General features: G+C 74.6%; 108 protein-coding genes and 1 pseudogene (2 of these 109 running past the window's edge). 60 read left to right on the top strand and 49 right to left on the bottom strand.

The window, feature by feature from the left end; all coding sequences use genetic code 11:
* Positions 1–651, top strand: partial view of a tryptophan--tRNA ligase gene (trpS, locus tag ATL51_RS12325; protein ID WP_075310254.1) — the 3' portion only. The gene continues 363 nt to the left of window position 1, outside the view; only the last 651 of its 1014 coding nucleotides appear in the window; its start codon lies beyond the left edge, outside the window; it ends in the stop codon at positions 649–651.
* A 46-nt stretch (positions 652–697) separates the two neighbouring features.
* Positions 698–1762 carry an inner membrane protein YhjD gene (yhjD, locus tag ATL51_RS12320; protein ID WP_073576847.1) on the top strand — a complete coding sequence of 355 codons (1065 nt, stop codon included), beginning with the start codon at positions 698–700 and terminating at the stop codon, positions 1760–1762.
* A 423-nt stretch (positions 1763–2185) separates the two neighbouring features.
* Here the strand turns inward: yhjD and ATL51_RS12315 are convergent, their stop codons facing one another.
* Positions 2186–3478 carry a D-alanyl-D-alanine carboxypeptidase family protein gene (locus ATL51_RS12315; protein WP_301549001.1) on the bottom strand — a complete coding sequence of 431 codons (1293 nt, stop codon included), beginning with the start codon at positions 3476–3478 and terminating at the stop codon, positions 2186–2188.
* Between the two features lie 80 nt (positions 3479–3558).
* Positions 3559–4008, bottom strand: a complete 450-nt coding sequence (locus tag ATL51_RS12310) for an SRPBCC family protein (protein ID WP_100878701.1) — start codon at positions 4006–4008, stop codon at positions 3559–3561.
* A gap of 194 nt (positions 4009–4202) precedes the next feature.
* On the opposite strand from ATL51_RS12310, the gene ATL51_RS12305 reads away from it, so the two are divergent.
* From ATL51_RS12305 to murJ, 9 genes and pseudogenes are all read left to right on the top strand, one after another.
* The gene (locus ATL51_RS12305) at positions 4203–5351 is read left to right on the top strand and encodes a BMP family lipoprotein (RefSeq protein WP_083658772.1); all 1149 of its coding nucleotides are present in this window, start codon (positions 4203–4205) and stop codon (positions 5349–5351) included.
* On the top strand, positions 5348–6859 hold the full coding sequence (locus ATL51_RS12300; RefSeq protein ID WP_073576401.1) for an ABC transporter ATP-binding protein: 1512 nt from the start codon (positions 5348–5350) through the stop codon (positions 6857–6859). Before ATL51_RS12305 ends, ATL51_RS12300 begins: the two co-directional genes overlap by 4 nt.
* Entirely contained in the window at positions 6856–7935 is a 1080-nt protein-coding gene (locus ATL51_RS12295) for an ABC transporter permease (RefSeq protein WP_062397669.1), read from the top strand. The genes ATL51_RS12300 and ATL51_RS12295 overlap by 4 nt, the downstream gene beginning before the upstream one ends.
* A complete protein-coding gene (locus ATL51_RS12290; RefSeq protein WP_100878700.1) occupies positions 7932–9167 on the top strand; it encodes an ABC transporter permease in 1236 nt (411 codons plus the stop codon). Before ATL51_RS12295 ends, ATL51_RS12290 begins: the two co-directional genes overlap by 4 nt.
* A gap of 39 nt (positions 9168–9206) precedes the next feature.
* Positions 9207–9608 carry a cytidine deaminase gene (locus ATL51_RS12285; RefSeq protein WP_073576845.1) on the top strand — a complete coding sequence of 134 codons (402 nt, stop codon included), beginning with the start codon at positions 9207–9209 and terminating at the stop codon, positions 9606–9608.
* Positions 9605–10891: a thymidine phosphorylase gene (locus ATL51_RS12280; protein WP_073576398.1), complete on the top strand. Its 1287-nt coding sequence runs from the start codon at positions 9605–9607 to the stop codon at positions 10889–10891. The genes ATL51_RS12285 and ATL51_RS12280 overlap by 4 nt, the downstream gene beginning before the upstream one ends.
* Before the next feature lie 155 nt (positions 10892–11046).
* Positions 11047–11412 (top strand): DUF485 domain-containing protein, encoded by a 366-nt coding sequence (locus ATL51_RS12275; protein ID WP_083658832.1) that lies wholly within the window; start codon positions 11047–11049, stop codon positions 11410–11412.
* Positions 11409–13013: pseudogene (locus ATL51_RS12270) on the top strand (solute symporter family protein); the annotation flags it as partial. The gene ATL51_RS12275 and the pseudogene ATL51_RS12270, both read left to right, overlap by 4 nt.
* A 615-nt stretch (positions 13014–13628) precedes the next feature.
* Positions 13629–15605, top strand: coding sequence for a murein biosynthesis integral membrane protein MurJ (murJ, locus tag ATL51_RS12265; protein ID WP_100878699.1), 1977 nt, complete (start codon positions 13629–13631; stop codon positions 15603–15605).
* Between the two features lie 276 nt (positions 15606–15881).
* On the opposite strand, the gene ATL51_RS12260 is transcribed toward murJ, so the two are convergent.
* Positions 15882–17207, bottom strand: coding sequence for a hypothetical protein (locus ATL51_RS12260; RefSeq protein ID WP_083474327.1), 1326 nt, complete (start codon positions 17205–17207; stop codon positions 15882–15884).
* A gap of 184 nt (positions 17208–17391) precedes the next feature.
* On the opposite strand from ATL51_RS12260, the gene ATL51_RS12255 reads away from it, so the two are divergent.
* Together ATL51_RS12255 and ATL51_RS12250 are read left to right on the top strand one after the other, a co-directional pair.
* On the top strand, positions 17392–18492 hold the full coding sequence (locus ATL51_RS12255) for an adenosine deaminase (protein WP_100878698.1): 1101 nt from the start codon (positions 17392–17394) through the stop codon (positions 18490–18492).
* Between the two features lie 130 nt (positions 18493–18622).
* Positions 18623–19180, top strand: coding sequence for a TetR family transcriptional regulator (locus ATL51_RS12250; RefSeq protein WP_100878697.1), 558 nt, complete (start codon positions 18623–18625; stop codon positions 19178–19180).
* A gap of 26 nt (positions 19181–19206) precedes the next feature.
* Here ATL51_RS12250 and ATL51_RS12245 read toward each other — a convergent pair whose 3' ends face one another.
* The 3 genes from ATL51_RS12245 to ATL51_RS12235 form a co-directional block, all read right to left on the bottom strand.
* Positions 19207–21681: a cytochrome P450/oxidoreductase gene (locus tag ATL51_RS12245; RefSeq protein ID WP_100880669.1), complete on the bottom strand. Its 2475-nt coding sequence runs from the start codon at positions 21679–21681 to the stop codon at positions 19207–19209.
* Between the two features lie 161 nt (positions 21682–21842).
* Complete coding sequence (locus ATL51_RS12240) at positions 21843–23105, bottom strand: primosomal protein (RefSeq protein ID WP_100878696.1); 1263 nt, start codon at positions 23103–23105, stop codon at positions 21843–21845.
* 85 nt (positions 23106–23190) lie between these two features.
* Positions 23191–23427 carry a hypothetical protein gene (locus ATL51_RS12235; RefSeq protein ID WP_073576391.1) on the bottom strand — a complete coding sequence of 79 codons (237 nt, stop codon included), beginning with the start codon at positions 23425–23427 and terminating at the stop codon, positions 23191–23193.
* A gap of 524 nt (positions 23428–23951) precedes the next feature.
* Here ATL51_RS12235 and upp point away from each other — a divergent pair.
* Together upp and ATL51_RS12225 are read left to right on the top strand one after the other, a co-directional pair.
* Complete coding sequence (upp, locus tag ATL51_RS12230; RefSeq protein ID WP_073576390.1) at positions 23952–24575, top strand: uracil phosphoribosyltransferase; 624 nt, start codon at positions 23952–23954, stop codon at positions 24573–24575.
* Between the two features lie 7 nt (positions 24576–24582).
* Positions 24583–25332 carry a GDSL-type esterase/lipase family protein gene (locus ATL51_RS12225; protein ID WP_157818336.1) on the top strand — a complete coding sequence of 250 codons (750 nt, stop codon included), beginning with the start codon at positions 24583–24585 and terminating at the stop codon, positions 25330–25332.
* A 1-nt stretch (position 25333) separates the two neighbouring features.
* On the opposite strand, the gene ATL51_RS12220 is transcribed toward ATL51_RS12225, so the two are convergent.
* Genes ATL51_RS12220 through ATL51_RS12205 form a run of 4 tightly spaced genes read right to left on the bottom strand, consistent with a single transcriptional unit; the run spans position 25334 to position 29940 of the window.
* A complete protein-coding gene (locus ATL51_RS12220; RefSeq protein ID WP_062397648.1) occupies positions 25334–25795 on the bottom strand; it encodes a flavodoxin family protein in 462 nt (153 codons plus the stop codon).
* Complete coding sequence (locus ATL51_RS12215) at positions 25792–27411, bottom strand: phospho-sugar mutase (protein ID WP_100878694.1); 1620 nt, start codon at positions 27409–27411, stop codon at positions 25792–25794. Before ATL51_RS12215 ends, ATL51_RS12220 begins: the two co-directional genes overlap by 4 nt.
* The gene (locus tag ATL51_RS12210; RefSeq protein WP_073576387.1) at positions 27411–28214 is read right to left on the bottom strand and encodes a purine-nucleoside phosphorylase; all 804 of its coding nucleotides are present in this window, start codon (positions 28212–28214) and stop codon (positions 27411–27413) included. Before ATL51_RS12210 ends, ATL51_RS12215 begins: the two co-directional genes overlap by 1 nt.
* Before the next feature lie 37 nt (positions 28215–28251).
* Positions 28252–29940 (bottom strand): serine/threonine-protein kinase, encoded by a 1689-nt coding sequence (locus tag ATL51_RS12205; protein WP_301549000.1) that lies wholly within the window; start codon positions 29938–29940, stop codon positions 28252–28254.
* A gap of 440 nt (positions 29941–30380) precedes the next feature.
* On the opposite strand from ATL51_RS12205, the gene ATL51_RS12200 reads away from it, so the two are divergent.
* On the top strand, positions 30381–31670 hold the full coding sequence (locus ATL51_RS12200; RefSeq protein ID WP_100878693.1) for an amidohydrolase: 1290 nt from the start codon (positions 30381–30383) through the stop codon (positions 31668–31670).
* 80 nt (positions 31671–31750) lie between these two features.
* Here ATL51_RS12200 and ATL51_RS12195 read toward each other — a convergent pair whose 3' ends face one another.
* Complete coding sequence (locus ATL51_RS12195) at positions 31751–32215, bottom strand: gamma-glutamylcyclotransferase (RefSeq protein WP_062397641.1); 465 nt, start codon at positions 32213–32215, stop codon at positions 31751–31753.
* Between the two features lie 143 nt (positions 32216–32358).
* Here ATL51_RS12195 and ATL51_RS12190 point away from each other — a divergent pair, with 143 nt between their 5' ends.
* A complete protein-coding gene (locus ATL51_RS12190) occupies positions 32359–33762 on the top strand; it encodes an NAD(P)H-quinone dehydrogenase (RefSeq protein ID WP_073576386.1) in 1404 nt (467 codons plus the stop codon).
* Here the strand turns inward: ATL51_RS12190 and ATL51_RS28180 are convergent.
* From ATL51_RS28180 to ATL51_RS12130, 13 genes are all read right to left on the bottom strand, one after another.
* Positions 33737–34519 (bottom strand): ESX secretion-associated protein EspG, encoded by a 783-nt coding sequence (locus tag ATL51_RS28180; RefSeq protein ID WP_157818335.1) that lies wholly within the window; start codon positions 34517–34519, stop codon positions 33737–33739. The two genes, ATL51_RS12190 and ATL51_RS28180, sit on opposite strands and share 26 nt — an antisense overlap.
* Positions 34512–36206: a hypothetical protein gene (locus tag ATL51_RS28175; RefSeq protein WP_157818334.1), complete on the bottom strand. Its 1695-nt coding sequence runs from the start codon at positions 36204–36206 to the stop codon at positions 34512–34514. Before ATL51_RS28175 ends, ATL51_RS28180 begins: the two co-directional genes overlap by 8 nt.
* Entirely contained in the window at positions 36203–36568 is a 366-nt protein-coding gene (locus tag ATL51_RS12180; protein ID WP_157818333.1) for a hypothetical protein, read from the bottom strand. Before ATL51_RS12180 ends, ATL51_RS28175 begins: the two co-directional genes overlap by 4 nt.
* Positions 36569–36706: 138 nt before the next feature.
* Entirely contained in the window at positions 36707–37213 is a 507-nt protein-coding gene (locus tag ATL51_RS28170; protein ID WP_157818332.1) for a hypothetical protein, read from the bottom strand.
* 308 nt (positions 37214–37521) lie between these two features.
* Positions 37522–38106: a GNAT family N-acetyltransferase gene (locus ATL51_RS12170; protein WP_073576382.1), complete on the bottom strand. Its 585-nt coding sequence runs from the start codon at positions 38104–38106 to the stop codon at positions 37522–37524.
* Positions 38107–38120: 14 nt separating this feature from the next.
* Complete coding sequence (locus ATL51_RS12165; protein WP_100878688.1) at positions 38121–39899, bottom strand: acetyl/propionyl/methylcrotonyl-CoA carboxylase subunit alpha; 1779 nt, start codon at positions 39897–39899, stop codon at positions 38121–38123.
* Positions 39900–40013: 114 nt separating this feature from the next.
* On the bottom strand, positions 40014–40448 hold the full coding sequence (locus ATL51_RS12160; protein ID WP_157818331.1) for a hypothetical protein: 435 nt from the start codon (positions 40446–40448) through the stop codon (positions 40014–40016).
* Complete coding sequence (locus ATL51_RS12155; RefSeq protein ID WP_100878686.1) at positions 40445–41338, bottom strand: DUF692 domain-containing protein; 894 nt, start codon at positions 41336–41338, stop codon at positions 40445–40447. The genes ATL51_RS12160 and ATL51_RS12155 overlap by 4 nt, the downstream gene beginning before the upstream one ends.
* Before the next feature lie 92 nt (positions 41339–41430).
* Positions 41431–42378 (bottom strand): TIGR04222 domain-containing membrane protein, encoded by a 948-nt coding sequence (locus tag ATL51_RS12150; protein WP_157818330.1) that lies wholly within the window; start codon positions 42376–42378, stop codon positions 41431–41433.
* Positions 42379–42545: 167 nt separating this feature from the next.
* Positions 42546–42998, bottom strand: coding sequence for a SufE family protein (locus ATL51_RS12145; RefSeq protein WP_208622974.1), 453 nt, complete (start codon positions 42996–42998; stop codon positions 42546–42548).
* Positions 42995–43885 carry a sulfurtransferase gene (locus ATL51_RS12140; RefSeq protein WP_073576377.1) on the bottom strand — a complete coding sequence of 297 codons (891 nt, stop codon included), beginning with the start codon at positions 43883–43885 and terminating at the stop codon, positions 42995–42997. Before ATL51_RS12140 ends, ATL51_RS12145 begins: the two co-directional genes overlap by 4 nt.
* Positions 43886–43925: 40 nt before the next feature.
* A complete protein-coding gene (locus tag ATL51_RS12135) occupies positions 43926–44543 on the bottom strand; it encodes a Maf family protein (RefSeq protein ID WP_073576376.1) in 618 nt (205 codons plus the stop codon).
* A gap of 11 nt (positions 44544–44554) precedes the next feature.
* Positions 44555–46366, bottom strand: a complete 1812-nt coding sequence (locus tag ATL51_RS12130) for a helix-turn-helix domain-containing protein (protein WP_100878684.1) — start codon at positions 46364–46366, stop codon at positions 44555–44557.
* A gap of 137 nt (positions 46367–46503) precedes the next feature.
* Between ATL51_RS12130 and ATL51_RS12125 the strand changes: the two genes are divergently transcribed.
* The 3 genes from ATL51_RS12125 to ATL51_RS12115 are packed head-to-tail and all read left to right on the top strand — an operon-like array spanning position 46504 to position 49144.
* Positions 46504–47316, top strand: coding sequence for an N-acyl homoserine lactonase family protein (locus ATL51_RS12125; protein WP_073576374.1), 813 nt, complete (start codon positions 46504–46506; stop codon positions 47314–47316).
* The gene (locus ATL51_RS12120; RefSeq protein WP_062397613.1) at positions 47316–48611 is read left to right on the top strand and encodes a hydroxyacid-oxoacid transhydrogenase; all 1296 of its coding nucleotides are present in this window, start codon (positions 47316–47318) and stop codon (positions 48609–48611) included. Before ATL51_RS12125 ends, ATL51_RS12120 begins: the two co-directional genes overlap by 1 nt.
* Positions 48612–48667: 56 nt before the next feature.
* A complete protein-coding gene (locus ATL51_RS12115; protein WP_073576838.1) occupies positions 48668–49144 on the top strand; it encodes an FmdB family zinc ribbon protein in 477 nt (158 codons plus the stop codon).
* A 182-nt stretch (positions 49145–49326) separates the two neighbouring features.
* Here the strand turns inward: ATL51_RS12115 and ATL51_RS12110 are convergent, their stop codons facing one another.
* The 5 genes from ATL51_RS12110 to ATL51_RS12090 all read right to left on the bottom strand — a co-directional run bounded on the left by ATL51_RS12110 (position 49327) and on the right by ATL51_RS12090 (position 53755).
* Positions 49327–49977, bottom strand: coding sequence for a response regulator (locus ATL51_RS12110; protein ID WP_167409991.1), 651 nt, complete (start codon positions 49975–49977; stop codon positions 49327–49329).
* Positions 49974–51155 carry a sensor histidine kinase gene (locus tag ATL51_RS12105; protein WP_100878683.1) on the bottom strand — a complete coding sequence of 394 codons (1182 nt, stop codon included), beginning with the start codon at positions 51153–51155 and terminating at the stop codon, positions 49974–49976. The genes ATL51_RS12110 and ATL51_RS12105 overlap by 4 nt, the downstream gene beginning before the upstream one ends.
* A 39-nt stretch (positions 51156–51194) precedes the next feature.
* A complete protein-coding gene (locus ATL51_RS12100) occupies positions 51195–51692 on the bottom strand; it encodes a hypothetical protein (RefSeq protein ID WP_100878682.1) in 498 nt (165 codons plus the stop codon).
* Between the two features lie 177 nt (positions 51693–51869).
* A complete protein-coding gene (locus tag ATL51_RS12095; RefSeq protein ID WP_073576370.1) occupies positions 51870–52115 on the bottom strand; it encodes an acyl-CoA carboxylase epsilon subunit in 246 nt (81 codons plus the stop codon).
* Entirely contained in the window at positions 52115–53755 is a 1641-nt protein-coding gene (locus ATL51_RS12090) for an acyl-CoA carboxylase subunit beta (protein ID WP_073576369.1), read from the bottom strand. The genes ATL51_RS12095 and ATL51_RS12090 overlap by 1 nt, the downstream gene beginning before the upstream one ends.
* A 146-nt stretch (positions 53756–53901) precedes the next feature.
* Here ATL51_RS12090 and ATL51_RS12085 point away from each other — a divergent pair, with 146 nt between their 5' ends.
* From ATL51_RS12085 to ATL51_RS12075, 3 genes are all read left to right on the top strand, one after another.
* Complete coding sequence (locus ATL51_RS12085; protein WP_073576368.1) at positions 53902–54750, top strand: biotin--[acetyl-CoA-carboxylase] ligase; 849 nt, start codon at positions 53902–53904, stop codon at positions 54748–54750.
* 79 nt (positions 54751–54829) lie between these two features.
* Positions 54830–55453, top strand: a complete 624-nt coding sequence (locus tag ATL51_RS12080) for a PH domain-containing protein (RefSeq protein ID WP_100878681.1) — start codon at positions 54830–54832, stop codon at positions 55451–55453.
* A complete protein-coding gene (locus ATL51_RS12075; protein ID WP_100878680.1) occupies positions 55450–56382 on the top strand; it encodes a hydroxymethylglutaryl-CoA lyase in 933 nt (310 codons plus the stop codon). The genes ATL51_RS12080 and ATL51_RS12075 overlap by 4 nt, the downstream gene beginning before the upstream one ends.
* On the opposite strand, the gene ATL51_RS12070 is transcribed toward ATL51_RS12075, so the two are convergent.
* Together ATL51_RS12070 and ATL51_RS12065 are read right to left on the bottom strand one after the other, a co-directional pair.
* Positions 56363–56818: a MaoC/PaaZ C-terminal domain-containing protein gene (locus ATL51_RS12070; RefSeq protein ID WP_100878679.1), complete on the bottom strand. Its 456-nt coding sequence runs from the start codon at positions 56816–56818 to the stop codon at positions 56363–56365. The two genes, ATL51_RS12075 and ATL51_RS12070, sit on opposite strands and share 20 nt — an antisense overlap.
* The gene (locus tag ATL51_RS12065) at positions 56811–57629 is read right to left on the bottom strand and encodes an inositol monophosphatase family protein (RefSeq protein WP_073576364.1); all 819 of its coding nucleotides are present in this window, start codon (positions 57627–57629) and stop codon (positions 56811–56813) included. The genes ATL51_RS12070 and ATL51_RS12065 overlap by 8 nt, the downstream gene beginning before the upstream one ends.
* Positions 57630–57694: 65 nt before the next feature.
* On the opposite strand from ATL51_RS12065, the gene ATL51_RS12060 reads away from it, so the two are divergent.
* Together ATL51_RS12060 and ATL51_RS12055 are read left to right on the top strand one after the other, a co-directional pair.
* Complete coding sequence (locus ATL51_RS12060) at positions 57695–58351, top strand: response regulator transcription factor (protein ID WP_100878678.1); 657 nt, start codon at positions 57695–57697, stop codon at positions 58349–58351.
* Between the two features lie 7 nt (positions 58352–58358).
* Positions 58359–59633 (top strand): sensor histidine kinase, encoded by a 1275-nt coding sequence (locus ATL51_RS12055; protein ID WP_073576363.1) that lies wholly within the window; start codon positions 58359–58361, stop codon positions 59631–59633.
* A gap of 16 nt (positions 59634–59649) precedes the next feature.
* On the opposite strand, the gene ATL51_RS12050 is transcribed toward ATL51_RS12055, so the two are convergent.
* Positions 59650–60168, bottom strand: coding sequence for a GtrA family protein (locus tag ATL51_RS12050; RefSeq protein WP_073576362.1), 519 nt, complete (start codon positions 60166–60168; stop codon positions 59650–59652).
* Positions 60169–60202: 34 nt separating this feature from the next.
* On the opposite strand from ATL51_RS12050, the gene ATL51_RS12045 reads away from it, so the two are divergent.
* Together ATL51_RS12045 and purE are read left to right on the top strand one after the other, a co-directional pair.
* On the top strand, positions 60203–61447 hold the full coding sequence (locus tag ATL51_RS12045; protein ID WP_073576361.1) for a 5-(carboxyamino)imidazole ribonucleotide synthase: 1245 nt from the start codon (positions 60203–60205) through the stop codon (positions 61445–61447).
* Positions 61444–61956, top strand: a complete 513-nt coding sequence (purE, locus tag ATL51_RS12040) for a 5-(carboxyamino)imidazole ribonucleotide mutase (protein WP_073576360.1) — start codon at positions 61444–61446, stop codon at positions 61954–61956. Before ATL51_RS12045 ends, purE begins: the two co-directional genes overlap by 4 nt.
* Positions 61957–62262: 306 nt before the next feature.
* Here the strand turns inward: purE and ATL51_RS12035 are convergent, their stop codons facing one another.
* Positions 62263–62970: a TetR family transcriptional regulator gene (locus ATL51_RS12035; RefSeq protein WP_073576359.1), complete on the bottom strand. Its 708-nt coding sequence runs from the start codon at positions 62968–62970 to the stop codon at positions 62263–62265.
* A gap of 60 nt (positions 62971–63030) precedes the next feature.
* On the opposite strand from ATL51_RS12035, the gene ATL51_RS12030 reads away from it, so the two are divergent.
* Together ATL51_RS12030 and ATL51_RS12025 are read left to right on the top strand one after the other, a co-directional pair.
* Positions 63031–64185 (top strand): acyl-CoA dehydrogenase, encoded by a 1155-nt coding sequence (locus ATL51_RS12030; RefSeq protein ID WP_100880665.1) that lies wholly within the window; start codon positions 63031–63033, stop codon positions 64183–64185.
* A 14-nt stretch (positions 64186–64199) separates the two neighbouring features.
* The gene (locus ATL51_RS12025) at positions 64200–65165 is read left to right on the top strand and encodes a prenyltransferase/squalene oxidase repeat-containing protein (RefSeq protein WP_100878677.1); all 966 of its coding nucleotides are present in this window, start codon (positions 64200–64202) and stop codon (positions 65163–65165) included.
* A gap of 56 nt (positions 65166–65221) precedes the next feature.
* Here ATL51_RS12025 and ATL51_RS12020 read toward each other — a convergent pair whose 3' ends face one another.
* From ATL51_RS12020 to ATL51_RS12010, 3 genes are all read right to left on the bottom strand, one after another.
* Positions 65222–65755 carry a helix-turn-helix domain-containing protein gene (locus tag ATL51_RS12020; RefSeq protein WP_100880664.1) on the bottom strand — a complete coding sequence of 178 codons (534 nt, stop codon included), beginning with the start codon at positions 65753–65755 and terminating at the stop codon, positions 65222–65224.
* Between the two features lie 158 nt (positions 65756–65913).
* On the bottom strand, positions 65914–66150 hold the full coding sequence (locus ATL51_RS12015; RefSeq protein ID WP_073576356.1) for a MerR family DNA-binding transcriptional regulator: 237 nt from the start codon (positions 66148–66150) through the stop codon (positions 65914–65916).
* Positions 66151–66175: 25 nt separating this feature from the next.
* Positions 66176–66694 (bottom strand): DUF1097 domain-containing protein, encoded by a 519-nt coding sequence (locus ATL51_RS12010; protein ID WP_139282870.1) that lies wholly within the window; start codon positions 66692–66694, stop codon positions 66176–66178.
* Positions 66695–66928: 234 nt separating this feature from the next.
* On the opposite strand from ATL51_RS12010, the gene ATL51_RS12005 reads away from it, so the two are divergent.
* Positions 66929–68107, top strand: coding sequence for a benzoate/H(+) symporter BenE family transporter (locus tag ATL51_RS12005; protein ID WP_100878675.1), 1179 nt, complete (start codon positions 66929–66931; stop codon positions 68105–68107).
* 42 nt (positions 68108–68149) lie between these two features.
* On the opposite strand, the gene ATL51_RS12000 is transcribed toward ATL51_RS12005, so the two are convergent.
* The 4 genes from ATL51_RS12000 to ATL51_RS11985 are packed head-to-tail and all read right to left on the bottom strand — an operon-like array spanning position 68150 to position 72197.
* Entirely contained in the window at positions 68150–68422 is a 273-nt protein-coding gene (locus ATL51_RS12000) for an MSMEG_0570 family nitrogen starvation response protein (protein WP_202416400.1), read from the bottom strand.
* 58 nt (positions 68423–68480) lie between these two features.
* Complete coding sequence (gene ilvA, locus ATL51_RS11995; RefSeq protein WP_100878674.1) at positions 68481–69746, bottom strand: threonine ammonia-lyase IlvA; 1266 nt, start codon at positions 69744–69746, stop codon at positions 68481–68483.
* Positions 69747–69768: 22 nt separating this feature from the next.
* Entirely contained in the window at positions 69769–70515 is a 747-nt protein-coding gene (locus ATL51_RS11990) for a TIGR03089 family protein (RefSeq protein WP_100878673.1), read from the bottom strand.
* 17 nt (positions 70516–70532) lie between these two features.
* Positions 70533–72197, bottom strand: coding sequence for an LCP family protein (locus tag ATL51_RS11985; RefSeq protein ID WP_100878672.1), 1665 nt, complete (start codon positions 72195–72197; stop codon positions 70533–70535).
* 414 nt (positions 72198–72611) lie between these two features.
* Between ATL51_RS11985 and ATL51_RS11980 the strand changes: the two genes are divergently transcribed.
* From ATL51_RS11980 to ATL51_RS11955, 6 genes are read left to right on the top strand one after another with little or no spacing between them, the layout of a single operon-like run.
* A complete protein-coding gene (locus ATL51_RS11980; protein WP_100878671.1) occupies positions 72612–73490 on the top strand; it encodes a glycosyltransferase family 2 protein in 879 nt (292 codons plus the stop codon).
* Between the two features lie 38 nt (positions 73491–73528).
* Complete coding sequence (locus ATL51_RS11975) at positions 73529–74599, top strand: mannose-1-phosphate guanylyltransferase (RefSeq protein ID WP_100878670.1); 1071 nt, start codon at positions 73529–73531, stop codon at positions 74597–74599.
* Between the two features lie 11 nt (positions 74600–74610).
* Positions 74611–75558, top strand: coding sequence for a DNA-3-methyladenine glycosylase family protein (locus tag ATL51_RS11970; protein WP_301548999.1), 948 nt, complete (start codon positions 74611–74613; stop codon positions 75556–75558).
* Between the two features lie 18 nt (positions 75559–75576).
* Positions 75577–76575, top strand: a complete 999-nt coding sequence (gene cofD, locus ATL51_RS11965; RefSeq protein ID WP_100878669.1) for a 2-phospho-L-lactate transferase — start codon at positions 75577–75579, stop codon at positions 76573–76575.
* Positions 76568–77917: a coenzyme F420-0:L-glutamate ligase gene (locus ATL51_RS11960; RefSeq protein ID WP_100878668.1), complete on the top strand. Its 1350-nt coding sequence runs from the start codon at positions 76568–76570 to the stop codon at positions 77915–77917. The genes cofD and ATL51_RS11960 overlap by 8 nt, the downstream gene beginning before the upstream one ends.
* A gap of 4 nt (positions 77918–77921) precedes the next feature.
* On the top strand, positions 77922–78452 hold the full coding sequence (locus ATL51_RS11955; RefSeq protein WP_073576348.1) for an NUDIX hydrolase: 531 nt from the start codon (positions 77922–77924) through the stop codon (positions 78450–78452).
* A 7-nt stretch (positions 78453–78459) separates the two neighbouring features.
* Here the strand turns inward: ATL51_RS11955 and ATL51_RS11950 are convergent, their stop codons facing one another.
* Positions 78460–79230 (bottom strand): site-2 protease family protein, encoded by a 771-nt coding sequence (locus ATL51_RS11950; protein WP_100878667.1) that lies wholly within the window; start codon positions 79228–79230, stop codon positions 78460–78462.
* A 221-nt stretch (positions 79231–79451) separates the two neighbouring features.
* Here ATL51_RS11950 and ATL51_RS11945 point away from each other — a divergent pair, with 221 nt between their 5' ends.
* Positions 79452–79742, top strand: coding sequence for a WhiB family transcriptional regulator (locus ATL51_RS11945; protein WP_083658828.1), 291 nt, complete (start codon positions 79452–79454; stop codon positions 79740–79742).
* A gap of 93 nt (positions 79743–79835) precedes the next feature.
* Here the strand turns inward: ATL51_RS11945 and ATL51_RS11940 are convergent, their stop codons facing one another.
* Positions 79836–80321, bottom strand: coding sequence for a metallopeptidase family protein (locus ATL51_RS11940; protein ID WP_208622973.1), 486 nt, complete (start codon positions 80319–80321; stop codon positions 79836–79838).
* Between the two features lie 135 nt (positions 80322–80456).
* On the opposite strand from ATL51_RS11940, the gene ATL51_RS11935 reads away from it, so the two are divergent.
* From ATL51_RS11935 to manA, 5 genes are all read left to right on the top strand, one after another.
* Entirely contained in the window at positions 80457–80807 is a 351-nt protein-coding gene (locus tag ATL51_RS11935) for a DUF3499 domain-containing protein (protein WP_020627719.1), read from the top strand.
* Positions 80808–80871: 64 nt separating this feature from the next.
* Complete coding sequence (locus ATL51_RS11930) at positions 80872–82284, top strand: phosphomannomutase/phosphoglucomutase (RefSeq protein ID WP_100878665.1); 1413 nt, start codon at positions 80872–80874, stop codon at positions 82282–82284.
* Between the two features lie 110 nt (positions 82285–82394).
* Positions 82395–82598: a Trm112 family protein gene (locus tag ATL51_RS11925; RefSeq protein WP_020627721.1), complete on the top strand. Its 204-nt coding sequence runs from the start codon at positions 82395–82397 to the stop codon at positions 82596–82598.
* Entirely contained in the window at positions 82595–83713 is a 1119-nt protein-coding gene (locus tag ATL51_RS11920) for an SIS domain-containing protein (protein WP_100878664.1), read from the top strand. Before ATL51_RS11925 ends, ATL51_RS11920 begins: the two co-directional genes overlap by 4 nt.
* Before the next feature lie 27 nt (positions 83714–83740).
* Positions 83741–84952 carry a mannose-6-phosphate isomerase, class I gene (gene manA / locus ATL51_RS11915; RefSeq protein WP_100878663.1) on the top strand — a complete coding sequence of 404 codons (1212 nt, stop codon included), beginning with the start codon at positions 83741–83743 and terminating at the stop codon, positions 84950–84952.
* 383 nt (positions 84953–85335) lie between these two features.
* On the opposite strand, the gene ATL51_RS11910 is transcribed toward manA, so the two are convergent.
* Positions 85336–85839, bottom strand: a complete 504-nt coding sequence (locus ATL51_RS11910; RefSeq protein ID WP_100878662.1) for an Lrp/AsnC family transcriptional regulator — start codon at positions 85837–85839, stop codon at positions 85336–85338.
* Between the two features lie 95 nt (positions 85840–85934).
* On the opposite strand from ATL51_RS11910, the gene ald reads away from it, so the two are divergent.
* Positions 85935–87035, top strand: coding sequence for an alanine dehydrogenase (gene ald, locus ATL51_RS11905; RefSeq protein WP_100880663.1), 1101 nt, complete (start codon positions 85935–85937; stop codon positions 87033–87035).
* Between the two features lie 93 nt (positions 87036–87128).
* On the top strand, positions 87129–88664 hold the full coding sequence (locus tag ATL51_RS11900) for an amino acid permease (protein WP_100878661.1): 1536 nt from the start codon (positions 87129–87131) through the stop codon (positions 88662–88664).
* A 75-nt stretch (positions 88665–88739) separates the two neighbouring features.
* Here ATL51_RS11900 and ATL51_RS11895 read toward each other — a convergent pair whose 3' ends face one another.
* On the bottom strand, positions 88740–90371 hold the full coding sequence (locus ATL51_RS11895) for a long-chain fatty acid--CoA ligase (protein ID WP_100878660.1): 1632 nt from the start codon (positions 90369–90371) through the stop codon (positions 88740–88742).
* A 119-nt stretch (positions 90372–90490) separates the two neighbouring features.
* On the opposite strand from ATL51_RS11895, the gene ATL51_RS11890 reads away from it, so the two are divergent.
* The 10 genes from ATL51_RS11890 (at position 90491) to secA (ending at position 103928) form a co-directional block, all read left to right on the top strand.
* Positions 90491–91831 carry a glutamate mutase L gene (locus ATL51_RS11890; RefSeq protein ID WP_100878659.1) on the top strand — a complete coding sequence of 447 codons (1341 nt, stop codon included), beginning with the start codon at positions 90491–90493 and terminating at the stop codon, positions 91829–91831.
* Between the two features lie 253 nt (positions 91832–92084).
* On the top strand, positions 92085–93572 hold the full coding sequence (ahcY, locus tag ATL51_RS11885; RefSeq protein ID WP_100878658.1) for an adenosylhomocysteinase: 1488 nt from the start codon (positions 92085–92087) through the stop codon (positions 93570–93572).
* Between the two features lie 108 nt (positions 93573–93680).
* Positions 93681–94160, top strand: coding sequence for an NUDIX hydrolase (locus ATL51_RS11880; protein WP_073576339.1), 480 nt, complete (start codon positions 93681–93683; stop codon positions 94158–94160).
* Positions 94161–94176: 16 nt separating this feature from the next.
* A complete protein-coding gene (locus tag ATL51_RS11875) occupies positions 94177–94821 on the top strand; it encodes a dTMP kinase (RefSeq protein WP_100878657.1) in 645 nt (214 codons plus the stop codon).
* A gap of 25 nt (positions 94822–94846) precedes the next feature.
* Positions 94847–95524, top strand: a complete 678-nt coding sequence (gene mtrA, locus ATL51_RS11870) for an MtrAB system response regulator MtrA (RefSeq protein ID WP_020622190.1) — start codon at positions 94847–94849, stop codon at positions 95522–95524.
* 133 nt (positions 95525–95657) lie between these two features.
* The gene (gene mtrB, locus ATL51_RS11865) at positions 95658–97334 is read left to right on the top strand and encodes an MtrAB system histidine kinase MtrB (RefSeq protein WP_100880662.1); all 1677 of its coding nucleotides are present in this window, start codon (positions 95658–95660) and stop codon (positions 97332–97334) included.
* A complete protein-coding gene (locus tag ATL51_RS11860) occupies positions 97331–99055 on the top strand; it encodes an LpqB family beta-propeller domain-containing protein (protein ID WP_100878656.1) in 1725 nt (574 codons plus the stop codon). Before mtrB ends, ATL51_RS11860 begins: the two co-directional genes overlap by 4 nt.
* 117 nt (positions 99056–99172) lie before the next feature.
* Positions 99173–99901 (top strand): ComF family protein, encoded by a 729-nt coding sequence (locus tag ATL51_RS11855; RefSeq protein WP_100880661.1) that lies wholly within the window; start codon positions 99173–99175, stop codon positions 99899–99901.
* Between the two features lie 323 nt (positions 99902–100224).
* A complete protein-coding gene (gene hpf, locus ATL51_RS11850) occupies positions 100225–100884 on the top strand; it encodes a ribosome hibernation-promoting factor, HPF/YfiA family (protein ID WP_073576336.1) in 660 nt (219 codons plus the stop codon).
* A 218-nt stretch (positions 100885–101102) separates the two neighbouring features.
* Positions 101103–103928, top strand: a complete 2826-nt coding sequence (secA, locus tag ATL51_RS11845) for a preprotein translocase subunit SecA (RefSeq protein WP_322789677.1) — start codon at positions 101103–101105, stop codon at positions 103926–103928.
* Positions 103929–104107: 179 nt separating this feature from the next.
* On the opposite strand, the gene ATL51_RS11840 is transcribed toward secA, so the two are convergent.
* Positions 104108–104953 carry an Rv3235 family protein gene (locus ATL51_RS11840; RefSeq protein ID WP_100878654.1) on the bottom strand — a complete coding sequence of 282 codons (846 nt, stop codon included), beginning with the start codon at positions 104951–104953 and terminating at the stop codon, positions 104108–104110.
* Between the two features lie 267 nt (positions 104954–105220).
* On the opposite strand from ATL51_RS11840, the gene ATL51_RS11835 reads away from it, so the two are divergent.
* From ATL51_RS11835 to ATL51_RS11820, 4 genes are all read left to right on the top strand, one after another.
* Positions 105221–105724 carry a MarR family winged helix-turn-helix transcriptional regulator gene (locus tag ATL51_RS11835; RefSeq protein ID WP_157818328.1) on the top strand — a complete coding sequence of 168 codons (504 nt, stop codon included), beginning with the start codon at positions 105221–105223 and terminating at the stop codon, positions 105722–105724.
* A 16-nt stretch (positions 105725–105740) separates the two neighbouring features.
* Positions 105741–106727: an ABC transporter ATP-binding protein gene (locus ATL51_RS11830; protein WP_100878652.1), complete on the top strand. Its 987-nt coding sequence runs from the start codon at positions 105741–105743 to the stop codon at positions 106725–106727.
* Positions 106724–107488, top strand: coding sequence for an ABC transporter permease (locus ATL51_RS11825; RefSeq protein WP_100878651.1), 765 nt, complete (start codon positions 106724–106726; stop codon positions 107486–107488). Before ATL51_RS11830 ends, ATL51_RS11825 begins: the two co-directional genes overlap by 4 nt.
* A gap of 162 nt (positions 107489–107650) precedes the next feature.
* Positions 107651–108055 carry an HAD-IA family hydrolase gene (locus ATL51_RS11820; protein WP_301548998.1) on the top strand — a complete coding sequence of 135 codons (405 nt, stop codon included), beginning with the start codon at positions 107651–107653 and terminating at the stop codon, positions 108053–108055.
* A 118-nt stretch (positions 108056–108173) separates the two neighbouring features.
* Here ATL51_RS11820 and ATL51_RS11815 read toward each other — a convergent pair whose 3' ends face one another.
* Genes ATL51_RS11815 through ATL51_RS11805 form a run of 3 tightly spaced genes read right to left on the bottom strand, consistent with a single transcriptional unit; the run spans position 108174 to position 110542 of the window.
* On the bottom strand, positions 108174–108434 hold the full coding sequence (locus tag ATL51_RS11815) for an antitoxin (RefSeq protein ID WP_100878650.1): 261 nt from the start codon (positions 108432–108434) through the stop codon (positions 108174–108176).
* Positions 108435–108453: 19 nt separating this feature from the next.
* Positions 108454–109725: an alpha-hydroxy acid oxidase gene (locus ATL51_RS11810; protein ID WP_100878649.1), complete on the bottom strand. Its 1272-nt coding sequence runs from the start codon at positions 109723–109725 to the stop codon at positions 108454–108456.
* A gap of 22 nt (positions 109726–109747) precedes the next feature.
* Positions 109748–110542: a TrmH family RNA methyltransferase gene (locus ATL51_RS11805; RefSeq protein WP_073576328.1), complete on the bottom strand. Its 795-nt coding sequence runs from the start codon at positions 110540–110542 to the stop codon at positions 109748–109750.
* On the opposite strand from ATL51_RS11805, the gene ATL51_RS11800 reads away from it, so the two are divergent.
* On the top strand, positions 110541–112013 hold the full coding sequence (locus ATL51_RS11800) for a WS/DGAT/MGAT family O-acyltransferase (RefSeq protein WP_100878648.1): 1473 nt from the start codon (positions 110541–110543) through the stop codon (positions 112011–112013). The two genes, ATL51_RS11805 and ATL51_RS11800, sit on opposite strands and share 2 nt — an antisense overlap.
* Positions 112010–112516: a DUF6912 family protein gene (locus tag ATL51_RS11795; protein ID WP_073576326.1), complete on the top strand. Its 507-nt coding sequence runs from the start codon at positions 112010–112012 to the stop codon at positions 112514–112516. Before ATL51_RS11800 ends, ATL51_RS11795 begins: the two co-directional genes overlap by 4 nt.
* A gap of 14 nt (positions 112517–112530) precedes the next feature.
* Here ATL51_RS11795 and ATL51_RS11790 read toward each other — a convergent pair whose 3' ends face one another.
* Positions 112531–113002 carry the 3' portion of a crotonase/enoyl-CoA hydratase family protein gene (locus ATL51_RS11790; RefSeq protein ID WP_100878647.1) on the bottom strand. It continues 359 nt past the right edge of the window, so only the last 472 of its 831 coding nucleotides appear in the window; its start codon lies off the right edge, out of view; it ends in the stop codon at positions 112531–112533.

Genomic DNA, 113002 nt, shown 5'->3' with positions numbered 1-113002 from the left:
GGCACCGACCGGGCGACCGTCGGGCTGTTCACGTACCCGATCCTGCAGGCCGCGGACATCCTGCTCTACCAGGCCGACCGCGTCCCGGTCGGCGAGGACCAGCGCCAGCACCTGGAGCTGACCCGCAATCTCGCGCAGCGGTTCAACCACCGCTTCGGCGAGACGTTCCGGGTGCCCGAGCCGCACATCCCGCAGGCCACGGCGAAGATCTACGACCTGCAGGACCCGACGGCGAAGATGAGCAAGTCGGCGTCGTCGCCCAGCGGGATCGTGGAGCTCCTCGACCCGCCGCGGACCTCGGCCAAGAAGATCCGCTCCGCGGTGACCGACAACGAGCGCGAGATCCGCTTCGACCCGGAGAACAAGCCGGGCATCGCGAACCTGCTCACCATCAACGCGGCGATGACCGACCGGAAGGTCGCCGAGGTCGAGGCCGAGTACGTCGGCCGCGGCTACGGCGACCTGAAGAAGGACCTGGGCGAGATCGTCGCCGCGTTCGCGGAGCCGTTCGCGGAGAAGGTGAACGGCTACCTGGCCGATCCGGCCGAGCTCGACCGGGTGCTCGCGCGCGGTGCCACCCGTGCGCGTGAGGTCTCCGGCGCGACACTGGCCGCGGTTCACGAGAGGATCGGGTTCCTCCCGCCCGTCTGAGCGACGCTCGCCGGGGCGGGGAGCGAACCACCGAACCGGGGGAATGATGGCCGAGAACCGCGCCGCCACGATCGCGCACCGGCTGGAGACCGACGAGGAGGAGACCGAGACCTTCCTCGACCGCCAGCGGGAGAAGCATCCGTGGCTCGACCACCTGGTCCGGGCGGGGGAGCGCTACACCGAGAACCACGGCGACCACTACGCCGCGGCGATCACCTACTTCTCCATCCTGGCGCTGGTACCGCTGCTGATGGTCGGGTTCGCGGCGGCCGGGTTCGTGCTGCGCGGCAACCCGGAGCTTCTCGACTCCCTGCGCCAGGCGATCGAGTCGGCCGCGCCGGGCCAGATCGGCGAGCTGCTCGGCGGGATCGTGCAGACCGCGATCGACCGGGCCGGGGCGATCGGTCTGATCGGTCTGGTCGGCGCGCTCTACTCGGGCATCGGCTGGATGAGCAACCTGCGTGAGGCGCTGACCGAGCAGTGGGGCCAGCGGGACGATGCCCCACCGATGATCAAGCGACTGGCGTTCGACCTGCTCGCCCTGGTCGGGCTCGGGCTGGCCCTGGTGCTGTCGTTCGCGATCTCCTCGATCGGTGGCGCGGCGGGGAGGTTCCTGCTCGACCTGGTCGGCCTCGGCGAGGCGACGTGGGCACGCGTGCTGCTGAGCATCGCCTCGTTCCTGCTCGTGCTCGCCGGGAACTGGCTGGTGTTCCTGTGGGTGATCGCCCGGCTGCCGCGCGAGCCCGTGTCCCTGCGCAGCGCGGCCAGGGCCGCGCTGATCGGCGCGATCGGGTTCGCGATCCTGCAGCGGGTGATGGTGATCTACCTCGGCTCGGTCACGAACTCCGCGGCCGGTGCGGCTTTCGGCTCGATCCTCGGTCTGCTGGTCTTCATCTTCTTCACCTCGCGGTTCCTGCTGTTCGTGACGGCCTGGGCCGCCAGCGCCGAGGAGAACGACCTGGGCTACCGCGACCTGCCCGCCCCCGCGATCATCCGGCCGCAGTACGTCGTCCGGGACGGGCCGGGCGCGCTCGCGTCGGCGGGCCTGGTCACCGCGGGTCTGATCGGTGGGGCACTCGGCCTGCGGGCCCTGGGGCGCCGGCGGCGCTGACCCGCCGCGGCACGGTCCGCACACCGCGGGTCCACCCACCGGGGCTGCCGCGCTGCGGCGAGGTGCCGACGGCCCGTGGTCACCGGGGTGCCCCCGCCACGCCGTCCCGCCCCGATCTCGAAGGACGTGATCCCGACGAGTTCGCTCACCCGGTAAGCGAGACCGCAGGAGGGTGTGGACCCCGGCGCTCGGGCGCTCGGGTGAGTCGGCGCCGCACCGGCCGGGTCTCCGGTACCGGCCCCGACGAACTCGTTCGCCCGGTGAACGTTCCGCGGACCTGAGCTCCGGGGATGATCCTGACGAGTCCGCTTACCCGGTAAGCGAACTTCGCAGGAGGGTGCACCCGGCCCTCGGGCACCGGGGCGAGCCGGCGCCGACCCGGGCGGGTCCCGGGCGTCCGCGTGGTCCCGTCCGTGCCGCAGGTCAACGGCGCCGGCGCAGCCGCGCGGCCACCAGCGCCCCGACGCCGGCGAGCGCGGCGACCCCGCCGACCAGCACCGCGGCGGGGATCGGCGCAGCACCCGCGGGATCCGGGGCGCCGGTCGACGTCGCCCCGTCGGCGCTCCTCGTCGCCCCGTCCGCGCCCCCGGAGCCCGTCGCGCCGTCCGCGCCGTCTGCCCCGCCCGCGGGGGCCGCGGCGCCCCGAGGCGTGCCCGAGCCGTCGGCGGAGCCCGTGGTGCCCGGCTCGACCAGCGTCCCGATCCCGGTGGCCGGGGCGCCGAAGCCCCAGTCCAGCAGGGCGCGGGCCTGGTCGACCATCAGCACCGGCCGGGGCTCGCCGCGCACGAGGGCCACGACCAGCCGTCGCCCGTCGCGCTCCATCGCCCCGACGAAGGTGTGCCGGGCGGCGTCGGTGAACCCGTTCTTGCCGCCGAGGAAGCCGGGGGCACCGAGGAGCCGGTCGTCGTTGCCGAGCAGGAAGCCGGGCTTGTCGGCGAACCCGGGGAACGGGATGCTCCGGGTGGTCAGCGCGGCCGCGATCCGCGGGCGCTCCAGTACGGCGCGCAGCAGCAGGCCCAGGTCGTAGGCCGAGGCGGACATCCCCGGGCCGTCGAGGCCGGCGGGCGTCGCGGGACGGGTGTCCAGGGCACCGAGGCGGCGGGCCTCGTCGCGCATGGCGGCCAGCGTCGCGGGGGCCCCGCCGAGTTCGCGGGCCAGGGCGTTCGCGGCGTCGTTGCCCGAGGACAGCAGCAGCCCGTGCAGCAGCTGGTCGACCGTGTAGCGCCCGCCGGGGCCGATCCCGGCCCGGCTGCCGTCAACGTTCGCGTCATCGGCGGTGCCCACGACCACCCGGTCCATCGGCAGCCGCTCGTCGACGACCAGCGCGAGCAACAGCTTGATCGTCGACGCCGGACGCTGCCGCGCGTGCGGGGCCCGGGCGGCGAGCACCGCACCCGAGTCGAGGTCGGCGACGACGTACGACGCGACCCCGACCGGCGGGGGCGGCACCGGCCCGGCGTGGGTGTCACCGCAGCCGCCGAGCCGGCCGACCGGTGGCGACGGCACCGGCAGCGGGGGGAGGGGCACCGTCTCCTCCCGCGCGGGCGGGCCGGGCGGGACCTCCTGCCCCGGGCACCCCGCGGTGACCGCGACCGGAGTGGCGGAGGCGACCGGTGCGGTGCCCGCCGCCCCGGCCAGCGCGAGCGCCACGACGACGGGAACGAGCAGCCGGGCGGCGGGTCGGCGCGGGGAACCCGGGCCGGCGGGGGTCGTCACCGTTGCAGCATGACCCACGGCCCGGCGGAACGGGCCGCCCGCTGCGGGCCCGGCACCACGGACCGCGCCCCGCGGCACGGTCAGCGCTCGACGATCTCCTTGACCCGGTCCAGGCTGCGCTCCAGCCCGTCGCGCATCAGGGCCTCGCGGTCCCGGCCCAGGATCCCGCTGCGCTGCAGCAGCCGTACCGGCAGCGCCGCCTCGCCGGTCTTCTCCCGCCAGGCGACGACGGTCGTCGCCCCGTCCCCGGCCGGCTCCAGGACCCAGCCCCAGGCCGTCTTCGACTCGCCGACCACGAAGGTGAACCGGCGGGCCGGCTCGCACTCGGTGACCCGGCAGTGGGTCGACCAGCGGATCCGGCCGCGCCGGTTCCCGCCGGTGAACCTGGCGCCCACGGCGGGCCCCGCCGCGTCGCCGCGCCACCGTCCCCCGGTGGCCTCCGGGCTCCACTCACCGGCCCGGGTGATGTCCGAGACCAGCTCCCACACCCGCTCCGGTGGGGCCTGCACCGTACGTTCCGCGCGATCCATCGATCCTCCTCCGAGACTGCTGTCACCTCCCGGGTACAAGATCGTCCGGGTGTGCGGACGGTACCGTCCGTCAACCGCTCGACGATTCCGCGTCACGGCCGTGTTTCGAGTTCTGCCGAAACCGTTGTCCAGCGGTTACCGTCCCGTCCGGACATGCGCCGCCGAGCGGTGGCGCCGGAGGGGGAGGTCACCTCGTGCGGATCAACCAGCGCATCGGAGGCAGGGGCCGGTACGCGACCGCGATCGCGCTCGTGGCCGCGGCGGCACTCACGCTAGCGGGCTGTGCCCGCGACACCGGCGGGGGCGGCGGCGCCCAGGCCGGGGAGTGTGAGCGCGTCGCGCCGCCGTCGGTCCCGGCAGCGTCGGCCCAGCCGGCGCCGGAGGCTCCGAAGGCGGACGCGAGCCGGCTCAAGGTCGGGCTGGCCTACGACATCGGCGGCCGTGGCGATGCCTCGTTCAACGACGCGGCGGCCGCCGGCCTCGACCGCGCCGTCGCCGAGCTGGGGCTCCAGAAGGCCAACACGCGCGAGGCGACGGCCCAGGCGGGGGAGAGCGAGGACGCGGGCACCAACCGCCTCCGCCAGCTGGCCCAGGGCGGGTTCAACCCGATCGTCGCGGTCGGCTTCAACTACGCCACCGGCGTGAAGACCGTCGCGACCGAGTTCCCGAACATCCAGTTCGCCATCGTCGACGACGACACGGTCGACCTGCCCAACGTCAAGCCGCTGGTCTTCGCCGAGGAGCAGGGCTCGTTCCTGGTCGGCGCCGCGGCCGCGCTGAAGACCTCGACCTGCAAGGTCGGGTTCATCGGCGGCGTCGACAACCCGCTGATCCAGAAGTTCGACGCCGGCTACGAGCAGGGTGCCAAGGCCGTCGCGCCGCAGATCGACGTCGAGTCTGCCTACATCTCCCCGGCCGGCGACTTCACCGGCTTCAACGACGCCACCCGCGCCACCGAGATCGCATCCGGCCAGTACGACGGCGGCGCCGACATCGCCTTCGCCGCGGCGGGCCAGTCGAACCAGGGTGTCTTCGCGGCCGCGCAGACCGCGCAGAAGAAGGCCATCGGCGTCGACTCCGACCAGTACAACTCGCCGCAGCTGACGCAGGTCCGCGACACGATCATGACGTCGATGATCAAGCGGGTCGACGTGGCGGTCTACGAGTACATCAACGCGGTCGCGGGCAACGCCGTCGCGACGCTCCCGGCGCGATTCGACCTCGCCAACAACGGTGTCGGCTACTCCACCTCCGGTGGCCAGGTCGACGACATCGTCCCGCAGCTCGAGGCGTACAAGGCCGCGATCATCGCCGGACAGATCGACGTCACGTCCACGAAGTGACCGACGAGCGCCACGCGGTCGAACTGCGCGGGATCACCAAGCGGTTCCCCGGCGTCGTCGCGAACGACGGCGTGGACCTCACCGTCACCCACGGTGAGGTCCATGCCCTCTGCGGCGAGAACGGGGCCGGCAAGTCGACCCTGATGAAGATCCTCTACGGGATGCAGACGCCCGACGAGGGCACGATCGTCGTCGACGGGGCGGACACGCACTTCCGCAGCCCCGCCGACGCCATCGCCGCGGGGATCGGGATGGTCCACCAGCACTTCATGCTGGCCGACAACCTGACCGTCGCCGAGAACGTGCTGCTCGGCGCCGAGCGCCTGCACGGCATCGGGAAGGCGGCCCGGGCGCGGATCACCGAGCTGTCCGCGACCGTCGGGCTCGCCGCCCGGCAGGACGCGCTCGTCGAGCACCTCGGCGTCGCCGACCGGCAGCGCATCGAGATCCTGAAGGTGCTCTACCGCGGCGCCCGCACGGTGATCCTCGACGAGCCGACCGCGGTGCTGGTCCCGCAGGAGGTCGACGAGCTGTTCGCGACCGTGCGCCGGATGCAGGGCGACGGCTACACGTTCCTGTTCATCTCGCACAAGCTCGACGAGGTCCGCGCCGTCGCCGACCGGATCACCGTGATCCGCCGCGGCCGCACGGTCGGCACCGCGGACCCGCTGACCGTGACCAACCGCGAGCTGGCGGAGATGATGGTCGGCTCGGAGCTGCCCTCGCCGGAGACCCGCGAGTCGACCGTGACCGACCGCGAGGTGCTGCGCGTCGAGGGCCTCGGGCTGACGAGCCCGGACGGCGGCCGCGACCTGCTCGACGGCGTCGACCTCGTCGTGCACGCCGGTGAGGTGCTGGGCATCGCCGGCGTCGAGGGCAACGGCCAGACCGAGCTCGTCGAGACGGTCATGGGGATGCGCAGGCACGCCCGTGGCCGGGTGCTGCTGAACGGCACCGACATCTCGGCGAACTCCACGATGGCCCGCCGCGAGGCCGGCATCGGCTACGTCCCCGAGGACCGGTCCCGCCACGCCCTGCTCGGCGAGCAGCCGCTGTGGGCGAACCGGATCCTCGGGTTCCAGTCCCGGCCGCCGATCGCCCGGCGCGGGCTGCTGGACACCGCCGCCGCGCGCACCGACACCGAGCGGATCGTGCGCGACTTCGACGTGCGTACCCCCGGAATCGACGTCATGGCGGCCGCGCTGTCCGGTGGCAACCAGCAGAAGCTCGTCGTCGGACGGGAGCTGTCCGGCGACCCGGTGCTGCTCATCGCGGCCCACCCGACCCGCGGTGTCGACGTCGGCGCACAGGCAGGCATCTGGGCCGAGCTGCGCCGCGCCCGCGCGGCCGGGCTCGCGGTGCTGCTGGTCTCGGCCGACCTCGACGAGCTGATCGGCCTGTCCGACACCCTCGCCGTCATCTCCGGCGGGCGGCTGGTCGGCACCGCCGATCCCGCGACCGTGACCCCCGAGGAGCTGGGTACCAAGATGACCGGAGCCGCCACGTGAGCCGGCTGCGGGGCGCCGTCGTCGCGCCCGTCCTCGCGATCGCGGTCGCCGCCCTGCTCTGCGGGGTCGCACTCGTGATCAGCGGGGCGTCGCCGTGGACGGCGGTCACCACCATCCTCGCGCAGGTCGGGTCGGGCACGGTCGTCGTGGACACCGTGAACTCCGCCGCCGTCTACTACCTCGCCGCCCTGGCCGTCGCGATCGGCTTCCAGATGCGGCTGTTCAACATCGGCGTCGAGGGCCAGTTCCGGGTCGCCGCCTGCGTCGCCGCGATCGTCGGCGGGACGGTGGCGCTCCCGCCCGTCCTGCACACCGTGCTGATCATGGTGGTGGCGCTGCTGACCGGCGCCGCCTGGGTCGCGATCCCGGCGCTGCTCAAGGCCTACCGCGGCGTCTCCGAGGTCATCTCGACGATCATGCTGAACGCGATCGCCACCGGGCTGATCGCCTACCTGATCCGCGCCGAGACCTTCGGCGAGCTGCGCGGCAACAACATCACCACCCCGCCGATCCCCGAGTCGGGCTGGTTCCCCGGGATCCCGGTCGGCAACGGCGCGATCTTCGGGATGGTGTTCGTCGCGGCCGCGCTGGGCATCGGCTACTGGTTCCTGCTCGGACGCACCCGGTTCGGCTTCGAGCTGCGCGCCTCCGGCGAGTCGGCGACGGCCGCCGCGACCGGCGGGGTGAACGCGCGCCGCACGATCGTCGTCGCGCTGCTGCTCTCCGGTGCGGTCGCCGGGCTGGTCGGATTGCCCGAGCTGCTCGGGCGCGACCACGCCTACACGCTGTCCTCGCCGCAGGGCTACGGCTTCACCGGCATCGCGATCGCGCTGCTGGGCCGCAACCACCCCGTCGGCATCGCGCTGGGCGCGCTGCTGTGGGCGTTCCTGGACAAGTCCGCGGTGGCGCTCGACGTCGTTGGCATCCCGCGGGAGATCGTACTGATCATGCAGGGCCTGATCGTGCTGTCGGTGGTCGTCGCCTACGAGGTCGTCCGCCGGGTCGAGCGCCGGGCCGAGCAACGGCGGGTCGCCGCGGCGGCCCCCGCACCACAACCGGCGGAGGTGTCGTCGTGACCGCGGTGCTGGATCGTGCGCGGTCCCTGCCCGGCTGGGCCCGGTCGGCGCTGATCGCGGCCGTGCTCGTCGCCGTCCTGTCGGTCACGGTGACGCTGACCGGCCAGATCCAGCTGACCTCCGGTGGCACCGCGTCCGCCGCGGTGCGGCTGGGGCTGCCGATCCTGCTCGCCGGCCTGGGCGGCCTCTGGGCCGAACGCGCCGGAATCATCAACATCGGCCTCGAGGGCATGATGGTGCTCGGCACCTGGGGCGCGGCCTGGGCCGGCTACCAGTGGGGGCCGTGGGCGGCGATGCTCGGCGGGCTGGTGTTCGGCGCGCTCGGCGGGCTGCTGCACGCCGTCGCGACGGTGACGTTCAACGTCAATCACATCGTCTCCGGCGTCGCGATCACCCTGCTCGGGACGGGGCTGACGAAGTACCTGGCGACGCTGGTCTTCACCCCGGTCTCGCAGAACCCGCGCCAGTCCCCGCGGCTGGAGGGCTTCACCGAGTTCTCGATCCCCGGGGTCTCCGAGGGCCTCGCGGCGCTGGAGGCCCAGCAACGGGTGTTCGTCTCCGACCTCGCCGGGTTGCTGTCCGGGCTGGTCACCGGCCTGACGCCGATCCTGGTCATCGGGGTCGCGCTGGTCCCGGTGAGCTACCTCGTGCTGTGGCGGACGGCGTTCGGGCTGCGGCTGCGCAGCGCGGGCGAGTCGCCGGTCGCGGCGGAGTCGCTCGGCGTGAACGTGGTGCTGCACAAGTACGTCGCGGTCACGATCTCCGGCGCGCTCGCCGGGCTCGGCGGTGCGGCCCTGGTGCTCAACCCCGGCCAGCTCGGCTACCTGGAGAACCAGGTCGGCGGCCGCGGGTACATCGGCCTCGCCGCGATGATCTTCGGCAACTGGCGGCCCGCCGGGCTGCTCGTCGGCTCGGCGCTGTTCGGCTACGTCGACGGCCTGCAGCTGCGTGCCGGCGGTGAGGCGGTGCACGCGCTGCTCTACGGCGCGACGCTGGTCGCGGTCGTCGTCGCGGTGCTGTGGGCGATCCGCCGGATGTGGACCGCCGCCGCCGTCGCGCTCGTCGCGGGGCTGCTGGTGTACGCGGTCTACTGGTCGGTCGACACCGTGCCCAGCGAGTTCGCCTCCTACGCCCCGCAGCTCGTCACGCTGATCGTGCTCGCGGCGGCCTCGCAACGACTACGACCACCGGCCCGGCTCGGCGAGCCGTACCGGCGCGGGGAGGGACGCTAGATGGCAGGCGGGGGACCGTCCGGAGCGGGCGCGGACATGATGCGGCCCGACGCGCCCGTCCCGGACTGGGACGCCCTGCGGGCCGCCGCGGTGCAGGCCGCGGCCTGGGCGTACGCGCCGTACTCCCGGCTGCGCGTCGGCGCGGCCGCACTCGTCGACGACGGGCGGGTGGTCACCGGCTGCAACGTCGAGAACGCCTCCTACGGTCTCGGCGTCTGCGCAGAGGTGACCCTCGCCGGGCAGCTGCGCCTCTCCGGCGGCGGACGGCTGCTCGCGGTCGCCTGCCGCTCCGGCGACGGCGACCTGCTCATGCCGTGCGGCCGCTGCCGCCAGGTGCTCCACGAGTTCGGCGGCGCCGCCCTGCTCTGCGACACCCCGCGCGGGGTGCTGCCGTTCACCGAGGTGCTGCCCGACGCGTTCGGCCCGGAGGATCTCCCGTGAGCTTCTCCGCGGTCGAGGTCATCGCGGCCAAGCGCGACTGCCGCACGCTGTCGAGGGCCCAGATCGACTGGGTGGTCGACGCCTACACCCGCGGCGAGGTGGCCGACGAGCAGATGGCCGCGCTGGCCATGGCGATCCTGCTCAACGGCATGGAGCCCGGCGAGATCGCGCACTGGACCCAGGCGATGATCGACTCCGGCGAGGTCCTCGACTTCGGCGACGTCGGACGCCCGCTGGTCGACAAGCACTCCACCGGCGGCGTCGGGGACAAGATCACGCTGCCGCTGGCGCCGCTCGTCGCGGCCTGCGGGGCGGCGGTGCCGCAGCTGTCCGGACGCGGGCTCGGCCACACCGGCGGCACCCTGGACAAGCTGGAGGCCGTCCCCGGCTGGCGCGCCTCGCTGACCACCGACGAGATCACCGCGCAGCTGCGCGAGGTCGGCGCGGTCGTCTGCGCGACGACGCCCACGCTCGCCCCCGCCGACAAGCGGCTCTACGCGCTGCGCGACGTCACCGGCACCGTCGAGTCCGTCCCGCTGATCGCCAGCTCGATCATGAGCAAGAAGCTCGCCGAGGGCACCGGCGGGCTGGTCCTCGACGTGAAGGTGGGGTCCGGCGCGTTCATGAAGACCCTGCCGCGCGCCGGGGAGCTCGCCGACGCGATGACCGCGATCGGGGCCGCCCACGGCCTCCCGACCACCGCGCTGCTCACCGACATGTCCCGCCCGCTGGGCCGCTGCGTCGGCAACGCCCTGGAGGTCGCCGAGTCGGTCGAGGTGCTGCGTGGTGGGGGACCGGCCGACCTGGTGTCGCTCACCGTCGCGCTGGCCACGGAGATGCTCGCCCTCGCCGGTCTGCCCGACGCCGACCCGGCCGCCGTGCTCGCCTCCGGTGCCGCGTACGACGTGTGGGAGCGGATGATCGCCGCGCAGGGCGGGGACCCGTCCGCACCGCTGCCGGTGGCCACGCACGTCGAGACGGTCGTCGCCGAGCGGTCCGGGATCTTCGCCGGGGCCGACGCGCTCGCCGTCGGCACGGCGGCCTGGAAGCTCGGAGCCGGGCGCGCCCGCAAGGAGGACCCGGTACAGGCCGGGGCCGGGGTCCGGCTGCTGGTCGACCCGGGCGACGAGGTCCGTCCCGGCACCCCGCTCGCCGAGCTGCACACCGACGACGACGCCCGGCTCCCCACCGCCCGCCGGCTGCTCGCGGGAGCGGCACTGATGATCACCACGGACCCGCCGCCCGAGCGGGACCTCGTCCTCGACGTCCGCCGGGGCAGCTGACCCGGCCCGGCCGGGGTCGCATGCGATCCCGAACGGCGTCAGGTGGCTGACGGGACGTGACAGATCTTCCTGCGTCCGCGTGCCGCATTCGTGACGAAACGTAACTCTCGGTGTCTCCGTCCGTTACGCACAGTGTGAACCGTTCGCCGGCGACGATGCCGTCCCCCAGCCACGTCCCCGTGTCACCGGACCGCGCGGGGGTGACGGCGGGCCCCGACGTCTGGACCACGGCCGAGGCGAGCGAGGACTTCCGCGAGCTCCGCGCGCGCCTGCTGCGTTTCGTGCTGCCGGCGACCGCGGGCTTCCTGGGCTGGCTGTTCCTGTTCGTGGGGCTCAGCGCCTGGGCGCCCGGGCTGCTCGGCACCCGGGTGCTCGGCGACCTCACGCTGGCGCTGGTGCTGGCCATCGGGCAGTTCGTCACGACGTTCGCGATCACCGCGCTGTACGTCCGGTACGCCGGCCGCCGGCTCGACCCGCTCGCCGACGAGATCCGTGAGCGTCTCGAGCGGGGCCACCGGTGACCGCAGCCGTCGCGGCCGTGTCCCCGGCCCCCGGGGACCCGCTGCTCAACATCCTGGTCTTCTCGTCGTTCATCCTCCTGGCCTTCGTCCTGGTGCTGCGGGTGCGGCGGCGCTCGTCGGCGGCCCGGGACTACTACACCGCGGGCAGCGGCTTCACCGGTCCGGAGAACGGCCTGGCCCTGTCCGGGGACTTCCTGTCGGCCGCGACGTTCCTCGGCATCGTCGGCGCGGTCGCCGTCGCCGGTCCCGACGGGTTCCTCTACGCCGTCGTCGCCTTCGTCGCCTGGCTGGTGGCGCTGTTCTTCGTCGCCGAGATGCTGCGCAACACCGGTCGCTACACGATGGCCGACGTCCTCAGCTACCGGTTGCGGCAGCGCCCGGTGCGCGCGGCCGCCGCGACCTCGGCGGTGGTGATCTCCACGCTGTACCTGCTCGGCCAGCTCGCGGGCGCGGGCGGCCTGCTCGCGCTGCTGCTGAACATCACCGACCGCGCCGGGCAGTCCGCGACGATCGCCGGGGTCGGGGCCGTGGTCATCGGGTACGTGCTGATCGGCGGGATGAGCGGCGCGACCTGGATCCAGATCGTGAAGGCGGTCCTGCTGCTGGCGACCGGGATGATCATGGCCGCGTTCGTGCTCGGCACGACCGGTCTGAGCCTGCCCGCGCTGCTGACCGCGGCGGTCGCGAACCACCCGCGCGGCGAGGCCGTGCTGTCCCCGGGGCTGCTGTACGGCGGTGGCCTGACGGCCAACCTGGACCTGCTGTCACTGGCCGTCGGCGGTGTCCTCGGTGTGGCCGGGCTCCCGCACATCCTCATGCGCTTCTACACCGTCCCCGACGCCCGGCAGGCCCGGAAGTCGGTCGTGTGGGCGATCTGGCTGATCGGCGCGTTCTTCCTGCTGGTACTGGCGCTCGGGTACGGCGCCACGGCGCTGGTCGGGCCGGAGGCGATCCTCGCCGCGCCAGGCGGGGTGAACTCGGCGGCGCCGCTGCTGGCACTGCAGATCGGCGGGCCGGTGATGCTGGCGCTGGTCTCGGCGGTCGCCTTCGCGACGATCCTCGCGGTCGTCGCCGGTCTGATGATCACCGCCGCGGCCGCGTTCGCCCACGACGTGTACGCCCAGCTGCTGCGCCGCGGGCAGGCCACCGCGGCCGAGGAGGTCCGCGTCGCCCGGCTGACCACCGTCGTCATCGGGCTCGTCGGCATCGCCGGGGGCATCCTGGCCAACGGCCAGAACATCGCGTTCCTGGCCGCCCTGACCTTCGCGATGGCCGCCTCGGCGAACCTGCCGACGCTGCTGTACTCGCTGTTCTGGAAGGGGTTCACCACGACCGGTGCCCTGTGGAGCATGTACGGCGGCCTCACCGTCACGCTGACACTCATCGTGTTCTCGCCCGCGGTGTCCGGGGCGCCGACGGCGATGCTGCCCGACCTCGACTTCGCGTGGTTCCCGCTGGCGAACCCGGGCCTGGTGTCGGTCCCGGTGGGCTTCCTGCTCGGCTACCTCGGCTCCGTCCTGGGCCGCGAACGCCCCGACGCCGCCGGGCATGCGCAGATGTCGGTCCGGGCGCTGACCGGGGCCGGACTGCAACGTGCGGTGCCCGAGGGCCTGCCGGCGCCGCTCCCCACCGGCCACGGTGCCCACCCGGCCCCCGCCGGTCACGGCGTAACCCCGGTCCCCACCGGTCACGGAGTCCACCCGGCCCCCGCCGGTCACGGTGCCCACCCGCGCCCCGACGGTCCTGCGGCCCACCCGGGCCCGGCCGGTCCCGCGGTGCACCGGGGCCCGGCCGGGCCCGCGCCGCACCGGAGTCCGGACGGTGGGGCGGCCCGTACCGCTCGGCCGGACGGTGCCGCCGCACCTCTCCGCACGGGACGCCCCCACGGCGGGCCGTGGCGCGACGCCCGGCCCGGTGGCGGCCAGCCGGCGGGTCCGTACCGGCCGCCGGCCGCCCCGGGGCGGGACCCGCAGTTGCGCCCGGGGCGGGAGCGGCCCGGGCCCGGTACGCCGTCCCGCTGAGCCGCGTCCCCGGCCCCCGGCCGACGCCCGCCGGCCGGAGCCGGGCCGTGGCCGGCGGGCGCCGCCGGGACGGGCGGATCCGTGACACGCCCGCCGCTGCGCCGTGACGCCGGGCCGGTGCGCCCACCGGTGGGTGACGGCGCGGTGCCGGGCGGGCGTCGGCACGACGATTCCGATCCGGCACGATGGACGACGATGCGTGAGGACCGACGAGCGGCGGAGCGGGCGCCCCACCCCGCGGTGGTGCGGCACCAGCTGCTGCCCCGACCGGTGATGGGCCCCGACGCCCGGCGGACCCCGCGGACGCCCCCGGAGGGGGCCGCCGAGGTGACCCGTCCGCTCGGGCCCGGCCGGATCCCCGACCCGGGGGAGCCGACCACCCCGCTGGGACCGGTGGCCGGCGCGTCGCCCGGCCGTCCCACACCCCCGGCGCGCCCGGACGGCGCCGCCGCGGGTCCGGGGACGCCCTCGCACGGCACCGCGCCGGCGGGGGAGACGCCCGGGGACGGCGGAGCACCGGCCCCGGGGACGTCCGGGGACGACCCCGCCGGGACCACACCGTCCGGCGGCGCGGAGCACACCGGCTCGCTCGTCCGCTCCTCCGGCATGATCGCGATCGCCAGCCTGGTCAGCAGGCTCACCGGCTTCGTCCGGAACCTCGCGCTGGTCGCGGTGCTGGGCTTCGCGGTCGTCAACGACTCCTACACGATCTCGAACACGCTGCCGAACATCGTCTACGAGCTGCTGCTCGGCGGGGTCCTGACCAGCGTGATGATCCCGGTGCTGGTCCGCGCCCAGGCCGAGGACGCCGACGGCGGCGAACGCTTCACCCGGCGTCTGCTCACCGTCGTCGGGGCCGCGTTGCTGGTCGCGACCCTGATCGCGATGGCCGCCGCCCCGCTGCTGACGAGGCTCTACCTCGGCTCGGGGGACACCGGGCAGGCCAACCCGGCCCTGGCCACGGCGTTCGCCTGGCTGCTGCTGCCGCAGATCTTCTTCTACGGCATCGGCGCGCTGCTCGGCGCGGTCCTGAACTCGAAACAGGTGTTCGGGCCGTTCGCCTGGGCGCCGGTGCTCAACAACCTGGTCCTGCTGGGTGTGCTCGTCGTCTACGTGCTCGTGCCGGGGGAGATCTCGGTCGACCCGGTCCGGATGGGTGACCCGAAGCTGCTGGTGCTGGGTGTCGGGACGACGCTCGGCATCGTCGTCCAGGCACTGGTGCTCATCCCGTTCATGCGCAGCATCGGGTTCCGCTACCGCCCGGTGTGGGGCTGGGACCCGCGGCTGTCGCTGGCCGGCGGGATGGCGCTGTGGATCGTGGCCTACGTGCTTGTCGGGCAGGCCGGCTACATCGTCACCACCCGGGTCGCCGCGTCGGCGTCCGAGGGGTCGGTCGCGACCTACATGAACGCGTGGCTGCTGCTCCAGGTCCCGTACGGGGTGCTCGGGGTGTCGCTGCTGACCGCACTGATGCCGCGGATGAGCCGCGCCGCGGCCAAGGGCGACGTCGACCAGGTCGTCACCGACCTCTCGCTCGGCGCGCGCCTGTCCACCGTCGGGCTCGTCCCGATCGCGGCCGTCATGACGGCGTTCGGCCCGTCCCTGGGCACCGCGCTGTTCTCCGTCGGGGCGGGCAGCGGGACCGGGGCCGAGCGCCTCGGTCAGGCCGTCGCCTGGTCGGCGTTCGGGCTGCTGCCCTACGCGGTCACGATGCTGCAGATGCGCGTGTTCTACGCGATGACCGACTCCCGCACCCCGACGCTGATCCAGGTCGGCATGGTGGGGGTCAAGATCCCGCTGTTGCTGGCGTGCCCGCTGCTGCTCCCGCCGGAGCAGGTCGTGCTCGGCCTCGCCGCGGCGAACGGGGTCTCGTTCGTCGGGGGCGCGGTGCTCGGGCAGTGGCTGCTGCGCCGCCGCCTCGGGCGGGCCCGCTCCGGCGAGGTCCTGGTGTGCCTGGCCAAGGTCGCGTCCGCCTCCGCGGTCGCCGCCGCCGTCGCCTGGGGTCTCACCCGGCTGCTGGGCCCGGTGCTGGCGGACTGGCCGGACGTGGCTCGCGCCTGGACCCTGCTGGTCGGTGGCGCGCTGATCGCGCTGCCGCTGGCCGTCGCCGGGATGCGGGTGCTGAAGGTGTCCGAGCTCGACGCCGTCTTCCGCCGCCTCGCCCGCCGCTGACCCTCCTGCGTCGCCCCCCGCGGGGTGCCCCCAGGGGAACCTTCGTGGCTTAGAGCGCTACGAGAGTTCCCCTGGGGGCACCCCCGCCGGGGCGTGCGGGGCGCGGTTGGGGCGGAGCTGAGGGCAGGATCCACGACGACCTCCGTCCACCGGCAGCGGTGCGGAGACGATGGGACCGTCGCGGCCGGTTGTCACCGGCCGGTGCACGGGCCCGGAATGCACGAACGCCGCGCCCCCGGCGTGCGGGGCGCGGCGTCCGTCAGGAGAACCGGCGGCTCAGTCGTCCGGGTCGTCGCCGACCAGGTCGGCGGCGGAGGCACCGTTCTGGCTCTTCACCGCGACCTTGGCCCGCCCGCGGCGCTGGGCCGGGCGGGGCGGGGGCGGCGGGGCCTGCTGGGCGTACTGCCCACCCCGGCCCATGATCAGCTCCGCGAACGTCGCCATGGCCTCGTCGAGCTGGCTGGCGTTGCGGCGCTCGGACTCGGCGTTGGCCTTGGTGACCAGGTCGGTGACCGAGCCGGTGTCCGGGCGGTCGCGCAGCACGGTGTCGAGGCCGGCGAGCCGGTCGTCGACGCCCGTCGAGAGCTTGTCGACGTCGCCGGCGAGCTTCTCGAGGCGGGTGTCGACCTCCCCGGTCAGCTTGTCGAGGCGGCCGTCGACGTCGCCGGTCAGCTTGTCGAGCTTCCCGTCGACGCTCTCGCCGAGCGCGTCGAACCGGCCGTCCACGGCCTCCGACAGCGACGACAGCCGCTCGGTGACCGAGCCGTCGAGCTCGCCGAGGCGGTCCTTCAGGGACCCGCCGAGCTTGCCGACCCGCTCCTTGACCGACCCGTCCAGGTCGGTCAGCTTGCCGTCGAGACCGGACTCGACCGAGTCGAGCCGGGTGCCGACCTCCTCCAGACGGGCGGAGAGGGCCTCCAGCCGCTCGGTGAGGGCGTCGAACGCCGGGGCCGGGTCGACGGCCGGGCGCTGGGCCAGGTCCTCCAGGCGGCGGTGCAGGCCCACCGAGGTGTCGCCCAGCAGATTGCGCAGGCCCTCGCCGGTCTCCTCGAAGGAGTGCACGGCCGCGTCGAGCTGCTCGCGCACCTGACGCTCGACGCCGTCGACCCGCTCCTTGATCGGGGAGGCGACGGCGTTCGGCATCGCGTCGAGCCGCATCTCGTGCCGGTCGAGGCGGTTGTCGAGGTCGTCGAGGCGCTTGTGCAGGCCGCCCAGGCGGTCGTCCAGGCCGTCCATCCGGCCCGAGACGCCCTCGAGGCGCCCGCCCATGCCGTCCAGCCGCCCGTCGAGCTGGGCGATCGGCTTGGCCAGCTTGTCCGGCAGGGACTCGATGGCCCGGGTGATCGCGCCGAGCACGATCTCGGTGTTGTCCAGCTTGGACACGGTCTCGTCGAGGCGCTCGGCCAGGACGTTCAGCTCGGTCCGGTCGGGGAGTTCGGTGAGCTTCTTGCGCACGGTGCCGATGGCGTCCAGGGCCGCCAGCCGGGCGTGGATCTCGTCGAGGGAGTCGAAGATCTGCTGCTGTTCGCTGTCACGGATCTCGGCCGCTCGCATGAGCATGCCGCGCATCCGGTCGAACGAGAGGTTCGAAGTGTCGCTCATGGCACCTGCTGCGCTTCCTCTGAGCCAAGTGGGGAGTGCCCAGAGGGTAGCGACCGCCGTACGAGGGTCGACGGACGGTGTTGCGCTCGGCCGTCCGGGGCATGTCTCCGCGCCCGGATCGGGTCGATCATGGCAGGTCCGGGCGCCGGTCGTCGCGCGCCACGCCGCTCGGTACCGTGCCCGAGTGGCAGATCCCACCGCTCCCGTCCCGGTCACCCGCGACGCCGTCCGCCGTGCCCCCAAGGTGCTCCTGCACGACCACCTCGACGGCGGCCTGCGGGTCGGGACCGTCGTCGACCTGGCCCGCGAGTACGGCTACGACAAGCTTCCCACCACCGACCCCGGCGAGCTCGCGGCCTGGTTCCTCGGCGCCGCCCACTCCGGCTCGCTGGTCCGCTACCTCGAGACCTTCGGGCACACCGTCGCCGTGCTGCAGACCCGGGAGGCGCTGACCCGGGTCGCGGCCGAGGCCGCCGAGGACCTGGCCGCCGACGGCGTCGTCTACGCCGAGGTGCGCTTCGCCCCCGAGCTGCACGTCGAGGGCGGTCTGGACCTCGACGCCGTCATCGCGGCCGTCCTCGACGGATTCCGGATCGGCACCGCCCGCGCCGCGGCGGCCGGGAACACCGTCCGGGTCGGCACCCTGCTCACCGCGATGCGGCACGCCGCCCGGTCCCGGGAGATCGCCGAGCTGGCCGTGCGCCACCGCGACTCCGGCGTGGTCGGGTTCGACATCGCCGGCGCCGAGAAGGGGTTCCCGCCCACCCGCCACCTCGACGCTTTCGAGTACGTCCGTCAGCAGAACGCCCACGTCACCATCCACGCCGGTGAGGCGTTCGGGCTGCCGTCGATCTGGGAGGCCGTGCAGTGGTGCGGCGCCGACCGGCTCGGACACGGCGTCCGGATCGTCGACGACATCACCGTCACCGACGACGGCCCGCACCTGGGCCGCCTCGCCGCCTGGGTCCGCGACAGCCGCATCCCGCTGGAGATGTGCCCGACCTCGAACGTGCACACCGGCGCCGCGTCGTCGCTGGCCGAGCATCCCATCGGGCTGCTCACCGACCTGCGGTTCCGGGTCACGGTCAACACCGACAACCGGCTGATGTCCGGCTGCACCATGACCAGCGAGATGTACGACCTGGCCGAGACCTTCGGCTACGGCTGGGACACCCTGCGCTGGTTCACCGTCAATGCGATGAAGTCGGCGTTCATCGGGTTCGACGAGCGCCTGGCGCTCATCGAGGACGTCATCAAGCCCGGGTACGAAGCCCTGTCGCGCTAGTCGTGCCGGCCCTGCCGACGCTGCTCGTCCCGATCGACACGACCGTGGTGGGCCCGGCGGTCCCCGCACCGGTGTCCGGGCCGACGCGAGGGCGCGGAGCCGCGTGTCACTGCTGTCCTACGCTCGTCGTATGAGTGCTCCTGCCTTCTACACCGAACTGCGCGCGTTGCGGCTCGAGAGGGTGCTGGACGCCTCGGTCGAGCTGATCACCGAGGAGGGCTGGGACCGGCTCAGCATCACCAAGGTCGCCCAGCGCTCCGGAGTGCCGCGGCAGAGCCTGCACAAGGAGGTCGGTACGAAGGCCGAACTCGGCCGCGCCGTGGTGGACCGTGAGGTCGAACGGTTCCTGGCGCGGGTGCAGGAGGGAGTGGCGGCCCATCCCGACTCGCTGGAGGACGGGATCGCCGCGGCGGCGCGCCACGCACTCGACCACGGTCGGCAGAACGCGGTCCTCGCCGCGGTCCTGCGTCCCGGCCACGACCACGGTCTCCTGGAGCTGGTCGCCGTGCATCCGGACGTCGTGCTCGGCAACGCCGTGCAGGCCCTCGGCGCCCAGCTCGGTGCGGCCGCCCCCGAGGCCATGGTCGACACCGTGGTCCGGCTCGTCCTCAGCCATCTGCTGCAACCGACCGTGGAGGTCGACCAGGCAGTGGACCGGGTCAGGCACGTGGTGCGCGGATTCGCCTGAGTCCCGGCCCCCCGACGGCAGCTGTCTCAGAGGTCCAGGACCAGTCGCCGGGTCAGCGCGCGTGACACGCACGTCATCATGACCTCACCCCGCTCCCGCTCGGCCCGCGAAAGCACCGCGTCGCGGTGATCGGGGGTGCCCTCGATGACGTCGGCCTCGCAGGTGCCGCAGATGCCCTCCATGCAGGAGCCCATCACGGCCACACCGGCCTGCTCCAGCGCGTCGAAGACCGACATGCCTCGAGCGACGTCCACGGTGACCCCCGAGGCGGCGCATTCGACCTCGAACGTGTCCAGCCCTCCTGCGGTCGGGTCGGCCACCGCGGCCACGAACCGTTCGAGATGCAGGCTGTCCCGGGGCCAGGTACCGCACCTGCCCTCGACCGCGTCGAGGAGTGCGCCCGGGCCGCAGCAGTAGACGAGGGTGTCGGTCCGCGGGGTGCCCAGGACGGAGTCGAGGTCGAGCAGGCCGCGCTCGTCCTGGGGCCACACGGTCACCCGCTCGTCATCGTCGAGCTCGTCGAGGAAGGCCATCGACGTCCGGGACCGGCCGCCGTACAACAGGTGCCAGTCGGCGCCGTCGGACCGGGCGGACTCGACCATGGCGCGGATGGGGGTGATGCCGATGCCGCCGGCGATGAACTGGTAGCGAGGTGACGGTTCGAGGGCGAAGTGGTTGCGGGGACCTCGGACACGCAGCGTGTGCCCCACATCCAGCGTGTCGTGCACGTACGCTGACCCTCCGCGACTCCGCGGTTCGCGCAGCACCGCCACCCTCCAGGGGGAGCCCGGCGCTGGGTCGCCGCACAAGGAGTACTGCCGTGTCAGCCCGCGGTTCAGGACCACGTCGATGTGGGCACCGGGCGCCCAGGCCGGCAAGGCGGCGCCCGTGGGATCGGTGAGGGTCAGCTCGACGACCCCTTCGGCCACCTCGCGGCGGGACGCGACCTGCAGGTCCAGGAGGCCGGCGCCGCGCGGGGTGGCCCGCCCGACCCGGGACGACGACGTCGGCGTCGCGGTGGGGGTGGGCTCGGAGACGGGCGAGGCGGACGACGCAGCAGCCGGGGCCGCCCCCCGCTCGGCGGCCAGGGCCGAGCGGTACGGCCCGTCGCCGGGCCGCTCTCCACCCGCAGGCGTCAGCCGCACCATCATCGAGCTGTAGCCGCGCACGAAGTTCGACTGCACCCGGGTCGGTTCGGCGAGGACCTCGATGTCGTCGAAGCGTGCGAGCAGCTCCTCCCAGAGGATGCGCAACTGCAACTCGGCGAGCCGGCTGCCCATGCAGCGGTGCGGACCGATACCGAACGCAAGGTGGTGCCGTGCGTTCCGCCTGTCGATGAGGAACGAGTCCGGGTCCTCGAACGTCCGCTCGTCCCGGTTCGCCGAGGCGTACCACATGACGACCTTGTCGCCCTTGCGGATGAACTGGCCGTTCAGGACGGTGTCGCGCGTGGCGACCCGGCGCATGTAGGCCAGCGGTGTCTGCCACCGCAGGATCTCGTGGACCAGCTTCGGCACGAGCGACGGATCGGCCCGCAGCCGGTCGAACTGCTCGGGGAACTGGTTGAGGGCCAGCACGCCACCGGTCATCGAGTTCCGGGTGGTGTCGTTGCCGCCCACCACGAGCAGTACCAGGTTGCCCAGGAACTCCATCGGACGACGGATCAGGTCCTTGGTGTCCTCGGAGAGCTGCATGAGGGTGATGAGGTCGTAACCCGGCTCGTCACCGTCGGCGAGACGAGCCGCCTTCTCGTGCCACAGCTCGCTGAAGGCGCGTGCCATCTCCGCGGCGCCGCGGTAGATCTCGTCGGTGTCGTTGGAGCCGCCGGTCGCCGACGCGCTCGTCGCCACCAGATCCGTCCACTGCACCAGCTTGCGGCGCTGGTCGTACGGGAAGTCGAGCAGGGTGGCCAGCATCCGCGAGGTCAGCTCCACGCTGACCCGGTCGACCCAGTCGAACGGCTCTCCCACCGGCAACCCGTCGAGGACCTCCCGCACACGCGAACGGATCAGGCCCTCCATCTCCTCGAGGTTCTTCGGAGCCACGACACCCTGCACGGCTGCGCGCTGCTGGTCGTGGCGCGGCGGGTCCATCGCGATGAACATCTCGATGTCGAGACCGTCCGGCGGCGAACCGAGGACGATCTGCGGTTCCGCGGAGAAGGTCTCGAAGTCCTTGTCGACCCGCACGATGTCGTCGTACCGGGTGACCGACCAGAACGGCCCGAACGCGCTGTCGGCCCGGAAGTGCACGGGCGCCTCGTCGCGCAGCCGACGGAAGTAGGGCAGCCACTGCTGCTGACGCCACAGGAACGGGTTGCTGACGTCGATCTCGGTCAGGTCGAGGTCGGACACCTCCGCGATGTCGGACTCGCTGAAGCGTGGTTGCCCGTCACCGACCACCAGCCTCCTGGCCCGCTGCATCAGATGCAGCGCCTGGATCTGGCGGCGCATCGGGATCGCCGCCTGGGCTCGGGTGCGGACCTGATCGGGAACGCGCATGCCGTCGACCACCTTGTCGAGATGACTGCTGACGACATAAGCGAATCACAAGTCCCCGACGCTGACAATATCCGATCGAATGTCAGAGCTGGGACATCCCGGAACGCCCCGGCGCTCCGGTTCTTCCGGCCCTGGGCAGGCCCCTTGCGGGGCCGATCGGGCTAGTGCTCCCGCAGCCGGGCCTCGAGCCCGGCGACGAGCTCGCCCCAGGACTGCGCCTCCTGGGTGAACGGCGGGCTGGGCGCCATCCGCGTCGGGTCCGGCCGCACGACGAACGACACGAGCCAGCCGAGGCTGTTGGACTCGGCGAGGACCTCGGCGGGCTCGGGGTCCCCGGCCCACTCGCCGACGTCGGTCAGCAGCTCCGAGGCCAGGTCGAGCTGGACCGGGTCCAGGTCGAGCACGCCCTCGGCGAGGTCGGGGCCGATCCCGGTCAGCACGTAGGTGTTCATGTCCTCGACGCCGCCGTCGAGCTCGCCGACGGCGGCCGCGTCGAGCACCTCGGCGAAGGTGACGGCCGCGGTCAGGTCGGTCCCGGCGACGGCGGGGTGCTCCCGGTCGGCCAGCGCCCGGAACAGCGCACGCTCGGAGCCGAACACGTCGATCCGGCCGTCGGAGCCGAGGAAGACCGGCTTGTCGTCGAGGTAGCAGCGCAGGCTGACCACGGAGCGGTCGCCGACCTCGATGCGGATCGGGTCGATGCCGACCTCGGCCCAGAAGCCGGTCGGCTCCTCCGCGGCGGTGTCGGCGTCCTCGGTGCCCGCGGCGAGCGCGGCGGCCTCGAGGGCCTCGTCGTCGTCGAGGGGCTGTTCGGCGAGACGGTCGCGCAGCTCCTGTTCCTCGGCGCGCGCCTTGTCCAGCGCCCCGGCGTCGAGGTCCGGTGTGGCGACGAGGTCGTCGACGGTGTCGACGATCCCGTCCCAGTGCGTCGCGATCGCCTCGGACAGCGCGGTCCAGCGCTTGGCGCCGTCACGTCCGGCGAAGGCCTGCTCGCCCTCGCGCAGCAGCGCGAACGTGGGCTCGCCGTCGAGCGCGGCGATCACGGCGGAGAGGTCGCAGACGTCGGCCAGCGACCGGACGATCGAGACGGTCTCGTGCAGCTCCTGCACGGTCAGCGCGTCCGGGTCGGCGGCGGCCAGCTCCGGCAGACCGACCAGGTCGTACCGGTGGACGGCGTCGGGGGTCAGCTCGGCGACCGCGAGCCCGGGGACCGCGGACCACGCGGGGTGGTCGGTCAGGTCGTGCTCGGGTGCGGTCCGCACGAACGCGGCGAGACCGGCCACCTCGTCGAAGACGAACACGTGCTCGTCGTCGCCGAGGAAGGCTTCCCACTCCTCGCCGTCCTCGCGCCAGGGGGGAGCCCACAGGGTGACCACGTCGCCCCGGGTGAGAGCGAGCCGGATCGGGACGATGTCGCTTGCCACGGGGCGAGCCTATCGTCGCGTCCTGCCGCCGGCCGGTCCCACCACCTCGGGTGTCGCCGGCCCGGCGGATCACGGTCGTGCGGGGTCAGGCCTGGGAGTGCAGTCGGACCACTCCGATGGACACGTCCTCGAGTCCACCCCGGTCGAAGTCGCGTCGCAGCTGGTCGGCCTTGACGGTCGCCGTCATCCCGTCGAACGGGCCGTGCGCGTCCACCTCCCCGGTCTGTGGGTCCACCGCCAGAACAACGTATCCGTCGCACTGCGTGAGCTTTTCCGCAGCAGCGATCAACGTCTGCTCCTCGGAAGTCGTGTTCTCCGGCATCGGATCACCTCCTTGTCGTCTAGTACAGCGTCGGCGGTGCCCTCGATGTGACACCGTTTCGGCCATACCACCCGTTCGGGTCAGGTGAATCGCGAGATCGGCGACCGCGCGTGCTGATCGTGGCACTCCACGCGGTCGATCACGCGATCCGGGGAACCGGCCGTGTCCGACCGGCAACCGTTGGTGATCACGGTTCCGCTCCGGGATCGGCTGTCACGCAAGGTCTGCGAGGGTGTCCGCGGCCTCACCCGGGAGGACGAGGAGATGCATCCGGCCGGTCCCGGCGTCACTCGTCGGTGAGCGCGTGCTTCTCACGCTTCGTGAACCGTGACACGCATCCGTGTCAACGTCCGGGGATGACGTCCCGGTGTCCGTCCGGTCACGGGACGGCATCGTCGCAGGACACGGAGCGCGTCCGGCCGTCGGGTCCCACGGCCCGGCGGGGCGACGGCACCGGATCGGTGGGCCGGGCGCCTCCTCACGGGGGATCTCCGCGCGGCCCGGCCGCCGTAGGGTGTGCGGCCGTGGACACGATCGTCGTCGACCACCCGCTCGCGCGGGCCCGGCTCAGCACCATGCGGGACGCCCGCACCGACAACGCGACCTTCCGGGCGGCGTTGCGCGAGCTCACCCTGATGCTGGTCTACGAGGCCACCCGCTCGGCGCCGCTGGCCGAGGAGCGGATCCACACCCCGGTCTCGCGGACGGTCGGCCACCGGCTCGCCGTCCCGCCGGTGCTCGTCCCCGTGCTGCGGGCCGGGCTGGGGATGGCCGAGGCCGCGCTGAACCTGATCCCGGACTCGCAGATGGGCTTCGTCGGCATGGCCCGTGACGAGACGACCCACCGGCCGGTGCCCTACATGGAGTCGCTGCCCGACAGCCTCGTCGGGCGGCCGGTGTTCGTGCTCGACCCGATGCTGGCCACCGGCGGCTCGATGGTGCACACCGTGGAGCTGCTGACCCGCCGCGGCGCCGACGACGTGACGGTCCTCTGCGCGCTGTCCGCGCCGGAGGGCGTGGAGCGGCTGCGCGCGTCCGGGCTGCCGGTCCGGATGGTGACCGCCAGCATCGACGAGCGGCTCAACGACTCCGCGTTCATCGTCCCCGGCCTCGGCGACGCCGGGGACCGCCAGTTCGGCGCGGTCTGAGTCCGCCGTGAGGCCCTCCCGTCGCATCCTCACCGGGGTCGTGGCGACGGTGGCCGCGGTCGCGCTGTCGGCGCTGCCCGCGGCGGACCGGCCGGAGGACGCCGAGGTGCCCGCCGCCGTCGACGATCCCGGGGTGGTGCGGGTGATGCCGCTGGGCGCGTCGTCGACGGTCGGGGTGGGGAGCCCGGCGACGGCCGGGTACCGCCTCCCGCTGTGGCAGCGCCTGGCCGCCGACGGCGTCCGCATCGACTACGTCGGCTCCCGCAGCTCCGGGCCGGACGCGCTGCCCGACACCGACCACGAGGGCCGCTCCGGCTGGACGGCGGCCCGGATGGTGCCGATGACGGGCGGCTGGGTGCTGGCCGCGCAGCCGGACGTCGTGCTGCTGCACGCCGGGACCAACGACCTGTTGCAGGACGCGAGCGCGCGGGCGACGGCGGCGAGCCTGGACCGGCTGCTGGACCGCGTGTTCGCGGCCGCACCGCACACCCACGTGATCATGGCCGGGGTGTGGGCGCCGCTGCCGAAGCAACGGGCCGAGCGGGCGCGGCTGGCCGAGTACCTGCCCCGGGTCGCCGCCGCGCACCGGGCGGCCGGGCACTCGGTGGAGTTCGTCGACACCGCCGCCCTGTTCCCCGCCGGGCGGACCGCGGACGGCCTGCACGCCGGGCCGGGCGCCTACCGCACGATCGCGTCGGTGTGGGCCGACCGGATCGAGGCGCACCTCGGGGTGCGGCCCGCCACCGGGCGCCGGTAGCTCAGCCCTCCGGCATGACGGTCGCGGCGACGACCGCGCCCAGCTCGCGGCACGCGGCCCGGGCGGCGGCGTCCGGGGGACCCGCGACCTCGACCGGCGCGGCCGCCGCGGTCCATCCCATCGCCCCGGCGACCGTCGTCACCGAGCGGGTCGCGCCGGAGGTGTCCGAGCCGCCGTGCACCCACAGCCCGTAGGGCAGGCCGCGGGTGTCGTCGGCGCAGACGTAGAAGACCTGGTCGAGGAAGTGCTTGAGCGCGCCGGACATGTAGCCGATGTTCGCCGGCGTCCCGAGGACGACGGCGTCCGCGGCGAGCAGGTCGCTCGCCGTCGCGGCCAGAGCGGCGCGGGCGACGACCTCCACCCCGGTGATGTCCGGGTCGGCCGCGCCCGCGCGGACCTCGGCGAGCAGCTCCGCGGTGGCGGGGGACGGCGTGTGGTGGACCAGCAGCAGGCGCGCGCTCATCCGGCGAGCATCCCGTCGACCTCCGCGCGCAGCGCGGCCAGGCGCTCCGCGGCGACGGCCCGCGACGCCGGCACCGCGGCCACGTCGCCGGTGGGGTCCTCCACGACCTCCAGGTAGGCCTTGAGCTTCGGCTCGGTCCCCGACGGGCGAATCACCACGCGGGTCCCGGGGCGCCGCAGCCGCAGGACGTCGGGGGCCGGGCGGTCGGCCTCCCAGCCGGCCGGGGGCGCGGCGCGCAGCCGGGCGACGGCGGCGTCGCGCTCGACGGGGGCCATCCGGATCGAGACACCCCGGGTGGCGTGCACGCCGAACTCCGCCGCCAGCTCGTCGAGCCGCCGCGGCACCGACGACCCGGCCGCGGCGAGCCCGCGTACCAGGTCCGCGGCGACGACGGCGGCGGAGACGCCGTCCTTGTCCCGGACGCCGTCGGGGTCGACGCAGAGTCCGATCGCCTCCTCGTAGCCGAAGACGAGCCCGTCGCCGGCCCGCACGATCCACTTGAACCCGGTGAGGGTCTCGGCGGAGCGGGCCCCGCGGGCGGCCGCGACCCGGGCGAGCATCGACGACGACACGACGGTCGTCGCGACCAGCGGGTCCGCCGCGGTCCCGGTCCGCAGGACGTGGTCGCCGAGCAGCACGCCGGTCTCGTCGCCGGACAGCATCCGCCAGCCGTCGGGGAAGGCGACGCCGAGCGCGCACCGGTCGGCGTCCGGGTCCAGCGCGACGGCGAGGTCCGCGCCGCTCCGGGCGGCCAGCGCGAGCAGCGCGTCGGTCGCGCCGGGCTCCTCCGGGTTCGGGAAGGCGACCGTCGGGAAGTCGGGGTCGGGCACGGCCTGGCTCGCGACGACGGCGACGTCGTGCACCCCGGCCCGGGCGAGCGCGGCGACCGCGGTCGCGCCGCCGACGCCGTGCATCGGGGTGAGCGCGATCCGCGGCGCGGGCGCCCCGGTGTTCCCCGACAGCGTCGCGACCCGGTCCAGGTAGGCGCCGGTGACCTCCGCCGGGTCCGGCAGCGGCCCGAGCGGCACCGACACCGCGGGCGGGGCGGCGGTGATCGCGTCCTCGATGGCGGCGTCGTCGGGGCCCACGAGCTGCGCGCCGTCGGCGAGGTAGACCTTGTAGCCGTTGTCGGCGGGCGGGTTGTGCGAGGCGGTGACGGCGATCCCGGCGACCGCGCCGAGGTGGCGCACGGCGAAGGCCACCAGCGGGGTGGGGACGGGGCCGTCGAGCAAGGTCACGGTGAACCCGGCGCCGGTCAGCACCCGGGCGGTGGCCTCGGCGAACGCCGCCGACCCGTGCCGGGCGTCCCGGCCGACGACGACCCGGCCGGTGCCCGTGGTCCGGGCCAGGTGGGCGGCCAGGCCGGCGGTCGCCCTGGTCACGACGGCGACGTTCATCCCCGACGGCCCGGCCCGCACCGGCCCGCGCAGCCCGGCGGTGCCGAAGCGCAGCGGCCCGGCCAGCCGGTCGGCCAGCTCGTCGCCGGCCGCCGCGGCGCCGTCGCCGCCGGCCATCGCGGTGGCCAGCACGCGCTGCAGCTCGGCCCGGGTGCCCGGGTCGGGGTCGTCGGCGATCCAGCGCAGCGCCGCGTCGCGCAGCGGCCCCGGCAGCACCATCAGATGCGGCCGACGAGGTCGCGCAGCAGCGAGCCCATCCGGGTCGCCGCCGCGGCGCCGGCGTCGAGGACCTCCTGGTGGTTCAGCGGCTGCCCGGACAGGCCCGCGGCCAGGTTGGTGACCAGCGAGATGCCGGCGACCTCCAGTCCGGCGGCGCGGGCGGCGATCGTCTCGGCGACGGTGGACATCCCGACCAGGTCCGCGCCCAGCGTGCGCAGCATCCGGATCTCGGCCGGGGTCTCGAAGTGCGGACCGGGCAGCCCGGCGTAGACGCCGTCGACCAGCGACGGGTCCAGCTCGCGGGCGGCGGCGCGCAGCCGGGGGGAGTAGGCGTCGGTGAGGTCGACGAAGTGCGCGCCGTGCAGCGGCGAGCGCGCCAGCAGGTTGAGATGGTCGGAGATCAGCACCGGCTGCCCGACCGACAGGCCCTCGGTGATGCCGCCCGCCGCGTTGGTCAGCACGACCGTGCGGACACCGGCCGCCGCGGCGGTGCGGACGCCGTGCACGACCGGGTCCATCCCGTGGCCCTCGTAGAGGTGGGTGCGCCCGAGCAGGACCAGCACCCGGGTGTCGCCGATGCGCAGCGAGCGGGCGGTGCCGCCGTGGCCGACCGCGGACGGCGCGACGAACCCGGGCAGCTCGGCCATCGGGACCTCGGTGTCCGGGGTGCCGAGGACGTCGGCGGCCGGACGCCAGCCGGAGCCCAGGACCACCGCCACGTCGTGGGTGTCGGTGCCGGTGCGGCGGGCGAGCTCGGCGGCGGCGGCGTGGGCGCGAGCGGTGGGGTCGGCGGTGTCGGCCATGCGCGCCAGCCTAGGGGCCGCCGGCGCCGTGGCCGGCTCAGCCCGGGGTGGCGCGGAAGCCCGAGCCGATGGCGTCGAACAGGCCCGCGACGGCGCCCTCGGCGCGGCCGGCGGGGGAGGTCAGCTGCAGTACCCAGACCCCGTCGAGCTGGTCGCGGCCGGGAATGATGCGCATCAGCGTGCTGCGCTGCGCGCTGCCGCTGCCGGTGGTGAGCGCGACCTGGCTGGAGCCGTCGGGCAGCTGCTCGACCGGCCCGGCCTCGACCGGGTCGACGCCCAGCGCCTCGGGGGTGAGGGCGTCGGTGACGGCCCGGACCGAGGTCGCCGCCCGGACCGAGAGCTCCTGACGGCCGTCCGGGCTGACGAAGCGGACGACGACCGAGCCGTCGGGGGCGGGCGAGCGGAACTGCGTCCAGCCGTCGGGCACCGGCACGGTGAAGCCGAGCGGGTCCGGGTAGGTGGTGCGCAGCGACCGGTCGGTGGCGACGGTGACCGTCGACAGCGGTTCCTGCCCGGCCAGCGCGCGGACCCCGGCGAACCCGGCGAGCGCGCCGAGCAGCACGATCAGGGCGCCGCCGAGCACCAGCGGGACGGCGCCGAGCACGGTGGTCGGGCCGGCCGCCGCGGTACGGGCGGGCGCCGCCCCCCGCGACGACGGGCGGGCCTGCCGCGGGCGCGGCGGCTCGGCGGGCGGCGGTGCCGGGGCGGGCACGGGGTCGGCGGCCGGGACGCGGCCGTAGGTGCCGGTGCCGGTGGGGCCGACCGGGCCGCGCGGGGGCGGTGCGGCGACCCGCGGCGGTGCCGGTGCCGGGGCCGCGCCGGTCGGTGCGGGCACCCGCGCCATCACGGTCGGCACGTCCGGGGAGCCGGGGAAGATCGGGTCGTCCGGGTCGGCGAGCAGCGGGCGCAGCCGGGCCCGGACCTCGTCGAGCGGCATCCGGCCCGACGGCTCCTTGACCATCAGCCCGGCGATGACCTCGGCGAGCGGGCCGGTGACCGTCGGCGCGGGGACGGGACCGTCGACGACCTCGGTGATGGTGCGGACCGGGTCACCGTCGACGTCGTAGGGCGGGCGGCCCTCGACGGCGGCCCAGAGCGTCGCGCCGAGGCCCCACAGGTCCGCGGCCGGCGTGACCGGCTGGCCCGCGGCGACCTCGGGCGCGATGTAGGCGGGGGAGCCGAGCACGAGGCCCGCGGAGGTCATCGGCGCGTCGGACTCGTTGCGGGCGATGCCGAAGTCGGTGAGCTTGATCCGGCCGTCGTCGGAGATCAGGACGTTGCCGGGCTTCACGTCGCGGTGGGTGATCCCGGCCCGGTGGGCGGCCCGCAGGGCCGCCGCGGTGCCGTGCCCGACGACGCCCGCCTGCGCGGCGTCGAGCCTGCCCAGCTCGGTGATCGCCGCGGCCAGGTTCTTCGACGGCACCAGCTCCATGACCACCAGCGGCTCGTCGCCGCCGGAGTCGAGCACGTCGAAGACGGTCACGACGTTGGGGTGCGACAGCCCGGCCAGTGCCCGGGCCTCCCGCATGATGCGTTCCCGCAGCTCCAGCTTCTCCCCGGCCGGGATTCCGTCGGGGATCTTCAGCTCCTTGAGCGCGACGCGGCGGTGCAGTACCTCGTCGAAACCCGACCAGACGGTGCCCATCGCGCCGCTCCCGAGCGGACCGTCGACGCGGTACCGCCCGGCGAACTGTCGGCGCTGGACCTCGCCCTCGGGAACGGACACGCCGCCGATTGTTCCATCGAGCCCGCGCTGCCCGTTCCCGCACACCGTTCCCGGCCGAGGTCGTCACCGGCGGTGCGCAGTGGTGACGGTGCGTGACGAAGCTGGTCGTTCCGGGACGCCGGACGGCCGCCGGGGCGGGCCGGGCGTGCGGACGGTCACGGTCCGGTGGCGTTCCGGCCGCGGGCCGGTGTCGTCGTCCCGGGAGTTCCCCGCGGCGGGCGTCCGAACCGCCGGTGAACGGCGAGGACGGCCGTTCGCCGACGGGAGGAGCGGTCGCACGCGGCCGTTCACCTGGAGCGGTGAACCCGCTGGCAGCAGCTCGCCGACCCCTTGCCGCCCCGAGACGGGAACGGACGATTTCGACTGGAACACCGCCGGACGGGTGAGCACCATCATGGGTGGTGGGAGACGACCGAACGCCGTCCGCGTCGACCGCGGGCATGCGGGCCGTTCCCGCCGAGGGCCAGTACGAGGAGGACAAGGTGACTGCGCTGCAGACCCGCACCGAGCTCCCGGAGATCACCGATCCCGCGGTCGACGATCTCGGCTCCGGCACGGGTCCGGCCTGGCTGGAGTCGTGGATGCGGGCGCACAAGGGCGAGATCGTCGGCTGGCGCCGCGCGATCCACGCCCAGCCCGAGCTGGCCCGTCGCGAGCACCTCACGACCGCGCGGGTCTCGGAGACCCTGCTGCGGGCCGGTCTGGAGCCGCGCACGCTGCGCGGCGGCACCGGTGTCGTCTGCGAGGTGGGGCACGGCGAGCCGCTGGTCGCCCTGCGCGCGGACATGGACGCGCTGCCCCTGCATGAGCAGACCGGTCTCCCGTTCGCCTCCGAGGTGCCCGGCGTCATGCACGCCTGCGGGCACGACGCGCACACCGCGATGCTGCTCGGCGCGGCACTGGCGCTGCAGTCCGCGCCGTCGCTGCCCGGCCGGGTCCGGCTGGTGTTCCAGCCGGCCGAGGAGGTGCAGCCGGGCGGCGCGCTCGACGCCGTCGAGCAGGGCGTGATGGAGGGCGTGCAGCGGATCTTCGCACTGCACTGCGACCCGCGCCTGGAGGTCGGACGGCTCGGCACCCGGGTCGGGCCGATCACCTCGGCCTGCGACCTCATCGAGGTCCGGCTGACCTCCCCGGGCGGGCACACCTCCCGCCCGCACCTGACCGCCGACCTCGTGCAGGCGCTCGGGCTGCTGGCCACCCAGGTGCCGCTGCTGCTGACCCGCCACGTCGACCCGCGGTCGGGCACCGTCCTGACCTGGGGTGCGGTGCACGCCGGGGACGCGGCGAACGCGATCCCGCAGTCCGGCCTGCTGCGCGGCACCCTCCGCACCGCCGACCACGCCACCTGGACCGAGCTCGAGGAGAAGCTGCGGGCGCTCGTCGCGTCCGTGCTGGCCCCGACCGGTGTCGGCTACGTGCTCGACCACGTCCGCGGTGTCCCGCCGGTCGTCAACGACGCGGTGTCCACCGGGATGCTGCGCGACGCCGCGGTGACCGTCGGTGGCGAGGCCGCCGACGCCTCCACCGAGCAGTCCTCGGGCGGCGAGGACTTCGCCTGGTACCTGGAGCACTCCGCGGGCGCCATGGCGCGGCTCGGGGTGTGGCCGGGCACCGGCAAGCAGCGGGACATCCACCAGCCGACCTTCGACCTCGACGAGCGGGCCCTGCCGTTCGGGTCGCGGGTGCTGGTGCAGGCCGCGCTGTCCGCGCTGGCGCAGGCGGCCTCCTGAACCACCGTCTCCCGCGGTGAACGGCGACGGCCCGGTCCCCTCGCGGGGGCCGGGCCGTCGTCGTCAGCCGGTGCGGCCGGTCAGGACTGGTTGCCGGGGGAGGACTTGCGGCTGGGCCTGCTGCGCAGCTCGTTGACGTAGTCGTCCGGGGCGCCCGCGGTCTCCGCGGCGTCGGCGATGACGCCCAGGTAGCGGGCCGACGGGTCCCCGCCCTCGTAGGCGTTCAGCACGTAGATGAACGCGAGGACGCTGCCGTCGAGGGTGGCGACGCGCAGCCGCAGCTTCTTGTGCATGCCCAGCTCGCCGCCCTCCCAGCGGTCGAGCTGGCGTTCGTCGTGCTCGGGGACGTCGTAGAGCACGACGAACACCTGCGAGCCCGGCTCCTCCACCACGGTGGAGAGCGCGCCCTCCCAGGTGTAGTCCTCGCCGCCGAACGTCAGCCGCCAGCCCTGGAGCCACCCGGTCCCGGCCATCGGCGAGTGCGGGGCGCGCTCCTTCATCTGCTCGGGGTCCATGTTCGACCCGTACGCGGCATACAGCGGCACGCGTGCAGGGTAATGGGGAGCCCGGCGGGGCCTCGACCCGCCCGGTCGTAATGATGGGACACGCGTACTGTGAGCCCCGTCGACGCCGGCGGGCGGGACCGCCTGCCGGTCCACCACCATCGACTTCTCCAGGGGGATCTCCCGTGACCCGCATCGTCATCATGGGCGGCGGACCGGCCGGGTACGAGGCCGCACTCGTCGCGGCACAGCACGGCAGCGAGGTGACCGTCGTCGAGCGGGACGGGATGGGCGGCGCCTGCGTCGTCTACGACTGCGTCCCCTCGAAGACCTTCATCTCCTCCGCGGCCGTCCGGGTCGACCTGCACCGTGCCGAGGACCTCGGCGTGCTGGTGGACCGCGGCAACTCCGCGGTCGACCTGCCCGCGGTCAACGAGCGGGTCAAGTCCCTCGCTCTCGCCCAGTCCGCCGACGTGCGGGCCCGGCTGGAGGACGAGGGCGTCCGGATCATCGCCGGCACCGCGCAGTTCGCCGGGCCCGCCGCGGCCCGCGCCGCGCACGAGGTGACCGCCACCCACACCGACGGGACGGTCGAGGAGCTCGTCGCCGACGTCGTCCTCATCGCGACCGGGGCCACCCCGCGGGTGCTGGACTCCGCCCGGCCCGACGGCGACCGGATCCTCGACTGGCGCCAGCTCTACGACCTCGACGAGCTGCCGGAGCACCTGATCGTGATCGGGTCGGGCGTGACGGGCGCGGAGTTCTGCTCCGCCTACGTCGAGCTCGGCTGCCGGGTCAGCCTGGTCTCCAGCCGTGACCGGGTCCTCCCGCACGAGGACGCCGACGCCGCGGCCGTGCTCGAGGAGGTCTTCGCCGAGCGCGGCGTCGAGATCCTCGCCCACGCCCGCGCGGACTCGGTCGAGAACACCGGCGACGGCGTCCGCGTCACGCTGTCCGACGGCCGGGTCGTCGAGGGCTCGCACGCCCTGATGACCGTCGGGTCGATCCCGAACACCGCCGACCTCGGCCTGGAGAAGATCGGCATCGAGACCGACCGCGGCGGGTTCGTCCCCGTCGACAAGGTCTCGCGCACCTCCGAGCCGGGCGTCTACGCGGCCGGCGACTGCACCGGGGTGCTCATGCTCGCCTCGGTCGCGGCCATGCAGGGCCGGATCGCGATGTGGCACGCGCTGGGCGAGGGCGTGTCCCCGATCCGGCTGCGGACCGTCGCGGCGAACGTGTTCACCCGCCCCGAGATCGCGACCGTCGGGATCAGCCAGAACGCGATCGACTCCGGTGAGGTCCCGGCCCGCACCGTGATGCTGCCGCTGTCGACGAACCCGCGCGCCAAGATGCGCGGGCTGCGCCGCGGCTTCGTGAAGCTGTTCTGCCGCCCGGCGTCCGGCGTGGTCATCGGTGGTGTCGTGGTCGCCCCGGTCGCGAGCGAGCTGATCCTGCCGATCGCGATGGCGGTCCAGAACGGGCTCGGCGTGGACGACCTGGCCCACACGTTCTCGGTGTACCCGTCGCTGTCCGGGTCGATCACCGAGGCGGGCCGTCAGCTCATGCAGCACTCCGACCTGGACTGAAGAACAGCTCCGCGCACCGGTCGCGCAGCTCGCCGTCGCCCGCGGGGGCGAGGGTGGACCACTCCGGTCCGCCGTGCGCGCCGGTCCCGCGGGTCAGCCGGTAGCGCCCTCGCGGCGTGTCGACGACGGCGATGTGCCCCGGCAGCCGCGACGGGCTGCCCCAGCGGTCGTGCCGGACGGCACAGATCTGCGCACGGTGCGTGGGCCCGGCGAAGAGCGGTGCGAGCCGGGCCCGCTGCTCGTCGTCCCCGTCCGTGCCGGGATCGGTGTGTGCGTCCGCGTCGAGGAGGCGGGCCAGCTCGGTGGTGGGCAGGGCCACGGCGGGCCCGGGCCCCGGCGCGCGCCGGGGCAGGGCCGACACCGCGGCGTGTGCCGGTGAGCCCGCCGCGGTGACGGTGACGGCTCCGCCGGTGTGGACGGCGAGGACGCCGTCGCCGTCGCGCTCGGCGGCGACCGCGCGCAGCGGCCCGTCGTCGAGACGGCCGCGCACCTCCAGATGGCGGTCGGGACGGGCGAGCAGGGCCAGCAGCCGTACCAGCGCGGGGTCGGGTCCGGCCGGACCGGCGAGGCCGCGGGCGCGCAGCCCGCCGACGCCGGCCGCCACGACCCGGCGTCGTTCCTCGCGGGTGCGCCCGGGGGAGGGCAGCCGCAGCGCCACCGGGGTGGCGCCGAGCCCCAGGTGCTCCCAGACGACGTCGAACTCGGCGCCGGTGAGCACGAACGGCGCCGACGGGGTCCAGGGCGCGGGCTCAGCCACGGCCCCTCCAGCGGGCGTCGGGGCGCAGGACGCCGGGGTCGGCTCGGGCACCGGGCTGCTCCGGGGGGTCGTCGGGGGCGGCGTGCTCGTCGGCGACGAGGCGCCAGGCCGGGGTGCGGGGGTCGGCGGGCGCGCCGACGGTCGCCGCGACCGGGTGTGGGGCGGCCGGGACCGCGCCCACCGGCACCCCGGCGGGGGGGACGGCCGGGTCGCCCGGTGGCGGCATCGGCGGCGGGGCGTGGCGGGCGTGTGTGACGGCGCCGTGGGGCGCCGGGCCGTCGGGGTGGGGAACGGCGAGGTCACCGGTGGTGACGCCGTGGTGGACCGGGCTCCGGGGACCGTCGGGGCCTCCGGGGGCGGCACCGCCGCCGGTTCCGTCCGGGAACGGTCGGTCGCTCGTGGTCGGACCGGGAGCGGGGCCTGCGTGTGGCGTGGGGCCGCCGTCGGGCACGGTGTTCCCGGTGGCGCCGTCCGGGGCGGGGCCACCGGACGCCGGCGGCGCCCCACCGTCGGCGGCCGGGGTGCCGCTGGGGGCGCGGGTGCCGCTGGTCGTCGCATCGCCGGAGGGCGGGCGGTGCTCGGCCCCGCTCGGCGGTCCGTCACCCGGCGGGTCCTGGGCGACACCGCAGGACGGTGCCCCGTGGCCGGCCGCGTCGCCGGGGCGCGGGTGTCCGGGCGGCGTGCCGCCCCCGGCGGGCCTGCGTCCGTCCCGGGCCTGCCGCTCCCGGCGGATCGTGGCACCGATCACGATCCCGGCCCCGCCGAGCGCCCCGCCCGCGAGCACCGCGGCGGTCACCGCGGTGCTGCTGCCGCCGGGGTCCGTGCCGTCGACGCCGTCCGGGACGCCGGCGCCCGCGGGGGACGCCGGACCGGCCCGGAGGTCGCCGGTGCCGGGTGCGCCGGGCGTGCCGGTGCGGGGGGCATCGGTCGCGGGAGCCGGCCCGGAGGAGGGCCCGCCGACGTCGATCGGCCGTGCCCCGGGCACCCCGGCCCGTCCGTTCCCGGTCAGCACCGCCGCGGTGATCCCGCCGAAGCCGATCCCCGCGAACACCGTCGTCCCCGTCCCGGCGCCGCCCGCCGGGTCCGGGGCCGGGTCCGCGTCGCCGCCGGGGCCGGGCGGGGGCCCGCCGGGCGACAGGGCCGGGACAGCGGGGGAGGCGGGGGCGGTGCCGTCGCGGGTGACGACCGGGGACGCACCCCACCCGGTCCACGGGGCGCCGGTGAGGCGGGTGTCGTCGTCGTAGCGGACCATCAGCTCCGCGGCCCGGCCGGCCGAGTTGCCCGCGGCGAGGTCGGCGGCCGCCCAGTCGTCGAGCAGGGCCGGGCCGGTGGGTGCGGCCTCCGGCGGCGTCGGCGCCGCGGCGGCCGGCATCCGGGCCCGGAGGTCCGCGGCGAGCCCGGCCTGGGCGGCGAGTGCGTCGGCGGTGCGGCCCGCGTCGACGGCGGCGGAGACGACCCAGCCGTCCAGCGACCCGAACGCCACGGTGACGCCGTCCGCGGTGCCGCCGGACCACCCTCCGGGCAGGTCACGGACCTGCCCGGACAGCTCGCGGTGGACGTCGGTGAGCGCGGCGGCGGCGTCGCGCCACGCCCGCTCCGCCCCGGCCGACGCCGAGGGGCCCGGACCGGCCGCCACCATCGCGACGATCTCGGTGTGGCTCAGTCCCGCCCAGCGCGGCGCGGTCACCGGGCACCCCGGTTCACCGCGTCCGTCGTCGACTCCTCGGTGCGGGTGTAGGCACGCCCGGTGGCACCGGCGGCGTCGCGGGCCCGCAGCAGCTCCGCGTGCAGGGTGCGCAGCCGGCCGATCGCGGCGTCGGGGCCGTCCGCGGCGTGGACGGCGTAGCGGGCGGCGGCCTCGGCGCTGGCCGGATCCCCCAGCCACGGCTCGACCCGGCGGGCGTCGGCGTCGAGGGTGCGGAGCGCGACGGCCAGCCGGGACGCGGCCCGGTCGAGCGCCTCCGCCGCCCCGGCCGGGGCGGCCGGGTCGACACGCAGGTCCGGGTGGATGTCGGGCACGTCGGCCTCCGGTGCGGACGGGCGGATCACGGACGGGCGCACGCTAGGCCCGCGCCGGCCGTCGCCGCGGCGGTTCGCCGCGGAACGGTCGCGATCGCGAAGCCCGCACACGACGACACCCCCGTCCGCACCGGTGGTCATCGGCGCGGACGGGGGTGTGTGTCGCGGTCAGGCCGCCGTCACCTCGGTCGGCTCCGGGACCTCGACCGGGGCGCACCCGCGCAGCGGGCACGGCGGTGGGGCCCAGGGCCGGGGAGTCCCGCCGAGGGCGGGAACGGTCCCCGCGAACGGCCACCGGCCTGCGAAACGCTGCAGGTACCAGTAGACGAACAGGTGGTCCGGTTCCTCCGGGTCGGAGACGAACAGCGCACGCTCGCCCAGGTCGGTGACCCAGGCTGCGTAGTCGTTCGCCACCTGCCCCGGTGGGCGCGAGGCCCGCCGGGTCAGGAGCCAGTCCTCCGCCCGGGTGCGCCAGGTCGCCAGCGCGGTCGGGTGCAGGGTGGCCCCCGGGAGCTCCCGGAGGTTGGCGGTGAAGGTGCCGATCAGGACCCCGTCCGCGCCGTACGCGGAGGAGGTCAGGGTGAGCAGGGAGTGCGGGCCCGGGATCGGGCCGTCGGTGTGGACGTGCGTCGTGACATGGAACGTCGTCGGCGCGATGTCGAACTCTGGGGGCATGACGGATCCTGTGACGTCTCGGTCGAACTGGGACGGCTCACGGCGCGGCTGGGCCTGCGTGGCGAGCGGATCCGCGGCGCGGTACTCCGCGTGGCGGTAGTTCCGGGCCCCGTGGATCGGGCACACGGGTCGGCTGTGGAGTTGTGACGTTGCGTGCCGCGGGCGCCGGACGGCGTGCGCGACACGCCGGGAACGCTAGAACGGCGCGACGTGCCGGTCAACGGGCGGTGACCCGGTCGGCACAGCGCGTTCCACGGAACGCGGCACGCGGTTGTCGACGCGCGGGCGACGGGGCCGCGCGGACCGCCTCAGCCCTCGCCCACCAACCGCCCCAGCACGACGACGTCGACCCGCTCGCCGTCGACGGTCCACGCCTCCCGCAGCCGCCCCTCCGGCACGAACCCCAGCGCCGCGGCGACGGCGGCCGACGCCCGGTTCGGCTCGGCGTGCATCCAGGTGACGCGGTGCAACCCGAGCCCGCCGAAGGCGAAGCGCACGACCGCCCCGGCCGCGGTGCGGGCCAGGCCGCGTCCGCGGGCGCCGGGCAGCGTCCAGCAGCGCAGCTCGGCGGTGCCGTGGGCGATGTCCAGGTGCTCCAGGGTGATCTCGCCGAGCATCTCCCCGGTCGTCGGCTCGGCGACGGCCCAGGCACAGCGGGTGCCGCGGGCCCAGCCGTCGATCCGGTCCGCGACGTGCGCGGTCACCTGCTCGTCGAAGTCCGGGGCGGCCGGGTCCGGACGGTTGCGCCAGCGCCGGATCTCCGGGTCCCGGCAGGACGCGGCGACGGCCGGGCGGTCGTCCACCCGGCCGTCGTGCCGTGGTCCGCGCAGGTACCACGTCCCGGCGTTGATCTCGACCGGGTCGAGCACCGGGTCGGGAGCGGGGGCGGGCACCTGGTCCAGGGGACTCAGTCCTTGATCTCGCAGATGACCGTGCCCTGGGTGACCGAGGCGCCCTGCTCCGCGTCCAGGCCGGTCACGGTGCCGGCCTTGGTCGCGGTGACCGGGTTCTCCATCTTCATCGCCTCGAGGACGACGATCAGGTCACCCACCTCGACGGTGTCGCCCTCGGAGACCGCGACCTTGATGATCGTGCCCTGCATCGGCGCGGTGACGGCGTCGCCGGAGGCCTTCGCTCCGCCGCCGCCCTTGCCGCCGCGCTTGCGTGGGGCCGACTTGGCCGCGCCGCCGCCGTTGCCGCCGCCGCCGAGGGCGAGGTCACCGGGCAGCGAGACCTCCAGGCGTCGCCCGCCGACCTCGACGACGACGGTCTGCCGCTCGCCGGACTCGTCCTCGGCACCCGCGCCGCCCTCGAACGGCGGGACGGTGTTGTCCCACTCGGTCTCGATCCAGCGGGTGTGCACGGTGAAGTCCTCGAGGGTCTCGGCGGCGTAGGCCGGGTCCTCGACGACGAGACGGTGGAACTCGAGCACGGTCGCCATGCCCTCGACCTTGAACTCGCCGAGTGCGCGACGGGCCCGCTGCAGCGCCTGCTGCCGGTCGCTGCCCCACACGATCAGCTTGGCCAGCAGCGAGTCGAACTGACCCCCGATGACCGAGCCGTCCTCGACGCCCGCGTCCATCCGGACGCCCGGGCCGGCCGGGTACCAGATCCGCTCGACGGTGCCCGGCGCCGGCAGGAAGTTGCGCCCGGCGTCCTCGCCGTTGATGCGGAACTCGATCGCGTGCCCGCGCGGCTGCGGGTCGTCGTCGAAGTCCAGCTCCTGGCCCTCGGCGATCCGGAACATCTGGCGGACCAGGTCGATCCCGGTGGTCTCCTCCGAGACCGGGTGCTCGACCTGCAGACGGGTGTTGACCTCGAGGAAGGTGATCATGCCGTCCTGGCCGACCAGGAACTCGACGGTGCCGGCGCCGTAGTAGCCGGCCTCCTTGCAGATCGCCTTCGAGGCGTCGTACAGGGTCTTGCGCTGCTCGTCGCTCAGGAACGGCGCGGGCGCCTCCTCGACGAGCTTCTGGAAGCGGCGCTGCAGCGAGCAGTCCCGCGTCCCGACGACGACGACGTTCCCGTGCTGGTCGGCCAGCACCTGGGCCTCGACGTGGCGCGGCTTGTCCAGGTAGCGCTCGACGAAGCACTCGCCGCGGCCGAACGCCGCGGTGGCCTCACGGACCGCGGACTCGTACAGCTCCGCGATCTCGGAGCGCTCGCGGGCGACCTTCATGCCGCGCCCGCCACCGCCGAAGGCGGCCTTGATCGCGACCGGCAGGCCGTGCTCGTCGGCGAAGGCGATGACCTCGTCCGCGTCCTTCACCGGGTCCTTGGTGCCGGGCACCAACGGGGCGCCGGCCTTCAGGGCGATGTGACGTGCGGTCACCTTGTCGCCGAGGTCGCGGATCGACTGCGGCGACGGGCCGATCCAGGTGAGGTCGGCGTCGATCACGGCCTGGGCGAAGTCGGCGTTCTCCGACAGGAAGCCGTAGCCGGGGTGGATCGCGTCGGCACCGGCCTGCTTCGCGGCACCGATGACCTTCTCGATGTCGAGGTAGGACTCGGCGGCGGTGGAGCCACCCAGCGCGAAGGCCTCGTCGGCGAGCCGCACGAACATCGCGTCCCGGTCCGGGTCGGCATAGACGGCGACGCTCTGAAGCCCCGCGTCCTTCGCTGCTCGGATCACGCGGACGGCGATCTCTCCCCGGTTGGCGACGAGCACTTTGCGCAGTGCGGGCACAGTCGAACTCCTCCGGTCACGGCGCCGGCCCGATGCTCCGGCGCAGGGTTAGGCGGAGTGTAAGAGCAGAGCCGCCGGAAGTTACCGGTGGGGAATGTGGCGATGGCAACGTCGTCACCCGTCCGAGGGCCCGGACCTCGGCCCTGATCGTTCCCGTCGTGACCGGTGCCACCATCGGGACAGGCGGTTCCGGGGTCGCGGGGCGGTGCGTCCGTCGTAGTGCAGCGCCGCCTCGCGTGCGGCCAGCTCGCGCCGTGCGCCCGCACCGAGCCGCCCGGCGGCCGCGAGCTCGCGGGCCAGGTCCCAGCCCTCCCGCTCCGGGCCGTAGGGGGCGACGCCCTCGAAGTGGGCGCCGAACCGGGCCTGCCAGTCCGCCCCGGCGTCGGCGGCGAGTAGCGGCCACGCCGCGGCGACGAGCCCGGCCCGCTTGCGCAGCAGCGCCGCCCGGGTCGCGGCCAGGCGCGCCGCGTCGAACCCGGCCGGGTCCGTCCCGCCGGCGACGAGCGCCGCCACCAGCGCGGCCTGCCGCCGCGCGAGCCCGTCGCTCACGTCGGGCCCGGCCCGTCCGCGGCGGGCGCCGCCACCGGCCCGGCCCCGTGCCCGGCGCCCGCACCCGCCCGGCACGGCGCCGCGTGCCCGGCGGCGGCCGCGACGGCGTCCAGCTCCGCGCGCAGCACCGCGGCGGGCGGGTAGCGGCCGTCGCGTTCCAGCATCACCGGTGGCGGCACCGGCAGCTGCGCGACGGTGTGGGTCAGCAGCGCCAGCACCGCGTCCGGGACGGGGTCGGTGTGGGTGTCGTGCAGCAGCCCCGCCGCGTCGGCGGCGTGCCCGGCGACGTGGCAGTAGGCCACCGCCCCGGGCGGAAGCCCGGCGAGCAGCGCGTCGACGTCCGCCCGCGGGTCACGGCCCCGGTTGCGGGCGTTGACGAACACGTTCGCGACGTCCAGGAGCAGCGGCGCCCCGGTCCGGTCGTGCAGCCGGTGCAGGAAGCCCGCCTCGTCGAACTCGTCGTCGGGCCAGTCGAACAGGGCCGCGATCGGCTCCAGCGCCAGCGGGACGTCCAGCTCCGCGCGCGTCGCCGTCACGTTGGCGACGAGCACGTCGAGCGCCTCGCGGGTGCGGGGCAGCGGCAGCAGGTGCCCCGCCTCGATCCCGCCGGCCCGGGTGAACGCGATGTGCTCGCTGACCAGCGCCGCACCCGTCGCCGCGGCGCAGGCCGCGAGGTGGGCGACCCTGCCCGGGTCGACGCCCTCGGGAGAGCCGGGCGACAGCCGCACCCCGTGCACGACGACCGGCCTGCGCCGCAGCGACGCCGGCACCGCGCCCGGGCGCAGCGACTCGGCGATGACCTCGTGGAACGCGAGACCGTCGACGTCGTCGAGGACGGCGGCGACACCGCTGCGCCAGCCGACCCCGGTCCCGCCCGGGACACCCGTCATGTCGCCACCTCCGCCCGTACGAGCCGTCCCCGCAGCTTCACACCCCCCACGGTGCAGCTGCGGGGACGGCAGATCCGGTCCCCCGCGCGGGCTCAGCCGCCGCAGCCGCCTCCGCCGCCACAGCCCCCGCCGCCTCCGCCGCAGCTGCTCCCGCCACTGTCACCGCCGGACCAGCCGACGACGCCACCGCCGTCGGAGGAGCCGCCCCCGGTCGCGGCGGGCGCCCCACCGAGCGTGGCGAGCTTCTGCGCGGCGAGCTCCTCGGCGAAGGCGGGCTCGGCGGCCAGCATCGCGCCGACCCCGAACGCGCCGACCGACAGCGCGGCCGCGGCGGGCCCGACGGCCGTCCAGTCCGGGCGCATCGACGGCGACAGCGCGTCGTTCCGGGACCGGACGACGGTGAGCGCGGCGTCCCCGGCCCGGGTCCGGTCGGGCACCCGCGTCGCGAGCACCGTGGCGAACACCGCGGTGGCGGCGACGAGCGCGAGCAGGAACCCGACCGGGCGCCCACCGCCCAGACCGGCGGCGATCCGGACCGCACCGGCCAGGGCGAGCACCCCGACCGGCCAGGCGGTCGCCCGGTAACGGACCCGGTCGGCCGGGGACAGCAGCAGCCCCGCGGTCTCCAGCCGCTGCGCGGCCCGGGCCAGCTCGGTGCGGACCGGCTCGTGGGTGCCCAGCATCCGGCCCGGGGTCAGACGCTGCGCGGAGCGGTGGATCGCCCGCTGCAGCGCCGACGCGCCGTGCCCGGGGACCCGGCCCGCCCGCACCTGGCCCGTGGTGCGGCCGGAGGTGACCAGACTGCCGTCGACGTGCATGGCCGACAGGGCCGCGTACACGGCCAGCTCGGGGCCGCCGTTGAGGTACGCGACGTCCTCGGGCCTGCTGTCGAGGGTGCGGGCGCCGCGCGGATCCCCCTGCGCGATCGTCCGCCGCCGGCGCAGCACGATCCCGGAGACCAGGACCAGCGCGACGACGTAGAGGACCAGGAAGGTCTGACCCGGGATGCCCCAGGTGTCCCCGGTGAGGTTCGTGCCCATCTCCACCACCCCCTGCGGTGAGCGACACTTCGTCGTTCGAAGCAGTGTGCGCCCGCTCACCCCGACCGGGTGACCGATTTGAGGTGGACTTGAGGAAGGAGCGCGGACGACGACAGCCGGGATCACCGACGGTGACCCCGGCTGTCGCGGGAGTGAGTGTGCGGGGCTCAGGCGGTCGCGGCCCGCACCTGGTTCTTGATGCGCGCCAGCATCGCCGCGATGCCGCGCAGCCGTAGCGGGCTGACGGCCTCGGCGAGGCCGAGGTCGGTGTAGAAGTCGTCCGGCACGGCCAGCACCGTCGCGGCGGGCTGCCCGTCCAGCCCGGTCACCATGATCGAGGCGAACCCGCGGGTGGTCGGCGCCTCCTTCGGCGCGGAGAAGAACAGGTGCACCGGCCGCTCACCGCCGTCCTCCACCTCGACGGCGAGGAACAGCGGCGACTGGCACTCGTGGACCTGCTCCATCGTGTCCGCGGTCTCGGCGTAGCGCTCGGGCAGGTCCGGCAGCTCCTGGGACAGCTCCAGCAGCAGCTGGAGACGGTCCTTCGGGCCGACCGCGGCGAAGTCGTCGACCAGCTCGGCGAGATCGGGGGGCAGGGTGCCCGGATCGGTGGAGCTCACGCGGACCCGCGCTCCTCGCCCTGCACGATCGGCACGCGCACGGCGTTGCCCCACTCGGTCCAGCTGCCGTCGTAGTTGCGGACCCGGTCGAAGCCCAGCAGGTACGTCAGCACGAACCAGGTGTGGCTGGAACGCTCACCGATCCGGCAGTAGGCGACGACGTCGTCCGAGGCCGACAGCCCCTGCTCCTGCTCGTAGATCGCGGACAGCTCGGCACGGCTCCTGAAGGACCCGTCCTCGGCGGCGGCGCGGGCCCACGGGACGCTCGCGGCGCCCGGGATGTGCCCGCCGCGGACCGCGCCCTCCTGCGGGTAGTCGGGCATGTGCAGCTTCTCGCCGGTGTACTCCTGCGGGGACCGCACGTCGACCAGTGGCCTGCCCAGGTGGGCGAGGACGTCGTCCTTGAAGGCACGGATGCCGGAGTCGTCGCGCTCGACGACCGGGTAGTCGGCCCGGGCCGGGGCGGGCGCGTCGGTGACCATCTCGCGGCCCTCGGCGACCCACTTGGACCGGCCGCCGTCGAGCAGCCGCACGTCGGTGTGGCCGAACAGGGAGAACACCCACAGCGCGTAGGCGGCCCACCAGTTGTTCCGGTCCCCGTAGACGACGATCGTGGTGTCCCGGCCGATGCCACGCTCGGACATGATCTCGGCGAAGCGGGTGCCGTCGACGTAGTCACGGGTGACCGGGTCGTTGAGCTCGGTGTGCCAGTCGACCTTCACCGCGCCGGGGATGTGCCCGGTGTCGTAGAGCAGGACGTCCTCGTCCGACTCCACGACCACCAGACCGGGGTCCTTCAGGTGCTCCGCCAGCCAGGCGGTGGTGACCAGGCGCTCGGGGTGCGCGTATTCGGCGAGCTTCGGGTCGGGGTCGTGTCCGACAGTCATGGCCGCAGGGTAACCGCGTGCCCCGACACCCACACGGCGGTCAGGACCGTGGCGTCCACAGATCGACCACCGACACCCCGACCGCGCCCAGCAGGCGGCGCAGCAGCGGCAGGCTGATCCCGATCACGTTGGACGGGTCGCCGTCGATACCCTCGACGAACCAGCCGCCCAGCCCGTCCAGGGTGAACGCGCCCGCGACCTCCAGCGGCTCGCCGGTGGCGAGGTAGGCGTCCAGCTCGGCGTCGGTCGGCTCGGCGAAGCGCACCCCGGTCCCGGCGTGCCCCTCGGCCTCCTGCACGACCGCTCCGCCGGCCAGGCGCAGGACGGCGTGCCCGGTCAGCAGCTCGCCGGTGCGCCCGGCCATGGCCTTCCAGCGGCGCCGCGCGGTCTCCGCGTCGTGCGGTTTGCCGACCAGCTCACCGTCGACGAGCAGCATGGAGTCGCAGCCCACGACCACGCCGTCACCGGTCAGTCGGTCGGCGACGGCGGCGGCCTTGGCCGCGGCCAGCAGCGTCACCTTGCGCGCGGGGTCGGCGTCGGGGTGCGCGGCGAGCAGGGCGTCCTCGTCGACGTCGGAGACCTCCACGGCGGGGTCGGCCCCGGCGGCGCGCAGGACCGACAGGCGGGCGGGGGAGGCGGAGGCGAGAACCAGGCGCACGACGTCGGACGCTACCGGCCCGCCACCGCGGAGCCGTGGTCCGCCACCGGGTCGGTGGTCCGGTCCGGCCCGGCGACGCGGTGCAGGCGCAGCGCCAGGTGCAGGTGGAAGCGGCCCTCGGGGGTGCGCCAGTCCGGTCCGAGCAGGTCGTCGACGCGTTCGAGGCGCTGGCGCACGGTGTTCGGGTGCACCGACAACGCGTCGGCGGCCGGGGCGAGCAGCTCGCCCGCGGCGAACCAGTGCCACAGCGTCTCGGCCAGCCGGGTACGCCGGCGCCGGTCGTAGTCGAGGACCGGGCCGAGGTGGCGCCCGACGATCTCCCGCGACGTGGTGCCGGTCCGGTCCCGGATCACCGCGCCGACCGCGCCGAGCGAGGCGAAGTCCGCGTGCCCGGTGGTGCGGCCCAGGGCACGGGCCGCCGCGGCGACGTCGGCGGCCTCGGTGTGCGCGCGGCGCAGGTCCGACGGCCCGCCCGAGGGGCTGTGCGCGGCGCCGACGAGCGACGGCGTCCCGGCCGCGGCGAGCCCCTCGGCGACGAGCGGTGCCGCGCCGGTCCCCGCGGGGCCGGGGCCGGTCGTCCCGGCGGCGATCACGCACACGTGACCGTCGTGCACCGACACCAGCCAGCGGCCCGCCCCGTCGAGCCCCCGGACCGCCCGCGCCGCGGTCACCGCACCGGCCGGGTCGACGTCGACGACCAGCACCGTGGCCGGGGCGTCGGGGGAGAGGCCGTACTGCGCGAGCCGGGTCCCCAGCGTCGGCCGCGGCGGGACCCGGCTGTCGACGAGCTCCTCGACCAGGGTGGTCTGGGCGGTCTCGTCGGCCTGGGCCAGCGCCCGCTCGACGAGCAGTGCGACCGTCATGAACGCCGAGGCGTGCGCCAGCCGGGCGACGGCGTCGTCGTCGGCGCCCTCCATGACCAGGGTCGCCAGGTGCTCTCCCGCTGTGGTGATCGCGAGCAGCGCGTAGGTCCCGCCGCCGGGCAGGTGCGCGATCGCGACCCCACCGGCCTGCTGGGAGGTGCGGACCGCCGACCGCAACCGCCACCCGGCCAGCTCCTCGGGGGTGAGCAGCCGTCGTCCCGTGCGCAGCGCCCCGGACGGGTCGTGCAGCGAGAGCGGGTGCCCGACGGACTCGGCGAGCACGGCGAACACCCCGGCCGCCTCGGCGGTGGAGCCGGCCATCGCCCCCATGAGGCGTTCGTCGAGGTGCAGGAGGTGTTCCAGGCGCAGCCGGGCGCCGGGGTCGGAACCGTCGTCGCGGGTGGTGCGCAGGCGCCGGATCTCCTCGCCGCGCCGGGTCTGCTCCAGCGCGACGGCGGCTTGCACGGCCATGTGCTCCAGCGCGGTCCGGGCGGCCGGGCCGAGGGTGCGGGGTCCGCGGTGGGCCACGAGCAGCGCTCCCACGACCCGCCCGCCCAGGCGCATCGGGGCGCCGGCGATGGCCCGCACACCCTCGCCGCGCACGATCGTGTCGATCCCCGACAGGTGGTTGAGCGCCCGGTCGGCCAGGTAGTCCGCGGTGGCGACCGTGCCCGCGCCGGCCGCCGCCCGCCCCAGCACACCGGTGCCGAACGGCATCCGGATCGCGCGGTACTCCGGTGTGCGGACGCCGTCGGTCAGCTCGATGTAGGTCGTACCGGAGTGCAGGTCGTTGAGGCTGAAGTAGGCCATGTCCGCGCCGAGCAGCGCCCGGGTGCGGCGCAGTACGGCGCCGAGCATGACGTCGCGGTCGCCGACGTCCGCGAGGTCCAGCGCTGTCTGCCCGACGGCCTGGAGGATCGCGTCCTGGCTGGGCTCGGGGAACGGCGGAGCCGGCTTCATGCGCCCGACCCTATGTCTGTCCGCGCCATGTCCTGCGACCAAGACAGGCGCATACGACCATGGACGCCTGCCCCGGGCTTCCCGAGACTGGCCCGGCGACGAACTGCCAGAACCCTCCAGCGACGAAGGGATCCCTCATGGCCACGGCGAACAAGCTCAGCGTCATCCCCTGCGGGGCGATGCACGCCAATCTCCCGTTCCTGCTCCTCAAGCCCGGTGTCAGCATCAAGCCACGGTCCGAGAAGGACGCCCCGATCGACTGGGTGGAGGTGCCCACGCACTGCGTCCTCGTCGAGACCGACGAGGGCAAGCTGCTGTGGGACACCAGCTGTCCGTCGGACTGGGAGACGCGCTGGGCGCCGACCGGTCTGCAGGAGTTCTTCCCCTACGACCAGGTCGCCGACGACGAGTACCTGGACAAGCAGCTGCACAAGATGGGCGTCGGGCTCGACGAGATCGACTACGTCGTCCTCTCGCACCTGCACTTCGACCACGCGGGCAACGCCCAGATGTTCAAGAACACCAACGCGAAGATGATCTGCTCGGACAAGGAGAAGGAGTTCGCGCTCGGCTTCGAGGGCCCGTTCAACGGCGCCCACCTCAAGGCCGACTACGAGGGCATCGACTGGGAGATCGTCTCCGGCGACGTCGAGCTGCTCCCCGGCGTCAGCATGATCCAGACCCCGGGGCACACCCCCGGCTGCATGTCGATGCGCGTCGACCTCCCCGACACCGGGACGATGATCTTCACCTCGGACGCGGTCTACATGGGAGCGAGCTACGGCCCGCCCGCCGCGCCGGCCGCGATCGTCAACAACCTGGAGGACTGGTTCTCCTCGGTGGAGAAGCTGCGCGGCATCCAGGAGCAGACGAACGCGCAGATGGTGTTCGGCCACGACGCCGAGCAGATCCACCAGCTGCGCAAGGCACCGGAGGGGTCGTACACCTGATGACGTTCGAGGTTCCCGAGTACACCGAGGAGACGATCTTCACCTGGGGTGCGCCGCCGCTGAAGTTCGGCGCGGGCGCGATCGACGAGGTCGGCTTCGAGCTGTCGGCCTACGACGTGTCCCGGGTCCTGATCGTGACCGACCCGGGCGTGAACGCGCTCGGCGCGCCGCAGCGCCTCGCCGACAACCTGTCCCGCTACGGCATCGAGTCCGAGATCTTCGACGGCGTGCACGTCGAGCCGACCGACGACTCGATGAACAAGGCGACCGAGTACGCCCGCGCGCAGGGTCCGTGGGACGGCTTCGTCGCCGTCGGGGGCGGGTCGGCGATCGACACCGCCAAGGCGATCAACCTGCTCACCAGCCACCCCGGCGAGCTGATGGACTACATCAACAAGCCGATCGGCGGCGCGAAGGTGCCGCCCGGGCAGCTCAAGCCGCTGATCGCCGTCCCGACGACGGCGGGCACCGGCTCGGAGTCCACCGCGATGTGTGTGCTGGACATCCTGTCGATGAAGGTCAAGACCGGGATCAGCCACTGGCGGCTGCGCCCGACCCTGGCCGTCATCGACCCGCTGCTGACGATGACGCTGCCGCCGCAGGTCACCGCGGCGGCCGGGATGGACATCACCTGCCACGCGGTGGAGAGCTACACGGCGCGGTACTACACCACCTTCGACCGCAAGAAGCCCGAGGAGCGGGTCACCTACTGCGGCTCGAACCCGGTCTCGGACCTGTGGTGCGAGAAGGCGATGTCGCTGCTCGCGAAGTCGTTCCGGGCCGCCGTCGAGCGCGGCGCCGAGGACGTCGAGGCCCGCTCGGACATGATGATGGCCGCGACCTTCGCGGGCATGGGGTTCGGCAACTCCGGTGTGCACATCCCGCACGCCAACGCCTACCCGATCGCGGGCATGGTCAAGGACTACCGGCCGCAGGGCTACCCGCAGGACGAGGCGATGGTGCCGCACGGGGAGTCGGTGTCGCTGACCGCGCCCGAGGCGTTCCGGTTCTCCTTCGACTCCGCGCCGGAGCGGCACCTGCGGGCCGCGGAGCTGATGGACCCGCGGGCGGACAAGGTGAACGACCCGCGTGAGCAGCTGCCCGGGGTCCTCACCCGGCTGATGCGCGACATCGGCATCCCGAACGGCATCGGCGGCGTCGGCTACACCGAGGCCGACGTGCCGGACCTGGTCCCCGGGACGATGAAGCAGCAGCGGCTGCTCGCGACCTGCCCGCGGACCCCGACCGAGGACGACATCGCCGACATCCTCACGAAGTCCGTCGAGAACTGGTGACCGTCGCGGCCGGTGGTCCTCCGGGGCCGCCGGCCGCCCCGATCGAAGGCGGCACGATGCCGATCTACGTCTTCCGCTGCGGGTGCGGAGCCCGCTTCGAGCACCTCGCGTCCATGTCGGACGCGGCCACCCCGCCCTGCCCGCTCTGCGGGGACGGCGCGACGACCAAGGTCCCCGCCGGGTTCGCGCTCGGCGGCCAGGCCAGCCCCGGCCTGTCCAAGGACGAGATGCCCCAGACCTGGCGCGGGGTCTACAACGGGAACTCCGAGTACATCGACTCGATGCGCCGGACCTGGGACCAGCGACGCAGGCTGGAGGAGAAGTACCCGGAGATCGCCGGGGACCAGCGGCCGATCCTGGCGCACGAGGGCAAGTACCACGACGCCCCGCTGCGGGCCGGTGACATCCAGCTGGGCGGCACCGCCCCCATGCCCGGCGCGGGCGTGGCGGCCAAGCACGGCCACGGCCACGGCCACGGCCACGGGCACACCCCCACGCCCGCTCCCGGCCCGAAACCCCCCGCCGCCGACTGAGCCGCGGGGCCCCGGCCGCCGACACCTCGTCACCGCCGACCCGCCCCGCCGTGTCCACGGCACCGGCAGTCGGGTGTGCGTGGCGACCAGTGACGGTGTGCGGCGACCCGCGCGGCGGGTGCCGGGCGACGCTACGGGTCGCCACGGCGCTCGCCGGACGCCGTGGGGCCGTGGGGACGGCGTCAGCGGCCGGCCAGGCCGTGGCGGTAGGCGTAGCCGACGGCCTGGGCGCGGTCGCGCAGCCCGGTCTTGGCGAACAGGTGGTTGACGTGGGTCTTCACCGTCGCCTCGCCGACCACGAGCCGTCGCGCGATCTCGGTGTTGGACAGCCCCTCGGCGATCAGGCCGAGCACCTCGACCTCGCGCGGGGTCAGCCCGTCCGGCGGGTCGACCGGTGCCGCCGGGACGGTCGACGCGCGGGCGGCGACCAGCCGGGACAGCACGCCGGCGTCCACGGTGGACACACCGTCGGCGGCCGAGCGCAGGGCCCGGCCGATGGCCTCGGCGTCGGCGTCCTTGGACAGCCAGCCCGAGGCGCCCGCGGCGATCGCGTCGACCACGGCGTCGTCGTCGACGTAGGTGGTGAGCACGACGACGGCGGTGCCGGGATGTCCGTCGCGGACCCGGCGGGTCGCCGAGACGCCGTCGCCCGCGGGCATCCGCAGGTCGGTGAGCAGCACGTCCGGGGCCAGCTCGGCGACCCGGGCGACCGCCTCGTCGCCGCCGGACGCGGTGCCGACGACCTCGATGCCGTCGAGCAGGCCCAGGACGGTGGCGAGGCCGTCGCGCACGATCCGCTGGTCGTCGGCCAGGACCACCCGCAGGGCGCTCACGTCGTGATCCTCTCGCGGTCCGGGGAGCGGGCGGGCAGCCGGAGCCGGACCCGCCAGCCGTCGGGGGTGGGGCCGGTCTGCAGCTCGGCGCCGACGAGAGCCGCCCGCTCGGCCATCCCGGCCAGGCCGGAGCCCTCGCCGTCGCCGGGCGGCGGAGGTGTCCCGGCGATGTCGACGACCTCCAGCTCGGCGCCGTCGCCGTCGCGGCGCAGGTGCACCGTCACGGGGGCGCCGGGGGCGTGCTTGCGGGCGTTGGACAGTGCCTCCTGCGCGGTGCGCAGCACGGTCTCGCCCTCCCGCGCGCCGAGGCGCAGCCCGTCGGCGACCTCGACGGTCGCGTCCGGGTGCGCCCGGCCGAGCTCGCGCAGCTCCTCGGCGACGTCGACCGGCGCCGGTCCCTCGCGCAGCGCCCGCACGGCGCGGCGGGCCTCGGTGATCCCGTCGGAGGCGAGCCGCTGGGCCCGCTCGATCTGGGAGATCGTGTCCGGCGCGGCCCCGTCGCGCAGTGCCATCAGCCGGGCGCCCTGGAGCTGGACGGCCAGCGCGGACAGCGAGTGGGCCAGCACGTCGTGCACGTCGCGGGCGACCCGGGCGCGGTCGGCGATGGCCTCGGCGCGGGCGTGCTCCTCGCGGGCCCTGGCGTCGGCGACGAGTGTCTGCTCGTGCTCCTCGAGCCGGCGGGCGGAGTCGCGGCGGCCGATCCCGAACAGCACCATCGCGGTCAGCGCGGCGACCACCAGCAGCGCGTCCCACACCGAGGTGTAGGGCCCGACGACGATCGTGGTGGCCGCGATGACCGGCACGTCGACGAACAGCGCGGTCCGGTACGGCAGCCGCAGTGCGGCCACGAACACCGCCATCATCGGGAAGGCCGCCGAGGTGGTCCAGCCGTCGGACCCGGCCAGCAGGGCGATCCCGCCCCCGGCGAGCGCGACGCTGGTCAGGACCGTCGCGACCGGCGGCATGCTCCGGTGGAGGGCGAAGACCACCCACCCGGCGACGGCCGGGACGAGCCCGGCGTAGAGCCAGGTCGGCGAGACCTGCTGGGCCGGCGACCAGAACAGCAGGAACAGCACGATCGGCAGCCACAGCAGCGACACCAGCCGCCGGGGCACCCCGAGCAGCGGCGACCGGTCGGGCTCGACGCGGCGGGCCGTGCGGGCGGCGGGCGTGCTCACCGTTTCACTCTGACACAGCGGCCGGGCCGGGCGGGACGCTCAGGCCGCCGCGCGGGCACGGCGTGCCTCGTCCGGCCGGACCGGCAGCCCGGCCGCGGCCACCCGGCGTCGCAGCACGAGGCTCTGGACCAGCAGGCTGCCGCCGAAGACCAGCGCCGACGACGCCGACAGCAGCAGTCCGGCACCGACGGCCCCGCCGAGGACCCCGGCGCCGACCCGCACACCGATGGTCAGCACCCACGCGACCAGCAGCGCGGCCGAGCCGCTGCGGTACGCCCACCCGTCGCGGGTGCCGAGTCGGAACGCGTGGCCGCGCAGCACCCCGAGCCCGGCGGCCAGCACCAGCTCGGCGGCGAGCAGCGCCAGCCCGGCCGCGGTGACCTCCGGGCGGGCCTGGGCGAGGGTGAGCACCCCGATGCCGATCACGACGAACGGGAGCGTCACGTCGCGTCGTCCGCCGACGAACTGCCCGCGGAACTGCTTGGACAGGACCAGGCCGACGATCGCGACCGTGATGACGAGTGAGGTGGCGTCCATGGGGAGAACGATCTCCCCGCGGGCCCGGTCGTCGCGTCGGCGCCGGGGTCGATCCCGGGTGGACCCGCACCCTCCACCCCCGGGTGGACCGTCACCCCCGTGGCCGGACGCGACGACGCCCGGCCACGGGCACGTGGTGTGCCGGGGACCGGGCGTCGGTCGGTGGTACCTACGAGGTCAGCGGGGGAGGCCGGAGGCGCGCCAGGCGCCCGGGCCCGCGTGCAGCGGTGCGCGCAGCTGGGCCGCGGGGTGCGACCACAGGTCCGGCGTCCGCGGCGGGGCGGGCGGCCCACCGGCGCTCGCCGCCGCGGCGACCACCGCGGCCAGTGCCGCGAGCTCGCGGTCGTCCGGGGTGCCGCGCACCACCCGGAACAGCGCGCGGCGCTCCTCCGGGGTCTGCTCGGTGGACTCCTCGGCGGCCATCAGAGCGGGATGTTCCCGTGCTTGCGGGTCGGGCCCTGCTCCCGCTTGGTGGACAGCATCCGCAGCGCCCGGCCGACGTAGCCGCGGGTGTGCGACGGCGGCACGACCGCGTCGATGTAGCCCCGGTCGGCGGCGATGTAGGGGTTGCAGAGGGTGTCCTCGTAGTCCTGCTGCAGCTCCGCCCGCCTGGCGGCGAGCTCGTCGCCCTCCAGGCCCTTGAGCTCCTTGCGGTAGAGGATCGACACCGCGCCCTGCGCGCCGGTGACCGCGATCTGCGCGGTCGGCCAGGCGATGTTGACGTCGGCGCCGAGGTGCTTGGAGCCCATGACGTCGTAGGCGCCGCCGTAGGCCTTGCGAGTGATGACGGTGACCTTCGGGACGGTCGCCTCGGCGTAGGCGTAGATCAGCTTCGCGCCGCGGCGGATGATGCCGTTCCACTCCTGCTCGGTGCCCGGCAGGAAGCCCGGCACGTCGACGAAGGTCAGCACCGGGATGTTGAACGCGTCGCAGGTCCGCACGAAGCGGGCGGCCTTCTCCGAGGCGTCGATGTCCAGGCAGCCGGCGAACTGGGTCGGCTGGTTCGCGACGATGCCGACGCTGCGGCCCTCGACGCGGGCGTAGCCGATCACGATGTTCGGCGCCCAGAGCTCCTGGACCTCGAGGAAGTCCTCGTCGTCGACGACCCGGTTGATGACCTCGCGGATGTCGTAGGGCGTGTTCGCCGAGTCCGGGATCAGGGTGTCGAGCTCGCGGTCGGAGTCGATGATCCCGTCCTCGATCGACCCCTCGACGGGCTCGGTGGCCGGGAACGACGGCGCCTCGGACAGGTTGTTCGACGGCAGGAAGCTCAGCAGCTGCTTGACGTAGTCGAGCGCGTCGGCCTCGTCGCCCGCCAGGTAGTGCGCCACACCGGACTTGGTGTTGTGGGCCCGGCCGCCGCCGAGCTCCTCCATGTCGACGTCCTCGCCGGTGACGGTCTTGATGACGTCCGGCCCGGTGATGAACATGTGGCTGGTCTCGTCGACCATCACGGTGAAGTCGGTGATCGCGGGGGAGTAGACCGCACCGCCCGCGCACGGGCCCATGATCAGCGAGATCTGCGGGATCACGCCCGAGCTCTGGACGTTGCGGGTGAAGATCTCGCCGTAGAGGCCGAGGGCGACCACGCCCTCCTGGATGCGGGCGCCGCCGCCGTCGTTGATGCCGACGACCGGGCAGCCGATCTTCGCGGCCACGTCCATGACCTTGACGATCTTCTCGCCGTAGACCTCGCCGAGCGCGCCGCCGAAGACGGTCGCGTCCTGGGAGAACACGGCGACCGGGCGGCCGTCGATCGTGCCGGTGCCGGTCACGACGCCGTCGCCGAACGGGCGCTTGGCGTCCATCCCGAAGTTCGTCGAGCGGTGCCGGGTCAGCGCGTCCAGCTCGACGAACGAGCCCGGGTCGAGCAGCTGGTCGATCCGCTCACGGGCGGTCTGCCGCCCCTTCGCGTGCTGCTTCTCGACCGCGGACGCCGAACCGGCGTGGACCGCGTCCTCGAAACGCTGGTAGAGATCGGCGAGCTTGCCCGCCGTGGTGTGGATGTCCGGCTCTGCCCCACCACTGTCCGGGGTCGCCATCGGCTCCGTTGCGGCGCTCATGAGGCCGGAGCTTAACCCGCAAGTAGGTTCGGCCCGGGCGTGACGTCCGACGCAGCCGACCGGGTGGCCGTCCCGCCGACACCGTTACCGATCCGTTCACCCTCCGCGGTCCCCGGCGCGTCGCGGGGCCGTTACGGTGCGCGGTGATGACGACCGGGACGAATCACGGCGACGGGACCCCGCTGGACCCGTACGCCCTGCGGACGGCCGTGCTCCGTCCCGCGGGGGGCTGGACGGCGCTCGACGTCGTCGCCTCCACCGGATCCACGAACGCCGACCTGCTGGCCGAGGCCGGGCGCGGTGCGCCGGACCGCTCGGTGCTGATCGCCGAGGACCAGGTGCGCGGCCGCGGCCGCCTCGACCGGACCTGGATCTCGCGGCCCGGGGCGGCGCTGACGATGTCGGTGCTGTGGCGCCCCGAGGGCGTGCCCGCCGACCGGCTGGGCTGGCTGCCGATGCTCGCGGGCGTCGCGCTGGCCGACGCGATCACCGAGCTCGCCCCGGACGTGCCGGTGGCCCTGAAGTGGCCCAACGACCTGCTGGTCGGGCCGGCGCGGGGCAAGGCCGCGGGGATCCTCGCCGAGATGACCGCGGTCTCCGGCGGCGGACCGGGGATCGTCCTGGGCATCGGGCTCAACATCTCCACCCCGGCCACCGACCTGCCGTGGGGCGCGACCTCGCTGGCCGCGCACGGGTTCACCGCGACCCGCGCCGAGACCGCGACCGCACTGCTGGGACACCTGTACCGGCGCGAGGCGCAGTGGCGCGACGCCCGCGGCGACGCCGACGCCTGCGGCCTGCGCCGCGACTACCGCTCGGCCTGCGCCAGCCTCGGCTCGCGGGTGCGGGTGGAGCGCCCGGCCGGGGACCACCTCGTCGGGACGGCCGAGGACGTCGACCCGCAGGGCCGGCTGCTGGTCCACCCGGACGACGGGGCCCGCGTCGCGGTGGCGGCCGGGGACATCGTCCATCTGCGCGCGGCCGACCAGTCCTGAGTCACCCACTGCGCTGACCTGCGACGCAGCGCCCGCGCGTCGCGTGGGCGGTGGGCGCCCGGCGCCCTACCGTGGGGGTATGGCGTTCCCCGACAGCGCTCTGGACCGGGCTCTGGACCGGGTTCTCGACGAGGGCGAGCACGTCGTGCTGCTCGGGCACCCGCACTGGCGGCTGGCTCTGCGCCCGGCCGCGGTCCTCGTCGGGGTCAGCGCCGTCGCCGGGTTCGGGGCCGCCGTGGTCCGGCTGCAGCCGTGGGCGCCGTGGGCCTGGCTCGTGCTCGGGGTGCTCGCCGCGCTCGTCGCGGTGCGGTTCACGCTCCTGCCGATCGCGCGCTGGCGCGCCACCCTGCTGGTCGTCACCGACCGGCGGTTCCTCGTCCGGGAGGGCCTGCTCGTCCGCGACGGCCTCGACGTGCCGATCGACCGCATCGACTCGGTCCGCGTCCGGACCGGAGCCGGGGGACGGCTGTTCGGCTGCGGCACCCTGCTGCTCGACGTCGCCGGGGAGCGGCTGCGGTTCACCGACGTCGCGGGCGTGGAACGGGTCCAGGCCCGGCTGCACCGGGAGATCGGTCTGCTCGCCGAGCGGCGCCGCAGCAACGAGAAGGAGAGCGAGCACACGGCCCGCCGTGGTCACGCCGACGCGGCCGTGCGGGGCAGGATGGAGGTTCCCGCACCGCAGCGAGAGAGGGCGTCCCTGTGAGCAACGGTCTTCCCACGACGGTGCGCGACCCCGCGCTCCCGGAGCGCGTCGAGATCTACGAGGTCGGCCCCCGCGACGGGCTGCAGAACGAGAAGACCGTCGTCCCGGTCGCGGTGAAGGCCGAGTTCCTCGACCGGCTCGCCGACGCGGGCCTGCGCACGCTGGAGGCGACCAGCTTCGTGCACCCGGCATGGGTGCCCCAGCTCGCCGACGCCGCCGACCTCCTCGCCGTGCTCGACCGCCGCGCCGGGCTCGACTACCCCGTCCTCACCCCGAACGAGCGCGGGCTGCAGCGCGCGATCGACGCCGGCTGCGACCACGTCGCGGTGTTCGCCTCGGCCACCGAGACGTTCGCGAAGCGGAACCTGAATCGCACGCTCGACGAACAGTTCGCGATGTTCGAGCCGACCGTGACCCGCGCGGTGTCCGAGGGTCTGCGGGTGCGGGCCTACGTGTCGATGGTGTTCGGCGACCCGTGGGAGGGCGGCGTCGACCCGGACCAGGCCGCCGCCGTCGGGGCGCGGCTGATGGAGATGGGGTGCGACCAGCTCTCCCTCGGCGACACGATCGGCGTCGCCACCCCGGCGCACGTCGGCGCGGTGCTCGACGCCTGCGTCGCCCGCGGGGTCGGCGTCGAGCGGCTCGCGGTGCACTTCCACGACACCTACGGCCAGGCGCTGTCCAACACCCTGGCCGCGCTGCGGTACGGCGTGACCACCGTCGACGCCAGCGCGGGCGGCCTGGGCGGCTGCCCCTACGCCGGATCGGCGACCGGCAACCTCGCCACCGAGGACCTGGTGTGGATGCTCGACGGGCTCGGCATCGACCACGGCGCCGACCTGCGGAAGCTGGTCGACACGAGCGTGTGGATGGCCGGGCACCTGGGACGGCCGTCGCCGTCGCGGGTGGTCACGGCACTGTCGGCCTGACCTCGAACATGCCGGTGAACCGGGACCGGTACACGACCGCGCCGTCACCGGTGCGGGTCAGCGTCCCGCGCAGCGTGATCAGGCCCATCGACGGGCGGCTGCGCGAGACGCGGGCCTCGAGGACCTCCATCTCCGCGTGCAGCTCGTCGCCCGCGAACACCGGTGCCGGCCAGGCGATCTCGTCGCCGCCGGGTGAGCCGAGCGACGCTGCGCGGGACAGCACGGCGTCGACGTAGGCGCGCATCCACAGGCTCGCGGTGAACCAGCCGGACGCGGCCAGACCGCCGAACACCCGCTCGCCCTCGGCCTCGTGCAGGTGGAACGGCTGCGGGTCGAAGCGGGCCGAGAACGCGACCATCTCGTCGCGGTCGACCACGGTCGTACCGAGGTCGACGACGGTCCCCGGGACCAGGTCGTCGAAGTACAGCTCAGCCACGCAGCACCCCCAGCACGGCGTCGTGCAGCAGACCGTTACTGCTCAGGCCGTGCCCGCCGGACCAGGTCGGGTTCCCGGCGAGGTCGGTCAGCCGCCCGCCCGCCTCGGCGACGACGGCGGCCGGCGCCGCCAGGTCCCACGGGTTCGCGGCGGGTTCCACCGCGACGTCGACGACCCCCTCGGCGACGAGCACGTGCTGCCAGAAGTCGCCGAACGCGCGGGACTCCCAGCAGGCCTCGGTCAGCGCGATCCAGCCCTCCCGCGACGCCGGGGACGGGTCGGTGCGGAAGGTCTCGGTGTTGGTGGTCGAGACGTAGGCGTCGGCGACGTCGGCCACCCCCGACACCGCGATCCGCTTCGGCGTCCCCGACGGCAGGTCACGCGCCCAGGCCCCGGCCCCCGCCGAGCCCCACCAGCGGCGGTGCAGCGCCGGCGCGCTCACCACACCCACCGTCGGCACGCCGTCGACGACGAGTGCGATCAGCGTCGCCCACGCGGGCACCCCGCGGGAGAAGTTCTTCGTCCCGTCGATCGGGTCGATCACCCAGCCGCGGCCGTGTGCGGTGTCGGTGGACCCGCCGCGCTCCTCCCCGAGGATCGCGTCGCCGGGGCGCTCGTGGCCCAGCGCGGCGCGGATCGCGTCCTCGGCGGCGGTGTCGGCGTCGGTCACCGGGGTGCGGTCCGGCTTGCGCTCCACCCGCAGGTCGGCGGCCCGGAAACGGGGCAGCGTGATCGCGTCGGCGAGGTCCGCCAGGCGCAGGGCGAGATCCAGATCACCGGGTTCGGCGGGCACGCATCGCTCGGGGTTCACGTTGGGCGAGCATGCCAGCTCGCACCGCCACCGTGCCCGGGGCCCGGAGCCCTATGCTCGGTGAAATGACCACCGTGGTTCTGGCCGAGGACGACGCGGCCATCGCCGAGCCGCTGTCGCGGGCCCTGCAGCGCGAGGGGTACGACGTCGACGTCGTCGCCGACGGGGTCGGCGCCGTCGACCGGGTCACCCGTGCGCAGGTCGACCTGCTCGTGCTCGACCTGGGGCTGCCCGGCATGGACGGCCTGGAGGTCTGCCGGCGGGTCCGCGCGACCCTGCCGGACCTGCCCGTCCTCATGCTCACCGCCCGCACCGACGAGGTCGACTTCGTCGTGGGGCTCGACGCCGGCGCCGACGACTACGTGTCCAAGCCGTTCCGGCTGGCCGAGCTGCTGGCCCGGGTGCGGGCGCTGCTGCGCCGCCGCACCCAGGACGTCGTCGAGGTGGACGGCCTGCGGATGGTGCTGTCCGGCCGCCGCGTCCTGCTCGACGGCGACGAGATCTCCCTGGCCAACAAGGAGTTCGAGCTGCTGCGGGTGCTGATGATCCACGCCGGCCAGGTCGTGACGCGCGAGGAGATCCTGCACGCGGTCTGGGGCGACGCGGACATGAAGTCGTCGAAGACCCTGGACATGCACATGTCGTGGCTGCGCCGCAAGATCGGCGGCGAGAAGCGGATCGCCACCGTCCGCGGCGTCGGCTTCCGGTACAACTCGGACTGAGGTCGCCGTGCGCCGCCGGATCCTGATCTCCACCCTGCTGACGGTGGCGCTGACCGCGCTGTTCCTGGGCGGCCCGCTCGCGCTCGCGACCTGGCAGCTCGTCGAGGACTTCACCCGTGCCGAGCTGACCCAGCGCCTCGAGCAGGTCACCGAGACCGTCGAGGAGTATGGCACCGGGCAGCAGTCGCAACGGCTGGTGGAGGCGGCGATCCCGCCGAACTCCCGGCTGGTCGTCGTGCCGCCGGACTCCGCCCCGATCGTCTACGGCGTGGACCGGGTCGACGACCCGGTGACCGAGTCGCTGCCGTTCGGGCCCGGCGGGATCATGGAGCTGTCCCAGCCGACCTCGGTGATGCGTTCCCAGCAGACCCAGGTGGTGGCCGTCGTCGTGCTGCTGGTGGGGTTCTCCGTCACCGTCGGCACCGGGGTCGCGGTGTACACCGCGCGCCGGCTGTCCGACCCGCTGCGCGACCTCGCGGCCCGCGCCGCCCGCCTCGGTGCGGGCGACTTCCGCCGGTCCCCGGCCCGCTACGACATCGCCGAGCTCGACCGCGTCTCGGAGGTCCTGGACTCCTCGGCGACGGCGCTGTCCCAGCTGCTGCACCGCGAGCGGTCGCTGGTCGGGGACGTGTCCCACCAGCTGCGCAGCCGGATCACCGCGCTGCAGCTGCGTCTGGACGAGCTGGCCTGCCACCCCGACCCGGACGCCCGCCGCGAGGCCAACGCGGCGCTGGAGCAGACCGAGCGGCTCACCGCCGTCCTCGACGACCTGCTGGAGTCCGCGCGCGCCGCGCGGGCGGTCGGGGCGGAACCGGTCGACCTGGCCGAGGCCGTCGCCGACGCCGAGCGGGAGTGGCGCGGCCCGCTCACCGCGGCCGGCCGGTCGCTCAAGGTGCGGGTGCCCGAGGGACTGCTCGCCCGGGTGACCGCGGCACGGCTGCGCGAGGCGATCGGGGTGCTCGTCGACAACGCGCTGCAGCACGGCGACGGCCCGGTCACGATCTCCGCGCGCACCGGGGAGAACGCGCTGCTGGTGGAGGTGTCCGACACCGGGCCCGGCGTGCCGGAGGACCTGGTGCCGCACGTGTTCGACCGGGGTATCTCGGCGCAGTCCTCGACCGGGCTGGGTCTGGCGCTGGCCCGGACACTGGTCGAGGCCGACGGCGGCAGGCTGGAGCTGTCCCGGGCCCGGCCGCCGGTGTTCCGGCTGTACCTGCCCGCGGCCCGCACCGACGACGTCGCCGCGGCGGCCCCGGTGCCCGACCGCACCGGCCCGCGGTAGCCGGTGGCCCGGTCGCTCAGTCCTCGGTGGCCGGCGGGGGCTGGCGTCGCACGAACTGGTCCGGCCACACGAACCGGCGGAACGCCCACCAGCGGAAGGCCATCCCGACCAGGGTGCCGACGATCTGCCCGGCCACGAAGTCCGCGGACTCCTGGGCGACCAGGGAGACGAACGGCACCTGCAGCTCGAAGACGTAGCGCGAGACCCACAGCGGCGCCGAGTACACCCCGACCCCGACCCCGCTGATCACGAAGAACAGGAGGGCCTCGTGGTGCCGCTCGCGCCCGCCGCGGGTCCGGAAGGACCACTCGCGGTTCAGCACGTAGGACACCATCGTCGCCACCAGCACCGCGATCACCTTGGCGGTCACCGGCTTGTCGGCCAGCACCGTGGCCTTCAGCACCAGGAACACCACCGTGTCGATGACCCAGGTGCTGCCACCGACCATCAGGAACTTGATCAGCTCGCGGTGTTTGATCGCCTTGTCGCGGTACGGCTGGGGGATCCTGGCGAGCGTCGCCTCCACCACCGTCACGGGATCGATCGTGCCAGATTAGGCTCCCGGTCTCGTGGAGAGGGTTGACGTGCAGAAGGCCGCCTTGCCCGTCGTCGGCATGGTCGGCGGTGGCCAGCTGGCCCGGATGACCGCCCAGGCCGCCGTCGCGCTGGGGCAGACCCTGCGGGTGCTGGCCGCGTCGCCGGACGATCCGGCGGCCCGGGTGACGCCGGACGTCGTCATCGGCGACCCCGACGACGCCGCCGCGCTGCGGGAGCTCGCGACGGGCTGCTCGGCCGTCACGTTCGACCACGAGGGTGTCCCGCAGGAGGTGCTGGTCCCGCTCGCCGAGGCCGGGCTGCCGCTGCGGCCGCCGCCGTCGGCGCTCGTGCACGCGCAGGACAAGCTGGTGATGCGACGACGGCTGTCGGAGATGGGCCTGCCGGTGCCCGCGTTCGCCGAGGTGTCCGCGCCCGGCGACGTCGCCGCGTTCGGGGCCGGGCACGGCTGGCCCGTCGTGCTCAAGGCCACCCGCGGCGGCTACGACGGCCGCGGCGTCTGGTTCCTGCGCGCCGGCGGCGACGACACCGACCGGCTGGTCGCCGACCTGCTCGACGCCGGCACCCCGCTGCTCGTCGAGTCCGCGGTCCCGATGACCCGCGAGCTGGCCGCGAGCGTCGCCCGCTCGCCCTTCGGTCAGGCCGCCGCGTGGCCGGTCGTCGAGACCCTGCAGGTCGACGGCCAGTGCGCCCGGGTCACCTCACCCGCCCCCGGGCTCGACCCGGACCACGCCGCCCGGATCCAGGAACTGGCGCTGCGGATCGCGGCCGAGCTCGGCGTCGTCGGGCTGATGACGGTCGAGCTGTTCGAGACCGCGCCCGGCGAGGTCGTCGTGAACGAGCTGGCGATGCGCCCGCACAACTCCGGGCACTGGACGATCGAGGGCTCGGTCACCTCGCAGTTCGAGCAGCACCTGCGCGCTGTGCTGGACTACCCGCTCGGCTCCACCGCCCCGGTCGCCCCGGTCGCGGTGATGGCGAACGTGCTCGGTGCGGCGCAGGAGCCCGCGATGGGCATGGACGAGCGGCTGCACCACTGCTTCGCGCGCTTCCCCGAGGCGAAGGTGCACCTCTACGCCAAGGACGGCCGCCCGGCCCGCAAGATCGGCCACGTCACGGTCCTCGGCCGCGACGAGGCCGACGTGCGCACCCGCGCGGAGCTCGCCGCGGGCTGGCTGGCCACCGCGACCTGGGCGGACGGCTGGTCCGCCCACACCGGCGATCCCCGCTCCCCGCACTCCCCGGAAGGACCTCGATGACGCAGACCGGCTCCCCGCGCGTGGGCGTGATCATGGGCAGCGACTCCGACTGGCCGGTGATGGGCGCCGCGGGCGCCGCGCTCGACGAGTTCGGCGTGCCGTGGGAGGTGGGCGTCTACTCCGCCCACCGCACCCCGCAGCGGATGCTCGACTACGCCGCGTCGGCCGCCGACCGCGGCCTGCAGGCGATCGTCGCCGGGGCCGGTGGTGCCGCGCACCTGCCCGGGATGGTCGCCGCCGCGACACCGCTGCCGGTCATCGGCGTGCCCGTGCCGCTGAAGTACCTCGACGGCCTGGACTCGCTGCTGTCGATCGTGCAGATGCCCGCCGGCGTGCCGGTGGCGACCGTCGCGGTCGGCAACGCCCGCAACGCCGGACTGCTCGCGGTGCGCATCCTCGGCGCCGGCGACGAGCGGCTCCGGCAGGCCATGGTGGAGTTCCAGGCCGACCTCGAGCGCAGCGTCCTGGACAAGGACGCGGCGCTGCGCGTGGCAGCCCGCGAGGGCTGAGGACCGGGCCGCGATTTTCCGGTGGCGCACCGCTCGATCCCGTGCGTACGGTGTCGGTACACGGGAGAGGAGGTGGTCCAGCAGATGAGCTACAGCAGGACACGTGAGGTGGCCGTCAGCTAGCACCACGTTCTGCTCCGGCGGGGAGAACCCGTCGGAGAGGCGGTCGTGGAAGCCGGTGTGGTGCCGGCGAGTTCCCGACGGTCACCCGTGATCCCCGGGTCCGAACTCTGTCCGGTTCGGTGACGCACCCCGGTGCGGCCCGGGGATCACGCATGTCCGGGGCCGGGCGCCCCGGGGCCGGGCTCACCCCGTGCGTCGGGTCGACTCCCGTTCCAGGGTCCGCGCCGCGCGCTCCAGACGCCGGGTCACGTCCTCCAGGTCGGGTGCCGTGGCAGGCTCGCCCGCGTCCTCCAGCGGCAGCATCGGCGCGACCCGGCGGAAGTGGTCGACGGCGCCGGGCAGGTCGGCGTCGCGCGCGCCCTCGACCAGCCACCGGCGCAGCGCCTGGTTGTGCGCGGCGACCAGCGCCGCCGCCGTCACCGCGGCCCGCAGCTCGCCGTCCGGAAGGTCGCCCAGCCGGGCGGTGAGCTCGCGGGTGAACAGCCGTCGGTAGTGGTGCACCGACGCGGCCTCGCGGTCGCGCAGCGCCGGAACCGAGCCGACGAGCGCGAAGCGCAGCCGGGCGACCTCCGGGTCCTCGGTGTAGAGCTCGAACACCGTCTCCGCGGCACGCAGTGCCAGTGACGGCAGCGGCTCGTCGGGGTGCGCGCCGGCGAACACCTCGCCGATCCGGGCCAGACCGCGCTCGTGGTCGGGGGACAGCGCGTCCTCCTTGCCGCGGAAGTAGCGGAAGAAGGTGCGGCGCCCGACGCCCGCGGCGGCGGCGATGTCGTCGACGGTCGTGTCGTCGTAGCCGCGTTCGGTGAACAGCCGCGCGGCCGCCCCCACCAGCTCCCGCCGCACCTCGGCCCGCCCCTCGGGGGAACGCCCGCGCCGCGTGCTGGTCGTCATGGCACGGAGGGTAGCAAGGTCCCGTGACATGTGGCACGGAGTGCCGTTAGCATGGTCGGCATGAACAGCGAGTTCGACAGCTACCGGCTCAGCGACGAGCACACGGCCCTCCGCGAGGCGGTCCGGGACCTGGCGGAGAAGGAGATCGCCCCGCACGCCGCCGACGTCGACGAGCAGGGCCGGTACCCCGTCGAGGCGCGCGACGCGCTGGTCAAGGCCGGTTTCCAGGCCGTGATCATCCCCGAGGAGTACGGCGGCCAGGGCGCCGACGAGCTCGCGGGCTGCATCGTGATCGAGGAGGTCGCGCGGGTCTGCGCGTCGTCGTCGCTGATCCCCGGGGTGAACGGCCTCGGGCTCACCCCGATCCTGCTGTCCGCCTCGGACGAGCTGAAGAAGCAGGTCCTGCCCTCGGTCGCCGCGGGCGAGGCGATGGTCAGCTACGCCCTCTCCGAGCGGGAGGCGGGCTCCGACGCCGCGTCGATGAAGACCCGCGCCCGCCGCGACGGCGACGAGTGGGTCCTCAACGGCACCAAGTGCTGGATCACCAACGCCGGCGAGTCGACCTGGTACACGGTCATGGCCGTCACCGACCCGGAGAAGAAGGCCAACGGGATCTCGGCGTTCGTGGTCCATTCCGACGACCCGGGCTTCGTCGTCGGCACCAAGGAGCGCAAGCTCGGCATCCACGGCTCGCCGACCCGCGAGATCCACTTCGAGGACTGCCGCATCCCGGCCGACCGGATCATCGGCGCCGAGGGCACCGGCTTCAAGACCGCGCTGCGCACGCTGGACCACACGCGCCCGACCATCGGTGCGCAGGCCGTCGGCATCGCGCAGGGCGCGCTCGACGTCGCGACGCAGTACATGAAGGAACGCAAGCAGTTCGGCAGGCACCTGGCCGAGTTCCAGGGCCTGCAGTTCATGCTCGCCGACATGGCGATGAAGGTCGAGGCCGCGCGGCAGCTCTGCTACGTGGCCGCCTCGCGGGCCGAGCGCAACGAGCCCGACCTGGGCTTCATCTCGTCGGCCGCCAAGTGCTTCGCCTCCGACACCGCGATGCAGGTGACCACCGACGCCGTCCAGCTGCTCGGCGGCGCGGGCTACACCCGCGACTTCCCGGCCGAGCGCATGATGCGCGACGCGAAGATCACGCAGATCTACGAGGGCACCAACCAGATCCAGCGCATGGTGATGGCGCGTTCGCTGCTCAAGTGACACCCTGACGCCCCATGGACGGGGCCGTCGTGGACCGCGCACTGCTCGACCGGCTGCTCGACACCGACCCGGCGTTGCGCTGGCAGGTCGAGCGCGACCTGGCGGGTGCGCCTCCCGAGGTGTGGGAGGCCACCCGCGCCCGCGTCGCGACCGAGGGGATGGGCGCGCGGCTGCTCGCCCGCCAGGACCCCGACGGCACCTGGGCGGGCGGTGCGTACTTCCCGGCGGGCGGGTCCGAGGTCGAGGGACAGCCGTGGACGGCGACGACCTGGTCGCTGAACGCGCTGCGCGAGTGGGGCCTGGACCCGGCGGCGCTGGCGGGCACGGCGGAGAAGCTCGAGTCGTGCCGCTGGGAGTACGACGACCTGCCCTACTGGGACGGTGAGGTCGACGCCTGCATCAACGCGTTCACCGTCGCCAACGGACTGTGGCTCGGCCGCGACATGGACGCCCTCGCCGCCTGGTTCGCCGAGCACCGGCTCGCCGACGGCGGCTGGAACTGCTTCTGGGTGGACGGCGCGCAGCGGTCGTCGTTCCACTCCACGCTGAACGCGCTGTACGGGCTGCTCGCCCACGAGCGGGCCACCGGCGGGACCGCCGCGACGCGGGCCGCCCGCCGGTCGGGTGAGGAGTACCTGCTGACCCGCGGTCTGCTGTTCCGGCTCTCGACCGGCGAGCCGGTGGAGTTCGAACGGGACCCGGCCGAGCTCGCCTACCCGTTGCGCTGGCGGCACGACGTGTTGCGCGGCACGGAGTACTTCCGCCTCGCCGCCGCGCTCGACGGGGTCCCGCCCGACCCGCGGCTCGCCGACGCCGTCGCGGCGCTGCGCGCGTCGCGACGGCCGGACGGGCGCTGGGTCCAGGGCGTCCGCGACCCGGGTGAGATGTGGTTCGAGGTGGACGTGCCGCCGGGGGAGCCGTCGCCGTGGTTGACCCTGTACGCCACCCGGGTGCTCGCCTGGTCGGACGCGGCGGCCTGACGATCAGTACATGAGCGCGGTACGGGGCCGCGCGGACCGCGCCCAGGTGCTGGTGATCATGGACGCGGCGGGGTGCGGATGACGAGCACGGCCGCGGCCGGTGCCCCGGCGAGGGCGGTGTAGGTGTGCTCGCCGTCGGCGGGCCAGCGGGTGGCCTCGCCGGTGCCGAGGTCGGCCTCGCACCCGCTGCGTCCGGCCCGGACGGCACCGCGGGTGACGAGCAGGTGCTCCACCACCCCCGGACCGTGCCCGGGGGACACGTGCACCGCCTCCGGGACGAGGGCCAGGGCGTACACCTCGACGGTGCCGTGGTGGTCGGTGGCCGTCTCCAGCAGGCGCGCGGTGATGCCGGGGCCGGCGACCTCGGCCCCGGGGTGCTCGGCGAGCAGCCGCGACAGCGGTACGCCCAGGGTGTCCGCGAGCGCGTAGAGGGTGGAGAGGGTGGGGTTGCGACTGCCGTTCTCGATCTCCGACAGTGAGCCCTTGCCGATCCCCGCCCGCTCCGCGAGCGCTCCGAGGGACAGACCGCGTGCGGTCCGGGCCGTCCGCAGCCGTGCGCCGACGGCCGTGCGCAGCGCCCCGTCGTCCACCGGGCGACTGTAGCCGGGGCCGGGTCGGCCGCAGGGCTCCGCGCCCGCGCCACCGGGGCCGGACGACTCGGCCGCGCCACCCGGGCCGGGCCACTCGGCCGCGCCACCGGGGCCGAACCACTCGGGCCGGGCCACTCGGGCCGGGCCACTCGGCCGCGCTACCCGGACGGGGTGCCCGGGCGACGTGGGGGACCGGGTGTCCCGGGGTCGCGCACCGCGGTCGCCGCGGAGAAGCGTGCCGGGAGCGCCGTGACCTGGTCCCGGAGATCGTCGAGGTCCCAGAGGTCACGGCCGTCCGGCTCCCGGAAGGCCGGTGTCACCAGGCCGGCCCTGGCCCAGCGGTGCAGTGCCCGCGGGCTCAGGGCCAGTCTGGTCGCGGCCTCGCCGGTGGTCACCAGTCGCACCGGGCGCCGCCGCCGGTCAGGCCGCGGCGGGTGCCGCGGTGCGGGCGGTCAGGCGGCCGACGACCAGGCTGCAGCCGTAGCCCAGCACGACCGAGCCGACCACGAACGACAGCAGCATCACCGTGAACGGGCCGGTGGGCAGCGAGAAGTCGGTGCCCGACGCCCCGCTGAGCAGGCCGAACGCCGCGGTCGTGGCGAACCCGACGACCGAGCCGGGCACGAACCCGAGCTGCGGCACGAGCGCACCGAGGATGAACACTGCGGTCATCCCGCCGATGATCAGCCCCAGCAGGGCGGGGTTCGTGGTGAGCCCGGCCAGGACCAGCATGACGGTGCCGGTGACGATCCCCCAGATGTTCGTGGCGAGGGTGGTGACCAGCGCGGGCCGGTCACCACCCGCCGCGAAGAACGTCGCGGCACCCAGGAACGTCGCCGGTACGAACAGGCCGAGCCCGGAGAGCGGACCGAGGTAGAGGTATGCGATCACCGCCCCGGCGACGCCGATCACCAGGGCCAGAGCGACGGGCAGCTTCATGAGACGGGCCTTCCGGTAGAGCCGCGCCCGGCGGGTGCGGCGGCCCACGCAGGATGGGGCGCCGCCGGTGCCCGTTCCAAGATCGCCGGACCGGACGTCACCGCCTGTTTTCCGGACGACACGGTTCGGTCATCTTTGGTCGGGTCGGCGGCACCCCGTGTATCGGCTGCAGAACATCCTGCTTACCGCTCGGGGTGGGTTCTGTTTACAGAACGACGCGGTTAGGGTGAGGCCGTGGATCGTTCCTGGGCGCAACCGGTGTCGGTCGGTGTCGTCTCCGCGGTGATCGGGGTGACCAGCTCGTTCGCCGTCGTCCTCGCCGGGCTGACGGCGGCCGGTGCCGACCCGGCTCAGGCCGCGTCCGGGCTGGTGGTGCTCACCGCGCTGATGGGGGTGGCGACGATCTGGCTGTCCCGCCGGTTCCGCCGCCCGCTGACGGTCGCCTGGTCCACCCCCGGCGCGGCGTTGCTGGCCTCCACCGGAGCCGTCGCGGGTGGGTGGCCCGCCGTGGTCGGTGCGTTCGTCGTCGGCGGTCTCCTCATCGTCGCGACCGGGCTCGTGCGCCCGCTCGGGCGGCTCGTCGGCGCGATCCCGGCGCCGATCGCGCAGGCGATGCTGGCCGGTGTGCTCCTGCCGCTGTGCCTGGCGCCGGTCCGTGCGCTGGTCGAGCGGCCGCTGCTGGTGGCGCCGATCGTGGTCCTGTGGGTCGTCCTGTCGCGGTTCGCGCCGCGCTGGGCGTCCCCGGCCGCGTTCGGGCTGGCCCTGGTGATCGTCGTCGTCCTCGCCGACGGCTGGTCGTGGCTGCGCCCGCCGGAGATCACCCTCACCGTCCCGGCCTTCTCGGTCGCGGCCCTGGTGGGGGTCGCGCTGCCGCTCTGGGTGGTCACGATGGCCTCGCAGAACGTGCCCGGCGTCGCGGTGCTCGCCGCGGCGGGCTACCCCGTCCCCTGGCGCCACGCGATGGTGCTCACCGGCGCCGGGACGGTCCTCGGGGCCCCGGCCGGTGCGCACGCGATCAACCTGGCCGCGATCACCGCGGCGCTGCCCGCCTCGCCCGAGTCCCACCCGGACCCGGCGCGACGCTGGGTCGCCTGTCAGGCCAACGGCGTCGCCTGCCTGCTGCTGGCCCCGCTCGCGACGACGATGGCCGCCCTGGTCGCGGCCGCGCCGCCCGGGGTCGTGGAGTCCGTCGCGGGGCTCGCCCTGCTCGGGACGTTCGGTGCCGCGCTCGCCGGGGCCCTCGCCGTCGCCGACCCGACGCCGGATCCGGCCGTCGCGCGGGTGCCCGCGGCCGCCGCGTTCCTGGTCTCGGCGGCCGGGGTCACGATCGCCGGGATCGGCGGGGCGTTCTGGGGGCTGCTCGCCGGGGTGGCGCTGCACCTGGTGCTGCGGCGGCGCCCGGCCGCCGCGTGACGCCGCGCCGCGGCCGCCGCATCACCGCAGGACCCGGCGGCGTCAGCGGCGGAAGCCCTCCACCCGCACCTCGTCGGTCGGGGCGAACCGCCCCGCGGCCGCGTCGATGAGCGCGATCGTCCGCGCCGACTGCGCGCAGCCGAACCCGTACTTCGCCCGCACCCGCGCGTCGGCGATCTCCATGCAGGTGCGGCTGCGCGTGACGAACTCGGCCACCGGGTAGGTCGTGCCGGTGTCCAGGTGTTCGGTCACCACCAGCGACGGCGAGTAGTAGCTGACCTCGGTGCCGTCCGGCCAGCGGACGTCGAACATCATCTCGGGCACGGTCGTGCACGGTAGGCGGCCCGGATTGCCGCCGTGTTGCGCGCGGCGTCTACAGGATGAAGCCGAACAGCGGGCTGTCCGGCGGGATCGGCTCGATGTGCGGGGGAGCCTCCTGCATCCGCTTGAGCAGCGCGGGCAGGTCGTCCGGCGAACCCAGCTCGATGCCGACCAGGGCCGGGCCGGTCTCCCGGTTGGAGCGCTTGGTGTACTCGAACAGGGTGATGTCGTCATCCGGGCCGAGGACGTCGTCGAGGAACCGGCGCAGCGCGCCCGGCTCCTGCGGGAACTCGACGAGGAAGTAGTGCTTGCGGCCCTCGAAGACCAGGGCGCGCTCGACGATGTCGGCGTAGCGGGAGACATCGTTGTTGCCGCCCGAGAGCAGGCAGACCGTCGTGGCGTCGCGGGGGATGTCGAGCCGGTCCAGCGCCGCGGGGGACAGCGCGCCCGCCGGCTCGGCGATGATCCCGTCGGACTGGTAGAGCGCGAGCATCTCGACGCAGATCCGGCCCTCGGGCACCGCGAGCAGCTCCACGCCCGCGTCGCGCACCACGTCGAAGGTGGCCGCGCCGACCTTGCGCACGGCGGCGCCGTCGACGAACGGGTCCAGCGATCCCAGGTCGACCGGCTCGCCCGCGGCGACCGCGGCCGCCATGCTCGCCGCCCCGGCGGGCTCGACGCCCACGATCCGGGTCGACGGCGCGTGCTCGCGCAGGTAGGTGATGGCCCCGGCGAGCAGTCCACCGCCACCGACCGGCACGACCAGCACATCCGGCGGGTCGGCCAGCTGGGAGACGATCTCGCGGGCGATCGTGCCCTGGCCCGCGACGGTGCGCGGGTCGTCGAAGGCGGGCACCTGGGTGGCACCGGTGGACTCGGCGTCGGCGCGGGCGGCCGCGGCGGCCTCGTCGTAGGTGTTGCCGACCACCCGCACCTCGACGGCGTCACGGCCCAGCCGCGCGACCCGGTCCCGCTTCTGGCGCGGGGTCGTGCCGGGCAGGTACACCCGACCGGTCACGCCGAGGCGCTGGCAGGCGAACGCGACGCCCTGGGCGTGGTTGCCGGCGCTGGCACAGACGACGCCGGCGAGGCGGTCGGCCTCGGGCAGCTGTGCGATGAGGTTGTAGGCGCCGCGGATCTTGTACGAACGGACCGGTTGCAGGTCCTCGCGCTTGACCCAGACCTCGCCGCCGAGCGCGTCGGACAGGCGGGGGTTGAGCTGCAGCGGGGTCGGGCCGATGACGGCGCGGAGCCGGGCCGCCGCGTCGTCGACGTCCCGGGCGCTCACAGAGGGGGTCACGGTCGACCAGGGTGTCATGACCCCCGGCCGGGGCCGCCGCTCACCCCAGGCGCAGGGTGACCCGCTCGGACTCCGCGCGGCGGTCGAGGGTCGCCGGGTCCCCGGCGGCGTTCACGGTCTGGACCAGCGAGGCCCCCGCCGCGAGGACGGCGAGCAGCCCGTCGCGCAGTCCGTCCGCGCTGTCCCAGCCGGTGCTCGACAGCACCCGGGCGCCCGCGGTGATGCCGAGTGCGTCCGCACGCTCCCGGGCCGCGGCCAGGACCTGCTCGCCGCTCGCGCCGTCCCAGGCCGGGGCCGCGCCGTCCACCGGGTCCCACGGGACGAACTCGTCGCCGTGCACCCGCACCTCGGTCGCGAAGTCGACGGTGCCACCGGGGAGGTCGCCCAGGCCGCGGCCGAAGAAGTCCAGCGAGAACGCGACGACCGTGCCCGCCCCGGCCACGAGCGCCACGTCGAGCCGCGCCGCGTCGGCGAGCACGACGTCCGCGCCCGCCGGGTCGCCGACCAGCTCCGCGCCGCAGGACCACACGGCCAGCAGCGCGGCGACGGTCTGCCAGTGCGCGGGCAGCAGCGCCGCGACCCGGGTGCCCGGCTCGACGTCGACCTCGTCGCGCAGCAGGTTCGCCGCCTTCGCGGTCCAGTTCGCGGTGGTCGTGCCGGACAGCTCGGTCCGCTCGCCGGTCGCGTCGTCGTAGTGGGTGACCAGCGGTCGCGGGGCCGCGGCGCCGAGCGCCGGGCCGAGCAGCGCGTCGGTGAGGAACAGGCCGGAGCCGAAGACGGTGTCCATCACGCCGGAACGCTACGTCAGTCGATGCAGGGGACCCCGCCCGCGGTGATCGGCGGGGTCGAGGGGGCCGGGGCGGCGGCGGGCGCGGCCGCCGCGGAGGTCGACCGGCCGCCGTTCGCGCGGTCGGTGCCGAGCAGCACCTGGACCCGGCCCTGGGCGACGGCGTCGGACTGCTCGACGCCGATGCCGCCCAGCGCCTCGGCGACCCGGCGGGCGGCGGCGTCGCCGTCGGCCTGGCTGTAGCGGACCACCGAGGTGGTGCGGTCCGGGGCGTTGCCGACCTCGCCGGGGGTGAACCCGGTGCGGCCCAGGGTGTCGGCGACCTGTGCGGCCAGCCCGGTCACCCCGGACCCGTTCGCCACGTCGGCCACGACCGGCGCCGCCGCCTCCGTGGAGGTCGCGGCCGCCTCCTCGGGCTCGGGGTCGGTGTGGTGGGCGACGAAGTCGCGGACCTCGGCGGGGTCGACGAGCAGCACGTCCTTGCCGCGGGTGGTCTCCGGGCCGCCGGTGGGGATGGTCAGGAAGTCCATCCTCCCGGCCGCGATCGACGACGCCTCGCGGGCGAAGCCGAGCAGGTCCCAGCCGCTGTCGATGACGACCGACTGCTGGATCACCTCGATGAGCGCGCCGAGCTTGGTCGGGTCGGTGAGCGTGCCCGAGGACAGGACCTTGTTGGCGACCGCGGCGAGGAACACCTGCTGACGGTTGATACGCGACAGGTCCCCGCCGGCGAGCCCGTGCCGCTGCCGGACGAACGCGAGCGCGTCGGCACCGGAGATCGTCTGCGGGCCTGCGGGGAAGTCGGCGCCGGAGAGCTCGTCCCTGGCCGGGGCCTTGAGACAGACGTCGACGCCGCCGACGGCGTTGGTGAGGTTGTAGAAGCCGAGCAGGTTGACCTCGGCGAAGTGGTCGATGGCCAGCCCGGTGAGGTCCTGCACGGTGTCGATCAGGGCCTGCCGACCGGCCTGCGACGAGTCCTGGTCGATCTGCCGGGGGTCGCGCACGCCCTCGGCGACCAACCGGGACGCGGTCTCCGCCTTCGTCTGCGGGTAGGCGGCGTTGATCTTGTTACGGCCGATCCCGGGGATCGACACCTCGGAGTCGCGCGGGATGGAGAACGCGGTCGCGCTGCCGCCGTCGGCGGGCAGGTGCACGACGATGATCGTGTCGGAGTTGAGGACGCCGGACTCGGCGCCGCTGCGCAGCTGGGCCAGGACGTCGGCCGGCAGCGGGTTGCCCTGCGCGTCGGTACGGCTGTCCACGCCGACCAGCAGGATGTTCTGCTCGCCGCCCGCGGAGCCGCCGAACAGCAGGTTCGTCGTGGTGATGCCGCCCGTGACGTCGCGGTAGAAGGTCCACACGGCGCCGGTGAGCAGCACCGTCAGCGCCGACAGCACGGCGACGGCGACCCGCAGCCGGGCCAGCAGCCCGCGGGCCCGGGGCGGTCCTCCGCCGGTGCGCCCGCCCCGCGCCGGGTACGGGGGGTGCTCGTCGGGGCCGGTCGCGGTCCCGGCCCGGCTCCAGCCCGCGGAGCCCGCGGGGCGTCCGCGTGCGGCGCCGGTGTCCGGGCGGACCCGGGGCGAGCGGGACCGGTCGCCGGGGGCGGCGGGGCGGCCGGACCGTCGCGCCGCGGCGCGCTCGGCGGCCGACGGGCGGGAGCGGTCCCGGTAGCCCTCGCCCATGCTCGCTCCCCTCGGGGTCCGTCTCGTCCGCGCCGCTGCGTCTCACCCGGACGGGGGAGTCCGGTGAACCCGAGCACGGCTCGTGCGTCTCTGGGACCGGACACCCCGGTCGGGGACCAGGGTGCAGCATCCGGGCCCCCGCGGTGGGTCGTACAGGCCTGCGTGTCGGGTTGCTCGCCCGGTCGTCGTAGGGGGTCGGGACTTGAGGGTGACACACGGGTACGGCGTGTCGTCGCTGCTCGGGGACGGTCCGAACGTTGGAGTGAGGGTATCGCGATCATGGTCGCGGTGACGGAGTGTGATCTTCGCGGGCGCGAACGGGCGGTGCCGGACGGAGCCGCCGGGCGCGGGTGTGCCCGTGCTGACTAGGTTGCGGGACATGCGCGGGGTGGACGAAAAGGACGAGGAGGCCACGTGACCGACGACGCACGGTCCTACGGCGACGGGGTCGCCGTCGTCACGGTGACCTACTCGCCGGGCGCGCTGCTGGACACCTTCCTCGACTCGCTGCGGGGCGCGACGACCCGCGCGGACGTGCCGGTCGTCCTGGCCGACAACGGATCCGTCGACGGCGCCCCCGAGCGCGCGGCCCGCGAGCGCGACCACGTGACGGTCCTGCCGATCGGGGAGAACGTCGGCTACGGTGCCGCCGCCAACCGCGGCGTGGCCTCGCTGCCCGACCGATACGGCTGGGTCGTCGTCGCCAACCCGGACCTGGAGTGGGGTGCCGGTTCGCTGGACATCCTGCTCGACGCCGGCCGTCGCCACCCCCGGGCCGGGTCGCTCGGCCCGCTGATCCGCGAGCCGTCCGGCGAGATCTACCCCTCGGCACGCGAGGTGCCGTCGCTGGTCGCGGGCGCCGGGCACGCCGCGCTGGCGCCGGTCTGGCCCGCGAACCCGTGGACCGCGGCCTACCGGCGCAGCCGCGAGGACCTGACCGAGCGGGCGGCCGGCTGGCTGTCCGGGTCGTGCCTGCTCCTGCGGCGCACCGCGTTCGACTCCGTCGACGGTTTCGACCCGCGCTACTTCATGTACTTCGAGGACGTCGACCTGGGCGAGCGGCTCGGTCTCGCCGGATGGCGAAACGTGTACGTCCCCGGCGCCGATGTCGTACACGTGGGCGGAGCGTCCACGGGCAAGCCGGAGGTGTCGGCACGGATGCTCGCCGAGCACCACCGCAGCGCCTACCGCTATCTGGCCGACCGCCACCGCGGTCCGGTGCACGCGCCGCTGCGTGCGGCCCTGCGCGCCGGCCTGGCCGTGCGCTCGGGTCTGTTGCGGCGGACCGGCTGAGCGCGAACGAGAAGAAAGAACCTGAGGGGGAACCTGCGTTGCAGGACGTCGAGGCGGTCGTGCTGGTCGGGGGCAAGGGCACCCGGCTGCGGCCACTGACCCTGTCGGCGCCCAAGCCGATGCTGCCGACGGCGGGGGTGCCGTTCCTGGCGCACCTGCTGTCGCGGATCCGCGAGGCGGGCATCCGGCGGGCGGTGCTGGGCACGAGCTACCTGGCCGAGACCTTCGAGGAGCACTTCGGCGACGGCTCGTCGCTGGGGCTGGACCTCACCTACGTCACCGAGACCGAGCCGCTGGGCACCGGCGGAGGCATCCGCAACGTGGCCGGCAAGCTCTCCGCCGAGCACGTCATGATCTTCAACGGCGACGTGCTGGCGGGCACCGACCTGACCGCCGTCGCCGACACCCACCGCAGCACCGGTGCCGACGTCACGCTGCACCTGGTGCGGGTGCAGAACCCGCGGGCCTTCGGCTGCGTCCCCACCGATCCGACCGGCCGGGTGCTGGAGTTCCTCGAGAAGACCGAGGACCCGCCGACCGACCAGATCAACGCCGGGTGCTACGTCTTCCGCCGCGAGGTCATCGACACCATCCCCGAGGGCAGGCCGGTGTCGGTGGAGCGTGAGACGTTCCCCGACCTGCTCGCCTCCGGGGCGCACGTGCAGGGCCACGTCGACGTCGCCTACTGGCGCGACATGGGGACCCCCGGCGACCTGGTGCACGGCTCGGCGGACCTGGTCCGCGGGGTCGCGCCCTCGGCGGCGCTGCCCGGGCCGACCGGCGAGTCGATGGTGCTGGAGGGGGCCGAGGTGGCCTCCGACGCGTTCGTCTTCGGCGGGACGACCGTCGGCCGCGGCGCCCGGATCGGCTCCGGCGCCCGGGTCGAGGGCTCCATGCTGTTCGACGGCGCGATGGTGCAGGCGGGCGCGGTCGTGGAGAACTCGGTGATCGGGTCCGGTGCGGTCGTCGAGGAGGGCGCGAGCGTCCGCGACACCGTGGTCGGCGACCGGGCCGTGATCGGCGCGCACTGCGAGCTGCGGCACAACATGCGGGTGTGGCCGGACGTCACGCTGCCGCCCCACGGGGTCCGGTTCTCGCCCGACGTGTGACCATCGGGGGCGTGGACACGGCCGCCGTGGTGGTGGACCGGGAATGGCGGCCGCCGTTCCCGCTCGACCTGTACGGCGTCCTCGCCCCGCTGCGCCGCGGCCGCGGCGACCCCACCTGGCGCACCGCCGTCGACGGCGCCGTGATCTGGCGGGTCTCGACGACGCCGGCCGGCCCCGCCACCGTCGCGATCCGCCGCCGCGCCGACGGCGGCCCGCACGGCACCGTGCGCGCGACCGGCTGGGGGCCGGGCGCGGCCTGGGAGGTCGACCGGCTGCCGTCGTTGCTGGGGGCCGACGACGACCCGTCGGCGTTCGTGGCGCACCACCCGCTCGTCGCCGACGCGCACCGGCGCCGTCCCGGGCTGCGGCTGGGCTCCACCGGCCGGGTGTGGGACGCGCTGCTGCCCGCGGTGCTGGAGCAGAAGGTCACCGGCACCGAGGCGCACCGCTCGTTCCGCGAGCTCGCGTGGCGGTTCGGGTCGCCCGCACCGGGCCCGGCCGGGGTGGTGCCCGCCGGCATGCGGGTGCCGCCGACACCCGGGCAGATCCGCGCGGTGCCGGAGTGGGAGTGGCACCGGGCCGGCGTCGACCACGCCCGGCGGACGGCGATCCTGCACGCCGCCGTCGTCGCCCACCGGCTGGAACGGGCCGCCGAGCTGGGCGGGGAGCAGGGCCGGGTGCTGCTGCGCAGGGTCCGCGGCATCGGGGTGTGGACGGCCGCGGAGATCGCCCAGCGCGCCTGGGGCGACCCGGACGCGGTCAGCTTCGGCGACTTCCACGTGCCCAACACCGTCGGCTGGGCGCTGCTCGGGCACGACCTCGACGACGCGGGGATGCTCGAGGTGCTCGCTCCCTACGTGCCGCAGCGCCAGCGCGCGGTCCGCTACATCGAGGCGTCCGGGTTCCGCCGTCCCCGGTTCGGGCCCCGGTTCTCCCCGCGCGACTACCGCTCGTTCTGACCGACGTAGGGTCGCCGTGTGAAGGTCACCGTTCTGGTCGGCGGCGTCGGCGGAGCCCGCTTCCTGCAAGGCGTGAAACACGCGCTCGGACTGCCCCCCGTGGGGTCGGGCGAGTCCGCGCACGAGGTCACCGCCGTGGTCAACGTCGGCGACGACATCTGGCTGCACGGGCTGCGGGTCTGTCCGGACCTCGACACCGTCATGTACACCCTCGGCGGCGGCATCGACGTCGAGAAGGGCTGGGGCCGCTCGGACGAGACGTGGTCGGTCAAGGCCGAGCTGGAGGCCTACGGCGCCGAGGCGACCTGGTTCGGGCTGGGCGACCGCGACGTCGCCACCCACCTCGTCCGCACCCGGATGCTGCGTGCCGGCTACCCGCTGTCCCAGGTCACCGAGGCGCTCTGCCACCGCTGGCAGCCCGGGGTGCGGCTGCTGCCCGCCTCCGACGACCGCGTCGAGACCCACGTCGTGATCGACAACCCGGACCCGGCCGCGGTCGAGGAGACCCCGCAGGTCGCGATCCACTTCCAGGAGTGGTGGATCCGGCACCGGGCCGCCCCGAAGGCGTACCGCTTCGCCTCGGTCGGCGCCGACCAGGCCGCGATCCTGCCCGACGCCCGGGCCGCGATCGCCGGGGCCGACGTCGTGCTCGTCGCCCCGTCCAACCCGGTGGTGTCGATCGGCACGATCGTCTCGGTCCCCGGGATGGCCCAGGCCCTCGCGGCGACGCCCGCGAAGGTCGTGGGGCTGTCCCCGATCGTCGGCGGGGCGCCGGTGCGGGGCATGGCCGACGCCTGCCTGACCGCGATCGGCGTCGAGACCAGCGCCGAGGGCGTGGGCCGGCACTACGGCGCCCGCGGCGAGGGCGGACTGCTCGACGGCTATCTGGTGCACACCGGCGACGCCGCGACCGTGCCCGGCGCGACCGTGCGCGAGGTGCCGCTGCTGATGACCGACCACGACGCGACCGCCGCCATGGCCCGCGCCGCGTTCGAGCTGGCGGGCGTCGGTGTCTGAGGGTTTCGCCGACCACGCGTCGCAGCGGCTGGAGATCATCGGAGTCCCGGGGCTTCCGGAGTTCCGCCCCGGCGACGACCTCACCGCCGCGCTGGCCGAGCGGATGACCTGGCTGCGCGACGGCGACGTCGTGGTGGTCACCAGCAAGGTGTTCTCCAAGGTCGAGGGCAGGCTGGTGCCTGCCCCCGCCGACGAGGAGGAGCGCGACGCGCTGCGCCGCAGGCTGGTCGACCAGGAGACCGAGCGGGTGGTGGCCCGCAAGGGCCGGACGCTGATCGTGGCCGGGAAGCTCGGCATCGTGCAGGCCGCCGCGGGCATCGACGGCTCCAACGTCCGCCGCGACGAGCTCGCCCTGCTGCCCGCCGACCCGGACGCCAGCGCGGCCGGGCTGCGCGCCGGGCTGCGGGAGCTGCTCGGGGTCGAGGTCGGCGTCGTCGTCACCGACACCCTGGGGCGCAGCTGGCGGGTCGGCCAGACCGACATCGCGATCGGCTCGGCCGGACTGCCGGTGCTGCACGGCTACTCCGGCGCCGTCGACGGCCAGGGCAACGACCTGGTCGTCACCGAGATCGCCGTCGCCGACGAGATCGCCGCGGCCGCGGACCTGGTGAAGGGCAAGCTCGGCGGGCTGCCGGTCGCGGTGCTGCGCGGCGCGGCCCTGCCCGACGACGGCTCGACCGCCCGTGACCTGATCCGGCCCATCGAGGAGGACCTGTTCTGGCTGGGCACCGAGGAGGCGATCGCCCGCGGGCGCAGCGAGGCGGTCCTGCTGCGTCGCAGCACCCGGGACTTCGCCGACGAGCCGGTCGACGACGACGCCGTGCGCCGCGCCGTGGGCGTCGCGCTGACCGCGCCCGCGCCGCACCACAGCACCCCGTTCCGGTTCGTGTGGCTGCGTGACGCGGCGCGGCGCACCGCGGTGCTCGACGCGCTGCGCGAGCGCTGGCGCGCCGACCTGGTCGCCGACGGGCGCCCGGCCGACGAGGTGGAGCGTCGCCTCGCCCGCGGGGACCTGCTGCGACGCGCCCCGGAGCTGGTGCTGGCGTTCCGGTCCACCGCGGGGATGCACGGCTACCCGGACCCGGCCCGGGACGCCGCCGAGCGGGACATGTTCACCGTCGCCGGCGGGGCGGCGGTCCAGTCCCTGCTGGTCGCGCTGGCCGCGGAGGGGCTGGCGTCCTGCTGGGTCGGCTCGACGATCTTCGCCGCGGACGTCGCCCGCCGGGTCCTGGACCTGCCCGACGACTGGGCGGCGCTCGGTGCGGTCGCCGTCGGCGTGCCGGCCGAGCCGATCGCCCCGCGCGCGCCCCGACCGGCCGGCGACGGCCTGCTGGAGCTGTGAGCCCGTGGTGGCCACGGCGACGGCCGCCCGCGAGCTGGGCGCCTGGACACCGCGCGACCCCGGCCAGCGGGCCCTGCAGCACGCGCTGCTGGCCTTCCTCGACGCGCGCCCCGACGACGCCTGCGACCGCTCGTGCGTGCCCGGGCACCTCACCGCGTCGGCGCTGCTGCTCGACGCGGGCGGGGACCACACGCTGCTGACCCTGCACCCGCGGGTGGGCCGCTGGATCCAGCTGGGCGGGCACTGCGAGCCGGGCGACGACTCGCTGCGCGCCGCGGCGCTGCGCGAGGCCACCGAGGAGTCCGGGATCGACGGCCTGGAGATCGACGAGCACCCGCTGCACGTCGACGTCCACCCCGTCACCTGCTCGCTCGGGGTCCCGACCCGCCACCTGGACGTGCGTTACCTGGTGCGCGCCCCCGCGGGCGCGACGCCGCGGATCAGCGACGAGTCGCTGGACCTGCGGTGGTGGCCGGTGGACGCGCTGCCCGCCGACGACGACACCGTCGCGACGATGGTCGCCGCCGCCCGCTGAGCCGGGCTCAGAGGTTGCGCCAGAAGAACATCGCGGAGTAGCCGAGCCGGAACAGCTCCTGGTTCCCGCCGGCGGCGCCGAACAGCAGCTGGGTGGCGGCGAAGAACAGCGCGCTCACCCCGGGCACGAACAGCAGCAGGGCGAGCAGCACGAACGGGGCCCAGGGCCGGACCCGCTCGCCGAGGCGCCGCGCCGGCGCGGACAGGTACGGCTCCAGCGCCCCCCAGCCGTCGAGGCCGGGCACGGGCAGCATGTTCAGCACGAACGCGATGATCTGGAAGTACGCGAGCGCGGACAGCCCGGCCGCCACCGGCAGCGGCATCCCCGGGAACGCGGCCACCGTGATGATCAACACGATGCCGAGGGCCAGGTTCGCCGCGGGGCCCGCCAGCGAGACCGCGCTGCGCCGGGCCCGCGACCGCAGCGCCCACTGGTTGATCCACACCGCCCCGCCGGGCAGCGGCAGCCCGCCGATCAGCAGGATGATCAGCGGCAGCACCAGGGACAGGCCGGGGTCGGCGTAGCGCCGCACGTCGAGGGTCAGGTATCCCTTCGCCGCGACCGAGGTGTCCCCGCCGCGATAGGCGGTGATGGCGTGCCCGTACTCGTGCAGGCACAGCGACACCACCCAGCCGCCGAGCACCATGACGAAGATCCCGGAGGTCGCCAGGACCCCCGATCGGGTGGGGACGGCGGCGGCGGCGAGAACGCCACCGAGAAGGGTGACGCCGAGGATCAGCAGGAACCAGGGGCTGATGCGGCGTGTCAGGGACGGCACGTACCCATACTCCATGTCGGAGGAAACGCCCGCGCGCGACCCTTCACTCAATCGGCAGAGCCGGCTTGCACAGAGCGAGTGTCAGCGCTGTACTTACAGCGGTGTCATTCGCCAGTGCGTTGCGGGGAGGTGGGCGAGTGGACGACGTCGAGGGGTTCATGCGGATGCTGCGGCCGGTGGAAGCCGAGCCGGTGGGCACGGTCGAACGGCCCGATCACGAGATGGCCGACTACGACCAGGTCGCCCAGATCCTGGACCTGAAGGGTCTGCTGGACGACGGTTCCTCCGAGGAGGTGCCGGACTGGCAGGAGCGTGCGCTCTGCGCGCAGACCGACCCGGAGGCGTTCTTCCCCGAGAAGGGCGGCTCCACCCGTGAGGCCAAGCGCATCTGCTCCGGCTGCGAGGTCCGGGCCGAGTGCCTGGAGTACGCGCTGGCCCAGGACGAGCGTTTCGGCATCTGGGGCGGGCTGAGCGAGCGGGAGCGCCGTCGCCTCCGCCGCGCCGCCGTCTGAGACTCCGCGGGGGGAACAGGAACACGAGGGCCGGTCGCCGTCACGGTGACCGGCCCGTCGTCGTCCTCGGGCCGTGTCGCCCCGCGGGGGCGCTCAGCCGCCGTCGACGGCGTCGGGCTCGATGTTGAGGTACTCCGCGACCTGCTCGACGAGCACCTCGTGCACGAGGTCGGCGAGGTCCTCGCCGTTGCGCGCCCTGGCCTCGAGCGGGCGGCGGTAGAGCACGATCCGCGCCCGGGTCGGCATCCCGGCGGAGTCGACCCCGGCCGGCACGAGGTGCGCCAGCGGGACGCCGACGTCGGCCAGCACCCCGGTGCCCCACACGATCTCGTCGGGCGAGGTGCGGTCGACCGACGGCACGTCGTCGACGGCGAGGTCGAGGTCGACCAGCTCCGGGCCCCAGCGCGCCTCGATCGGTTCGAGCGCCTCCAGCACCTTCGCGTCGAAGCGTTCGGCGCGGGTGCGGAAGGCCGGCGTCGACACCGGGTACATCAGGCCGCGCAGGCCGCGTCCTCGCCGGTCCCGCCGGCGCGGGCTGCGCGGCGACCGGCGGTCGTTCTCGGGACGAGCGGTGGGCACCAGGGCATTCTAGGACCCCCGCGCCCCACCCGGGGGTGACCCGCGACCGCGGCGGGCGGACCGTCCGCCGAGCGGGGTGCGCGTCGCAGTGCGGCGGCGGGCCCGTGACGGGCTATCGTCGGCGACGTGTTGAGTGTGCGGAGATGTTCACGGACGGGCTGCACCGAGCTCGCCGTCGCCACGCTCACCTACGTCTACGCCGACTCGACCGCCGTCGTCGGCCCGCTGGCCACGCAGGCCGAGCCGCACTCCTACGACCTCTGCACCGGGCACGCGCACAACCTCACCGCCCCCCGCGGGTGGGAGGTCGTCCGGTTCGAGGGCGAGTTCGCCCAGCCCCAGCACAGCGGCGAGGACCTCACCGCGCTCGCCGACGCCGTCCGCGAGGCGGGTCGGGTGGACCGGCCGGTCGAGGTGGTCGCACGGCCCGGTGGCACGGGGCGGCGCGGGCACCTGCGGGTGCTCCCGAAGCCCGAGGACGGCTGAGCCGCCCCACGGGGTGAGGAGACCTGCGCGGACGGGTGACACGGCTGCGCTAGGGTCGTGCGTCGTGCCCGACCTCTCGGCGATCGTGAAGGCCTACGACATCCGCGGTGTCGTCGGCGACCAACTGGACGAGCCCACCGCGCGCGCACTGGGTGCGGCGACGGCGCGGCTCGTAGCGGGCGACGACCCGGCGCCGTCGGCGGTGGTCGTCGGGCGGGACATGCGGGACAGCTCGCCCGCGCTCGCGGCGGCGTTCGCCGACGGGGTGACCGGGCAGGGGCTCGACGTCGTCGACATCGGGCTCGCGAGCACCGACATGCTCTACTACGCCTCCGGCACGCGGGACCTGCCCGGCGCGATGTTCACCGCGAGCCACAACCCGGCCGCCTACAACGGCATCAAGCTGTGCCGCGCCGGCGCCGTCCCGGTCGGCCAGGACTCCGGCCTCGCGACGATCCGCGACGAGGCGGGCCGCTTCCTCGACTCCGGGGTCCCCGAGGTCCCGTCGCCCGGTGCCGTGCGCACCGAGGACATGCTCACCGGCTACGCGCGCTACCTGCGCGGCCTGGTCGACCTGACCTCGCTGGACGCCTCCCCGGAGCTGACCGTCGTCGTCGACGCCGGGAACGGGATGGGCGGGCACACCGTCCCGACCGTGTTCGACGGCCTGAACGTGCGCGTCGTGCCGCTGTACTTCGAGCTCGACGGGAACTTCCCGAACCACGAGGCGAATCCGCTGGACCCGGCGAACCTGGTCGACCTGCAGAAGCGGGTCGTCGCCGAGGGCGCGGACCTCGGCCTGGCCTTCGACGGCGACGCCGACCGCTGCTTCGCCGTCGACGAGCGGGGCGAGGCGGTGAGCCCCAGCGCCATCACCGGGCTGGTCGCGGCCCGTGAGCTCGTCCGGGCGCACGCGGCGGGGGAGTCCGACGTCGCCGTCATCCACAACCTGATCACCTCGCGGGCGGTCCCCGAGCTGGTCGCCGAGCACGGCGGCCGCGCGGTCCGCACCCGGGTGGGCCACTCGTTCATCAAGCAGACGATGGCCGAGACCGGCGCGGTGTTCGGCGGCGAGCACTCCGCGCACTACTACTTCCGCGACTTCTGGAAGGCCGACTCCGGCATGCTCGCGGCGCTGCACCTGCTGGCCGCGCTCGGCGAGCACCGGGCGGCCGCCGCCGGTGCGACGGTGTCCGGGCTGATGGCGGGCTACGACCGCTACGCCGCCTCCGGGGAGATCAACTCGACGGTCGACGACCAGGCCGCGCGGGTCGCCGAGATCGAGGGCGTCTTCGGCCCGCGCGACGGCGTCGAGCTCGACCGGCTCGACGGCCTGACCGTCTCGCTGCCGGACGGATCGTGGTTCAACCTGCGGGCCTCGAACACCGAGCCGCTGCTGCGGCTCAACGTCGAGGCGGCCGACGACGCGGCCGTCCGTGCCCTGGTGGACGAGGTGCTGGCGGTCGTGCGCGCCTGATCGCGCGGCCCCGCACACCTGCGGTGATGGCGTCCGTACCCGGTCGGCTGCCGCGGAGTGTCGGTACCGGGTGGCAGCATCGAGAGCGCGACATGACGACGAGGAGAACCGTGGCCCTACAGCTCGACCCCCAGCTGCTGGAGATCCTGGCCTGCCCGTGCGACGCGCACGCGGTACTGACCCCGGGTGAGGACCGACTGACCTGCACGGCGTGCGGTCGCGCGTTCCCGGTGACCGACGGGATCCCGGTGCTGCTCCTCGACGAGGCGCTGCCCGGGACCGGGCCGGCGGGGGACGGACGGGACGACGGGTGAACGGGGTGCTCGACGACACGCTGCTGGCCGATCCCGAGGGGCTGGCGGCGCGGGACACCACGGGCGTCCTGCGGGCCGCCGCGACCGCGGGCGCCCAGGTCCGCTCCGCGCTCTACACCGCGGGCCAGGCCGGGCTGGACCGGCTGCGCGGGCACCGTCCGCGCGCGCTGGTGCTGCTGCGCCGGCCCGGTGTCTCCGGGGTGGTGGCCGACCTCGTCACGGCCCTGCTCACCGACCGCTGTCCGGTGCCGGTCGTGACCGCCGAGCGGCTGCCGGGCTGGATCGGGCCGCTGGACGTCGTCGTCGCGCACTCCGCGGACCCCACCGACCCGGAGCTGGCCGAGTCGGTCGCCGTCGCGGTGCACCGCGGCGCCGAGGTCGTGCTGTCCGCGCCGGACTCCGGGCCGGTCGCCCAGGCCGGCGCCGGGCGCGCCCGGCTGGTCGAGCCGCGCATCCCGCTGCCCGAGGGGCTCGGGTTCGCCCAGGCGCTGACCGTGGCGCTGGTCGCCGTCGCCGAGCTGGACCTGCTGCCCGGGATGCGCAGCGAGGAGGTCCCGGCCCGGCTCGAGGCGCTCGCCGACGCGCTGGACGCCGAGGCCGAGCGCTGCCAGCCCGCGCACGAGCCGTTCGTGAACCCGGCGAAGGCGCTCGCGTTGCGGCTGGCCGAGCGGACGCCGCTGCTGTGGGGCGTGGACCCGGCCGCCGCCGCGGTGGCCCGGCACGGCGCGCTGGCGCTGGCCACCCACGCCGGTGTCGTCGCGCACGCCGACGGGCTCGCGCAGGCGGGCACCCTGGCCGGTCTGCGCGTCGCCGTCGACCTGTCCGAGCGGGGCGGGGGCGACATCTTCCACGACCCGTTCGACGACCCGGCCTCCGGTGGCGACGCGCCACCGCCGCGGCTGGTGCTGCTCGGCACGGGGGAGGAGGACCCGCAGTCGGTGAGCCGCCGGGTGCTCGGCAGGGAGTGGCCGAACGCCGACCTGGCACACCCGGTCGACGAGATCCCGCGCGGCACCCGCGACGCGGCGCTGCTGCGGGCCGGTGTGCTCGCCCTGCGCGCCGACATCGCCGCCGTGTACCTCGGCCTGGCGACCGGCGCCACCCTGATCACCTGACCCCGCGCACCTGACACCGGGAGACCCGTGGAACTGCTGGAGAACCCGATCCGCACCTACGCGTGGGGCTCGCGGACGGTCATCGCCGAGCTGCTCGGCGAGCCCGTCCCGTCACCGCACCCGCAGGCGGAGCTGTGGCTGGGCGCGCACCCGGCCGCCCCGTCGACGGTCGGCGGGGGCACCCGCCCGCTGCACGAGCTCATCGCCGCCGACCCGGTCGCCGCGCTGGGCCGGGGCCGCGACCGCTGGGAGGGACGGCTGCCGTTCCTGTTGAAGGTGCTGGCCGCCGAGGAGCCGCTGAGCCTGCAGGCCCACCCGAGCCTGGAGCAGGCCCGTGAGGGCTGGGAGCGGGAGAACGCCGCGGGGATCGCGGTGGACGCGCCGGACCGCAGCTACCGCGACGCCCACCACAAGCCGGAGCTGATCTGCGCGCTGACCGAGTTCGTCGCGCTGGTCGGGTTCCGCGAGCCGGCCCGCACGGTGGAGCTGCTGCGCGCCCTGGACGTCCCCGAGCTCGCCGCCTACACCGAGCTGCTGGCCGGCCAGCCGTGCCCGGACGGGCTGCGCGCGCTGTTCACCACCTGGATCACGCTGCCCCAGTCGGTGCTCGACGGGCTCGTCCCGGCCCTGCAGGACGGTGCGGTCCGGCTGCTGGAGCGCGGCACCGCCCAGGAGTGGACCGGCGAGGCGAAGACCGCGCTCGACCTGTCCGAGCGCTACCCCGACGATGCGGGCGTGCTCGCCGCGCTGCTGCTCAACCGGATCACCCTGGCCCCCGGCGAGGCGCTGTTCCTGCCGGCCGGGAACCTGCATGCGTACCTGTCCGGGGCGGGCATCGAGGTGATGGCCAACTCCGACAACGTGCTGCGCGGCGGGCTGACGCCCAAGCACGTCGACGTGCCGGAGCTGCTGCGCGTCCTCGACTTCACCGCCCCGCCGCCGCCGGTCCGCGACCCGGTCCCCGACCCCGGCGCCGACGGCTGGCACCGCTACGACGTGCCGGTCGAGGAGTTCCTGCTCCGCCGCGCGGTCACCGACGGCCGGGACAAGCTCGACGTCCCCGGCACCGGCGCCCGCATCCTGCTGTGCGTCGACGGTGACGCCGCGGTCGACGCCGGCGGCGTCACCGTCGAGCTTCCCCGCGGTCGCGCGGTGTTCCTCCCCGCGGCCGACAGCGGCGCCGTGCTGACCACCGGCGAGGACGGGGCCACCGTCTTCCTGTCCGGCGACGCGCTGTAGCCCACCGCGCTCCGGCCCGTCGGGCTGCACGCCGCCGGGTGGTGGCCCGCCGCGCTGCAGCCACCGCGTTCCGGCTCATCCGGTCCGGCGGGCCGCGGCGGGGTCAGGTCGGCCCCTCCGGCGTCGCTGTGCGCCCCGGTCGCGCCGGCCTCGGCCATCGCCTCGGCGAACACCGCGACCGGGTCGGCGGCCGCCTCCGCCGAGAAGAAGCGGTGCGCGACCGCGCGCCGGGCACCGATGTCGTCGACGGGCTGTACGCCTGGCTGCTCGCGCGGGTCGACGGCCCGCCCGTCGCCGCGACGGCCGTCGGCGGCCGAGCTGGAGCGGTTCCGCGAGCTGACCGACGCGACGTTCGCCCTGCTCCGCCACGGCTACGACGGGGCTCAGTAGGTGTCGGGTGCCCGGTGGTGCTCGAAGATCAGCGATGTCCGGGTGCCCGCGACCTCCGCCCAGGCGTTGAGCGTCCCGACCAGGTCACGCAGTGCCACGGTGTCGGCGGTCGCGACCCGGATCATGTAGTCGTCGTCGCCGGCGAGGAAGTAGACGTCGCGCACCTCGGGGCGGCGGGACACCCGGGTCACGAACTCGGCGAGCCGGTCGCGGGCGTCGGACTGCAGGCGGACCGAGATCATGGCCTGCAGGGGGTGGCCGGTCGCCGCCGGGTCGACGTCGGCGTGGTAGCCGCGGATCACCCCGTGCTCGCGCAGCGCCCGGATGCGGCCGAGGCACGTCGACGGCGCGATCCCCGCGCCCGCGGCGAGTGAGTTGTTCGGTGTGCGGGCGTCCCGTTCCAGCTGGCGGAGCAGGGCCCGGTCGACACCGTCGAGCCGAACAGGGTTCGACGGTGACGGCCTGATCCGCCGCGGTTCCGAAGATTCATCGTTCATGAGAGCCCTCCGAGAATCTTGTTCAGTTCTGTTGGCACCCTATCGATGTTTCTTCACCATTGACGCAGTTGGCGGGCCGAGTGGAGGAGAAGGACATGCGCGTCGCAGTGCCGAAGGAGACCAAGGACAACGAGTTCCGGGTGGCGCTCACGCCCGCCGGGGTGCACGAGCTCGTCGGGCGGGGGCACGAGGTCGTCGTCGAGCACGACGCCGGCGCCGGGTCCGCGATCTCCGACGCCGACTTCAAGGAGGCCGGGGCGCAGATCGTGTCCGACACCGCCGAGGTGTGGGGCTCGGCCGAGCTGCTGCTCAAGGTGAAGGAGCCGATCTCCTCGGAGTACGGCCACCTGCGCCCGGACCTGACGCTGTTCACCTACCTGCACCTGGCCGCGTCGCGCGCCTGCACCGACGCACTGCTGTCGGCGGGGACGACCTCCATCGCCTACGAGACCGTCACCGACTCCCGTGGCCGGCTGCCGCTGCTCGCCCCGATGAGCGAGGTCGCGGGCCGGCTCGCCCCGCAGGCCGGCGGTTACCACCTCATGCGCTCGGCGGGCGGGCGCGGCATGCTCCTGGGCGGCGTCCCGGGCGCGCCGGGCGCCGACGTCGTCGTGCTCGGTGCCGGGGTCGCGGGGGCGAACGCCATCGCCATCGCCGCCGGCATGCGCGCGACGCTGACCGTGCTCGACGTCGACGTGGACAAGCTCCGCGTGATCGACGAGCAGTACGCCGGTGCCGTGCGCACCCAGTACTCCACCGCGCTGTCCGTGCGCGAGGCGGTGACCGGTGCCGACCTGGTGATCGGCGCGGTCCTGCTGCCCGGGGCCAAGGCGCCGACCCTGGTGTCGAACGAGCTCGTCTCCCAGATGCGGCCCGGCGCCGTACTCGTCGACATCGCGATCGACCAGGGCGGATGCTTCGAGGACTCGCGGCCCACCACCCATGCCGACCCGACCTACCGGGTGCACGACACCGTCTTCTACTGCGTCGCGAACATGCCCGGTGCGGTGCCGCACACCTCGACCCGCGCCCTCACCAACGCGACGCTGCCCCACGTGCTGCGCCTGGCCGACCAGGGCTGGCGGGCCGCGACCGAGGCCGACCCGCACCTCGCCGCGGGCCTGTCGACCCATCACGGCGTGCTCCTCTCCGAGGAGGTCGCGCAGGCCCACGGGCTGGAGCGCGGGACCCTCTGAGGCCGGGCGTGTCGTTGCGCAACCGCATCGTGACCTCAAATCCGCGTTGCATGGCGTGACGCAGACCGCATCGCGGACGTAGTTTCACCGCTCATGACGGTCACGAGCCGTGGTGGCGGCATGTTCCGCACCAAGACGGTCGAGCAATCCATCCGGGACACCGACGAACCGGACACCCGGCTGAAGAAGGACCTGGGGACGATCGACCTGATCGTCTTCGGGGTCGCGGTGGTCATCGGCGCCGGGATCTTCACCCTGGCCGCCAGCACGGCCGGCAACATCGCGGGACCCGCGGTGTCGCTGTCGTTCGTGCTGGCCGCGGTGGCCTGCGGTCTGGCCGCCCTCTGCTACGCGGAGTTCGCCTCGACGGTGCCGGTCGCCGGCAGCGCCTACACCTTCTCCTACGCCACCCTGGGCGAGTTCATCGCCTGGATCATCGGCTGGGACCTGGTCCTGGAGTTCGCGGTCGGCTCGGCCTACGTGTCGAAGGGCTGGTCGGAGTACCTCGCCCAGACCCTCGGCCTGATCGGCATCGAGGTCTCGACCTCGTTCGAGCTGGGGAGCTTCTTCTCCTTCGACTGGGGTGCGCTGCTGCTCGTCGTCGTCCTGGCGTTCCTGCTCTACCGCGGCACGAAGCTGTCCAGCCGGGTCAGCCTGGTGATCACCACGATCAAGGTCGCGATCGTGCTGTTCGTGATCATCCTGGGCGCCTTCTTCATCAACGCGGCGAACTACACCCCGTTCGTCCCGGAGCCCACGCCCGGCACCGTCGAGACCGGCACCGGCATCCAGCAGTCGCTGCTGTCGTTCTTCGGGGGCGCCTCGTCGAGCGTCTTCGGGGTCTACGGCGTGTTCGCCGCCGCCGCGATCGTGTTCTTCGCCTTCATCGGCTTTGACGCCGTCGCGACCACCGCGGAGGAGACCAAGAACCCGTCGAAGGCGCTGCCCCGCGGCATCCTCGGCTCGCTCGCGATCGTCACCGTGCTCTACGTCGCCGTCGCGCTGGTGATCACCGGCATGGTGCCCTACACCGATCTGGCCACGAAGCCCGACGGCACCCGCGCCACGCTGGCCACGGCGTTCGCCTCGCTCGGCATCAACTGGGCGGCGACGATCATCGCCGTCGGCGCGCTGCTCGGCCTCACCACGGTCGTCATGGTGCTGATGCTCGGCCAGATCCGCGTCATCTTCGCGATGAGCCGCGACGGCCTGCTGCCGACCGCGCTGGCGAAGACCAACCGCTTCGGCACCCCGGGCCGGGCCACCTGGCTGATCGGCGTCGTGATCGCCCTGGTCGCGACGTTCTTCCCGGCCCAGGACCTCGAGCAGATGGTCAACATCGGCACGCTGTTCGCCTTCGTGCTGGTCTCGATCGGCGTGGTGGTCCTGCGCCGGACCCGGCCCGACCTGCCGCGCGGCTTCCGCACCCCGCTGGTGCCGCTCGTGCCGATCCTGGCCGTGCTCGCCTGCGTCTGGCTGATGCTGAACCTGTCGGTCGAGACCTGGCTGCGGTTCGTCATCTGGATGGTCATCGGCGTGATCGTGTACTTCGCGTACTCACGGAAGAACTCGATCCTCGGCCGCCGCGAGCGCGGCGACCTGCCCGCCCAGGCGACGTCCTCCGACTGAGGCGGCCCCTGACACGGATCGACCGGTACCTGAGCGCAGCCGCGGCCCGGCCGGGCTGCGCTCAGGTACCGACGATCATGCGGTCGGCAGGGTGTAGTCCGCGAACCGCTCGCGCAGGGTCTTCTTGGAGAACTTGCCGACGCTGGTCTTGGGCACCTCGTCGACCAGCTCCAGCGCGTCGGGGAGCCACCACTTCGCGACCCGGTCGGCCAGGAACTCCCGCAGCTCGTCGAGGGTGAGGGACTGCCCGTCCTCGACGACGACGCAGGCCAGCGGCCGCTCCACCCACCGCGGGTGCGCGACGCCGATCACCGCGGCCTCGGCCACCTTCGGGTGCGCCATGATCTCGTTCTCCAGCTCGACGGTGCCGATCCACTCGCCGCCGGACTTGATCAGGTCCTTGGTGCGGTCGACCAGCCGGAACGAGCCGTACGGGTCGACGGTGGCGACGTCGCCGGTGCGCAGCCTGCCGTCGTCGGTGAACTGGGCGCCGCCGCCCTCACCGCGGTAGTACTCCTTCGCGATCCACGGCCCCGACGCCTGCACCTCACCGGTGGCGTGGTCGTCCCAGGGCATCTCCTCACCGGTCTCGGGGTCGACGATCCGCATCTCCACCAGCGGCATCGGCCTGCCCTGGCGGACGCGGGCGGCGGCGAGCTCGTCGTCGGAGGCGCCGTCGAGGTGCGAGCCGAGCACGCCCATCGTGCCGATCGGGGAGGTCTCGGTCATGCCCCAGATGTGCAGCAGCGGCACCCCGAGCCGGACGCGGTACTCCTCGCACAGCGCCTTCGGGACCGCCGAGCCGCCGCAGAAGATCGTGCGCAGCGAGGACAGGTCGTGGTCGCCGAGCAGCGGCAGGACGTTCATCCAGATCGTCGGGACCCCGCCGGTGACGGTGACCCGGTGCCGCTCGACGAGGTCGACGATCGCGCCAGGGGACAGGTCCGGGCCGGGGAAGACCAGGTCGGTGCCCGCGAGCAGACAGCCGTAGGGCAGGCCCCAGGCGTTCGCATGGAACATCGGCACCACCGGCATGACGACGTCGCGCTCGGCCAGCGCGGGACCGTCGGCGAGCAGCGTGACGAGCGAGTGCAGCATCGTCGAGCGGTGGCTGTAGACCACGCCCTTCGGGTTCCCGGTGGTCCCGGACGTGTAGCACATCGCGGCGGCGGTGTTCTCGTCGTCGACGACGAACCGGCCCGCGTACGGCTCGGCCGCGGCCAGGAGCTCCTCGTAGGACCGGATCCGCGGGTCGTCGGGGACCGCGACGTCGGCGCCGTCGTCGAGCACCACCACGTGCGCGACGCCGGGCAGCCGGTCGACGTGCGGCCAGAACAGCGGCAGCAGGGACCGGTCGACGAAGACGACCTCGTCGCCGGCGTGCTCGGCGACGTAGACGAGCTGGTCGGGGTGCAGCCGGATGTTGAGCGTGTGCAGCACCCGGCCGGTGCACGGGGCGGCGAGGTAGAGCTCCAGGTGCCGGGAGGTGTTCCAGCAGAACGTGCCGACGCGGCCGTCCGCGGAGACGCCCAGGGTGTCCAGGACGGTCGCGAGCCGCCGTACCCGTCCGGCCCACTGGGCCACCGTGACGACGTCCTCGGTGCCGTCCGGTCGAGCGGTCACCATCCGTTTGCGCCCGAACAGCTGCTCCGCGCGGTGGAACACGTGCGGCAGGGTCAGCGGGCGGTCCTGCATCAGTCCGAGCACATCGATCAACCTACCGGCGGGGGTGACCGCGATCACCCACCTCTCGGGCAGGTGCGGGTCGCAAGGGATCTGCCGCGGACACTCCCTGTGACCGCCCGACCGCAGTACGCTCGCCGTCCATGACCGACGCGTCGCCGGACGACCCGCACACGCCTGCGGTCTGCCTCGACGTCGGCTCCTGCTCGACCAAGGCCGTGCTGGTGCTGCCCGACGGGACCCCGGCGGGGTTCGCCGAGCACCCCACCACGCCCGACGTGCTCACCGGGGTCGACGCGGCCGTCGCCGCCGCGGCGGCCGCCGCGGGCCGGGGCAGGCGTGCCGCGCCGCGGGTGCTGGCCTGCTCCTCGGCGGGCGGGGCGCTGCGTTTGGCCGTGGTCGGGGCCGAGACGTTGATCGCCACCGAGGCCGGGCACCGGGTCTGCCGCTCCGCGGGGGCCCGGGTGGTCGGGGTGCACCCCGGGCCGCTGGAGCCCGACGCGGTGCTGGAGCTGTCGAGCCGCCGCCCCGGGGCGGTGCTGCTGCTCGGCGGTGCCGACGGTGCCGACCCGGCGGTGCTGCTGCACAACGCGGGCAGGCTGGCCCGCACCCGCGGGCACTGGCCGGTGCTGCTCTCGGTCGACGACGACGACGCCCGCGCCGACGCGCTCGGCCTGCTGCTGGCCGGTGGGCGGGCCGTCACGACCTGCCCCAACGTCACGCCGCAGCCGGGCCGGATCGTCGCCGGGCCCGCGCGGGACGCCGTCGCCGCGCTCTACGCCCGGCACGTCCTCGGGGCGGGCACCGGCCGGTTCGGCGCGCTGGTCCACTCCGCCACGCACGCCGCGGTCGGCGCCGGAGCCGGGGTACTGGCCCGGCTGACCGGGACCGGGGTGCTCGTCGTCGACGTCGGGTCGGCGACCACCGACGTGCACCGCGGCGGCCCCGGGCCCGGCCCGGCGGCCGCGACCGTGGAGGGCGATCTCGGGGTGCGCGACGGCGCCGTCGGCGTCCTGACGGAGGCCCAGACCGAGGGCATCGTCGACCCGGTGGAGGCCGACCTGCTCGGCCCGGCCGTCGCCGCGCTGCAGGAGTCGCGGGCCACCGTGCCCGCCGACCGGGGCGCGGCCGCCGAGGACCGCAGGCTGGCCGCGATCGCGGCGGTGGTCGCGCTGCGCAGGCACCTGCGCCACACCGGCGTCCTGGCCGACCCCGCGCACCCCGGGACCGGCCCGGACACCCCCGTCGACGCGGGTGAGATCGGTCTCGTCGTGCTCACCGGGGGCGTGTTCCGCCAGCGCGACGCGGCCGGGCTGGCCGCGGCGGCCCGCACGGTGCGCCATGACGCCGTCCTGGCGCCGCTGCTGGCCCGGGCGGAGGTGCGGGTCGACAGCGAGTCCGTGCTCGCCCCGGCCGGGCTGCTGGCCGCGCACGGCCGCGAGGTCGCGGCGGGCGGGCTGCTCGCCGAGCACCTGACAGGCTGATCACCCCTGAGTTGACACCCCCGCGGTGGCTCGGAACCATGGAGGTCGCGACATCGCCGGGCGCCGAGAGGCGCTGCAGCGGCCGTCACCGGCCGCCACGCTCGGGCCCGGCCGGCACGGACGAGAAAGGGCGCCTGTCTCCGACGAGGAGGGAGGACGCCGTGACCCGTGTACGCCGCTCCTCCTCCCGGTCGGACCGCACCCGTCGTGCCGACGAGTACGACTCTTACGCCTGAGGAGGCGCACCCACCCCATGACCGATCACCCGAAGCTGCAGCACGCCGGCGGCCTGGACTTCGCGATCGCCGACATCTCCGAGGCGGAGTACGGCCGCAAGGACATCCGGCTCGCCGAGAACGAGATGCCGGGCCTGATCGACCTGCGCCGTGAGTACGGGGAGTCCAAGCCGCTGACCGGCGCGCGGATCGCCGGCTCGCTGCACATGACCACCCAGACCGCGGTCCTCATCGAGACCCTCGTCGCGCTCGGCGCCGACGTCCGCTGGGTGTCCTGCAACATCTTCTCCACCCAGGACTACGCGGCCGCCGCGACGGTCGTCGGCCCGCACGGCACCGCGGAGAACCCGCAGGGCGTCCCGGTCTTCGCCTGGAAGGGCGAGTCGCTGGAGGACTACTGGTGGTGCACCGAGCAGCTGTTCAAGTTCCGTGACGCCGACGGCAACGTCGTCGGCCCGAACATGATCCTCGACGACGGCGGCGACGCCACCCTGCTCGTGCACAAGGGCGTCGAGTTCGAGAAGACCGGCGTCGTGCCGAGCTTCGACGACGACGACCTGTCGGTCTCCGACGAGGAGCGGGTCGTGTTCGACACCCTGCGCCGCAGCCTCGCCGAGGACCCGCAGCGCTGGACGACGATCAACTCCGACATCCGCGGCGTCACCGAGGAGACCACCACCGGCGTCAACCGGCTGTACCAGCTGGCCGAGCGCGGCGAGCTGCTCTTCCCGGCGATCAACGTCAACGACTCGGTCACCAAGTCGAAGTTCGACAACAAGTACGGCATCCGCCACTCGCTGATCGACGGCCTGAACCGGGCCACCGACGTGCTGCTCGGCGGCAAGGTGGCCGTCGTGGCCGCCTACGGCGACACCGGCAAGGGCTCGGTCGAGGCGCTGGCGGGCCAGGGCGCGCGCGTCATCGTCGCCGAGGTCGACCCGATCTGCGCGCTGCAGGCGCTGCTGGAGGGCCACCAGGTCGCGACCCTGGACTCGGTCATCGAGCAGGCCGACATCATCGTCACGGCGACCGGCAACAAGGACATCCTCACGGTCGACCTGCTCAAGCGGGCCAAGCACCAGGCGATCGTCGCCAACGTCGGTCACTTCGACAACGAGATCGACATGGCGGGCCTGTCCCGCGTCGAGGGCATCAAGAAGATCAACATCAAGCCCCAGGTCGACGAGTGGATCTTCCCGGACGGCCACTCGGTCATCGTGCTGTCCGAGGGCCGCCTGATGAACCTGGGCAACGCGACCGGCCACCCGTCGTTCGTGATGTCCAACAGCTTCTCGAACCAGGTGATCGCCCAGATCGAGCTGTTCACCAAGCACGAGGAGTACAACAAGGACGTCTACCGGCTGCCGAAGCACCTGGACGAGAAGGTCGCGCGGATCCACGTGCAGGCCCTCGGTGGCGAGCTGACCAAGCTCACCAAGGACCAGGCCGAGTACATCGGCGTGGACGTCGAGGGTCCGTACAAGCCGGAGCACTACCGCTACTGAGCGAGAAGCTCGCGGATCGCGCATCGGTACCGCGTTCTCCGTTCCGACGGCGCGGTGGCCCCTTCCCGGGGCGCCGCGCCGTCGGCGTACCAGGGGGTCACCGTCGGGATGACGATCGAGATCGGGTCGGGTGACGGCTGGGTGCACTGCGCCCGGGGTCACCGGCACTGGGGCCTGTTCGGCGCGGCCGGGCTGCTCGTGCGCCACCGCGACGACGCCGACCCGGCGGGCGTCGACCGGGTGCTGCTGCAGCACCGGGCGTCCTGGAGCCACCACGGCGGCACCTGGGGGATCCCCGGCGGTGCCCGGGACCGGGGGGAGTCCGCGGTGCGGGCGGCGCTGCGCGAGGCGGCCGAGGAGAGCACCCTCGCCGTCGCCGGGCTGGCGCCGGTGGAGGAGTTCGTCGACGACCACGGCGGCTGGAGCTACACCACGGTCGTCGTGCGGACGCCGGACGCGCCGCCGGTCCGGGTGCGCGGCGCGGAGAGCACCGAGCTGCGCTGGGTGCGCACCGACCGGCTCGGCGAGCTGGACCTGCACCCGGGCTTCGCGACGACCTGGCCCACCGTCTCGGAGCTGGGTGCCTGACCTAGGCTCGACCGCCGTGGGGGAACTGGTGGTCGTCGAGGGACTGGACGGTGCGGGCAAGAACACGTTCACCACGGAGCTCGTCGCCGGGCTGCGCGCACACGGCGCCTCGGTCACCACGACGGCCTTCCCCCGCTACGACGACGACGTGCACGCCGAGCTGGCCCGCGACGCGCTCTACGGCCGGATGGGCGACCTCGCCTCCTCGGTGCACGCGATGGCGGTGCTGTTCGCGCTCGACCGCCGGGCCGCCGCGGCCGGGCTGCGTGCGGCGCTCGCCGCGCACGACGTCGTGCTCGTGGACCGCTACGTCGCCTCCAACGCCGCCTACAGCGCCGCCCGGCTCGGCCAGGACGCCGGCGGCGAGGTCGTCGGCTGGGTCCGGGCGCTGGAGATCGACCGGTTCGGCATCCCGGTGCCCGGCCACCAGCTGCTGCTGGCACCGCCCCGGGAGGTCGCCGCGGAGCGTGCGAGGTCGCGCGCGGCCACCGAGCCCGGCCGCGCCCGCGACGCCTACGAGAGCGACGACGGCCTGCAGGCCCGCACCGACGCCGTCTACCGGGAGCTGGCGGCGCGGTCCTGGCTGAGCCGCTGGACGGTGCTCGACGACCCCGCCGCGGCACCGACGGCCCTCGTGCCCGCCCTGCTGCACCGGTGCTGATCACGGGGCTGGGATAGTGACGTCCATGAAGTCGCGCGTACTGGTGGTCGACGACGACCCGGCCCTGGCCGAGATGCTCACCATCGTGCTGCGGGGCGAGGGCTTCGAGACAGCGGTCGTGTCCGACGGGACGCGGGCACTGCCCGCCGTCCGGGACACCCAGCCGGACGTGGTGCTGCTCGACCTGATGCTGCCCGGCATGAACGGCATCGACGTGTGCCGGGCCATCCGGGCGGAGTCCGGCGTCCCGATCGTCATGCTGACGGCCAAGAGCGACACCGTCGACGTCGTGCTCGGGCTGGAGTCCGGCGCCGACGACTACGTCGTGAAGCCGTTCAAGCCCAAGGAGCTCGTCGCGCGGATCCGGGCCCGGGTCCGCCGCAACGACGCCGAGCCCGCCGAGCAGCTGTCCATCGGCGAGATCGACATCGACGTGCCCGCGCACCAGGTCACCCGGGAGGGCCGGCCGATCGCGCTGACCCCGCTCGAGTTCGACCTGCTCGTCGCGCTGGCCCGCAAGCCGCGCCAGGTGTTCACCCGCGAGGTCCTGCTCGAGCAGGTGTGGGGCTACCGGCACGCCGCGGACACCCGCCTGGTGAACGTGCACGTGCAGCGTCTCCGGTCGAAGGTCGAGCGCGACCCGGAGCGCCCCGAGGTGGTCCTGACCGTCCGCGGGGTGGGGTACAAGGCCGGTCCTCCGTGACCGGCGCGCCGCGGGTGCACCGGCCGTGGTGACGCGTCGCCGCGGACTCCGCACCCGGCTGGCCCGGCTGCCCGGGGCCCGGCGGGTCGCCCGCGCGCTGGGCCCGCTGCGGGTGCAGGCGCACGAGCTGGGCATGCTCATCGCCGCGGCCTGGCGGCGGTCGCTGCAGCTGCGGGTGGTCACCTCGACGCTGGCGCTGTCGTCGGCGGTCGTGCTGGTGCTCGGCCTGGTGCTGCAGAGCGAGATCGCCGAACGGCTGCTGCAGAGCAAGCTCGACGCCGCGATCTCCCAGTCGGACGCGAACCGGCAGGTCCTGGAGGGGCAGCTGGCGAGCGTCGACCCGGACCGCGAGGGCGTGCAGGAGATCCTGGACACCGCCCTGGAACGGCTGACCGACACCACCGGCCCCGGCCGGGCCGGGACGGCCGGGGAGTTCAGCGCCGCGCTGACCACCGGGTCGGCGAACGGGCCCGAGGTGTCCGCCGGCGACGTCGGCCAGATCACCGCGCGCCAGCAGGACATCACCGCCCGCGGGTCGCTGGACAGCCTGAACCGCCAGTACACGACCGTCGACGGCGTCCCGAACCTCGTCATCGGGCAGAAGATCGCCACCGCGGGCCGGGAGCTGCAGTTCTACCTGCTGTTCCCGCTCAACGGTGAGCAGCTGACGCTCGGGCTGGTGCAGAGCACGCTGATCGTCGGCGGGCTGGTGCTGCTGGTGCTGCTGGCCGCGATCGCCAGCCTCGTCACCCGGCAGGTGGTCCGCCCGATCCGGCACGCCGCCGACGTGGCCGAACGCTTCGCCGGGGGACACCTCGACGAGCGGATGGCCGTGCGCGGCGAGGACGAGGTCGCCCGGCTCGCCGAGTCCTACAACGAGATGGCGGGCAGCCTCGCCGCGCAGATCGCCCAGCTCGAGGAGTTCGGGGCGCTGCAGCGGCGGTTCACCTCCGACGTCAGCCACGAGCTGCGCACGCCGCTGACCACTGTGCGGATGGCCGCCGACGTCCTCTACGCCTCCCGCGACGAGCTGCTCCCGGCGCTGCGCCGCAGCTCCGAGCTGCTGGTCACCGAGCTCGACCGGTTCGAGGAGCTGCTCGCCGACCTGCTGGAGATCTCCCGCCTCGACGCCGGCGTGGCCGAGCTGGGTGCCGAACGGGTCGACCTGTCCGCGGTGGTGCGGCGGGCGACCGACGCGGTGCGCGGCATCGCCGCCGACGCCGGCACCGACCTCGTCCTGGACCTGCCGGCGGGCGAGCTGATCGAGGCCGACCCGCGCCGGGTGGAGCGCATCGTGCGCAACCTCGTCGCGAACGCGATCGACCACGGCGAGGGCCGCCCGGTGGAGGTGACGGTGGCCGGCGACGACGCCGCGGTCGCCGTCGTCGTGCGCGACCACGGCGTCGGGCTGCGGCCCGGCGAGGCCGACCTGGTGTTCAACCGGTTCTGGCGGGCCGAGGAGTCGCGGGCCCGGCGCAGTGGCGGCACCGGGCTCGGGCTGTCGATCAGCATCGAGGACGCCCGGTTGCACGGCGGCTGGCTGCAGGCCTGGGGCGAGCCGGGCAACGGCTCGGCGTTCCGGCTGACCCTGCCGCGCGAGGTGGGTGGGCACATCACCGCCTCGCCGCTCCCGCTCGGCCCGCCCGCCGCCGCGGCCGGGGACCGGCGCAACGGCAGCTCGGTGCCGACCCCGCCGCAGGGGATCGGCCGCGACCTGCGCGAGGAGGACCCGTGGCGGCTGCGCCCCGAGGAGCACGCGCCGATGCAGCCCGCCGAGCGCGCCATCATCGACCCGGGCGGCGACCGGTGACCGCCCGCCGTGCGCTGGCGGCGCTGGTCGTGACGGTCGCCGCCGCCGTCGTCGCCGGGTGCGCGACGGTGCCCCAGCAGTCCGACGTGCAGGTGCTGCGCCAGGGCGAGCAGGCCGCCGAGCAGAACCTGAGCGGCCCGATCGAGGACGACGAGCCGCTCGGCCTGGTCCGCGGGTTCGTCTACCGTTCCGGCTCGCCCGACGACCGGCACGCGCAGGCCCGCCGCTACCTGTCGGCGTCGGCGTCGGACTGGGACGACGCGGCGTCGCTGACCGTCCTGGACGAGCGGTTCGACACCGTTGTGTCGCCGGAGAACGGCACTGCGGGACCGGACCGGATGACGGTGCGGGTGCGGGGCACCCGGCTGGGCACGGTCGGGCCGGGCGGGGCGTTCGAGTCCTCCCCCCAGCGGGTCGAGGTCGACGTCGGCGTCGTCCGGGAGGGCGAGCACTGGCGGATCGACCGGCCACCGCCCGGGGTGATGGTCCGGCTGTCGGACTTCCGCTCGCACTACCGCGAGCTGCAGGCCTGGTTCGTCGACCCGGTCCGCCGGATGCTGCTGCCCGACGGGCACTACATCCGCAGCGGGCGTCCCGGCGAGCTCGCGATGGACGCCGTCGACGTGCTGTTGCGCGGGCCGTCCACCGGCCTGGCCGGGGCGGCGGTGACGATGTTCCCGGCGACCGCGCGGATCCGCTCGGCGACGACCGACCCCGCGGCGGGCACCGCGTCGATCGAGCTGACCGGGGTGTCGGGGCTGTCCCCGCAGGACCGGGAGCTGCTCGCCGCGCAGGTCGCGCAGACCCTCGGCGGGGTGGGCGTGCCGCGGGTGGAGCTGCTGGCCGATGGCGGACCGCTGGTCCCCGCCACGCCGACGGTGTCGGCCGCCGACCAGGCCGACCTCGTCGCCGGCCCCGGCCGGGCCCCCGCGTTCCCCTACGTCGTCGACGGCGGCCGGGTCCGTCAGCTCAGCGCGACCGGCGTGGCGGCGCCGGTCGCCGGGCAGGCCGGGAACGGCTCGTTCGACATCACCGAGGCCGCCGCGTCCGCGCGCAGCGGGCGGATCGCCGTCGTGTCCCGGGAGTCGACGGGCACCCAGCGGCTGCTCACCGGCCCGCTGGGCGGGGAGCTCACCGCCACCCCGGTGTCCGGCGCCGACGTCCGCTCGCTGAGCTGGAACGGGGCGGGCGACGAGATCTGGGCGGTCGTGAACGGCAGGCTGCGCCGGGTCCTCGTCCCGCCGTCCGGGCCGCCGGTCGAGGGCGCGGTGGACGCGGGCCGGCTGACGCCGCTCGGCCGGATCGGGGACGTCGCGCTGGCGCGTGAGGGCGGCCGGATCGCCGTCGTCGCCGACGGTGCGCTGCTCGTCGGCCCGATCGTCCCGCTCGACGACGGCGAGGTCGCCGTCGGGCCGCTGCGGCGCCTGCGGCCCGGGGACCTCGACGACGTGGTGTCGATCGACTGGCACTCCGCGGACCGGATCGTGGTCGCGTCGGACTCGGACCGCCCCATGTCCGAGGTGAGCGCCGACGGTCTGCGCCTGGACCAGATCCCCGGCACGAACCTGACCGCGCCGCTGGGGGCGCTGGCCGCCGCCGAGGGGCGCCCGCTGTACGTGACCGACCGGACCGGCCTGTGGAGCTACTCCGGCGGCGAGTTCGACGCCTGGCAGCAGGCGGGCGGGACGGGCGCGGCCGCACAGCCGTTCTACCCCGGCTGAGCGGGTCCCGGTGGCCGGATCCCCGGCCTGTGGACAACTCCGGTGGTTGTGGACAACTCGGCCCGGGCGGACTCCGGCGGGGCCGCGGCGACGGTGCCGGGGGCGAGTATCGGAGCCGTGACCCCGACCCGAGCCCCGTCCCCGGCCGCCGCCCTGCTGGACCTCCTCCTGCCCCGGACCTGCGGTGGCTGCGGTGCCGGGCCACCCGGCAGCGGGGGCTGGTGCCCGGCCTGCGCGCAGGACACCGCAGGCCCGGTGCCGGTCCGCGTGCCCGGCGCCGGCCGGGTCGCGGCGGCCGGGCGCTACCGCGGGCCGCTGCGCCGGGCCGTGCTGGCCTACAAGGAGCGCGGCCGGCGGGATCTGGCGCCGGATCTGGCCGGGCTGCTGGTGGGCCCGGTGTCGGCGGTGCTCGCGCCGCGGGCCGACGGGACGCCGGACCCGGCCGCGGTACGCCTGGTGCCGGCCCCGTCCCGGCCGTCGGCGGCCCGGGTGCGCGGCGGCGACCACGTGCTGCGGCTGTGCCGGGCGCTGGCGCCGCTGCTGACCGCTGCCGGGCTGCCTGCCCGCACCGACGCGGCCCTGGCCCTGCACCGTCGCGCGCGGGACTCGGTGGGGCTCGACGGCGCGGGCCGGGCGGCGAACCTGGCCTCGGCGCTGCACCCGGCCCGCGGCCGCGAGCCGGTGCCTGCGGCCCGGGGGGAGGCGGTGCTGCTGGTCGACGACGTCGTGACCTCCGGGGCGACCCTGCGGGCCTGCGGGGCGGTGCTCGCCGCGTCCGGACTGCCCGCCGTGGGCGCGGTGGTGCTCGCCGACGCCTCGGCCCGCCGCCGCCGACCGGACAGTTGACTGTGACTGCGGTCACATAGAACGGCGGTCCGCCGATCTCCGGTCCGCCATCCACAGTGGTCGCCGGAAGCGCGATCCGGAGGTGAGCGCGACGCTCCGCGCGCGGCCGGTCACCGGGTGCCACAGGGTCGTCGCACACCGCGTCCGATGGCGCCAGGGTGTCCACCCGACGGGTCGGCGAACGACCTGTCCCGGAGGCGGATTTCCCGATAACGTCCGCTGAACTCCGACCGCTACCACATCAGGAGGAACGACCGCGAGCCCACCCCCCGGGGCCGTCGTCGAGTCCCGGGTTCAGCACGACTGAAGCGAGGGATGTTCGAGTGGAGATCGTCGTCACCGGCCGGAACGTCGAGGTGCCGGAGCACTTCCGTGGCCTGGTCCAGGACAAGCTCAGCCGCCTGGAACGCCACGACCACAAGATCGTCGGAATGGAGGTGGAGCTCTTCCACGAGCCGAACCGCCGTCAGCAGAAGTCCTGCCAGCGCGTCGAGATCACCGGGCGCGGCGGCTGCGGAGCCGTCGCCCGCGCCGAGGCCTCCGCCGCCGACTTCTACGCCGCGCTCGACATGGCCGTCGGCAAGCTCGCCGAACGGCTGCGCCGCTCCCACGACCGCCGCAAGCCCAGCCGCCGCGACCGCGTGGCCGCCTCCCGCGCCGCCGCCGACGCCTCGGCCGTCGCGCTGATGGAAGCGGCCCCTCCCGTCACCGACACCATCCCGGCACCGCGCAGCCACGACGAGTCCCTCACCGACGACGAGCTGCTCCGGCTGGAGGAGCAGTGGGAGGCCGAGTACCGGCCCGGTCGGATCGTGCGCGAGAAGACCCACCCGGCCACCCCGATGACCGTCGACGAGGCGCTCTCGCGCATGGAGCTCGTCGGTCACGACTTCTACCTGTTCTCCTGCAGTGACACCGGTCGCGCCTCGGTCGTCTACCGCCGCCGCGGCTACGACTACGGCGTGATCCGGCTCGACGGCTGACGGCACACGACCGGCGGTGGCCGCGCCGCGACGGGGTGAGCTGTCCCCGCCGCGGCGCGGACCTGCCACGGCGTGCCCGTACCATGGACGGCGGGGTCCGCCCGCCGCGCCGCGCCGGTGCCGCGCCGGTGCCGTTCACGGCGCCGACCGGGTGCCGGGCGTGCGCGGAGACCGTGGTGGGGCCCCGTGACCTGACCGCGACGTGAATGAGGTCGGCAGTGCCCTTCCTGAGTCGACTCCTCCGGGCCGGCGAGACCAAGCTGGTGAAGCGGCTCGCGAAGATCGCCGCGCACATCGACGGACTGGAGCCCGATTTCGAGGGCCTCACCGATACGCAGCTGCGCGCCAAGACCGACGAGTTCCGCCGTCGCCACGCCGACGGCGAGTCGCTCGACGAGCTGCTGCCCGAGGCCTTCGCCACCGTGCGCGAGGCCGCCCGGCGCACGCTGGGTCAGCGTCCGTTCACCGTGCAGCTGATGGGTGCCGGTGCGCTGCACATGGGCAACGTGTCGGAGATGGGCACCGGTGAGGGCAAGACCCTGACCTCGACGCTGGCCGTCTACCTCAACGCGCTGCCCGGCGACGGCGTGCACGTGGTCACCACGAACGACTACCTCGCCAAGCGCGACTCCGAGACCATGGGCCGCATCCACCGCTGGCTCGGTCTCACCGTCGGCGTGATCCTGTCGGAGATGACCCCGGCGCAGCGCCGCGAGCAGTACGCCTGCGACGTCACGTACGGCACGAACAACGAGTTCGGTTTCGACTACCTGCGCGACAACATGGCGTGGAACACCGCCGACATGGTCCAGCGCGGGCACAACTTCGCCATCGTCGACGAGGCGGACTCGATCCTCATCGACGAGGCCCGCACGCCGCTGATCATCTCCGGCCCGGCCGAGCAGAGCGCCCGCTGGTACCAGGAGTTCGCGCGGCTCGCGCCGATGCTGTCCAAGGACATCCACTACGAGGTCGACGAGCGCAAGCGCACCGTCGGCATCACCGAGGAGGGTGTCGCGCTGATCGAGGACCAGCTCGGCATCGACAACCTCTACGAGTCCGCGAACACCCCGCTGGTCGGCTACCTGAACAACGCGGTCAAGGCCAAGGAGCTGTTCAAGAAGGACAAGGACTACATCGTCAACGACGGTGAGGTCCTGATCGTCGACGAGTTCACCGGTCGTGTGCTCGCCGGCCGTCGCTACAACGAGGGCATGCACCAGGCGATCGAGGCCAAGGAAGGCGTCGAGATCAAGCCGGAGAACCAGACCCTGGCGACGATCACGCTGCAGAACTTCTTCCGGCTCTACGACAAGCTCGCCGGCATGACCGGTACGGCCCAGACCGAGGCCGCCGAGCTCCACGAGATCTACAAGATGTCGGTCGTCTCGATCCCGCCGAACCGGCCGCGGGTGCGCGCCGACCAGGCCGACCTGATCTACAAGACCGAGCCCGCGAAGTTCGAGGCGGTCGCCGACGACATCGCCGAGAAGCACGAGAAGGGCCAGCCGGTCCTGATCGGTACGACGAGCGTCGAGAAGTCCGAGTACCTGGCGACGCTGCTGCTGCGCCGCGGCGTGCCGCACGAGGTGCTCAACGCGAAGAACCACGCGCGTGAGGCGCAGATCATCGCCCAGGCCGGGCACGCGGGCGCCGTCACCGTCGCCACGAACATGGCCGGTCGCGGTACCGACATCATGCTCGGCGGCAACCCCGAGTTCCTCGCCGACCTGGAGCTGCGCAGCCAGGGACTGGACCCGGTCGAGACCCGTGAGCAGTACGAGGCCGCGTGGGACGCGGTGCTCGACCGCATGCGCAAGCAGGTCAAGGCCGAGGCCGACGAGGTCCGCGCCGCGGGCGGGCTCTACGTGCTCGGCACCGAGCGCCACGAGTCCCGCCGCATCGACAACCAGCTGCGCGGCCGGTCCGGCCGTCAGGGCGACCCGGGCGAGTCCCGCTTCTACCTGTCCCTCGGCGACGAGCTGATGCGCCGGTTCAACGGCCAGGTCGTCGAGTCGATCATGAACCGGTTCAACCTGCCGGACGACGTGCCGATCGAGGCCGGGATGGTCACCCGCGCGATCCGCAGCGCGCAGACCCAGGTCGAGCAGCAGAACTTCGAGATCCGCAAGAACGTCCTCAAGTACGACGAGGTGCTCAACCAGCAGCGCAAGGTCATCTACGACGAGCGCCGCCGGGTCCTCGACGGCGAGGACGTGCAGCGCCAGACCCGCAACATGCTCGAGGACGTCATCCACGCCTACGTCGCCGGCGCCACCGCCGAGGGCTACTCCGAGGACTGGGACCTCGAGAAGCTGTGGACCGCGGTCAAGGGCCTGTACCCGATCCAGCTCGACTGGCGCACCGTCGCCGACGACATCGACGACCTGTCGGCCGAGGAGCTCGAGCGGGTCATCCTCGCCGACGCCGAGGCCGCGTACGCCCGGCGCGAGGCCGAGATCGACGCGTTGATCGGCGCCCAGGGCGGGATGCGCGAGCTCGAGCGCCAGGTCCTGATGCAGGTCATCGACCGCAAGTGGCGTGAGCACCTCTACGAGATGGACTACCTCAAGGAGGGCATCGGGCTCCGGGCCATGGCCCAGCGCGACCCGGTGATCGAGTACCAGCGCGAGGGCTTCGACATGTTCTCCGCGATGCTCGAGGGCATCAAGGAGGAGACGATCGGGCACCTGTTCAACGTCGTCGTCCAGGTGCAGCAGCCGGCCGCCCCCGTCCAGGAGGCGGAGCCGGAGACGACCGAGATCCCGGTCGTACGCCGGGTCCCGGCCGAGGACCCCGCCGAGTCCACCGTGGTCCTGCCGAACCTGTTCCGCACCAGCCCGCCGCAGAACCTGCAGTACAGCGGCCCGGGCGAGGACGGCGGGGTCGCGCGTCGCGGCGAGGGCGGTGCGGCGGCTCCGGGCACCGGTCGTACCGGTCGCCACCAGGTCCCGGCCCGTGGCCGCGGCGCGTCCCCGAACGGCGACGACGGCGTCAACCGCGCCGAGCGGCGCCGCGCGGAGAAGGCCCGCCGGCGGCGCTGAGCTCCGGGCGCCGCCGGCGGGGGGTCCCGCCGGCGGCGCCGGTTCCGCGGTCGCGGTCGCGCCCCTCGGTCGCGCCTCGGTCGCGCCCCGCGGTCGCGACGCCCCGCACGAGTCGGGGCACGCAGCAGGTCCCGCCGCGGCGGGGAACCGCATCCGGCCGGGCACGGCCGCGCCGCGCCTCACACGAGCCGGACGGCGGTGGCGAGCCACCGGCCGTCCGGCGCCCGGTCCAGCCGCAGCGCCAGGGCACGTACCCGCCCGGCGACGGTGACGGTCGCGCAGACCTCGGCCACGTCCGGCCGGGGCAGACCGACGTGCACCCGCGGCGTCCGGCGCGCGGTCGAGCCGCCCGGGCTCCCGCAGCCGGGGGCACCGACCCGTCCTCCGGGGCCCGGCCGGCCACGGGACGGGCGCGCCGGGTGCACGATCCGGGCCGCGGTCAGGTAGCGGCGCACCGCCGGGGTGGTGACGGCGGTGACCCCGTCCGGCGGGCGGCGCCCGGCGAGCACCTCGGTCAGCAGCCGGACGATCCCGTGGGCCGGGGCCCGGACCCGCTCGGCGTCGGCCGGGGAGGCGTCCTCGGGCACCGTCGGCACCGGGACGGGGCGGACCGCCTCGCGCGGTGCGGGCGCCGGTCCGGCGGACATCCGGAACCCACCCGGCAGGACGACGACGACCCCCGGTGCGAGCGGTTCCGGCACGTCGGCGGGGGTGCGGACCAGGAGCTCCCCGGGGCCGGGCGGCGGCGGAGCCTGCCCGTCGACGGCCCCGGCCTGCACGGACGTGACCGGGGAACCGGACGCGTCGACGGCACCGGTATCGGCGCCCGGTGCCGGGGCGACGGCGGGCGCCGCCGTCCCCGTCTGCGAGGACGCGTGCCGCGCGTGACCGGCCGCAACCGGGGCGGGACGGGTCCGGTTCCCGGGAGGCGGTGGCGTGGGTGCGGCCTGCGTGCCGGGGGCGGTGTCGGTCCGTGGGCCGGAGGCACCCCCCGCCGGGGCGGTGCCGGTCGTCGTCGTGGTCACGGCGCCAGACTGCGACGGCCCCGGCGGCCGCGGCGGGGCCCGGCCCGGATCCGCCACCGGACCGTCCGGCTCCGCACGATGCGGTGCCGCACGATCCGAGGGCGCAGGTGGGGCCGGCGTGGTCCGGCGCACCGACGGAGCCACGATTGCGAGCGGCGCCGGCGCCGCCGGTCGTGAGCCGCCCTCCGGTGGGGGCCGGTGTTCACGAACGCGACCGGCCCCGCCCGACCGCCCCCGCCGGGCCCCGCCGCGTCCTACCCTCCCGCGATGCCCGCACCCCACCCACCGGGACGCATCGACCTCACCCCGCCCCGCCTCGTGCCGGTTCCCGACCCGGTGGACGGCCCCGCGGAGTCGCTGGCCGACCTCGTCGTCCGGGCCGGGGCGGCGGTGCTCGCCGAACGCCGTCGGCGGACCGGGGGCCACGGCCTCGGTGTCACCGGGTTCGCGGTCCTCGACGTGCTGGAGCGGTGCGGCGGACTGGCCCAGCGCGAGCTCGCCGCCCGGGTCCGGGTCGCCCCGACCAGCCTGACCCCGGTCGTCGACGTGTTGGAGGCGGCGGGGCTGGTGGTCCGCCGCGGGGATCCGGCGGACCGGCGGGTCCGGCTCGTCGCGCTCACCGGCGCCGGGCGGGACCGGTGGCGCGACGCCCGCTCCGACGGGCGCGGACCGTGGCTGCGGGAGCCGTCGGACGGGCTCGACGACGCCGTCCGCGCTTACCTGCTCGCGGTGATCGCCGACCTGGAGCAGGATCGGCCCGACGTGACGTGATCGGCGGGGGAGTGCGATGGGACGGACCGCGGTCGAGGTGGTCGACCTGGTGAAGCGGTACCCGAAGGCGAAGGGCAATGCCGTCGACGGCCTGTCGTTCTCGGTGGCCGAGGGTGAGGTGTTCGGGCTGCTCGGGCCCAACGGCGCCGGGAAGACCACGACCGTCGGCGTGCTCACGACCCGCGTGGTGCCGACCTCGGGCACGGCCCGGGTCGCCGGGCTCGACGTGCGCGCCGACGCCGTCGCCGTCTGCGCGAAGCTGGCCGTCGTCCCGCAGCGCCAGAACCTGGACCGTTCCCTCGGTGTCCGCGACAATTTGGTCTTCCACGCCGCCTACCACGGCGTCGGGCGGGCGGAGCGCAACCGCCGCGCCGACGAACTGCTGGAGCGGATGGGGCTGACCGACAAGGCGAAGGCCGTCGCCGACGACCTGTCCGGCGGCCAGGCCCAGCGCGTCATGATCGCCCGCGGGCTCATGCACTCCCCGGAGGTGCTGTTCCTCGACGAACCCTCGACCGGCCTGGACCCGCAGGCCCGGCTGTTCGTCCACGACCAGATCAGCGGGCTGCGCGACGAGGGCGTGACCGTCGTGCTCACCACCCACGACATGGACGAGGCGCACAAGCTGTCGGACCGGATCGGGATCGTCGACCACGGACGGCTGCTCGCGCTGGACACCCCGGACGCGCTGGTCCGGTCGCTGCCGGGCAGCGCGACCGTGGAGATCGTCGCCGACCACGGGCCCGGTGCGGCGGAGACGCTGCGCGTGGCGCTGGCCGGGCTGGGCGGTGTCGCGCGTGCCGAGACCCCGCCGGGCCGCGGCCCGGGGGAGAACGGCACCGTGTCGGCGTTCCGGCTGTCGGTCGTCACGGAGCCGGCGGCGCTGCTGGCTCCGGCCGTCGACCTGCTCGGGCGGCACGGCGCCACGGTGCGCGACGTCAGCCTGGGGCAGGCGACGCTGGAGGACGTGTTCATCGACCTGACGGGCAGGGACCTGCGATGACCGGGCGTGCCTTCCTGGCGGTGCTGCGCCGCGATCTGTTCGTCACCGGCCGGGAGCTTCCGTCGTTCCTCGCGCAGACGCTGGTGCAGCCGTTCTTCTTCCTGCTGGTGTTCGTCGTGGTCCTCGGCCGCGGCGGCTTCGTGTCGCCCGAGTACGGGCAGATCATGCTGCCCGGCCTGATCGCGCTGAACGCGATGTTCGGCGCCCTGCAGGCGGTGACGCTGCCGCTGGTGTTCGAGCTGTCCTGGACGCGGGAGATCGACGACCGGCTGCTCGCGCCGATGCCCGTGTGGGCCGTCGCCGTCGAGAAGATCGCCTTCGCGGGGATGCGCGGCCTGCTCGCCAGTCTGCTGATGGTGCCCATCGGTTTCGCGATGATCGACATCCGGTGGCCGGCCGAGGGGCTGGCCACCGCGCTGCTGATGGTGGTGCTCGGGAGCCTGCTCGGTGCGGCGATGGGGCTCACCATCGGCACCGCGGTGCCGCCGCGGCGGATCAACATCCTGTTCGCGGTGATCTTCACGCCGCTGCTGTTCACCGGCTCGGTGCAGTACCCGTGGCTCACCCTGGCCGACCTGCGCTGGTTCCAGGTGCTGTCGGCGGTGAATCCGCTGACCTACGTCAGCGAGGGGATCCGCGCGTCGCTGGTGCCGCAGGTCCCGCACATCCCGCTGTGGGTGTGCGTGCTCGTCCCGGTGGCGGCGATCGTGCTGTTCACCCTGCTGGGGATCCGCGGCTTCCTGCGCCGGGCCCTCGACTGAGCCGCGGCGGTCGAGCGGCGGAGCAGCAGCACCGAGCCGCGGCGGTCGAGCGGCGGAGCAGCAGCACCGAGCCGCGGCGGTCGAGCGGCGAGCCTGCAGCGCCGAGCTGCGGCGGAGCCCGGTGCGCCCCGGGAGGCGGCGACACTCGGTACCGTCGGCCGGGTGGCGGACACCCGGACCCTGCGTGGCCTGATCGTCGACTACGGCGGGGTGCTCGACGACCCCGCCGACGGGGCCCTGCTGCTCGCCTACGCCCGTCGCGCCGCGGCCGCGGGGATCCGCACCGCGCTCTTCTCCGGCGCGCACGCGGTTCCCGACGAGGTCGCCGCGGCGTTCGGCACGGTCCTCCTCGGTGCGGTCCGCGGGGCCCGCAAGCCGAGCCCGGACTCCTTCGCCGCCGCCGCGGCGGAGCTGGGCCTGGCCGCGGGGGACTGCGTCGTCGTCGACGACATGGGGGCGTGCGTGCGCGGTGCCGCCGCGGCCGGGGCGGTCGGGGTGCGCCACACCGGCGCCGAGACCACCCTCGGCGAGCTGGAGGTCCTGCTCGGGGTGCCCGCCCGCGACTGAGCCCCCCGGGTGACCCGCGGTGCAGCCGGGGCACCCCGGACATGCGGAGGCGCCGCCCGCAGCGTGCGGACGGCGCCCCGTGGGCAGCCCGGCGGTGGCCGGACCGGTCGTGCCCTGCTTACTGCTGCGGGGGCGGCGGCGGGGCCTGCCCCGGCGCGGGCGGCGGCGGGGCCTGGCCGTCCGGACCCGGCTGACCGGGGGGCGGCGGCGCGGCGGTGTCACCGGTACCGGTCCGCTCGCGGGCGAACTTGGTCGCGGTGTCGATCTGACCGTCGTGACCGTACTTCTGCTTGGCTGTGTCGCCGACCTTGTTCAGGGCCTGGTCGACCTTGTCGTCGTGCTTGCCGAGCAGTTCCTTGGCCTTGTCCAGGAAACTCATGCGCCCCATGCTGGCCCCGTCAGCGCCGGGGCGCAGTGCCGGGCCGTCGCTCGTTCGGGTGGTGGTGGCCGCCGGTCGCCGAGCGGAGCCGGGCGTGCTCCGGGCGGAGGTCGTCCACCCGGGTCACGCCGAGCAGCTGCATCGTCCGCTCCACCTCGGCGCGCAGGATCTCCACCGCGCGGGACACCCCGGCCTCGCCACCGGCCATCAGCCCGTACAGGTAGGCGCGGCCCACCAGCGCCGCGCGGGCGCCGAGCGCGACGGCGGCGACGACGTCGCCGCCGTGGGTGATCCCGGTGTCCACCAGGACCTCCGCGTCGTCGCCGAGCTCCTGCACCACCGGCTCGATCAGCTCGGCGGGTACCGGGGCCCGGTCCAGCTGCCGTCCGCCGTGGTTGGACAGCAGCACGCCGTCGGCGCCCGCGTCGGCGACGCGGCGGGCGTCGGTGACCGACTGGACGCCCTTGACCACCAGCTTCCCGGGCCAGGCCCCGCGCAGCCAGGTGACGTCGTCGAGGGTCAGCGCCGGATCGAACACCCGGTTGATCACCTCGTAGGGGCTGCCGCCGCCCGCGGCGAGCGACTCGAACGTCAGCGGTTCGGTGGTGAGCAGGTCGAACCACCAGCGGGGGTGGCGGGCGCCGTCGACGAAGGTCCGCAGCGACAGCGCGGGCGGGATGGACAGGCCGTTGCGGGCGTCGCGGCGCCGGTTGCCGCCGACCGGGGTGTCCACGGTGAGCAGCAGCGTGTCGTAGCCGGCCTCCTGCGCCCGGGAGACGAGCTCGTGGGCGACCGAGCGGTCGCGCCACAGGTAGAGCTGGAACCAGTGCCGCCCGCCGCGCCCGGCCTCGGCGACCCCCTCGATCGTCGTCGAGCCCATCGTCGAGAGCGCGTAGGGGATCCCGGCCCGCGCGGCGACGGCGGCGACCGCGCGCTCGCCCTCGGTGTGCATCATCCGCGTGAAACCGGTCGGGGCCAGCGCGAACGGCAGCGACGAGCGCCCGCCCAGGATCTCCCGGCCGGTGTCCACCCGCGAGACGTCGGTGAGCACGGTCGGCGAGAACTCCACCGACGCCCACACCTCGCGGGCCCGGCGCAGGCTCACCTCGTCCTCGGCGGCCCCGTCGGTGTAGTCGAACACCGCCCGCGGCGCGCGGCGCCGCGCCAGCTCGCGCAGGTCACCGATGCTCGACGCGCGGGCGAGCCGGGCCGCCGTGCGGTCCAGGGTGAACGGGGCCGGCCGCAGCAGCGGCGCCAGCTCGGAGGGGCGGGGAATGCGACGGCGCACCATCGCCCCGACATTAGGTGACCGGTCAGCGTCGGCGCAGCAGCTCGTAGGCGGCGACGGCTCCGGCGGAGGCGACGTTGAGCGACTCCACCCCGCCGTACATCGGCAGCGAGAGGATCCCGTCGAGCCGGGAACGGACGTCCTCGGTCAGGCCGTCGGTCTCGTTGCCCAGTACCAGCGCGACCCGGGACGGGAGCGACGCCTCCAGCAGCGAGTCGCCGCCGGCGTCGAGCCCGAACACCCCGAACCCGGCGGCGTGCATGAGGTCGACGCCCTCGGTGGCGGTGGCGCAGCGCAGCACCGGCGCGGCGAACGCCACCCCGGCCGACGCCTTGATCACCAGCGGGTCGATGGCGGGCACCCCGCGGCGGGGCAGCAGCACGCCGTCCAGACCGGCGGCCGTCGCGCTGCGCAGGATCATCCCGACGTTCGACGGGTTGGTGACGGCGTCGAGCACCAGCACCGACGCCGGCCGCCGGGTGCCCAGGTCGGACAGGAAGTGCTCCAGCGGCGACATCCGCGGGGCGACGACGTCGGCCAGCACGCCCTGGTCATGGCGGCCGTTGCCGGCCAGCACCTTCACCCGCTGCGCGGTCGCGCGCTGCACCGGCACCCCGCGACCGCGGGCGGCCGCGGTGATCTCGCGCTCGCCGCCACCGCGCACCGTGTCGGCCAGCACGACCTTGTCGACCTCCAGGTCGGGGTCGGCCAGCGCCTCCAGGACGGGCTTGCGGCCGTAGACCGTGATGAACCGGTCCTTCGGGGAGACCGCACCTGCATCGCTCACGAGGAGAAGCGTCGCACGTAGGATCGCGGCCATGCCGTCCCGGCTCTCCGCACTCGACGCGTCCTTCCTGTACCTGGAGGAGGCGACCACACCGATGCACGTCGGCGGGGTCGCCGTGTTCGACCGCCCCGACGACGGCTTCGACTACGACCGGCTGGTCGAGCTCATCGAGCAGCGCATCGCGCTGGTGCCGCGCTACCGGCAGAAGGTCCGCCACGTCCCGGGCAACCTCGCGCGCCCGGTGTGGGTCGACGACCCCGAGTTCGACATCGCCTACCACGTGCGCCGCTCGGCACTGCCCCGTCCGGGCAGCGAGGAGCAGCTGACCGAGCTGGTCGGGCGCCTGATGTCGCGCCCGCTGGACCACACCCGCCCGCTGTGGGAGATGTACCTCATCGAGGGCCTCGCCCCCGCCGGGGACGGCCGCGGCGGCGACGGCGGACGCGTCGCGATCCTCACCAAGACCCACCAGGCGATGGTCGACGGCATCTCCGCCATCGACATCGGCCAGGTCATCCTGGACGTCTCCGCCGAGCCGCGGGACACCCCGGACGAGCTGTGGATGCCGCGCCCGGAGCCGACCGACGGCCAGCTCGTGCTCGACGCGATCTCCGAGGCGGTCACCCGCCCCACCGAGATCGTGGACAACGTCCGGGTCGCCGCGGGCGACGCGCTGGCCACCGTCGGCAAGCTCGCCGGGGCCGCGGGCAAGGTCCTGAACATGGCCCGCACCGCGGGCCGCCGCGCGCCCGGGCTCCCGTTGAACGCCGAGATCTCCACCCAGCGCCGGTTCGCGATGGCCCGCACCGACCTGGAGGACTACCGCACGGTCCGCGCCGCCTACGGCTGCGACGTCAACGACGTGGTGCTCGCCGTCATCGCCGGTGCCCTGCGCACCTGGCTGATGTCGCGCGGCGAGCCGGTCGCCGGGTCGTCGTCGGTGCGGGCGCTGGTACCGCTGTCGGTGCGCGGGGAGGGCGACGTACCCAGTTCGGCGACCGGCGGGTCGCTCGGGAACCGGGTGGCGTCGTTCCTGGTGGACCTGCCCGTCGGCGAGCCGAGCCCGCTGGTGCGGCTGCACCAGGTCACCCACCAGATGCGCGAGCACACCGACACCGGCGACGCCGTCGGTGCGGACACGCTGGTGCGGATCGGCGGGTTCGCCCCGCCGACGCTGCACGCCGTCGGCGCCCGCGCCGCGAACGGCATGGCCCGGCACTTCTTCAACCTGGTCGTGACCAATGTGCCCGGCCCGCAGTTCCCGCTCTACGCAGCCGGGGCGCGGATGCTGGAGATGTTCCCGGTGGTGCCGCTGGCGAAGGGTCAGGCCGTCTCCATCGGCCTGACCAGCTACGACGGTGGTGTGTACTACGGACTGAACGGGGACAGGGGCGCCATGGGCGACCTGGACGTGCTCGCCGGGATGGTGGACGAGTCACTCGAGGAGCTCCTCGAGACACTGCGACAGACACCGATGACACCCGTCAGAGGAGACGACCGTTGAGGATCTACCTCCCCGCGACCTGGCCGATGCTGGCCCGCACGGTGAAGACCGGGAACTTCGAGCCGCTGGGCGGCACCGCGTTCGCACTCACCCCGAAGCTGCGCGAGTCCTACACCGCAGGCGACGACGAGGAGCTCGAGTACGCCGCGATGAACGAGGCGGCGCGGGCGTCGCTGCGGCTGCTCTCGGTCGAGTTCGGGCTGGGCGAGGACGACACCCCCGCCCGCCGGGTCGTGGTGTCCGCCGACACCGACGACGTCACCTTGCGCCCCGACCTCGACGACGGCGCGGTCCGGGTGACCGGCCCGGTGCCGGTGTCGAAGATCGCCGCCGTGCACGTGGACCTGCCGGAGGCCGAGCACGCCGTCCGGGAGGCGGCCGGCGCGGTCGACAAGGCCGACCTGGGCGACATGGACGCCGAGTTCCTCGTCGGCGAGGCCGAGGACCACGAGCTGGCCTGGTACGACGGCACCGAGCTGCCGTTCCTCGTCGAGCTGGGCTGAGCCCCGGCGGTCGGTCAGCCCGTCCCGGCCGGCGGCCCCGGTGCGGGATCGGCGAACACCGGGTCCCGCCCCTCCAGCCGCGCGGTCACCGCCTCGCGCTGGTTCGGGCTCGCGATCAGCGCACCGATCTCGGCCTGTTCGGCGGCGAGCTGCTCGGCGGGTGGGCGGGGCGCCGCGAGCAGCCGCTTCGCCGCACGCACGGCGTGCGGGTTGCGGGCGGCGATCTCGTGCGCGGTCGCCAGCGCGGCCGCCCGCGGGTCCTCGGCGGTGCGGGTCGCGAGCCCCAGCGCGACGGCCTCGGTGCCGGACACCGTGCGCCCGGTGAAGGTCAGGTCGCGGGCGACGTCGCGCCCGACCAGCTGCGGCAGCAGCAGCGTGCCGCCCATGTCCGGCACCAGGCCCCATACGATCTCCAGCACCGACAGCGTCGCGGTGGGGGCGACGATCCGCAGGTCCGCCCCCAGCGCGATCTGCAGCCCGCCGCCC

The organism is Pseudonocardia alni (assembly GCF_002813375.1).
In the GTDB taxonomy this organism is placed as follows: Bacteria; Actinomycetota; Actinomycetes; order Mycobacteriales; family Pseudonocardiaceae; genus Pseudonocardia; species Pseudonocardia alni.
This window is presented reverse-complemented; position numbering and strand designations above follow the sequence as displayed.

Excerpts from the sequence above, each read along its gene's own strand:
- ATL51_RS12010 (WP_139282870.1), bottom strand. The coding sequence starts at position 66,694 with ATGAAGCTGCCCGTCGCTCTGGCCCTGGTGATCGGCGTCGCCGGGGCG.
- ATL51_RS12210 (WP_073576387.1), bottom strand. The coding sequence starts at position 28,214 with ATGGCCGACACCGCCGACCCCACCGCTCGCGCCCACGCCGCCGCCGCC.
- ATL51_RS11990 (WP_100878673.1), bottom strand. The coding sequence starts at position 70,515 with ATGGACACCGTCTTCGGCTCCGGCCTGTTCCTCACCGACGCGCTGCTC.
- ATL51_RS12285 (WP_073576845.1), top strand. The coding sequence starts at position 9,207 with ATGCGGCCCGACGCGCCCGTCCCGGACTGGGACGCCCTGCGGGCCGCC.
- ATL51_RS12155 (WP_100878686.1), bottom strand. The coding sequence starts at position 41,338 with ATGACGGGTGTCCCGGGCGGGACCGGGGTCGGCTGGCGCAGCGGTGTC.
- ATL51_RS11815 (WP_100878650.1), bottom strand. The coding sequence starts at position 108,434 with ATGAGTTTCCTGGACAAGGCCAAGGAACTGCTCGGCAAGCACGACGAC.
- ATL51_RS12100 (WP_100878682.1), bottom strand. The coding sequence starts at position 51,692 with ATGGACGCCACCTCACTCGTCATCACGGTCGCGATCGTCGGCCTGGTC.
- ATL51_RS12245 (WP_100880669.1), bottom strand. The coding sequence starts at position 21,681 with ATGCGCGTTCCCGATCAGGTCCGCACCCGAGCCCAGGCGGCGATCCCG.
- ATL51_RS12000 (WP_202416400.1), bottom strand. The coding sequence starts at position 68,422 with ATGATGTTCGACGTCCGCTGGCCGGACGGCACCGAGGTCAGCTACTAC.
- ATL51_RS12220 (WP_062397648.1), bottom strand. The coding sequence starts at position 25,795 with ATGAGCGCGCGCCTGCTGCTGGTCCACCACACGCCGTCCCCCGCCACC.
- ilvA (WP_100878674.1), bottom strand. The coding sequence starts at position 69,746 with ATGACACCCTGGTCGACCGTGACCCCCTCTGTGAGCGCCCGGGACGTC.
- purE (WP_073576360.1), top strand. The coding sequence starts at position 61,444 with ATGACGCAGACCGGCTCCCCGCGCGTGGGCGTGATCATGGGCAGCGAC.
- ATL51_RS11945 (WP_083658828.1), top strand. The coding sequence starts at position 79,452 with ATGGCCGACTACGACCAGGTCGCCCAGATCCTGGACCTGAAGGGTCTG.
- ATL51_RS12060 (WP_100878678.1), top strand. The coding sequence starts at position 57,695 with ATGACCACCGTGGTTCTGGCCGAGGACGACGCGGCCATCGCCGAGCCG.
- ATL51_RS11800 (WP_100878648.1), top strand. The coding sequence starts at position 110,541 with ATGCCGTCCCGGCTCTCCGCACTCGACGCGTCCTTCCTGTACCTGGAG.
- ATL51_RS11910 (WP_100878662.1), bottom strand. The coding sequence starts at position 85,839 with ATGAACGATGAATCTTCGGAACCGCGGCGGATCAGGCCGTCACCGTCG.
- ATL51_RS28170 (WP_157818332.1), bottom strand. The coding sequence starts at position 37,213 with ATGCCCCCAGAGTTCGACATCGCGCCGACGACGTTCCATGTCACGACG.
- ATL51_RS12080 (WP_100878681.1), top strand. The coding sequence starts at position 54,830 with ATGGCGTTCCCCGACAGCGCTCTGGACCGGGCTCTGGACCGGGTTCTC.
- ATL51_RS12115 (WP_073576838.1), top strand. The coding sequence starts at position 48,668 with ATGCCGATCTACGTCTTCCGCTGCGGGTGCGGAGCCCGCTTCGAGCAC.
- yhjD (WP_073576847.1), top strand. The coding sequence starts at position 698 with ATGGCCGAGAACCGCGCCGCCACGATCGCGCACCGGCTGGAGACCGAC.
- ATL51_RS11825 (WP_100878651.1), top strand. The coding sequence starts at position 106,724 with ATGACCGGGCGTGCCTTCCTGGCGGTGCTGCGCCGCGATCTGTTCGTC.
- ATL51_RS12120 (WP_062397613.1), top strand. The coding sequence starts at position 47,316 with ATGACGTTCGAGGTTCCCGAGTACACCGAGGAGACGATCTTCACCTGG.
- ATL51_RS12150 (WP_157818330.1), bottom strand. The coding sequence starts at position 42,378 with ATGGGCACGAACCTCACCGGGGACACCTGGGGCATCCCGGGTCAGACC.
- ATL51_RS11810 (WP_100878649.1), bottom strand. The coding sequence starts at position 109,725 with ATGGTGCGCCGTCGCATTCCCCGCCCCTCCGAGCTGGCGCCGCTGCTG.
- ATL51_RS12125 (WP_073576374.1), top strand. The coding sequence starts at position 46,504 with ATGGCCACGGCGAACAAGCTCAGCGTCATCCCCTGCGGGGCGATGCAC.
- ATL51_RS12250 (WP_100878697.1), top strand. The coding sequence starts at position 18,623 with ATGAGTGCTCCTGCCTTCTACACCGAACTGCGCGCGTTGCGGCTCGAG.
- ATL51_RS12025 (WP_100878677.1), top strand. The coding sequence starts at position 64,200 with ATGGACGGGGCCGTCGTGGACCGCGCACTGCTCGACCGGCTGCTCGAC.
- ATL51_RS11985 (WP_100878672.1), bottom strand. The coding sequence starts at position 72,197 with ATGGGCGAGGGCTACCGGGACCGCTCCCGCCCGTCGGCCGCCGAGCGC.
- ATL51_RS12310 (WP_100878701.1), bottom strand. The coding sequence starts at position 4,008 with ATGGATCGCGCGGAACGTACGGTGCAGGCCCCACCGGAGCGGGTGTGG.
- ahcY (WP_100878658.1), top strand. The coding sequence starts at position 92,085 with ATGACCGATCACCCGAAGCTGCAGCACGCCGGCGGCCTGGACTTCGCG.
- ATL51_RS11880 (WP_073576339.1), top strand. The coding sequence starts at position 93,681 with ATGACGATCGAGATCGGGTCGGGTGACGGCTGGGTGCACTGCGCCCGG.
- ATL51_RS11890 (WP_100878659.1), top strand. The coding sequence starts at position 90,491 with ATGACCGACGCGTCGCCGGACGACCCGCACACGCCTGCGGTCTGCCTC.
- ATL51_RS11835 (WP_157818328.1), top strand. The coding sequence starts at position 105,221 with ATGCCCGCACCCCACCCACCGGGACGCATCGACCTCACCCCGCCCCGC.
- ATL51_RS12090 (WP_073576369.1), bottom strand. The coding sequence starts at position 53,755 with ATGAGCGCCGCAACGGAGCCGATGGCGACCCCGGACAGTGGTGGGGCA.
- ATL51_RS12140 (WP_073576377.1), bottom strand. The coding sequence starts at position 43,885 with ATGACTGTCGGACACGACCCCGACCCGAAGCTCGCCGAATACGCGCAC.
- ATL51_RS12085 (WP_073576368.1), top strand. The coding sequence starts at position 53,902 with ATGACGACCGGGACGAATCACGGCGACGGGACCCCGCTGGACCCGTAC.
- ATL51_RS11830 (WP_100878652.1), top strand. The coding sequence starts at position 105,741 with ATGGGACGGACCGCGGTCGAGGTGGTCGACCTGGTGAAGCGGTACCCG.
- murJ (WP_100878699.1), top strand. The coding sequence starts at position 13,629 with ATGCGTGAGGACCGACGAGCGGCGGAGCGGGCGCCCCACCCCGCGGTG.
- ATL51_RS12235 (WP_073576391.1), bottom strand. The coding sequence starts at position 23,427 with ATGCCGGAGAACACGACTTCCGAGGAGCAGACGTTGATCGCTGCTGCG.
- ATL51_RS11900 (WP_100878661.1), top strand. The coding sequence starts at position 87,129 with ATGACGGTCACGAGCCGTGGTGGCGGCATGTTCCGCACCAAGACGGTC.
- ATL51_RS12260 (WP_083474327.1), bottom strand. The coding sequence starts at position 17,207 with ATGAGCGACACTTCGAACCTCTCGTTCGACCGGATGCGCGGCATGCTC.
- ATL51_RS12095 (WP_073576370.1), bottom strand. The coding sequence starts at position 52,115 with ATGGCCGCCGAGGAGTCCACCGAGCAGACCCCGGAGGAGCGCCGCGCG.
- mtrA (WP_020622190.1), top strand. The coding sequence starts at position 94,847 with ATGAAGTCGCGCGTACTGGTGGTCGACGACGACCCGGCCCTGGCCGAG.
- ATL51_RS12215 (WP_100878694.1), bottom strand. The coding sequence starts at position 27,411 with ATGGTGCTGCCGGGGCCGCTGCGCGACGCGGCGCTGCGCTGGATCGCC.
- ATL51_RS12130 (WP_100878684.1), bottom strand. The coding sequence starts at position 46,366 with ATGAAGCCGGCTCCGCCGTTCCCCGAGCCCAGCCAGGACGCGATCCTC.
- ATL51_RS12030 (WP_100880665.1), top strand. The coding sequence starts at position 63,031 with ATGAACAGCGAGTTCGACAGCTACCGGCTCAGCGACGAGCACACGGCC.
- ATL51_RS11805 (WP_073576328.1), bottom strand. The coding sequence starts at position 110,542 with ATGGCCGCGATCCTACGTGCGACGCTTCTCCTCGTGAGCGATGCAGGT.
- ald (WP_100880663.1), top strand. The coding sequence starts at position 85,935 with ATGCGCGTCGCAGTGCCGAAGGAGACCAAGGACAACGAGTTCCGGGTG.
- ATL51_RS12200 (WP_100878693.1), top strand. The coding sequence starts at position 30,381 with ATGCGGGCCGTTCCCGCCGAGGGCCAGTACGAGGAGGACAAGGTGACT.
- ATL51_RS12275 (WP_083658832.1), top strand. The coding sequence starts at position 11,047 with ATGCCGTCCCCCAGCCACGTCCCCGTGTCACCGGACCGCGCGGGGGTG.
- ATL51_RS12035 (WP_073576359.1), bottom strand. The coding sequence starts at position 62,970 with ATGACGACCAGCACGCGGCGCGGGCGTTCCCCCGAGGGGCGGGCCGAG.
- mtrB (WP_100880662.1), top strand. The coding sequence starts at position 95,658 with ATGCTCATCGCCGCGGCCTGGCGGCGGTCGCTGCAGCTGCGGGTGGTC.